This is a genomic window from Marinifilum sp. JC120 (genome assembly GCA_004923195.1).
In the GTDB taxonomy this organism is placed as follows: domain Bacteria; phylum Desulfobacterota; class Desulfovibrionia; order Desulfovibrionales; family Desulfovibrionaceae; genus Maridesulfovibrio.
The window spans coordinates 115,344-226,805 of sequence record RDSB01000006.1; the positions used below are offsets into that span (position 1 = coordinate 115,344).

General features: G+C 48.1%; 101 protein-coding genes and 2 tRNA genes (1 of these 103 cut by a window edge). 49 read left to right on the plus strand and 54 right to left on the minus strand.

What is annotated here, in order from left to right:
- Both D0S45_07930 and D0S45_07935 read left to right on the plus strand, forming a co-directional pair.
- A protein-coding gene (locus D0S45_07930) for a succinylglutamate desuccinylase (GenBank protein ID TIH17082.1) crosses the window boundary here: on the plus strand, positions 1-754 show its 3' portion. The gene continues 983 nt to the left of window position 1, outside the view; 754 of the gene's 1,737 nt are visible here — the last part of the coding sequence; its start codon lies off the left edge, out of view; its stop codon occupies positions 752-754.
- Positions 755-840: 86 nt separating this feature from the next.
- On the plus strand, positions 841-1,650 hold the full coding sequence (locus D0S45_07935) for a sugar phosphate isomerase/epimerase (protein TIH17083.1): 810 nt from the start codon (positions 841-843) through the stop codon (positions 1,648-1,650).
- A gap of 68 nt (positions 1,651-1,718) precedes the next feature.
- Here D0S45_07935 and D0S45_07940 read toward each other — a convergent pair whose 3' ends face one another.
- From D0S45_07940 to D0S45_07950, 3 genes are read right to left on the minus strand one after another with little or no spacing between them, the layout of a single operon-like run.
- Positions 1,719-3,056, minus strand: coding sequence for a TRAP transporter large permease subunit (locus D0S45_07940; GenBank protein ID TIH17084.1), 1,338 nt, complete (start codon positions 3,054-3,056; stop codon positions 1,719-1,721).
- A complete protein-coding gene (locus tag D0S45_07945) occupies positions 3,046-3,543 on the minus strand; it encodes a TRAP transporter small permease (protein TIH17085.1) in 498 nt (165 codons plus the stop codon). The genes D0S45_07940 and D0S45_07945 overlap by 11 nt, the downstream gene beginning before the upstream one ends.
- A 6-nt stretch (positions 3,544-3,549) precedes the next feature.
- The gene (locus tag D0S45_07950) at positions 3,550-4,524 is read right to left on the minus strand and encodes an ABC transporter substrate-binding protein (GenBank protein ID TIH17086.1); all 975 of its coding nucleotides are present in this window, start codon (positions 4,522-4,524) and stop codon (positions 3,550-3,552) included.
- 334 nt (positions 4,525-4,858) lie between these two features.
- Between D0S45_07950 and D0S45_07955 the strand changes: the two genes are divergently transcribed.
- Complete coding sequence (locus D0S45_07955; GenBank protein TIH17087.1) at positions 4,859-6,829, plus strand: hydantoinase/oxoprolinase family protein; 1,971 nt, start codon at positions 4,859-4,861, stop codon at positions 6,827-6,829.
- An 18-nt stretch (positions 6,830-6,847) separates the two neighbouring features.
- Entirely contained in the window at positions 6,848-8,410 is a 1,563-nt protein-coding gene (locus D0S45_07960) for a hydantoinase B/oxoprolinase family protein (protein TIH17088.1), read from the plus strand.
- 238 nt (positions 8,411-8,648) lie between these two features.
- Here the strand turns inward: D0S45_07960 and D0S45_07965 are convergent, their stop codons facing one another.
- The 3 genes from D0S45_07965 to D0S45_07975 are packed head-to-tail and all read right to left on the minus strand — an operon-like array spanning position 8,649 to position 10,260.
- Positions 8,649-9,203, minus strand: a complete 555-nt coding sequence (locus tag D0S45_07965; protein TIH17089.1) for an HDIG domain-containing protein — start codon at positions 9,201-9,203, stop codon at positions 8,649-8,651.
- 23 nt (positions 9,204-9,226) lie between these two features.
- On the minus strand, positions 9,227-9,550 hold the full coding sequence (locus D0S45_07970; GenBank protein ID TIH17090.1) for an AzlD domain-containing protein: 324 nt from the start codon (positions 9,548-9,550) through the stop codon (positions 9,227-9,229).
- The gene (locus D0S45_07975; GenBank protein TIH17091.1) at positions 9,550-10,260 is read right to left on the minus strand and encodes a branched-chain amino acid ABC transporter permease; all 711 of its coding nucleotides are present in this window, start codon (positions 10,258-10,260) and stop codon (positions 9,550-9,552) included. The genes D0S45_07970 and D0S45_07975 overlap by 1 nt, the downstream gene beginning before the upstream one ends.
- A gap of 135 nt (positions 10,261-10,395) precedes the next feature.
- Here D0S45_07975 and D0S45_07980 point away from each other — a divergent pair, with 135 nt between their 5' ends.
- Positions 10,396-11,826, plus strand: coding sequence for a PLP-dependent aminotransferase family protein (locus D0S45_07980; protein TIH17092.1), 1,431 nt, complete (start codon positions 10,396-10,398; stop codon positions 11,824-11,826).
- A gap of 89 nt (positions 11,827-11,915) precedes the next feature.
- Here the strand turns inward: D0S45_07980 and D0S45_07985 are convergent, their stop codons facing one another.
- Both D0S45_07985 and D0S45_07990 read right to left on the minus strand, forming a co-directional pair.
- The gene (locus D0S45_07985; GenBank protein TIH17093.1) at positions 11,916-12,116 is read right to left on the minus strand and encodes a hypothetical protein; all 201 of its coding nucleotides are present in this window, start codon (positions 12,114-12,116) and stop codon (positions 11,916-11,918) included.
- Positions 12,091-12,636, minus strand: a complete 546-nt coding sequence (locus D0S45_07990) for a hypothetical protein (protein TIH17094.1) — start codon at positions 12,634-12,636, stop codon at positions 12,091-12,093. Before D0S45_07990 ends, D0S45_07985 begins: the two co-directional genes overlap by 26 nt.
- A 132-nt stretch (positions 12,637-12,768) precedes the next feature.
- On the opposite strand from D0S45_07990, the gene D0S45_07995 reads away from it, so the two are divergent.
- The 3 genes from D0S45_07995 (at position 12,769) to D0S45_08005 (ending at position 16,132) form a co-directional block, all read left to right on the plus strand.
- Complete coding sequence (locus tag D0S45_07995; GenBank protein ID TIH17182.1) at positions 12,769-13,347, plus strand: hypothetical protein; 579 nt, start codon at positions 12,769-12,771, stop codon at positions 13,345-13,347.
- 28 nt (positions 13,348-13,375) lie between these two features.
- Positions 13,376-13,861, plus strand: coding sequence for a hypothetical protein (locus D0S45_08000; protein TIH17095.1), 486 nt, complete (start codon positions 13,376-13,378; stop codon positions 13,859-13,861).
- A 120-nt stretch (positions 13,862-13,981) separates the two neighbouring features.
- Positions 13,982-16,132: an RNA-binding transcriptional accessory protein gene (locus D0S45_08005; protein ID TIH17183.1), complete on the plus strand. Its 2,151-nt coding sequence runs from the start codon at positions 13,982-13,984 to the stop codon at positions 16,130-16,132.
- Between the two features lie 45 nt (positions 16,133-16,177).
- On the opposite strand, the gene D0S45_08010 is transcribed toward D0S45_08005, so the two are convergent.
- The 4 genes from D0S45_08010 to cbiQ all read right to left on the minus strand — a co-directional run bounded on the left by D0S45_08010 (position 16,178) and on the right by cbiQ (position 18,595).
- On the minus strand, positions 16,178-16,513 hold the full coding sequence (locus D0S45_08010) for a restriction endonuclease (protein TIH17096.1): 336 nt from the start codon (positions 16,511-16,513) through the stop codon (positions 16,178-16,180).
- A 187-nt stretch (positions 16,514-16,700) separates the two neighbouring features.
- Positions 16,701-17,099, minus strand: a complete 399-nt coding sequence (locus tag D0S45_08015) for a hypothetical protein (protein TIH17097.1) — start codon at positions 17,097-17,099, stop codon at positions 16,701-16,703.
- A 27-nt stretch (positions 17,100-17,126) separates the two neighbouring features.
- Complete coding sequence (locus D0S45_08020) at positions 17,127-17,825, minus strand: ABC transporter ATP-binding protein (GenBank protein ID TIH17098.1); 699 nt, start codon at positions 17,823-17,825, stop codon at positions 17,127-17,129.
- Positions 17,822-18,595, minus strand: coding sequence for a cobalt ECF transporter T component CbiQ (gene cbiQ, locus D0S45_08025; protein ID TIH17099.1), 774 nt, complete (start codon positions 18,593-18,595; stop codon positions 17,822-17,824). The genes D0S45_08020 and cbiQ overlap by 4 nt, the downstream gene beginning before the upstream one ends.
- A 139-nt stretch (positions 18,596-18,734) precedes the next feature.
- Here cbiQ and D0S45_08030 point away from each other — a divergent pair, with 139 nt between their 5' ends.
- Both D0S45_08030 and D0S45_08035 read left to right on the plus strand, forming a co-directional pair.
- Complete coding sequence (locus D0S45_08030) at positions 18,735-19,415, plus strand: methyltransferase domain-containing protein (GenBank protein TIH17100.1); 681 nt, start codon at positions 18,735-18,737, stop codon at positions 19,413-19,415.
- 77 nt (positions 19,416-19,492) lie between these two features.
- Complete coding sequence (locus D0S45_08035) at positions 19,493-20,017, plus strand: hypothetical protein (GenBank protein ID TIH17101.1); 525 nt, start codon at positions 19,493-19,495, stop codon at positions 20,015-20,017.
- Between the two features lie 48 nt (positions 20,018-20,065).
- Here D0S45_08035 and D0S45_08040 read toward each other — a convergent pair whose 3' ends face one another.
- The gene (locus D0S45_08040; protein TIH17102.1) at positions 20,066-20,842 is read right to left on the minus strand and encodes a dimethylargininase; all 777 of its coding nucleotides are present in this window, start codon (positions 20,840-20,842) and stop codon (positions 20,066-20,068) included.
- A 12-nt stretch (positions 20,843-20,854) separates the two neighbouring features.
- Entirely contained in the window at positions 20,855-21,313 is a 459-nt protein-coding gene (locus D0S45_08045; protein TIH17103.1) for a hypothetical protein, read from the minus strand.
- 199 nt (positions 21,314-21,512) lie between these two features.
- On the opposite strand from D0S45_08045, the gene D0S45_08050 reads away from it, so the two are divergent.
- From D0S45_08050 to D0S45_08070, 5 genes are all read left to right on the plus strand, one after another.
- A complete protein-coding gene (locus tag D0S45_08050; protein ID TIH17104.1) occupies positions 21,513-22,286 on the plus strand; it encodes a glycosyltransferase family 2 protein in 774 nt (257 codons plus the stop codon).
- A 2-nt stretch (positions 22,287-22,288) separates the two neighbouring features.
- Entirely contained in the window at positions 22,289-24,004 is a 1,716-nt protein-coding gene (locus tag D0S45_08055) for a tetratricopeptide repeat protein (GenBank protein TIH17105.1), read from the plus strand.
- Between the two features lie 128 nt (positions 24,005-24,132).
- Entirely contained in the window at positions 24,133-25,419 is a 1,287-nt protein-coding gene (locus tag D0S45_08060) for a DUF401 family protein (GenBank protein TIH17106.1), read from the plus strand.
- A gap of 51 nt (positions 25,420-25,470) precedes the next feature.
- Complete coding sequence (locus tag D0S45_08065) at positions 25,471-25,980, plus strand: peptidyl-prolyl cis-trans isomerase (protein TIH17107.1); 510 nt, start codon at positions 25,471-25,473, stop codon at positions 25,978-25,980.
- Between the two features lie 185 nt (positions 25,981-26,165).
- A complete protein-coding gene (locus D0S45_08070; protein TIH17108.1) occupies positions 26,166-27,272 on the plus strand; it encodes a response regulator in 1,107 nt (368 codons plus the stop codon).
- A gap of 11 nt (positions 27,273-27,283) precedes the next feature.
- On the opposite strand, the gene D0S45_08075 is transcribed toward D0S45_08070, so the two are convergent.
- Positions 27,284-27,985: a 4Fe-4S dicluster domain-containing protein gene (locus D0S45_08075; GenBank protein ID TIH17109.1), complete on the minus strand. Its 702-nt coding sequence runs from the start codon at positions 27,983-27,985 to the stop codon at positions 27,284-27,286.
- Positions 27,986-28,110: 125 nt separating this feature from the next.
- Here D0S45_08075 and D0S45_08080 point away from each other — a divergent pair, with 125 nt between their 5' ends.
- From D0S45_08080 to D0S45_08100, 5 genes are all read left to right on the plus strand, one after another.
- Positions 28,111-29,586 (plus strand): anti-sigma factor antagonist, encoded by a 1,476-nt coding sequence (locus D0S45_08080; GenBank protein ID TIH17110.1) that lies wholly within the window; start codon positions 28,111-28,113, stop codon positions 29,584-29,586.
- Between the two features lie 166 nt (positions 29,587-29,752).
- Positions 29,753-30,883: an ABC transporter substrate-binding protein gene (locus D0S45_08085; GenBank protein TIH17111.1), complete on the plus strand. Its 1,131-nt coding sequence runs from the start codon at positions 29,753-29,755 to the stop codon at positions 30,881-30,883.
- 35 nt (positions 30,884-30,918) lie between these two features.
- Entirely contained in the window at positions 30,919-32,424 is a 1,506-nt protein-coding gene (locus D0S45_08090) for a leucyl aminopeptidase (GenBank protein TIH17112.1), read from the plus strand.
- Between the two features lie 396 nt (positions 32,425-32,820).
- Positions 32,821-33,330, plus strand: coding sequence for a DUF2335 domain-containing protein (locus tag D0S45_08095; GenBank protein ID TIH17113.1), 510 nt, complete (start codon positions 32,821-32,823; stop codon positions 33,328-33,330).
- Positions 33,331-33,569: 239 nt separating this feature from the next.
- The gene (locus tag D0S45_08100) at positions 33,570-33,851 is read left to right on the plus strand and encodes a peptidylprolyl isomerase (protein TIH17114.1); all 282 of its coding nucleotides are present in this window, start codon (positions 33,570-33,572) and stop codon (positions 33,849-33,851) included.
- A gap of 126 nt (positions 33,852-33,977) precedes the next feature.
- Here D0S45_08100 and D0S45_08105 read toward each other — a convergent pair whose 3' ends face one another.
- Entirely contained in the window at positions 33,978-34,988 is a 1,011-nt protein-coding gene (locus D0S45_08105) for an asparaginase (GenBank protein TIH17115.1), read from the minus strand.
- 202 nt (positions 34,989-35,190) lie between these two features.
- Between D0S45_08105 and D0S45_08110 the strand changes: the two genes are divergently transcribed.
- A complete protein-coding gene (locus D0S45_08110) occupies positions 35,191-37,134 on the plus strand; it encodes a PAS domain S-box protein (protein ID TIH17116.1) in 1,944 nt (647 codons plus the stop codon).
- A gap of 112 nt (positions 37,135-37,246) precedes the next feature.
- Here D0S45_08110 and typA read toward each other — a convergent pair whose 3' ends face one another.
- Positions 37,247-39,094, minus strand: coding sequence for a translational GTPase TypA (typA, locus tag D0S45_08115; GenBank protein ID TIH17117.1), 1,848 nt, complete (start codon positions 39,092-39,094; stop codon positions 37,247-37,249).
- A 282-nt stretch (positions 39,095-39,376) separates the two neighbouring features.
- On the opposite strand from typA, the gene D0S45_08120 reads away from it, so the two are divergent.
- The 3 genes from D0S45_08120 to D0S45_08130 all read left to right on the plus strand — a co-directional run bounded on the left by D0S45_08120 (position 39,377) and on the right by D0S45_08130 (position 43,380).
- The gene (locus D0S45_08120) at positions 39,377-40,120 is read left to right on the plus strand and encodes an FAD-dependent thymidylate synthase (protein TIH17118.1); all 744 of its coding nucleotides are present in this window, start codon (positions 39,377-39,379) and stop codon (positions 40,118-40,120) included.
- A 979-nt stretch (positions 40,121-41,099) separates the two neighbouring features.
- The gene (gene dnaA, locus D0S45_08125) at positions 41,100-42,458 is read left to right on the plus strand and encodes a chromosomal replication initiator protein DnaA (protein TIH17119.1); all 1,359 of its coding nucleotides are present in this window, start codon (positions 41,100-41,102) and stop codon (positions 42,456-42,458) included.
- A 229-nt stretch (positions 42,459-42,687) separates the two neighbouring features.
- A complete protein-coding gene (locus tag D0S45_08130) occupies positions 42,688-43,380 on the plus strand; it encodes a hypothetical protein (GenBank protein ID TIH17120.1) in 693 nt (230 codons plus the stop codon).
- A gap of 142 nt (positions 43,381-43,522) precedes the next feature.
- On the opposite strand, the gene D0S45_08135 is transcribed toward D0S45_08130, so the two are convergent.
- The 3 genes from D0S45_08135 to D0S45_08145 all read right to left on the minus strand — a co-directional run bounded on the left by D0S45_08135 (position 43,523) and on the right by D0S45_08145 (position 47,536).
- On the minus strand, positions 43,523-44,713 hold the full coding sequence (locus D0S45_08135; protein ID TIH17121.1) for a phosphate starvation-inducible protein PhoH: 1,191 nt from the start codon (positions 44,711-44,713) through the stop codon (positions 43,523-43,525).
- 222 nt (positions 44,714-44,935) lie between these two features.
- Positions 44,936-45,523: a hypothetical protein gene (locus D0S45_08140; protein ID TIH17122.1), complete on the minus strand. Its 588-nt coding sequence runs from the start codon at positions 45,521-45,523 to the stop codon at positions 44,936-44,938.
- Between the two features lie 75 nt (positions 45,524-45,598).
- A complete protein-coding gene (locus D0S45_08145; GenBank protein TIH17123.1) occupies positions 45,599-47,536 on the minus strand; it encodes a hypothetical protein in 1,938 nt (645 codons plus the stop codon).
- Positions 47,537-47,643: 107 nt separating this feature from the next.
- Between D0S45_08145 and D0S45_08150 the strand changes: the two genes are divergently transcribed.
- A complete protein-coding gene (locus D0S45_08150; GenBank protein ID TIH17124.1) occupies positions 47,644-48,435 on the plus strand; it encodes a 4Fe-4S dicluster domain-containing protein in 792 nt (263 codons plus the stop codon).
- Between the two features lie 222 nt (positions 48,436-48,657).
- Positions 48,658-49,053, plus strand: a complete 396-nt coding sequence (locus D0S45_08155) for a DUF3574 domain-containing protein (GenBank protein TIH17125.1) — start codon at positions 48,658-48,660, stop codon at positions 49,051-49,053.
- A 91-nt stretch (positions 49,054-49,144) separates the two neighbouring features.
- Here D0S45_08155 and D0S45_08160 read toward each other — a convergent pair whose 3' ends face one another.
- The 19 genes from D0S45_08160 to D0S45_08250 all read right to left on the minus strand — a co-directional run bounded on the left by D0S45_08160 (position 49,145) and on the right by D0S45_08250 (position 69,326).
- Positions 49,145-50,170 (minus strand): ATP-binding cassette domain-containing protein, encoded by a 1,026-nt coding sequence (locus D0S45_08160; GenBank protein TIH17126.1) that lies wholly within the window; start codon positions 50,168-50,170, stop codon positions 49,145-49,147.
- Positions 50,171-50,182: 12 nt separating this feature from the next.
- A complete protein-coding gene (locus D0S45_08165) occupies positions 50,183-51,145 on the minus strand; it encodes an ABC transporter ATP-binding protein (protein TIH17127.1) in 963 nt (320 codons plus the stop codon).
- Entirely contained in the window at positions 51,142-52,080 is a 939-nt protein-coding gene (locus tag D0S45_08170; protein TIH17128.1) for an ABC transporter permease, read from the minus strand. The genes D0S45_08165 and D0S45_08170 overlap by 4 nt, the downstream gene beginning before the upstream one ends.
- Before the next feature lie 9 nt (positions 52,081-52,089).
- Positions 52,090-53,064, minus strand: coding sequence for an ABC transporter permease (locus D0S45_08175; GenBank protein TIH17129.1), 975 nt, complete (start codon positions 53,062-53,064; stop codon positions 52,090-52,092).
- Between the two features lie 71 nt (positions 53,065-53,135).
- Positions 53,136-54,707 carry an ABC transporter substrate-binding protein gene (locus D0S45_08180; GenBank protein TIH17130.1) on the minus strand — a complete coding sequence of 524 codons (1,572 nt, stop codon included), beginning with the start codon at positions 54,705-54,707 and terminating at the stop codon, positions 53,136-53,138.
- Positions 54,708-55,011: 304 nt separating this feature from the next.
- The gene (locus D0S45_08185; protein ID TIH17131.1) at positions 55,012-55,539 is read right to left on the minus strand and encodes a NadR-like protein; all 528 of its coding nucleotides are present in this window, start codon (positions 55,537-55,539) and stop codon (positions 55,012-55,014) included.
- The gene (locus D0S45_08190; GenBank protein TIH17132.1) at positions 55,524-56,147 is read right to left on the minus strand and encodes a nicotinamide riboside transporter PnuC; all 624 of its coding nucleotides are present in this window, start codon (positions 56,145-56,147) and stop codon (positions 55,524-55,526) included. Before D0S45_08190 ends, D0S45_08185 begins: the two co-directional genes overlap by 16 nt.
- A 198-nt stretch (positions 56,148-56,345) precedes the next feature.
- The gene (locus D0S45_08195) at positions 56,346-58,613 is read right to left on the minus strand and encodes a PAS domain S-box protein (GenBank protein TIH17133.1); all 2,268 of its coding nucleotides are present in this window, start codon (positions 58,611-58,613) and stop codon (positions 56,346-56,348) included.
- Positions 58,614-58,642: 29 nt separating this feature from the next.
- A complete protein-coding gene (locus D0S45_08200) occupies positions 58,643-59,074 on the minus strand; it encodes an RrF2 family transcriptional regulator (GenBank protein TIH17134.1) in 432 nt (143 codons plus the stop codon).
- Positions 59,075-59,175: 101 nt separating this feature from the next.
- A complete protein-coding gene (locus tag D0S45_08205; GenBank protein ID TIH17135.1) occupies positions 59,176-61,125 on the minus strand; it encodes a response regulator in 1,950 nt (649 codons plus the stop codon).
- 59 nt (positions 61,126-61,184) lie between these two features.
- The gene (locus tag D0S45_08210) at positions 61,185-61,556 is read right to left on the minus strand and encodes a response regulator (protein ID TIH17136.1); all 372 of its coding nucleotides are present in this window, start codon (positions 61,554-61,556) and stop codon (positions 61,185-61,187) included.
- Positions 61,557-61,695: 139 nt separating this feature from the next.
- Positions 61,696-62,049 carry a response regulator gene (locus D0S45_08215; GenBank protein ID TIH17137.1) on the minus strand — a complete coding sequence of 118 codons (354 nt, stop codon included), beginning with the start codon at positions 62,047-62,049 and terminating at the stop codon, positions 61,696-61,698.
- A gap of 100 nt (positions 62,050-62,149) precedes the next feature.
- Positions 62,150-63,043 carry a universal stress protein gene (locus D0S45_08220; protein ID TIH17138.1) on the minus strand — a complete coding sequence of 298 codons (894 nt, stop codon included), beginning with the start codon at positions 63,041-63,043 and terminating at the stop codon, positions 62,150-62,152.
- 57 nt (positions 63,044-63,100) lie between these two features.
- The gene (locus tag D0S45_08225; protein TIH17139.1) at positions 63,101-64,489 is read right to left on the minus strand and encodes a (Fe-S)-binding protein; all 1,389 of its coding nucleotides are present in this window, start codon (positions 64,487-64,489) and stop codon (positions 63,101-63,103) included.
- 32 nt (positions 64,490-64,521) lie between these two features.
- Positions 64,522-65,199, minus strand: coding sequence for a hypothetical protein (locus D0S45_08230; GenBank protein TIH17140.1), 678 nt, complete (start codon positions 65,197-65,199; stop codon positions 64,522-64,524).
- Positions 65,200-65,221: 22 nt separating this feature from the next.
- Positions 65,222-65,383 (minus strand): DNA-binding protein, encoded by a 162-nt coding sequence (locus D0S45_08235; GenBank protein ID TIH17141.1) that lies wholly within the window; start codon positions 65,381-65,383, stop codon positions 65,222-65,224.
- A 23-nt stretch (positions 65,384-65,406) separates the two neighbouring features.
- A complete protein-coding gene (locus D0S45_08240) occupies positions 65,407-66,579 on the minus strand; it encodes a Ni/Fe-hydrogenase cytochrome b subunit (protein TIH17142.1) in 1,173 nt (390 codons plus the stop codon).
- Positions 66,580-67,659: a 4Fe-4S dicluster domain-containing protein gene (locus D0S45_08245; protein ID TIH17143.1), complete on the minus strand. Its 1,080-nt coding sequence runs from the start codon at positions 67,657-67,659 to the stop codon at positions 66,580-66,582. It lies immediately after the preceding gene.
- Positions 67,660-67,688: 29 nt separating this feature from the next.
- Positions 67,689-69,326: a cytochrome c class III gene (locus D0S45_08250; GenBank protein TIH17144.1), complete on the minus strand. Its 1,638-nt coding sequence runs from the start codon at positions 69,324-69,326 to the stop codon at positions 67,689-67,691.
- Positions 69,327-69,941: 615 nt separating this feature from the next.
- On the opposite strand from D0S45_08250, the gene D0S45_08255 reads away from it, so the two are divergent.
- Positions 69,942-70,631: an aspartate/glutamate racemase family protein gene (locus tag D0S45_08255; GenBank protein TIH17145.1), complete on the plus strand. Its 690-nt coding sequence runs from the start codon at positions 69,942-69,944 to the stop codon at positions 70,629-70,631.
- A gap of 105 nt (positions 70,632-70,736) precedes the next feature.
- On the opposite strand, the gene D0S45_08260 is transcribed toward D0S45_08255, so the two are convergent.
- A complete protein-coding gene (locus D0S45_08260; protein TIH17146.1) occupies positions 70,737-71,351 on the minus strand; it encodes a LysE family translocator in 615 nt (204 codons plus the stop codon).
- A gap of 62 nt (positions 71,352-71,413) precedes the next feature.
- On the opposite strand from D0S45_08260, the gene D0S45_08265 reads away from it, so the two are divergent.
- Both D0S45_08265 and D0S45_08270 read left to right on the plus strand, forming a co-directional pair.
- Positions 71,414-72,652 (plus strand): MFS transporter, encoded by a 1,239-nt coding sequence (locus tag D0S45_08265; protein ID TIH17147.1) that lies wholly within the window; start codon positions 71,414-71,416, stop codon positions 72,650-72,652.
- 70 nt (positions 72,653-72,722) lie between these two features.
- Positions 72,723-73,169 carry a nucleoside deaminase gene (locus tag D0S45_08270; protein ID TIH17148.1) on the plus strand — a complete coding sequence of 149 codons (447 nt, stop codon included), beginning with the start codon at positions 72,723-72,725 and terminating at the stop codon, positions 73,167-73,169.
- A gap of 69 nt (positions 73,170-73,238) precedes the next feature.
- On the opposite strand, the gene D0S45_08275 is transcribed toward D0S45_08270, so the two are convergent.
- The 3 genes from D0S45_08275 to D0S45_08285 all read right to left on the minus strand — a co-directional run bounded on the left by D0S45_08275 (position 73,239) and on the right by D0S45_08285 (position 75,168).
- Positions 73,239-73,314: transfer RNA gene (locus D0S45_08275), tRNA-Thr, on the minus strand.
- A 161-nt stretch (positions 73,315-73,475) separates the two neighbouring features.
- Positions 73,476-73,552, minus strand: a tRNA-Pro gene (locus D0S45_08280).
- Between the two features lie 419 nt (positions 73,553-73,971).
- On the minus strand, positions 73,972-75,168 hold the full coding sequence (locus D0S45_08285; protein ID TIH17149.1) for a hypothetical protein: 1,197 nt from the start codon (positions 75,166-75,168) through the stop codon (positions 73,972-73,974).
- Positions 75,169-75,391: 223 nt separating this feature from the next.
- Between D0S45_08285 and D0S45_08290 the strand changes: the two genes are divergently transcribed.
- A complete protein-coding gene (locus tag D0S45_08290) occupies positions 75,392-76,003 on the plus strand; it encodes a hypothetical protein (protein ID TIH17150.1) in 612 nt (203 codons plus the stop codon).
- A 134-nt stretch (positions 76,004-76,137) separates the two neighbouring features.
- On the opposite strand, the gene D0S45_08295 is transcribed toward D0S45_08290, so the two are convergent.
- Positions 76,138-77,292, minus strand: a complete 1,155-nt coding sequence (locus D0S45_08295; GenBank protein TIH17151.1) for an iron-containing alcohol dehydrogenase — start codon at positions 77,290-77,292, stop codon at positions 76,138-76,140.
- A 189-nt stretch (positions 77,293-77,481) separates the two neighbouring features.
- On the opposite strand from D0S45_08295, the gene D0S45_08300 reads away from it, so the two are divergent.
- The 4 genes from D0S45_08300 (at position 77,482) to D0S45_08315 (ending at position 81,125) form a co-directional block, all read left to right on the plus strand.
- Complete coding sequence (locus tag D0S45_08300) at positions 77,482-78,738, plus strand: glycerophosphodiester phosphodiesterase (protein ID TIH17152.1); 1,257 nt, start codon at positions 77,482-77,484, stop codon at positions 78,736-78,738.
- Positions 78,739-78,924: 186 nt separating this feature from the next.
- The gene (locus D0S45_08305) at positions 78,925-79,479 is read left to right on the plus strand and encodes a hypothetical protein (GenBank protein TIH17153.1); all 555 of its coding nucleotides are present in this window, start codon (positions 78,925-78,927) and stop codon (positions 79,477-79,479) included.
- 210 nt (positions 79,480-79,689) lie between these two features.
- Positions 79,690-79,875: a hypothetical protein gene (locus tag D0S45_08310; protein TIH17154.1), complete on the plus strand. Its 186-nt coding sequence runs from the start codon at positions 79,690-79,692 to the stop codon at positions 79,873-79,875.
- A gap of 140 nt (positions 79,876-80,015) precedes the next feature.
- Positions 80,016-81,125 (plus strand): metal-dependent phosphohydrolase, encoded by a 1,110-nt coding sequence (locus D0S45_08315; protein TIH17155.1) that lies wholly within the window; start codon positions 80,016-80,018, stop codon positions 81,123-81,125.
- 88 nt (positions 81,126-81,213) lie between these two features.
- On the opposite strand, the gene D0S45_08320 is transcribed toward D0S45_08315, so the two are convergent.
- Positions 81,214-81,498: a TIGR03905 family TSCPD domain-containing protein gene (locus D0S45_08320; protein ID TIH17184.1), complete on the minus strand. Its 285-nt coding sequence runs from the start codon at positions 81,496-81,498 to the stop codon at positions 81,214-81,216.
- A gap of 268 nt (positions 81,499-81,766) precedes the next feature.
- On the opposite strand from D0S45_08320, the gene D0S45_08325 reads away from it, so the two are divergent.
- Positions 81,767-83,116: a radical SAM protein gene (locus D0S45_08325; GenBank protein TIH17156.1), complete on the plus strand. Its 1,350-nt coding sequence runs from the start codon at positions 81,767-81,769 to the stop codon at positions 83,114-83,116.
- 60 nt (positions 83,117-83,176) lie between these two features.
- Here the strand turns inward: D0S45_08325 and D0S45_08330 are convergent, their stop codons facing one another.
- Complete coding sequence (locus D0S45_08330) at positions 83,177-84,007, minus strand: DeoR family transcriptional regulator (GenBank protein TIH17157.1); 831 nt, start codon at positions 84,005-84,007, stop codon at positions 83,177-83,179.
- A 583-nt stretch (positions 84,008-84,590) separates the two neighbouring features.
- On the opposite strand from D0S45_08330, the gene D0S45_08335 reads away from it, so the two are divergent.
- The 3 genes from D0S45_08335 to glpK all read left to right on the plus strand — a co-directional run bounded on the left by D0S45_08335 (position 84,591) and on the right by glpK (position 89,086).
- Positions 84,591-86,153 (plus strand): glycerol-3-phosphate dehydrogenase/oxidase, encoded by a 1,563-nt coding sequence (locus D0S45_08335; protein ID TIH17158.1) that lies wholly within the window; start codon positions 84,591-84,593, stop codon positions 86,151-86,153.
- Positions 86,154-86,809: 656 nt separating this feature from the next.
- Positions 86,810-87,517, plus strand: coding sequence for an aquaporin family protein (locus D0S45_08340; GenBank protein TIH17159.1), 708 nt, complete (start codon positions 86,810-86,812; stop codon positions 87,515-87,517).
- Positions 87,518-87,598: 81 nt separating this feature from the next.
- Complete coding sequence (gene glpK, locus D0S45_08345) at positions 87,599-89,086, plus strand: glycerol kinase (GenBank protein TIH17160.1); 1,488 nt, start codon at positions 87,599-87,601, stop codon at positions 89,084-89,086.
- Between the two features lie 90 nt (positions 89,087-89,176).
- Here the strand turns inward: glpK and D0S45_08350 are convergent, their stop codons facing one another.
- Together D0S45_08350 and D0S45_08355 are read right to left on the minus strand one after the other, a co-directional pair.
- Positions 89,177-91,069, minus strand: a complete 1,893-nt coding sequence (locus tag D0S45_08350) for a DUF3365 domain-containing protein (protein ID TIH17161.1) — start codon at positions 91,067-91,069, stop codon at positions 89,177-89,179.
- A gap of 111 nt (positions 91,070-91,180) precedes the next feature.
- Complete coding sequence (locus tag D0S45_08355) at positions 91,181-92,851, minus strand: DUF389 domain-containing protein (protein ID TIH17162.1); 1,671 nt, start codon at positions 92,849-92,851, stop codon at positions 91,181-91,183.
- A gap of 136 nt (positions 92,852-92,987) precedes the next feature.
- Here D0S45_08355 and D0S45_08360 point away from each other — a divergent pair, with 136 nt between their 5' ends.
- From D0S45_08360 to D0S45_08370, 3 genes are all read left to right on the plus strand, one after another.
- On the plus strand, positions 92,988-93,842 hold the full coding sequence (locus D0S45_08360; protein ID TIH17163.1) for a hypothetical protein: 855 nt from the start codon (positions 92,988-92,990) through the stop codon (positions 93,840-93,842).
- 150 nt (positions 93,843-93,992) lie between these two features.
- Positions 93,993-95,141, plus strand: a complete 1,149-nt coding sequence (locus tag D0S45_08365; GenBank protein ID TIH17164.1) for an amino acid ABC transporter substrate-binding protein — start codon at positions 93,993-93,995, stop codon at positions 95,139-95,141.
- Complete coding sequence (locus D0S45_08370; GenBank protein TIH17165.1) at positions 95,138-97,324, plus strand: sensor histidine kinase; 2,187 nt, start codon at positions 95,138-95,140, stop codon at positions 97,322-97,324. Before D0S45_08365 ends, D0S45_08370 begins: the two co-directional genes overlap by 4 nt.
- A gap of 11 nt (positions 97,325-97,335) precedes the next feature.
- On the opposite strand, the gene D0S45_08375 is transcribed toward D0S45_08370, so the two are convergent.
- A complete protein-coding gene (locus tag D0S45_08375; protein ID TIH17166.1) occupies positions 97,336-99,576 on the minus strand; it encodes a PAS domain S-box protein in 2,241 nt (746 codons plus the stop codon).
- Between the two features lie 186 nt (positions 99,577-99,762).
- Here D0S45_08375 and D0S45_08380 point away from each other — a divergent pair, with 186 nt between their 5' ends.
- The 5 genes from D0S45_08380 to D0S45_08400 all read left to right on the plus strand — a co-directional run bounded on the left by D0S45_08380 (position 99,763) and on the right by D0S45_08400 (position 103,722).
- Positions 99,763-100,047, plus strand: coding sequence for a hypothetical protein (locus D0S45_08380; GenBank protein TIH17185.1), 285 nt, complete (start codon positions 99,763-99,765; stop codon positions 100,045-100,047).
- Between the two features lie 171 nt (positions 100,048-100,218).
- Positions 100,219-101,223 carry a BMP family ABC transporter substrate-binding protein gene (locus D0S45_08385; protein TIH17167.1) on the plus strand — a complete coding sequence of 335 codons (1,005 nt, stop codon included), beginning with the start codon at positions 100,219-100,221 and terminating at the stop codon, positions 101,221-101,223.
- Between the two features lie 13 nt (positions 101,224-101,236).
- The gene (locus D0S45_08390) at positions 101,237-102,433 is read left to right on the plus strand and encodes a sensor domain-containing diguanylate cyclase (protein ID TIH17168.1); all 1,197 of its coding nucleotides are present in this window, start codon (positions 101,237-101,239) and stop codon (positions 102,431-102,433) included.
- Between the two features lie 238 nt (positions 102,434-102,671).
- A complete protein-coding gene (locus D0S45_08395) occupies positions 102,672-103,154 on the plus strand; it encodes a MarR family transcriptional regulator (GenBank protein ID TIH17169.1) in 483 nt (160 codons plus the stop codon).
- A gap of 22 nt (positions 103,155-103,176) precedes the next feature.
- Positions 103,177-103,722 (plus strand): TIGR00730 family Rossman fold protein, encoded by a 546-nt coding sequence (locus tag D0S45_08400; GenBank protein TIH17170.1) that lies wholly within the window; start codon positions 103,177-103,179, stop codon positions 103,720-103,722.
- 112 nt (positions 103,723-103,834) lie between these two features.
- Here D0S45_08400 and D0S45_08405 read toward each other — a convergent pair whose 3' ends face one another.
- Positions 103,835-104,092: a hypothetical protein gene (locus D0S45_08405; GenBank protein ID TIH17171.1), complete on the minus strand. Its 258-nt coding sequence runs from the start codon at positions 104,090-104,092 to the stop codon at positions 103,835-103,837.
- Between the two features lie 154 nt (positions 104,093-104,246).
- On the opposite strand from D0S45_08405, the gene D0S45_08410 reads away from it, so the two are divergent.
- Together D0S45_08410 and D0S45_08415 are read left to right on the plus strand one after the other, a co-directional pair.
- Positions 104,247-104,588: a DsrE family protein gene (locus D0S45_08410; GenBank protein ID TIH17172.1), complete on the plus strand. Its 342-nt coding sequence runs from the start codon at positions 104,247-104,249 to the stop codon at positions 104,586-104,588.
- A gap of 197 nt (positions 104,589-104,785) precedes the next feature.
- Positions 104,786-105,898 (plus strand): pyridine nucleotide-disulfide oxidoreductase, encoded by a 1,113-nt coding sequence (locus D0S45_08415; protein ID TIH17173.1) that lies wholly within the window; start codon positions 104,786-104,788, stop codon positions 105,896-105,898.
- 69 nt (positions 105,899-105,967) lie between these two features.
- On the opposite strand, the gene D0S45_08420 is transcribed toward D0S45_08415, so the two are convergent.
- Positions 105,968-107,017, minus strand: coding sequence for a hypothetical protein (locus D0S45_08420; protein ID TIH17174.1), 1,050 nt, complete (start codon positions 107,015-107,017; stop codon positions 105,968-105,970).
- A gap of 330 nt (positions 107,018-107,347) precedes the next feature.
- Between D0S45_08420 and D0S45_08425 the strand changes: the two genes are divergently transcribed.
- The gene (locus tag D0S45_08425; GenBank protein ID TIH17175.1) at positions 107,348-109,036 is read left to right on the plus strand and encodes a potassium channel protein; all 1,689 of its coding nucleotides are present in this window, start codon (positions 107,348-107,350) and stop codon (positions 109,034-109,036) included.
- A 349-nt stretch (positions 109,037-109,385) separates the two neighbouring features.
- Here D0S45_08425 and D0S45_08430 read toward each other — a convergent pair whose 3' ends face one another.
- The 3 genes from D0S45_08430 to D0S45_08440 form a co-directional block, all read right to left on the minus strand.
- Positions 109,386-110,030 carry a hypothetical protein gene (locus tag D0S45_08430; protein TIH17176.1) on the minus strand — a complete coding sequence of 215 codons (645 nt, stop codon included), beginning with the start codon at positions 110,028-110,030 and terminating at the stop codon, positions 109,386-109,388.
- A complete protein-coding gene (locus D0S45_08435; protein TIH17177.1) occupies positions 110,027-110,755 on the minus strand; it encodes a hypothetical protein in 729 nt (242 codons plus the stop codon). Before D0S45_08435 ends, D0S45_08430 begins: the two co-directional genes overlap by 4 nt.
- A gap of 97 nt (positions 110,756-110,852) precedes the next feature.
- On the minus strand, positions 110,853-111,341 hold the full coding sequence (locus tag D0S45_08440) for a hypothetical protein (protein TIH17178.1): 489 nt from the start codon (positions 111,339-111,341) through the stop codon (positions 110,853-110,855).
- Between the last annotated feature and the right edge of the window lie 121 nt (positions 111,342-111,462).

Genomic DNA, 111,462 nt, shown 5'->3' on the forward strand with positions numbered 1-111,462 from the left:
TCTCAATCTGCTGACTGCTCCGCGTATGGCCTTGTCGCAATTTCCCGCTCTTGAAGTGCGTATTGACGGCAGCAGGCAGTCCAAATCCAGAGTGCGCTGGAAGGGCAGTAAGCCTGATCTGCCGGAAGTGAACGGACCGGTCTTTCTCTGTTGGTTGAATGGTCAGCCCCGTTTTATCAGTGCCGGGGCAACCTTACAGGCCGTAGAGGGAGATCAGATCATTCTGGAAGGAATTCTTGGCAGCAGCAAAGAAGAGATCCTTAATCTAAAGGGGTTCGTGGCCTCGGTAATGGTTAACAGCGGTCAGGATGTGGGGCATGAGATCATTGCCGATCCATCAAATTTTATGGAAAAGTACATGCTTGAAGGCCCGGACGGGATTTCACGTTACCGGGTTGTACGGGAAACTCCCGGCAAAAAACGTACAGAATTTTATCTGGCCATTGCTCCCCGTACAATTAAGGCTCTTGAATTGCAGGATGAGGATGGCAACCCAGACTTAGTGAACTGGACTAATGGAGAAAGCAGGCCGCTCAGACCTGACAGCTATGCATTGAAAGATGTCTGGAGTAACGGAGAACGTTGCAAAATTCAGCCTTTTGTTGATAATATTCCTATTTCGTGGGGCGAGACTTTTGATGTGCGGCCTGGCAAGGAAACGGTCTTGACCATGCGTCACACCACTACCTTTGTTCCGGTAGGACATATGATTTTTAAAGGAACGGATTATTTACAGACCCGGCTTGACCAGTAGTGTCGCGTACATCAAATTCATATTAAATATAGATTTATTTTGAGGTCGTCACACAAGGATGGTTCGGGCCGGAAGGGAGATGGAAAGTGAAGCCTGAATTTGAAACCTGCTACGTTAATCTTCCTCTGCGTTATATTTACAATTCTCCAGAGTATCTGGATTTCTTCATTGAAAATTCAATACAGCCTGAATTGGGGCTTGATTGTCTTGGTGATGAATGTTTGAGCATGGATTGGCTCATGGCCATCAGAGACCGTCTTGATGAGGCTGAGCTGGGCTGTACCGTGCATCTGCCGTTTCTGGATCTCAAACCATCCAGCCTGAATCCCGCAATCCGTAACGCATCCATAGATACTCTGCATACCGCCTTTGAATTGGCAAAAGTTTTCTCTCCGAAACGGATGGTCATGCATCCTTCTTTCACATCATGGCTGGAGCCGCCTCTTTTTGAGCGTGCTTACGTCAACTGCGTTGAAGGGATTCGCCGCTTGAGCAACTTATGGCCGGATCATCCCCCACTTTGTCTTGAGAACACTTATGAATTTACCCCGGAGCCTATTGTGCGCTTGGTCAAAGATCTCGGTCGGGAGAACATAGGTATTTGTTTTGATCTCGGGCACTGGCATTCTTTTTCCAAAGGCTACGAGCATGGAGATTTTGATCTCTGGTTTGATGCTTTTGCGCCGCATATCAAGCATCTTCATCTGCATGATAATCACGGTAGTAAGGACGAGCATCTTGCCCTCGGGCAGGGTAGCATGAATTGGGATTATATCGTTACCCGCACTGCTGAGCTTGATCCGATGCCTACGTTCACCCTTGAGCCGCATAATCGTGATGATTTTACCCTGACCTACGCTTATTTCAGGGAGCACGTAGCGGCTAGGTTGTTTTAATAAAAGTGAATTAAACACAAAAATCCCCGCAAAGTTAAACTTTGCGGGGATTTTTGTGTTTAATTATATTAACTTCCGATCATTTTTTCGGGCAGATAGAATACTATTTCCGGGAACATGGTTACCAGAATTACCATCAGAACCATAATTACGAAGAATGGGAAGGTCGCCTTGAGGATGTCCTTTACGTCGTCTCCGGTAATGTACTGGATGACGAAGATGGAGAATCCAACGGGCGGCGTTACCTGTGATAGCTCGACCATGAATACTACAAAGATACCGAACCAGAGCGGATCGAATCCGGCTGCGGTTACGATGGGTAGCACGATGGGCAGGGTCATTACTACGATGGAAATACCGTCGAGGATCATGCCCAGCATGACGTACATGATACCCAGAACAAAGATAAGCATGTACGGCGAAAGGTCCAAGGTAGCGATATATTTGCTGAGTGCAGTGGCAATGCCGAGGAAACCGACAACCTGTGAAAGGAAGGCCGCACCACAGATAATGAAGCAGATCATGCCGCTTGTTTTTACTGCCGAAAGCAGGGCTTCCTTGAAATTGGACAGGGTCAGGTTCTTGAACCAAACGGCGATGCCAAGTGCGCCGAGCACACCGATAACTGCCGCTTCAGTGGGAGTGGTCAATCCGGCGTAAATGCCGCCGAGTACCACGGTAATGAGCAGGAAGACCGGGAAAAGGTCTTTCAAGGATTCAATGCGCTGGGCAGTGGTGAATTCTTCCTTGTCCTGCGGAACCAGTGTCGGGTCCATCATGCAGCGTACAATGATGTATGCGGAATAGACGCCGGCGAGGGTCAGCCCTGGAATTACCCCGGCAATAAAGAGCTGTCCGATGGATGTGTCGGAGAGGATGCCGTAGATAATCATGATTAGGCTGGGCGGGATCAGGAAGCCCAGAGTGCCGGACCCGGCAAGGGAACCGATGGCAAGACTTTTGTGGTAGCCGCGTTCGGAAAGTTCATTGAAAGTGATCTTTCCCACGGTGGCGGTGGTTGCCGCACTGGAGCCGGACACCGCTGCAAAAAGGGAACAGGCCACTACATTGATATGGTAGAGGCGTCCCGGAATATTAGACAGCCACGGAACCAGTCCATTGAGTAAACGGGTGGAAATGGATGTGCGGTACAGGATTTCTCCCATGAGGATGAACAGCGGCAGAGCTGAAAGGGGCCATGAGTTCATGGTGTTCCACAGAGAGTTGGCCATGAGATCGCCGATTTTGTCCCATATGGAAATGGTCGGCGGCAGGTTCATCTTGCAGAAAAGCATGCCGCAAATGGCTGCTGCATAGAGGGAAAATCCGATCCAGAGACCGGAAAGCAGAAACAGGACCATGCCCCCTACAAGGACAACGGCCAGCATTAGGGGATCACTTATCATCTGTGGTTTCCTCCGAGGCTCTTCTGGCAATAAAGGCGATAATCTGGAGCAGAAGCAGAGCCAGACCTACGGGGATGGCCAGTTGTGGAATCCAGAGCGGTGTTTCCGCAATTGTGTCCGCAGTCATTTCAAGGTCCCATGTTTCGTAGACCATCTGCACGGTGAAATAGAGAGCGAATCCAGTAATTGCCGCACCGAGAAGTCCGGAAATGACGTCAGCGATGCGCTTGCCTTTTTTGGAAAAATGGGAGGTAAGCAGGTTGATTCTGATCAGCCCGTCCTCTTTCATAGTATAGGCCAGTCCGGTAAGGATCAGGAAAACAAGGGCATAGCCGCCGTATTCGCTGGAAACAAGGGTAGATGTATTCAGCACTGCACGCAGGATAATTTCAATGACCACAAGGCCAACAATGAAAAGCATCCCGGCTGCTGAAAGAAAGGCCCCTCCAATGGAGAGGCCTTCGATTAACCTGATAATTGCACGCATAGAATTCTACTTTTTGTAAGCTTTGATGGCTGATTTTAAGCCTTTTTTGGCACCTTTGAGGGTGTTATCAAGCATGAGTGTGGCCTCTTTCTGCAGCATGTCGCTGATTTCCTTGGAAGGTTCAGATATGACCATGCCCTTTTCAGCAATGATTTTGAGAGCTTCTTCATTGCTTTTTGCGAACTGTTCCCACTGGTAAGCTTCAATTTCAGCAGCGGCTTTGAGCATGGCTTCCTGCTGTTTGGGATTCAGGGCATCCCAGTAGTCCTTGTTGATGACCATCATGTTCAGCGGGAAAGCGTAGTTGATATTGTTAAAGTACTTGAGGTTTTCCCAGAATTTACCGTCTTTGCCGGATACAGCGGAGGTCAGGACGGAGTTTGCAAGTCCGGTCTGTAGTGCGGAATAGAGTTCTCCCCAGGGCAAGGACATGGGGCTGGCACCGGTGGCATGGAGCAATTCTGCGCCGTTTTTATCGTAGGTTCGGGTCTTAAGACCTTTGAAATCAGCAACGGTTTTAAGAGGCTTTCTGGTAAAAAGTCCGCTGGGAGGCCAAGGTGCGGCGTAGAGCATTTTCTGATTCCAGCGGCGGCAGGCTTTTTCATAGTAGGGTTTGGCTGCTGCGTAGAGTTTTTTTGCTTCAGCGTAGTCTTTAGCCAGCAGGGGCATGGAACTTAAGCCGAAAACCTGATCGGAACCGGAAACAACACCCATGAGTATGTCAGACATGGGCAGGGTGCCGTCTTTTACTGTTTTAAGCAGTTCAGGGCCTTTGAATCCGAGGCTTCCGCCGGGGTGGACTGTGATTTGTACTGAACCGGAGGTGTACTCAGCGACTTTGTCGGCAAAGAGCTTCGCGCCTTGTGAGTGGAAGTTGGTTGCACTGTAGATGGCATTACAGTCCATTTTGAGATCAGCTGCCTGTGCGGAAAAGGCCAAGGCCAGAACCATGAGCAGGGGAGTGATGATCCGTTTTAACATGAGTAACCTCCGTGTTGAGTTTTGCTGTTTTTGTTATTTGAGAAATACTTTTTTAGAATTTGTCCGTTATTTGTGTTTTAGTGTTTGTGAAAAATTAAAAAACTCGAAAAAATGAGAACAGTTTTTACGAGTATTTTGAAAATATATAATTCGTTTTCGTTTCGATTTGGATGAATTAAGAGTGTTTATACACACAATTTTACAAAAATAAAATCTTTTAATTGTGGACAAAATTGGGTAATGTTCGCTCGAATCGAACAATATACAGTAAATAAAATGACAAATCGCGGTTCTTGATAGAGCGGCTTAATAATGACCCAGTGGAGGATGTATAGTGCTGATAATTGGAGTAGATACCGGAGGAACATTTACAGATTTCATTTATAAGGATGGAGATAAATGGGGCGTACACAAGCGTCTTTCCACTCCTCATGATCCTTCCGAGGCCGTAATTAACGGCATTAAACACATTGCCGGGGACCGGGCCGTTCAGGTCGTTCATGGTTCCACTGTCGCTACAAACGCCATCCTTGAACGTAAAGGTGTGAAGACCGCCCTGATCACAAATGATGGTTTTGAGGACGTCATTCAGATCGGTCGTCAGAACCGTTCAGACCTCTATGATTTATCTTTTTGTAAAAAACCGCATATTGTTCCGCCGGAACTTCGCTTCGGAATTACCGGAAGAATTGATCACGAAGGGAATGAAATTGAACCGTTTTCTGAAGAAAAAGTGCAAAATATTTTGCAAAGAATTAAAGAATCCGGTGTCGAATCCGTCGCACTTTGTCTTCTTTTTTCGTATTTAAACCCCGAACATGAGAACAGAATGCGCGAACTTTTGGACGCTGTGGGTGTTCCAGTTTCTGTTTCCCATGAAATTCTGGCCGAATTCCGTGAGTTCGAACGTACTTCCACCACGGTTATCAACGCCTATGTTTCTCCAAAAATGACCAAGTACCTGACCAAGTTGCAGGAAACCCTTGGTGAAGATCCTTTGCGTATTATGCAGAGTAACGGCGGTTCCATCTCCGCAGAAACCGCTATGAATGAGTCTGTTCGGACCATCCTTTCCGGTCCTGCCGGGGGCGCGGTGGGTGCACATGCAATCGGCCAGATGGCTGGTTATGACCGTCTTATCACCTTTGATATGGGCGGAACTTCTTCTGATGTTGCATTAATTAATGAAGAGCTTCCTCTGACTTTGGAGTCCGCAATTGAGGATTACCCGGTCAAGGTGCCCATGCTCGATATCCATACTGTAGGCGCGGGCGGCGGCTCCATTGCCCGTCTGGATGCAGGTGGTTCACTGACCGTCGGTCCTGAAAGTGCGGGTGCTGATCCCGGTCCCATCTGTTACGGCAAGGGTTCCGAGATCACCGTAACTGACGCCAACCTCTACCTTGGCCGTCTTATTCCCGAACATTTTCTTGGCGGGGAAATGTCCCTTGAGACTGGAAAGTTGAACGAAGCCATGGAAGTTATGGCTGAAAAAGCGGGTCTTACCCCGGTGGAATTGGCCGAAGGTATCCTCGATATTGCCAACACCAACATGGAACGCGCCATCCGCGTGATCTCCGTAGAGCGTGGTTTTGACCCCCGTGAATTCACCATGTTTTCCTTCGGTGGTGCGGGCGGCATGCATTGCGCCTTCCTTGCCAAGCTGCTTTCCATCCCCAAGCTGTTCATCCCCAACAACCCCGGCATTCTTTCCGCCGTGGGCATGGTCATGGCGGATGTCATCAAGGATTATTCCCTGACCGTTATGCGCGACCAGCACAACACCAATGATGTGGATCTCGAAGAATTGTTCGCGCCTCTGGAAGCGCAGGGCCGTGCTGATTTGGGTGAAGAAGGTTTTGCTGCTGATGACATCATTGTCGAACGTTTTCTAGATATGCGTTATCAGGGCCAGTCCTTTGAAATTATTGTGCCTTTCAGCGGTGACTGGATTGAGGAATTCTCCCGTCTGCACAAGCAGAACTACGGCTACCGCAACGATGACAAGACTGTTGAGATCGTCAACATCCGTCTGCGTACAAAAGGTATGCCCACCAAGCCGGAATTCCCGGAAGCTGGCGCGCTGGTCTCTGAAATGGACCCCGAAGCATTGCTCGGCACCACCGAGACTGTTTTTGATTCCACAAAGATGGAAACCCGCATCCTTAACCGCAATAAGCTACGCCCCGGTAATAAGGTCGACGGTCCGGCTGTTATCATTGAATACAGCTCCACTCTGGTTATCCCGCCCTTTGCCAAGGGTGAGGTAGATCCTTACGGCAACCTTATTTTCGACATCGAGTAGTCAGGAGGTTTATATATAATGAATGTGAATCCGATCCTCCTTGAGGTTTTCAAGAACAGGTTTGCGGCTATTTCCGAGGAAATGGGTGTAACCCTGACCCGTACCGCTTTCTCTCCCAACATCAAGGAACGCCGCGATCTTTCTTGCGCAGTCTTTGATCATAAAGGCGACATGGTAGCGCAGGCCGCGCATATTCCGGTGCATCTCGGCTCCATGCCCCTTTCCGTGAAATCCGCCATTGAGAATAGCGATTTCAAAGAAGGCGACATGGTTATGCTCAATGATCCTTTCAAGGGCGGAACCCATCTGCCGGACATCACCCTAGTGGCTCCGGTTTTCTGTGACGGTTCCACTGAGCCTTCTTTTTACGTTGCCAACCGGGCCCATCATTCCGATGTGGGCGGCATGGCTTCCGGTTCCATGCCTCTTTCCACTTCTCTTTATCAGGAAGGGATTATCATTCCTCCGGTAAAGGTCGTTGAAAATGGTGAGATAGTTTCCGGTGTAATGACTTTGTTGCTCAACAACGTGCGTACCCCGGTGGAACGTGAGGGTGATTTTGCAGCCCAGATTATGGCTAACCTGACCGGAGTTACCCGTCTTAAGGAACTCATCGAGAAGTACGGTCTCGCGAAAGTTGATTTTTACGCAGCCAGTCTGAATGATTATGCTGAATCCATCACCCGCAACACCATCAAGTCCATCCCGGACGGAACCTACCAGTTCACCGATTACATGGATGGTGACGGTGTGGATTGCGAAAATGTACCCATCTCCGTGACCATGGAAGTAAAGGGCGACAGTGCCAAGCTCGATTTCACCGCGTCCGGTGATCAGGTTACCGGAAGTGTTAACGCGGTGCGTTCCATCACTCTTTCCGCAGTGCTTTATGTGTTCCGTTCCCTCATTGAGGGAGACGTGCCCACCAACGCTGGTATCTTGCGGCCCATCGAAGTCTTGACCCGCAAGGGTTCCATTCTTGATGCCAATTTCCCCGCAGCAGTTGCAGGTGGTAACGTGGAAACTTCGCAGCGCGTGGTGGACGTGGTGCTCGGTGCGCTTGCCGAAGCCATTCCGCAGCGTATCCCCGCAGCAAGTCAGGGAACCATGAACAACATGACCATCGGCGGCATGGATGAACGTACTGGCAAACCTTTTGCCTATTACGAAACTCTCGCCGGGGGCATGGGTGCTTCCGCCAGTTGTCGTGGTGAGCATGCCACCCATTCGCATATGACCAACACTCTGAACACACCCGTCGAAGCTCTTGAATACAGCTACCCCTTTCGGGTAAAGACTTACTGCATCCGCAAAAATACTGGCGGTGCAGGTAAGATTCCGGGCGGTGACGGTCTTGTGCGTGAAATCGAGCTGCTGTCTGGTTGCGAAATTACCGTGCTTTCCGAGCGGCGGGTCAATGCGCCTTATGGCTTACAGGGCGGAAGTCCCGGAACACCCGGTAAGAATATTCTGATCCGTGATGGTGAGGAAATTCAGAAGCCCGGTAAGTTTCATTCGCCGCTTAAGAAGGGCGATATTATCCGCATGGAAACACCCGGAGGCGGCGGCTGGGGTAAGTAATTTTGCCTTCGGCGACCCTGCCGGGGGCCTTAAACCCTTTTTGTAAAAAGGGTTTAAGAATCCCAAAAACTTTTAGTTTGGCTTCGCCGTTTAACGCGGAAGGCTTTCCCACCAAAACCTCAAAGCGGTCCGACACTTCTGGCAAGTGTCGGACCGCTTTTTTGGGTGATTGTTCCAGCAGGGAACAAACGTTTGGAGTTCAAACAATTTATAAATATGGTCTGCTTAGCACATTCGTTTAATCCAATCCTACTTCGGGTGCTACTTTGGTTATTGCTTCGATAGAAATAGCGAAAAAGTCGCCCAGTTCGAGACCTATCTTGTCACATTCTTTGATGATCTCGCGATCCACGCTGGCGGCGAATGCTTTGGCTTTCATTTTTTTCTTGAGACTTTTGGGCTTCATGCCGTTCATTCTTTCAGGGCGCATGAGCGCGTTGGCGTGAATGAGTCCGGTCACGGTCTCGCCGCACCGTAGCGCGAAATCAAAATCAGACTGCGGAGCGACTCCGGTCATGTCGCCGTTGTGGGCGCGGATAGCCTTGATTGCTTCCTCGGGCAGCTTGCCTTCGAGCATTTCTGCGGCAATCAGGCCGTGCTTTTCCGGGGTGTCGGCGGTCTCGCTGTAATCGAGGTCATGCAGCAGTCCGGTCATGGACCATAGTTCAACATCCTGTCCCAGTTTTTCAGCCAGTGCGCCGAGTACGGCTTCAGATTCGAGGGAATGCTGGATCAGGTTTTCTTCTTTTACATTTGTTTTGAGCAGTTCAAATGCTTCATCTCTTGAGATCATTTTGAAATCCTTTGTTGCTTAAATTACAAGAAATATCTGGCTGCTGCCACCAGTCCCATACCGACCGCCACAGTACCGAAGAAATTGCGGGTGAACATGGCTATCGCAAAGGTAGGCACTGCTACCCAGAAGTAAAGGTTGTTGAAGGTGAGATCTATTACACCTTCGGGCGCGAGCAGTGACGGAGCCAGCAGGGCGGAAAGCACCGCTGTGGGCACATAGGAAAGCCACTTGCCCACGATGGGCGGCAGGTCGCGGGAACTCAGGGCTATGGCCGGGAGCATGCGCGGGATGTATGTTACTGCCATCATGCCGAAGAGGGTGAAAAGTATTGTCTGCTGGTCCATTATTTATTCCCCCATTTTACTGCCGCGCCGAGAGTTGCGCCGATCAGGGTGGCGATGATTACATTCCACTGGCCTGCTCCGCCAAGGGCCAGTGCGGTTGATAACAGTCCGGTGATGAGTCCGACTATTACGTGGCTTTTATCTTTGATCTGGAAAATGAGCAGGGCGATAAACATGGCCGGGAGCGCGTAATCAAGGCCCATAGGCTTAACGTCATTGATGAGTGTGCTGGAGAATATGCCCAGTACGGTCCCGCCCACCCATGCTGCTTGAGCTATGGAGTTGATAAGAAAGGTCTCGCCTTTATGCATATCTCCTGAAGAAAATCTTGTAGAGTGTACAGCGAATGTTTCATCAGTGAGCTGGAATCCGAATAGTGCGATTTCAAGTTTCGACCATTTTTTAAGATACGGAGATAATGCTGCCGACATGAGCAGATGGCGCAGATTGACTATAAATGTAGTGATGATGATTGATACGGCGGAAGCGCCGCTGGCAAGTAACCCGACCGCTATGAACTGTGCTGATCCGGCAAAGACTAGCAGCGACATGAGTACTGTATTATCAATGGAAATTCCAGCCTTGCGCGCTAAAACGCCATAGGCAAATCCCACAGGCAAAAAACCAAGTACGATTGGTAAGGCCTGTTTGAAGGCTGACATCAGTATGCTGCTTTGTTTTATTTTTTGGGAATTCATGACCGATTCCACGGTTACCTCCGGCGTAATTAAAATTCAAGGAGAGATTTCTGATCTGCTTGCCAGTCTACATAAAATCTGACATCAGTACAGATACAGATTTATAGAAAATAGACCATAACAGTTTCGAGTAGCGAGGGAAAAACAATGAATCTGGACAGTTCAAATAATCAGTACAGATATAAAAAAGTAGAGCAGGAACTTTCAAAGCATATTGAAGCCGGCGATCTTGTGCCCGGTGATAAGCTGCCGTCCCTGCGCCAGATGAGCAAAACCCTCAAGGTCTCCATTTCCACTGTTTCCCATGCTTATGAAGAACTGGAAAAGCGTGGGCTGATCGAGTCCCGGCCTCGTTCAGGTTATTATGTGCGTAGCGAGTTTAGGACTATTCCCACCCCGGAAATCAAAACTACCCAGAAGCTGGAACCGCATACGGTTACCAAGAACAAGCTGATCCGCACAGCCCTTGAAACCGTGGGCAACAAGAACTTACTTCCTCTTGGCGTGGTTTGTCCCAGCGAAGATTTGCTGCCTACCCGTCAGCTTGCCAAGATCATGACTTCCGTTATCCGGGAAAATCCACTCGATACCGCTGGATATGAGATGATTCCCGGTAATCTTGACTTGCGTCGCCAGATTGCCTTTCGTTCTGTAGACTGCGGTTCCAATGTTACGGCCGATGAGTTGATCATTACCACCGGAGCTATGGAGGCCCTGTATATTTCCCTGCGCACCCTGACCCGGCCCGGTGATCTGGTGCTTATACAGTCTCCTTCCTATTACTGCTTCCTACAATTGGTTGAAAATCTCGGTTTGCGGGCCATTGAGATGCCGTCCTGCCCTAAGCAGGGCATTAACCCGGATCGGGTGGAGGACATCACCCGGACTTTTGACATCAAAGCTTGCATCTTTTCGCCTAATTTCAACAATCCTGATGGCGGTCTGACCTCTGATGCCCGCAAAAAGGAAATTGTAGAAATTCTTGCATCCCGTAAAATTCCGTTGGTGGAAGACGATGTCTACGGGGAAATTTATTTCGGTGATTCCCGGCCACGTACACTTAAATCCTATGACCGCGATGGCGGAGTGTTGCTTTGTTCATCTTTTTCCAAGACCATTGCGCCCGGTTACCGGGTGGGCTGGCTGGCTCCGGGCCGTTATCTGGAAAAGGCTCTTGAGATAAAAGCTACCACCAATGTTTCCTGTGTTGCCGCCACCCAGATGGCTATCGCCCGCTATCTGCGCGAAACCCTTTATGACCGTCATCTCAAGAAATTGCGCGCAGCCATGAAAGATCAGATGCAGAAGATGCGTACTGAGATCGGTTTATCTTTTCCTGAAGGGACAAAAGTTACCAATCCCAAAGGCGGGTCCGTGCTCTGGGTGGAGTTGCCCGAATCAAAAGACGGCGTGGAACTCTTTTTCAAGGCCCGCGAAGAAGGTATCGGCATTGTGCCCGGAACCGTCTTTTCGCCGCAGGATGTTTTTTCAAATTATATCCGTCTGTCCAGCGGGTCGCTCTGGAGTGACGAGATTCAAGCCGGGGTCCGCCGTTTAGGCGAACTTGCGGCTGAGTGATGGATGCCTTCGGCGGCCCTTCGGGGACCAAAGAAACTTTTTGTAAAAAGTTTCTCTGGACTCTTCAAAAACTTTTAATAGGGCTTCGCCTATAGCTTGAAAATTTGTAACAAGAAAATATTTAGCGGGCTTGTACGAAATTGCTTTTTTGCAGCATAATTTTTTAAACGAAACTGCGAAGCATACTGAAAAGTTTTGAGGGGATGGGGTCTGGGGAAGGGGAACTTTTTCAAAAGTTCCCCTTCCCCAGCCGCCGGAGGCTTCTTAAGCTTGCATAGCAGTCTCTTCAATCACCTGCTCCACCATATTGGCGGCGTCTTCGAATGATGCTTCGGGATCGGATTCTATGAGGGCTATCTGTAAATTTATTTCCCGTTGCAGGGTGATGTTTTCGGGATCGAAATATAGTTTCCAGACCGGGACGGCTTTCTTACCTGCTCCGGCACGGCAAAGCAGCAATCCGAGATAGAGGTAGGAGAAGTTGTCCTTGCCGAGGATACGAATAGCCCGTTCGAATTCAACTTTGGCCTGAACGTATTTTTCGTTCTTATACAAACAGTGCCCAAGCCTTTTGCGGGCATCGGCATTCTGCGGTTCAGTCTTGATGAATTCTTTGTACTTGGTTGCCGCTTCTTCAAAACGACTATTCTCATAAGCCACGTTGGCTTCTGCTAAAGTATCAAGGTTTACTTCTTTGGCCGCAATGGGCTTGGCCGCGCTCTGGATTTGCTCACGGTCTTCTTTTTTTCTGAATCCCCCGAAAAGGAATCCTCTTCTGGAAAGTTTCTGGGCCTTTTTTTTATCGGACATATTCTCCTCCGCATTGAAAAACTGCCGGAGTGTAACGGCAAACGGCTCGAACGCCAAGTTTAAACTATGTCTATGGACATATGGCTACTGTCGTTATAAAACAGAGTACCTGTAAAAATGTACGAGGTTATCATGAAAAGATTATTGCTTGTTTTGGTTCTTTGTCTTGCCTGCGCTTCTTGCGCCAAAGCTGATAATTATACCACTCCTTTTGAGACCGGGGGCAAGGTTTATAAGCTGGCACTGCTTCCTTGGCGGACAACCACCATGAATTTTGATTTCAAGTATCGCTGGCGCATGACCCAGTCCTTGCTTAATGCCTGCAAACAGGCGGGTGCGTTTGAGCTTGAATGGTCCAGCTATGCCGTCAATGGCGGCGATGTTACCATGCTTGAAAATATTAAGAAGGCCAGCCTGTGGGAACGCCGCAAGTACGGCAAATATTATCCAATTGTGCCGGAAGTACAGGCTGCTCTTTCCGGTGTGGATGCTGAGCTGGCCCTGCTTTATGATATTTCCGCAGATAATGCTCTTGGCGATCGTGATGCCATGAATGATTCACGGGCTGACTATGTCCGGCTGTTTCTCGTTGATGTGAAGACCGGAAAGGTCATAGTCGAGTTTGTGCGTACTGATTTCTTACGCAATGGGGCGGCTGTAGACATCAAACTGGTTACCTTGCGTGCGTTTAATAAATGGCTTACCCAGTAGGAAGCTTGATTTAAAAGGAGTTTTTCTAGTGATTAAAAGTTTTTTTCAAAGTTCCCTGATTGTATTCTGCCTTGCTCTTCTAACCGTTTCTTCCGCTTTTGCCGGGGAAATGAATATCAAAGGTTGGGAAAAGGGCGGTGAATATGATTCCCTTTACGATAACACCGACCGTGATGTGTTTAAGGGGACTCTCCTTAAAATTAAGGATATCGAACCCATGGACGGCATGACCGAAGGGATCGGCGTTCTCGTTAAAGATAAGGAAGATGGCGAGAAAGTGCTCGTGCATCTCGGTCCCAAAGATTTCGTTGAGCCGCGTATCAAAGATCTGCGTCCGGGTGTAAGGGTTAAGGTTTACGGCGTGCTGGTCGAGATTGATGGTGAGTACGAATACATGGCCGCCAAGCTCAAGGCCGGAGAAGAACGCAAGTACAAGTTTCGTCTGACAAAAGACGGCACTCCTTTTTGGTCCCTCTCTCCCGAAGAATTACAGAAAGAAGAATCAAGTAAGTAATATTTTTGTCTCCGACGGCTGGGGAAGGGAAAACTTTTGCAAAAGTTTTCCTTCCCCAGACCCCATCTCCTCAAAACTTTTTATTACGCTTCGCTTTTAGCGCATCAAAGTTCTTATCATATGAATTCAAAAAATATTTCTCGCATCTCGTCTGAACTGAGTATTCCATCTAAAAACGTAAAATCTGTTGTGGACCTTCTTGATGAGGGCGCGACTATTCCTTTTATTTCCCGTTACCGTAAAGAAGCTACCGGAAGTCTTGATGAGGTTGCGGTTGCTGCGGTCAGTGATCTTTTGGGAAAGCTGAAGGAGTTGGATAAACGGCGTGAAAGCGTACTTAAATCCATTGATGAGCAGGGCAAGCTGGACGATGGTCTGCGCAAGAAGATTGATGGTGCTGAGACCATGCGCCAGCTTGAGGATCTGTACCTGCCGTACAAGCAAAAACGTAAGACAAAGGGACAGGCTGCGATCCAGAAAGGGCTTGAGCCGCTGGCCTATAAACTTTTTGCTCAGAAATGTGATCCTGTTCAGGAAGCGCAGGGCTTTGTTTCTGCGGAAAAGGGCGTGGAATCGGTGGATGATGCTCTGGCCGGGGCGCGTGATATCATTGCTGAAAAGATCACTGAAAACACGGTTACCCGTGAGGCCGTGCGTTCTTTGTTTGAGCGTAAGGCTTTGATCGAATCAAAGCCCACCAAGGCTGCGCAGGCCGATGAGAATAAGGACAAGGCTTCAAAATTCCGGGATTGGTTTGATTGGCGCGAACCTGCCAAGCGGGCTGCGGGCCATCGAATTCTGGCCTTGTTTCGTGGTGAGCGGGATAAATTTTTAAAGGTATCCATCCGCCCGGAAGAAGATGATGCTTTGGATATTCTGCACCGTAAGCTGGTCCGCTCTAATTCTGCGGCTTCGAAGCAGGTGCAGCTGGCTGCAACCGACAGCTATAAACGGCTGCTTGCTCCGCAGATGGAGACCGAACTGCGCGGGGTGCTGCTGGAAAAGGCCGATACTGAAGCGATCAATATTTTTGCCGCTAATCTGCGTGAAATTCTGCTTGCTCCCCCCTTGGGTGGCAAGCGGGTGCTGGCCCTTGATCCGGGCTTTCGTACCGGGGCCAAGCTGGTTTGCCTTGATGCACAGGGAACCCTGCTGCATAACGATACCATTTACCCGGTTACTTCTGAGGGCAAGAAGAAAGAGGCTGTGCGCATAGTTAGCGGGCTGGTGGAGAAATATGACATCGAAGCCGTGGCTATCGGTAACGGAACAGCCGGACGCGAGACCGAGCAGTTTGTTAAAGAACTGGGCTTGGATAAATCCATTCAGGTGATTATGGTCAATGAATCCGGGGCTTCTGTCTATTCCGCTTCGGAAATAGCCCGTGAGGAATTTCCGGATTACGACATTACTGTGCGCGGGGCGGTTTCCATCGGGCGCAGACTTATGGACCCGCTTGCCGAGTTGGTCAAGATCGATCCTAAATCCATCGGTGTGGGTCAGTATCAGCATGATGTGGACCAAAAGGGCTTGGCTGAAAGCCTTGGCAGGGTGGTTGAATCCTGCGTTAACATGGTCGGTGTGGAATTGAACACTGCCAGCGCAAGGCTGCTGCAATCCGTTTCTGGTTTGGGGCCGGTTTTAGCTACAAATGTGATTAAATTTCGTGAGGAGAACGGTCCGTTCAATTCCCGCCGGGAATTGCTCAAGGTTCCCCGTCTTGGACCCAAGGCTTTTGAGCAATGCGCTGGTTTCCTGCGTATACGCGGGGCCAAGAATCCCTTGGACTGCACAGCTGTTCACCCGGAGCGCTACAAGGCCGTAGCCGGGATTGCCAAAGATCTCGGTGCAGACGTTGCCGAACTTATCAAGTCCGGCGAGTTGCGTGGTAAGGTCAATTTAGAAGATTATGTTTCTGATGATCTGGGTTTGCCTACTCTTGAAGATATCATGAAAGAGTTGGAAAAACCGGGCCGTGATCCGCGTAAGCAGTTCGAAGCTGTGCGTTTTGATGATTCCGTAAAGGAAGTTTCAGATCTGCGCGAAGGCATGATCCTTAACGGTATCGTGACCAACGTCACCGCCTTCGGGGCTTTTGTGGATATCGGGGTGCATCAGGACGGGCTGGCTCATATCAGCCGTCTTGCTGATGAATTTGTGCGCGATCCGGCAACGGTGGTTCATCCGGGGCAGGCCGTAAAGGTTAAGGTCTTGGAAGTTGATATTCAGCGCAAACGTATTTCGCTCAGCATGCGCCAGTCTGATATGTAAAAATAAACCGGGAGCCAGTTTAACTGACTCCCGGTTTTTTAGTTTTTAAAGACCCGGAAGGGTGAGATAGCTTTTTGCCTGCTGCCGTTTTCTACGTTTCTGCATGGTTTTGGGATGTACCCCGAAACGGAAACGACGGATGACACATTCTTTTTCTTTGCAATCGCGGATAGCCTGACGGTCGCCTACAGTACAGGCGAGACAGTGTCTGCGGATAGCCCGAATGCAGGTACGCTGGGATTCCTCGGTTTTGGGTTCACGCAATGCATAAAGAGAGCAGTCGCTGTCCTCACATTCCCTGACAAGCTGCGGGCTGCCGCCCATGCACCACAGGCAGTAGGCCCGTATGGACTGATGAGGATTTCTTTTCCGTTCGCTCAATTGGTTCTCCGTTTATCGCGGCAGAGATTTAATGAGGCAGAAAGCTGCCGTTGGCCGCGAAAGCTCATCTTTACGTAAATCGGGCGTAAAAATAAAGAGCGGATCGGCTTAGAGTGAAAAGTTTTTGTAAGCTCTTGAATAGATGAGTAAAAAAGGCGCATTCCCTTATGGGAGTGCGCCCTTGTTTCTATTTCGTGTCTTTCTTTTCAAAAGTAATGGTTAGCTCTCGTTTGCCCCAATCCTTGGCTGCTTTGGTGTCGAGGCCCATATAAATATCGATTTTGTCGGTCCAGCGCTTGTTCATCTTGTCCTTGACCACATATTCGCCGGAAAGCCCTTCGATTTTAACTTTGGTATTGTGGGTCAGTCCTTTTTGGATCAGATCCCGTGAGACCGCAATGGCTTTCATGCCCGGTTTGAGTTCATCTCCCCATGCGCCCAGAAAAGGGTGGGCTGAAGTTTGGGCAACGTGTGAGGTGTAGGCTGTGGCAGCCACTTTCATGGTTATTTTTTTATCTTCTCCGAAACAGCCGGAGATCAGAAAGAGGGCGGCAATAATCAGTATTAGATTTCTAAATTTTTTCATGGTGATTCCTTTTTTTTGTCCCTTTGGTTACAAAGCGCACTGCCCGTAGTCGTGGTTGTCTTTGAAATTTGAGGCTTCGCGTAGGATTTTTCCTTTGGTGCAGGAATATTCCACATCGGTGACTCTTACCAGAAAATCAAGGTCGTGGGAAACCACCAGCATGGCAATGTCCAGCGATCCCAGAATTTCGATCAGCCTTTCGCGCATGGTCGGATCAAGGTCGTTGGTGGGTTCGTCCAGCACCAGTGCCTGCGGTTCCATGGCTAGCACAGTGGCAAGGGAAACCAGTTTTTTTTCACCGCCGGAAAGACGATAGGAAACCCGGTCTTCGTATCCAGCTAACCCAAGCGTGCAGAGGGTGTACTTTGCAATCTTCTGAGCTTCTTCCGGGGTTTTCCCCAGATTGAGCGGCCCGAAGGCCACGTCTTCCAGTACGGTGGGGCAGAATAGCTGGTCATCTGCCTGTTGGAAAAGCAGCCCCACGCCCTTGCGCAATTCCCGAAAGTCTTGTTCGGATTTCATCTCCCGGTCCATATACCGGATTTGCCCGGATTGCGGTTTGAGCAAGCCCATGATGATGTGCAGCAGGGTGGTTTTGCCTGATCCATTGTGCCCGGTCAGGGAAATTTTTTGTCCCTTGTGCAGTTCGAAATCCACACTTTTGAGGACATCATTTCCGGGATAGGAAAAATTAATATCATGCAGGGAAAATATGGGTGAACTCACAGCAGAACCTCAATTTTATTAAACTCAAGAAAAATAAAAAGTGCGGCGCAGGCCAGAGTGGTGAGCAGCAGGGTCCAGTCTCTTTTGCCTGTGCGGTAGGTGGTCAGGGTGTGGAATGTTCCGGTGAACCCCCGACAGAGCATGGCCTGCCAGACCCGTTGTGCCCGGTCCAGACTGCGGACCAGCAGCATACCCATGAGCCATGCATAGGTGCGGTAGGTTTGCAGGTTTGTGCGGGGTGTAAATGCGCGCATGGTGGCGGCCCTGCGCATGCGGCTGTATTCCATGCTCATCACATGCACGTACCGCCAGCTGAAAAGCAGCAAACGGCAGAGTTTGTCCGGCAGCTTCAGGGACTGCATGCCCGCACCGAGGGTCTGCACCTGCATGGTGGAGATGAGTGCGGTCATGGCAAGGATTACCCCGTTTGATTTCAGGGTGATGATTGCGGTGTAGATGATCCCTCCCAGAGTGGCAGTAAAGGGACCGATGGTGGCTATAGGTTCTCCGGGGCGTGAAAAGGGCAGAAACACCCAAAGGAAAAGAATGAAGAAGTTTACGATGAGCAGTCGCTTGAGCAGAGTTTTAAATTCAAGTTTTGCAGCTAGGGCAAATAGAATTCCTGCAGTAAGGACGCTGGTTGCGGCAGCAAGGTTTGTAACCAGTGCCCCGGCAAGAGAAAAGATCAAAGCGCAGGCCAGCCTGAATCCGGGATTCATGGAATGAATGATAGAGTTGCCGTAGGCAAAAGGTTCCGTTAACTGCTGCAAAAGAGTCTCCTGATTTCGGCTTATTGAAGTAGCATGCATCCACAATCCGTGCAATCTGAAACAACTCTTGAGCTGAGGGCGTAATGGGGCTATATCCAATCGTATATTTTGAATATTAACACTACTCTGGAAGGTCCGCATGAGCAGAAACGCTGAATTGAAAAAGATTGTTGCAGAGGTTGGCGAAGACCTGATCTGGCGTCCGCTTTACGACTTTGAAAATAAGCCTCTTGCAGGTGGTGTCGGGCATGAGATCGACGGTATTGATCCTGAATTCAGGGAACTGGATTTTGCAGGTAAGAGTGTCTGCGATCTGGGCTGTAATATGGGCCATTTTTCTTTTTATGCCCGTGAGCGCGGGGCAAAGGAAGTGGTTGGTTATGATCTTGAATCCAAGGTTGTTGTCGGAGCCAGAAAACTTGCCGAGCTTTATTGCGTGGACAATGTGGATTTTTGTGTTTGTAATTTTGCTTATGACGAACCGGATCGTACCTTCAGCATGGGTATGCTTATCGATATTCTCGGGAAGATCAATATATCAAAAGGCCACATGGCTGCGATCCTTCAAGGGCTTGAAAAACGCAGTGAGTCTGAGATGCTACTCACTTTTCGGCCTGAATATTATGTCAGCAAACACCTTGGCATGACTTCGGATGAGTTTTTGAAAATGTATCCTCAGGCTAAAATTAAGGACGGCATATTCAGTTTATTGGATTTTGCGGTGGATATTTTTGCTGACAATTGGGAGATGGTTTATCTCTCCAAGTCTCTCCCAGATGATAAGCAGTACAAGAATACCGTATATTTTCAGCGCAAGTAATCTTGCCCCTTACGCTGAAGTGATTATTTTATCTTTCTGTTCGGATTTAGTTTTTTTTATAAATATAAAGGATTGAGATGGCGAAAGAAAATACTGAAATGATAGATGTCGAGTTTGTTGTTGAGGAAAAGGATAAGAGAAGTGTTTATGTGCCGGGCATGGCCAAGGATATGATTATCGGCGGTCGTGATTCCGGCAATGTTTTTATTTTTTGCCTAAATGATGAATTGCGTAAATCCATTGCTGCCAAGGTGGCTGAAAAGCTGGATCGTAAATTTGTAGTAGTCAGCCGCAGTGACGGTAATCCGGTGCTGGAGAAACTCGCAGGGGGAGATAATCAGGTTCTGAGTCTGCCGCGCGGGGCCGCCAAGTCCGAGAAGGTCCGCGAGATGCTTAAGAATAACGGCAAGGTCATCTTCATTATGTGTGATTTCATGACCCTGCTCAACGCATCCGACGGGTCTGAAGATGCCCGTGAACAAATTTCACTTATGCTCAACCGTTTTGAGCCAAGTTTCATGGAAGCTGCGCATCACATCGTGCGATCTGATCAGAGCGAAGAAGAGATGTTGCAGGATGTTTTAGATAAAATAGCTATTTAATCCAAATAAAAAGGGGTGGTGATCGAGATCACCACCCCTTTTTATTTGCTACCATCTTAAAGATAAACAAGTCAGGCCGCCGTCCATTTTGCGGAACTCTGACATATCGATGAAATCGGCTTTGAATCCGTTTTTGTCGAGCAGTTCGGCGGTCTTGGGAAATCCTTGCGGGGCGAGCAGCTTCTTACCTAAGTGAAGGCAGTTGGAGCAGTATTCTTCGCCTTGGGGAACGATGATCTTTTTGAATCCGGCGAATTCTTCGCGCTGGGCAAAACGCGCACTCATGATCAGGGTTTCCTCATCAAGGGCGGAAAGCTCTGTTTTGAGATGGGGCATGCCGTTATTAAAGGGCACAGGGACAGTTTTGTAGCCGAATTTAGCAGCAGCTTTAGCGAATTGCTCGCAGCCCTGCGCGTTGGTGCGGTTGTCGATGCCCACGTAAAAGGTCTTGCCCATGAGCAGCACATCTCCACCTTCCATGAGTCCACCATCCTGCATGCGGATGATTGTGTCAGTCTGGTCTGCTATGGCGGTTTCGATTTCATCCACTTCGCCGCGTCTCGACTCGGCTCCGGGGCAGGTCAGGAAAGCGGCGGTTTCGTTGCCGTGGGGGATCATGACCGCAGTGTCTTCCACAAATACGGAATCGGGATACTCTTCCACCGGGGGAAGAATCGTAACGTTGATCCCGGACTGTTTGAAATATTCAATGTAGCCCTTGTGCTGGGCAAGGGTCAGTTCCATGTCCGGGCAGCCGAGGCCTGCTTCGGTCAGTCCCTGTCCGAGATTTTTTGCCGGAGTCCTGACAATTGCTTTGCTGAACATTTTCAGCCTCCTTTACTGGATGGTCGCGTCTTTTTTCTTTTGTTCTTCGGCGATGATGGTCAGCTTGGAACGGATGTAGGCACTGGCGATGTTTCCGGCCTCGTCGTCCTGTTTGGGGGCAAAGGCGGCGATGTCATCAGCTACCTGTTTTTCCATGCGCTCAGATTCCATGAACATAATATAAACCAGCACCAGCGCAGAATCGTTTTCCGTTGTGCCGCTGCAAAGTTCCTCAATCTGATTGCGGGGAACTGTTTCTAGCAGACGTTCGACAAACATGTTGGCCCATTTGTCATAAAGATCGTTAATGGGCGGGATCATGGATTTAATGTTGCGCACCGCGCCTTCGTCAATGTTAGGCATGGTCAGGGCAATGAATTCACCAAGAGCATCTTGGCGAGCTTCTTCGTTGGCAGTGCACTTGTCCATGACTATCTTATAAATATATTTTTTGATTTCTGTTTCCTGCATCTATTTTCTCCCATACGGCAAAATTTCATTAAAAGCTGTTGGATGAATACAAGAAAGGAGCGACTCAGGCAACAGCACCAGTTTCCATAACTTGATTCGTCTCCGGCTTTGGTGCTAAGTCTTCACCGTATCTAGAAAATAAGCGTTTTTGCGGCGCATGAAAATATTTATAGCAGTTAATTTCAGGAGAGAACCACAGATGGTAAATGGTAAAAAAGTTGTAATGGTTATGCCTGCTTACAATGCGGCGTCCACTTTGAAGAAAACTTTGGATGAACTGCCTGCGGATGTCGTGGATGAAATTCTGCTAGTTGATGATTGCAGCCGCGATGATACTGTTTCACAGGCGGAAAAGCTGGGCATCAAGACCGTGGTTCATACCTGTAATACGGGGTATGGAGGAAACCAGAAAACTTGTTACCGCACTGCCCTTGAAATGGGAGCTGATGTGGTGGTCATGGTCCACCCGGATTACCAGTACACCCCGCTGATTATTTCAGCCATGGTTTCGCCCATTGCCTACGGGGTTTTTGATTGCATGCTCGGCTCAAGGATTCTGGGCACCGGAGCGCGTAAGGGCGGCATGCCCCTCTATAAATATATTTCTAACCGGGCTTTGACTTGGTTTCAGAACCTGCTGGTGGGCTACCATCTTTCCGAATACCACACCGGATACCGGGCTTTTTCCCGCGAATTGCTGGAAACACTTCCTCTTGAAAACAACAGCGATGATTTCATCTTTGATAACCAGATGCTCTGCCAGATCATTTATTCCGGCTACGATATCGGGGAAGTAACCTGCCCGACCCGCTATATGGATGACTCTTCATCCATCAGTTTTGCGCGTTCGGTAAAATATGGAATGGGCGTGTTGCGTTGCTCCTGCGAAACATTGGGACACAGGATGGGCTGGCTGAAAAGTGAATTTTTGAAAGACGTTCCTCAAAAAAGACAGACGGGACAGGCAGACTAATCATGGGTATTGCGAAGGCTGGAAATGAAATGAAGAAAGCGTTGATCGCAGCGGCAATTCTCTCCGCGCTGGTGCTCACTGTCTACGGGCAGTGTGGCGGTTTTGAACTGGTTACCTATGATGATACCAGCTACGTGACCAATAATCAGCGAGTCATGCAAGGAATCTCCGCCGAAAATGTCAGCTGGGCTTTCAGCACCTTTCAGCTTTCCAACTATCATCCGCTGACCGTGGTTTCGCATATGTTCGATACTTCCCTGTTCGGGGATTCGGACGGGGCGCGTCATCTGGTCAATGTCTTTTTCCACCTCTGCAATGTGCTGCTGCTTTTCTTTTTTCTGCTTAAGGCTACAAGAGGATTTGAAAAAGACGGATTGATTCCGTCATTCTTTGTGGCGGCCCTTTTTGCTGTGCATCCGGTGCATGTGGAATCTGTAGCATGGGTGGCAGAGAGGAAGGATGTACTTTCCACTTTTTTCTGGCTCAGTGCTATGCACAGCTGGCTGGGCTGGGCAAAAGACAGGAACATGGCATCCTACGGGCTTACTTTTTTCTTCACCGGACTGGGGATTCTGGCTAAACCCATGGTGGTTACTCTGCCTGCTGCACTGGTGCTGTTGGATATCTGGCCGCTCAACCGGGTTGATTTTTCCAAGAATCCCGTGGCGCAGCTTGCTAGGCTGGTTGCGGAGAAGCTTCCTTTGTTCGGGCTTTCCATACTTTCTTCCGTACTGACCGTAATGGCTCAGCAGGGTGGGGGCGCCGTGCAGAGTGTGGAATCTTTCCCCTTGAGCCTGCGTCTTTCCAACGCCCTTGTTTCGTATGTGTCCTACCTCGGAGAACTGGTTGCTCCGCTTAACCTTGCGGTCTTTTATCCTTATCCTCATGAGATTCCTGTCTGGAAGCCTGCACTGGCGGCTTTGTTTATTCTGGCCGTGTCTGGTGTGGCTGTGCGTTTTATCAAGAAATTTCCTCTCGGGGCAATGGGTTGGTTCTGGTACTTGGGAACGCTTGTTCCAGTGATTGGGCTGGTGCAGGTTGGCGATCAGTCCATGGCTGATCGTTATGCTTATATCCCTTTCATGGGGATTTATATGATCATAGCTTTTGGCGCGGCGCGGCTGGTTCGGGAAGGACGTGTGCCCGGAAAGCCGGCAGTTGCAATTGGTTCGGTTCTGGTGGCAGTGCTGCTGGCCGGGGCCTATACTCAGGCCGGACACTGGAAGGATAGCAAATCCCTGTATACCCGTGCGCTGGCAGTGACTGAGAATAACCACCATATGCATTACAACTACGGCAATCTTCTGGAGCGGGAGAAAAATTTCACTGAGGCGGCAAAACATTTCAAGGCTGCTTTTAAGGCCGACCCTTCCCATTACAAGGCTATGACTAGTTTTGCCTCAATCATGAGCCGCAAAGGTGATCCCTATACTGCACTGAATTTGTACCAGCGGGCCTTGCAGATCAATCCGAATTACGCCACAGCGCTCGGTAACAGGGGCATAGTCTACATGCAGCAGGGCAAGTTCGAAGCTGCACTGGCCGACCTGCGCAAAGCTCAGAAGTTTGAACCGCAGCAGCCCAATCATATGATCAATATGGGCCTTCTGTTCTACATGCGTGGTGATAACTCCTCGGCTAAAGAATGGCTGCGCAAGGCTTTGCAGATTGACCCGGACAATAAGATAGCCCGCAAGAATCTGGTTTTGATTCCCTGATTGAGTAATCAAGGTTTTTGACGTATCTCTTTTTAAGGGGGAATAATAGTATTCCTCCTGCGTGCTGTGCTGATGACTTTTCTTGTGCGTTGCGGGCCGTTAATCCTCTTTTGCGTATGGGGTGATGTATGGATTTCTTTCACAACCTCCTGCCTCTGTTCAAAATCATTTTTGTTTTTATCTGTATGCTGGCCGGGATCAGGCTAAGGCTCGGCGTCGGGCCTTCTATTCTGGCCGGGGGCGGGGTGCTGGCTCTGCTCACTTCCATGAAAATTGGGGAGGTGCTCACGGTCAGTGCTGAAGCTTTACGTGATGATAAAACAATTTTTCTGGCATTGATTGTGGCTCTTATCATGATGCTGTCCGGCCTGCTGGAGAAAACCGGGCAGGCGGGAAGGATAATGAATTCACTGACCGGGTACCTAAGAAGTCCTCGGTTACGTTTGGTCTTTTTTCCGGCACTTATCGGTCTGCTACCCATGCCCGGAGGGGCTATTTTCTCCGCGCCCATGATTCAGGAGGCAGCTAACGGTCTTGATGTTTCCGGGCGGGACAAGGTGGTCATCAATTATTGGTTCCGCCATGTTTGGGAGCTGGCATGGCCACTTTATCCGGGTATGATTCTCGCCGCCTCCCTGTGCGGGATGAGTATTTTTGAATATATCGGTTACACCTTTCCCGGTGCGTTTGCCTGCATCGGTCTGGGGTGTTTTTTTTATTTGCGTCCTTCAGTACTGCCTATGGAAAATAACGGTCATGCTGCGGATGTTTCCGGCAATGGGCGGGATTTTAAAAAAGTGCTCAAGGAAGGGCTGCCTCTCATTGTCGCCATTGGTGGGGCTTTTATTTTTGAAACACTGCTGAGCATGGTTTTTCCCGGAATCCCTTTTGAGATCGGGATAATTCTGGCTCTGCTGGCAGCTGTTTTCTGCTGCGTACTGGCTAACTCCGGTTCACTGGGGATTATACGGAGACTGCTCGTTGAGAAGCGGTTTTTGAACATGATCTTCATGATTGTCTGCGTTTTCGTGTTCAAGGATATTCTTGGAGCCTGCGGGGTTGTGGACGAACTGGCCCGCTTGGCCGGAGGGGAAGCCGCACTCATTGCCGCTGCGGTATTTGTTCCTTTTCTGGTCGGTTTTATTGCCGGGATTACACTTGCTTTTGTGGGCGCAGCCATGCCTTTGGTGGTTGGTTTGGTTCAGGCTGCCGGATTACAGGATCAGCTTCCGGCCTGGGCGGTGCTGTGCATGTTTTCCGGGTTTGCCGGGATTATGGCTTCTCCGCTGCATATCTGCTTCCTGCTGACCTGCGAATATTTTAAGGTGGACATGGTTGCTGCATGGAAAAAGGTTGTCATTCCCAGTTTGGTGCTTATGTTGCTCGGAGTGGCGTACTTTTTTGTTTTATTGTAGATCAAAAAATCCCCATAGCGGGTAATATAAAAAAACTTGGAGGAATTAAATATGTCCAATCCCATGGTACTGATGGAAACACCTGAAGGTGAAGTCCTCATTGAACTTTTCGAGAAAGAAGCCCCCAAAACCGTAGCAAACTTTTTGAGCTACGTAGATGACGGTTTTTATGAGGGAACTCTTTTTCACAGAGTTATCAATAATTTCATGATTCAGGGCGGTGGTTTTGACTTCTCCATGAATGAGAAAAAAAACAATGCACCTGTTGAGAACGAAGCTGACAACGGCCTCAAGAACGAACTCGGAACCCTTGCCATGGCCCGCACCATGGACCCCCATTCCGCAACTTCACAGTTCTTTATCAATGTGAAGGACAACGGTTTCCTCGACCATTCCGGCAAGAATCCCCAGGGCTGGGGCTACTGCGTATTCGGTAAGGTTGTCGATGGTATGGAAGCTGTTGAGAAAATCAAGAAAGTAAAGACCGGTTCCTACGGTCCTATGGATGATGTTCCGGTTGATCCCATCAGCATCATTTCCATGAAGCGTTTTGAAGATTAATTGATCAAAACGTATGTGAGCGTTAGTAAAACACCGAAAGGCATTTGCTTTTCGGTGTTTTTTTGTATTTTATTCATGTTATGATACTCTCGGAATAACAGTTTTAAATATATTGTTTTTTTGCTATGTCTGTATTCAAGTGGTGGGAATTGTAATTCCAGAGTAAAAATGATCAGGGGTAAGCATTGGATAATTCAGAATTAACCATCCTCGTTATTGATGATGAGGATTTTGTAAGGGAAACAATCAGCGACTATCTGAGCGACTCCGGCTTCAATATTATTGATGCCGGGGACGGTGAGGAAGGGCTTGAGGTGTTCAGGAAGGAAAAACCTGATGCTGTGCTGGTCGACTTGAATATGCCCAAGGTTGACGGTTTTGAGGTATTGGAAAATGTTTCCTCGGAAAGTCCTGATACGCCCATCATCGTTGTCTCCGGTGCCGGACTCATTCAGGATGCCATCAAGGCTGTTCGGCTGGGAGCATGGGATTTCGTTACCAAGCCTATTGTTGATCTGAATATTCTGGAGCATGCCCTTGGACAGGGGCTTGAACGAGCCTCCTTGATTAAGGAAAATCGCCGCTATAAAGAACATCTTGAAGTCGAAGTAGAGAAAAGGACTGAAGCCCTGCGCAACGAGATTAAGGTCCGGCGCGAGGCTCAGGACGCACTCATGGCTATTCAGGATGAGGTTATTGAAACCCAGAAAGAAGTTATCCTTACCCTTGGCGAAGTTGTGGAAACCCGCTCCAATGAGACCGCCAACCATGTACGCCGTGTTGCTGAACTTTCATACATTCTTGCCCGCCGTTACGGTTTGAGCAAGGAAGAGTCCGATCTGCTGCGCCTTGCCTCACCCATGCATGATGTGGGCAAGATCGGAATTCCCGATACCGTGCTCAACAAGCCCGGACGTTTGACTCCCGAAGAATTTGAACTGATCAAGACTCACACCACCATTGGACACGAAATTTTAAAGCATTCCGAACGCCCTATCATTAAAGCCGCAGCTATTGTGGCTTTTGAACACCATGAATGGTGGAACGGTGAAGGATACCCCCGCAAACTTTCCGGGGATAATATTCATATTTACGGGCGGATCACAGGTATTGTGGATGTTTTTGACGCTTTGGGCAGTGAGCGGGTTTACAAAAAGGCCTGGCCCATTGAGAAGATTCGGGATTATTTTGAAGAAGGTAAGGGTAAGCAGTTTGACCCGCACCTGACCGATCTGTTGTTTGATAATCTTGATGAGATTCTTGAACTGAGACGATCTTTCCCCGACGGTTAATCCTAGCGCAGTTATCCTTCCAGCAGTTTCTCCACCAGTAATGGCTCGGGGTGTTTTTTGTTGCGGGCAAGCCGCAGAGCATCTTTGCGGCATTTGTTGGTGCACACTCCGCAGCCCATGCACTTTTTGGGATCAATGCGCATGCGCTTGTCGCGCAGATTCATGGCCCCGAAGGGGCAGTATTCCATACACTGTCCGCAGCCTATGCATTTGTTCGGTGCCACCACGGCAATGTACCCGGAAGGGATCAGCATGGAACCTTTTCCAATTCCTGCTTCTATGGTTGCGCAGCATCCGGGGCAGCAGTTGCAAATGGCATAGAAGGGACCATATTTACTCTCCGCAAAGCAAACATAATGCACATGACCTTTGGCATTTTTTGTTTCTAGAATTCTTATTGCTTCTTCTTCGCTTATATATCTTGATTTTTCCGGATTATTTTTGACCGTATGGGACGCATGGGGTTCGCCTGCAAATATGCATACTTCCTTTACGGCTGAGGTGTTGTGCTTTGAAGCAGGACAGGGAGATTCAAAAAACGCAATAGGGCTTTTTCCGTGAGGGGACATAATTTCCAGCGCGGAGCTTTTGATCACAATTGCTTTGAGCAGTTTGATCGCTTCATTTGTGGGGATTAGCTTGCCGTTAAATTTTTTAGCAAAGCCGTCCTTGAAATTCAGGATTCGTTTCATGGTTCTCCTTCTTATAGACATAATTATCAGAGCCAGAAAAAATAGTACAGTTTTTCCAGAAGCAACTTCACAATCTACTATGCTTATGCCTATTCTTATTCTGGATGTGATAACATATTCCTGATGAAGTTGAACAGGAGTTGTGAATGGAAATTACAGTACAAAGACACGGGGATACAGTTGTTGTCGGCATGAACGGAAGAATAGACGCTTTCGGGGCCGGGGAACTGGATCGGACCCTTAAAAATATCCTTGCTGATGAGAATCTGGCCTGTGTGGCTTTTGACATGGCGGATGTGCGTTATCTGAGCAGTGCCGGAATTCGCTCCATTGTACGGACCATGAAGATCCTGCATCGCCGTAACGGCGCGCTGGCCTTGTGCGCGATCTGTTCCTACTGCCGCAATGTGCTTGATACCGCTGGAATGACCCGTTCTCTGAATATTTTCCCCTCCCGCAGCGAGGCCATGACTTTCTTGCAATCCGTGCAGTGGGAGCGGCAGGCCCTTGAGAATTGGGAAAGTTTGGAAACAGCTGATTCCCCTATCGGTAAATTCAGGTTCGTACCCGGCGAAAATTCCCCGGCAGACCTGAAGGTGATCGGTTCCGTTGCTGATATTTTTCATTCGCGGGTGGATGAGGCGCGCATATTTTCCCGCCATTTTTCCCAGACTGAATATTCCATCGGTGTGGGCGGACTTGGTGAGGTCCCGGACGATTATATGAAGGTGCTGGGGTCCATGATTACCATCGGCGGGACCATGGCCTGGCTGCCTACGGACGGGCATGATCTTGCTGATTTTCTTGTGCCCCGCAACGATACCGGATCGGTGATGATCCGCACCCCTTTCAATTTGACCCTCTCCGGTGGATTTAATGAATACATTATGTTTGAATCCACAGAAGAGGGCGGGACCACTCTGGACAGGCTCTATCGCGGACTTTTTTTGCTTTCCCGGCGCAGGCGCAGGGATTTCAAGGGCGTTCTCGGAGTAGCTGCATGGATGCAGACCAGTGAGCTTATGGCCGGTACCATGATGCGTTCTCCGGTGCGTGAATTCGCTCCTGAAAACAAGAAGGCCATCACTGATCCGGCCAACAGTGACGAGTGGTTTAAGCGGGATGTGCTGCCGCGTCACCGGGATGTTACCTGCCTGACTTGCGGGGTGGGAGTGGATCTTTCCTGTGACCTCTCCGTTTATGATCAGTCCGGGCTTTATACCGCCTTTTATATTGATCCGGCCACTGCCGGGGATCGCGGCCATATTCTCAACAATCATGCCGCTGTCTTTGAACAAGTCCATATGCCTGAAAAAATGGTCTGCCTTGATAAAATGGTCCGCGATGTTTCTGCTAAAGCCGAGTTCAAGGATATGCGTAAACTGCGCGATAACAGCCGCGTGACCCGTGCTTTTCTGGGAGTGAGCTATATTCGCAAGCTGGCCCGTGACAATGCCGGATGGCAGGGCACTGCTGAGGTCCCGGTCAGCCGGACCATTGCGGAGAAACGTTATCGGGAGGAAGCTGAATTTCCCCTTGTTCCGCAAAAGCGTGAGGCTGAACTTAACAAATTTCAGCGATTCCTCGAGGCCCAGCAGGACAAGCTGGGCGGAAAAGATTGATGATAAAGCACTGTCTGCGGTTCTGCGCTTGCGGTGTGCTGCGAAATGGCTTGCTATTAAATAAGGTCGATCTTTGTGAAGATTCCAGTTGCTTGTGCCTTCCGGTTACGGGTAGATAATAAAAAAGATCAAATGTTCATATTATGATGAATTTCAAGGAGGATATATGTGGTTTCGTTTGATAAGCAGCCTGCTTGCAGTGCTTATTTTGTCCGTGCCGGTTTTTGCCGGGGAGAAAGCGATCAAGATCGGGGTGCTTTATAATCTCACCGGAGGAATGGCTGCCATTGACCGACCCGGACTGCGTGGCATGGAGCTGGCCAAGGATATCATCAATTCCGGCGGTGGAATTATGGGCCGTAAGTTAAACCTCGTGGTTTCCGACTGCCGTTCCGATCTCGATTCTGCGGCAATGGCTTCCGAAGCTCTTGCCGAGCAGGATGATATGGTGGCTGTCATCGGGCTGAACGATACCGATTATGTCATGGCTTCGGCCCCGGCCATCACCGCAAAGGGTACTATCTTTATTACTGCCGGGGCGACCATGCAGAATCTGCCCTACATGTACGGAAAGAATTTTTTTATGACCGCCTTCGGGGACAACATGCAGGCTCGCGCTGTAGCCAAGTTCGCCAAACGCAGGCTGGAAACCTCCCGTTGCTTTGTGGGGACCGATATTTCCAATGAATTTACCAAGACTCTTTCCAAGTATTTCAAGCGTCGTTACCGCAAGTATGGCGGAACTGTTGTGGATGAGATCTGGTACAGTTCCGGTGATGGCAAATATCCTCTACCCAAGGGTGATGATAATAGCCCGGACCTGATTTTTATGTCCTCTATTCCGCCGGATGCGGCCAACTATGTTGCCGCGGCCCGTAAGGCTGGATTTAATCAGCCCATTGTTTCCGGTGACGGATTTGATACTCCGGGGCTGCGTGATATCCCTGCGGAATTTGCCCATGACATCTATTTCGCCACCCATGTGGCCCTTGATAATCCGGACCCAATGGTTCAGGAATTTGTGGATAGTTATGAGCGTATGTTCGGGGTCCGTCCGGAATCCGGTTTTGCCGCCCTCGGCTATGATACGGTCATGCTGCTGGCTCAGGCCATTGAAAAGGCCGGGATAGTTAAATCCGAAGCCGTGCGCGAAGCTCTTTCCAAGACTTCCGGTTTCAAGGGAGTTACCGGGGAATTCTACTATCCTGAAGGGATAAGGGTTCCCATGAAAAGCGTGGATATCGTGAAATACCAGAACGGTACATTTTCCTTTGTGGAGCAAATTTCCCCTAATTAACGCTGCTTTTTCAGGGCAGCAATATGGAGCAGTTTATGGAATTCAGTATTATTACCGAACCGGCGTCCGCTTGGTCTGCGGATGCGGTCATCTTTTTTGCTTTCAAAGATTCTGATGAATATCTTCCCGGCTTTTCTTCATGGATGGCTTCAGATGCCGACTGGGTTGCCGGATCTCCCGCCTTGGGTGATTTTTCCGGGGAACTGGGCAGTTCCGCAGTTATCTACGGCTCCGGCTCATCCGTACAGCGGGTGTTGCTGGTGGGTCTGGGTGAGGAAGAAGAATTCGGAGTGGAAAAATTTCTGCAAGCAGTCAGTTCTGCTTTCCAGAAATGCCGGGAACTGAAATTTCGTACCGTGGGTGCCCCGCTTCCCGCATTTGAAGGGATAGTACTTGAAGACAAGCTTGAACATTTTATGGTTGCCGCCATAGAGGGACTTTATTCCTTTGATGAATTCAAGAGTAAAAAGGATGATAAAAAGGATCTGCCGGAAACAGTGCGTTTTCTGACTGAAGAAGAGCCCCCGGCCCATCTAGCTGAAATGCTCGCTAAAGGACAGGCCGTGGGACAGGGTGTGGGGTATGCCCGTGATCTGGTCAACCTGCCGCCTAACATTGCTACTCCGGTCTACCTCGCTGATGAAGCAAAAAAAATGGCCAAGGAATACGGTTTCAAGTTCAAGGTCATGAAACGTAAGGAAATCATCGACAAGGGTATGGGTGCCTATGCTTCCGTGTTCAAAGGTTCCAGCGACGAGCCTCGGATGATTACCCTTGAGTATTGCCCCAAGGACCGGGAAGGACAGAAGCCGCTGGTGCTGGTAGGTAAGGGTGTGACTTTTGATACCGGAGGAATATCCCTCAAGCCCACCGGATTCATCGAAGATATGAAGTGCGACATGGCCGGGGCTGCGGCTATACTCGGTTTTTTCAGGGCCATCGGAGAAATTAAGCCGGACCTGCCTATTGTGGGACTTCTGCCCTGTGCTGACAATATGCCTGATGCTTCCGCGACCCGTCCGGGAGAAGTTGTAACTTCATTTTCCGGCAAGACCATTGAAATTTTGAATACCGATGCTGAAGGGCGGCTGTTGCTCTGCGATGCATTGGCTTATTCCGCGCAGTTTGAACCTGCGGCAATCATCGACCTCGCCACCCTGACCGGGGGCTGCATTGTGGCCTTCGGCTGGAATGTGGCTGCGGTAATGGACAATTCCCCCATGATGCAGGAGTTGGTCCTTGAGTCAGGTAAGCGGGTAGGGGAACGGTTCTGGCCTATGCCGCTCTGGGATATTTATAAAGAGGAACTTAAGAGTGAAGTGGCCGATCTCAAGAATGTCGGTTCCCGCGAGGGCATGACCATCCATGCCGGAATGTTCCTTAAGGAGTTCGTACCGGAAGACACCCCGTGGGCGCATCTGGATATTGCCGGTCCGGCTTGGCGCAAGAAAAAGTCTCCTGCGGGATCAGCCGGGGGAACCGGATTCGGTGTACGCACGCTGGTTGAGCTTGCGGAGCGGATTGATCTGGAAGATATGTAGGATTATGTTCTCAGCAACATCATTTGACTGGTATTCAATATGCCGGGAGTTCAATACTTTCCGTAGTTGTATGTAATTTAAATCAGTTATGACTGTTTAGGCTTTTTTAAAACTTGCTCTTTTTGCAGAAGTCCTTACCATGTAGACAGGTAAGGGCGTAATCAATATAAGCAATTGTCTTTTAAAAAGGTGCTCAAGTGTCACGTTTATTAACATCTTTTTGGTCCGGAGCTGGACGTGTTTTGGATCTTTACGGGATTAATACCCATATTGATTATATGCGTATTCGTTCTAAGAGAGACAAGCGTTCAGATGATCAAAAGCTTGCTGGTGACATGGAAAAGGTTGCTGGCGATCTACATGCTGTTTTAAACCGTTCCGATTCAGGAAATTCAAATGCCAGAGTCAGATAAAGATAGATCTGATCAGAGCGAAAGTGCTCCTGAAAAGATTTATGTGTCTCCTGAAGTAGAGCCGGAAGTAAAAGAATCAAAGCAAAAAAATGTTTTGGTTTCTCAGCAATATTGTGGGCCTCTTCCTCCACCGCAAATGCTCAAGGATTATGAACAGGTTGTTCCCGGACTAGCTGAATCATTGACTCAGAGTTTTATTAAAGAAGGCGATCATCGTCGGGAGCTTGAGCGGAAAGCCCATGAACTTGACGAGCTTTATGTTCGTGCTTCCATCAAAGATAGTTCTCGTGGTTCTTTTCTTGGATTTATCCTTTGTGCCATGGCTATTGCCGGAGGTGTTTACGCCGCGGTGAGCGGAGCACAGGTTGCAGGAAGTATTATTGGTTTTTCAGGGATGGCAGGACTTGTGGTCGCGTTTAAGAGTGGGATTAAAGTTGCACAGAGTTCTTCTGTAGAGCGGAATGAAATAGGCTCTGATCAATCTGAAGAATAGTTTTTATCTTTTTTAAGTAATCAAGGCCCTTAGAAATACTTTTCTGGGGGCTTTTCTTGGGTAAAATATATTCCCAGTTTTTTGAATTAGGGAGGTATTTTCCTAATTATGGTGCAGTATTTCACCTTGCAGTCCACGCGTATCCATGCAAGCTTCACTTTTTTGCGATGACAAAATCGCAACGGCAAGATCACGTGGTTTATTAAAATTCAAATATTCAAGCTTATAGGAGCACGCACATGGCAAAAGCATCTGCCCGCCATCTTTTGGTTAGTGATGAACAAACCTGTCTGGACCTGAAAAAACAAATTCAAGACGGCGCAGATTTTGGTGAACTGGCAAAAAAACACTCTAGCTGCCCTTCTGGACAGCGCGGCGGAGATCTAGGTGAGTTCCGCCCCGGCCAGATGGTCCCGGAATTTGACACCGTTGTCTTCAATGAAGCAGTTGGTGAAGTTCATGGCCCGGTAAAAACACAGTTCGGTTACCACCTGCTGGAAATCACAAGCCGCGAAGACTAAACAACTATTCACCGTTGTAACTTTAAAGCCCCGACTTAGTGGTATGCCCCCCATTGGGGGGACAAGGTAAGATAGCCCGTTTAGGCTAACGAACCTTCCACCTGATGGGGCTTTTTCTTTTTTGGGTTACACACTTTCCTCAGCAAAAATCTCTTCGATCCGCTCACACGGACATCCCGACCCGAGCAGTAGTTGCAGGAGCAGGGTTGCTTTGAGAGCGGAGAGTCCTCCTGCGATGATTGCTCCTTTCTGCTTTAGGTCTGCGGCTCCTCCGGGATAGGCGTAGATGGGCCAGACTCCTCCTTCTACGCAACGGGTGCAGAGTACTACCGGGATTCCGGCAGCTATGCATTTTTCTACTCCGGGGACTGCTCCGGGAGGGACGTTCCCCGCTCCGAAACCTTCGAGCACAATTCCTTTTGCCCCGCTTTCTATGAGATTTTCCAGAATAGTTGAGTCCATGCCCGGATGGCAGCCCACCAGATGGACCTTGTCAGCCATCGCGTTAACCGGGAAATCCAGCCTTGGTCTGCGTCCTGGTTTAGCTCTAGTCAGGATTACTGATTCTCCGGCGATAAAGCCGATTCTCCCGGTATTTTGCCCGATAAAGGGGTCCACATTCAGGGAGCTGGATTTGATGGCATTCTTGGCGGCGAAAAGTTTGTCAGCCATCTGGATGATGACATCGGTGCCTTCCGGTGGGGGCAGCAGGCAGGTGCGCACTGCGTCTACTAGATTGCGTATGCCGTCGTAACCGGATTCATTGAAATAGCGCATGGCCCCGGTAAGGATGACTGGCTTTGGTGAACGCACGGTCAAGTCCAGCACGTAGGCTGTTTCAGCCATGAGGTCGGTGCCGTGTAGGATGACCGCGCCCAGAACCTGCTCTTCGCTAAGGAAGGCTTCAACATCATGGGCCAGTTTGAGCATTCTATCCGGGCACATGTGCGGGCTGGGAATATCTGACCAGAGTATGGGACGGATTTTGATATCATGCCCGTCCGGGGTGACCTCGTTAAGCAGCTTGGTGAAATTGTCGTCCGGGACAACACCTCCGGCATCGGGCTTTTCGCTCATGCCGATGGTGCCCCCAGTGAAAATGAGGACGACCTCGCCTGAAATATTATTTGAACCCATCTTGCTCTCCGTAAAAATATCGTCTTGAAAAATCTGGTATCTCATGAAGCTTTGAATAGCAATAAATCCGGGTAACGGTGCAACAACAGGATTAATAAAAATTGCATGTTATTATGAACCGGGTGTGGTATGGTAAAACCATGTTTGTGGATTTATTGCTTTGGAGGGTACTTCAAGCGTGGTGGTTTTAGAAGGATATATCATGCCGGGTATCGAGTTTTTGGCTCAGGATTATCCTGGGGTAGTGGTCGGCCTTGATGAGAATAAGCGTATCGTATTCATTGGCGGTAAAGAAGCGGCGGTTGTCTCCGGGCAGCTGACGGCTGGGGAATATCTTGACTCTTCCGCTTCTGTTCCTTTGATGAAGTATCTTGGCAGGTTTGCCGATATGGTTGTGGCGGATGATCCTGAGCTGGTTGGAAGTTTTGAGTCTATTACTGACGCTGGCGTGATTCTATGGAAGGGTCTTTTTCATGATGATTCCGGCAATATTGTTCTCAAAGGACATGTGCATGCTAGCCGCAATGATTTTGATGATTCCGCAGTCGCGGAAACGCAGGGAAAGGATAAAATACTGGCAACCCTTTTAAGCAATCTTCCGGGAATGGCTTATCGCTGTCAAAATGATGTTGACTGGACTATGGATTTTGTCAGCGAAGGCTGCTTTGAGCTGACTGGATATCAGCCGGATTCCTTGGTGGCTAATCGTGATATTTCTTATTCTGATCTTATTCTCCCCCAATATCAGGCTCATGTCTGGGAATGCGTACAAGAAGCTGTTCAGGACCGGGAGCCTTTTGAAATGATCTATAAGATCAGGACTTCTTCCGGTGAGGAAAAATGGGTTTGGGAAAAGGGCGTAGACTCTGGGGGCGAAGGAGGTGGAGTGGTTCTTGAAGGTTTTATCACCGATGTTACCCCACTTATGCTGGCCGAGCAGGCCCTGCACCAGAGTGAAGAGCGTTACAGGCTTATGGCTGAGAAGACCGGACAGATGGTATATGACCTGAATATTGAAACAGGGGAAATCGTCTGGTCGGGAGCGGTTGTAGAAATAACCGGGGTTGAGGAACATGAGTTTCAGTCCGTGAATCTTGAGGGATGGAAAGATAAAATCCATCCTGATGACCGCAGGGCGGTCCTTGAGGAGCTTGAAAAGTGCATTGATGAAGGGCAGCCCTTTGTCTCTGTGTACAGGTTCAGGCGTAAGAACGGTAGTTATCTTTATGTTGAGGATGAAGGCAGTTTCTTGATGAATACGCGTGGAACTCCAGTGCGTATGGTTGGAGTGTTGCGTGATTACTCCCACAAGATGAAAGTTCAGGAACTGATGATCCAGACTGAGAAAATGACAACTGTAGCCAGTCTTTCCGCAGGTATGGCCCATGAGATTAACAACCCTCTGGGTATAGTGACCCAATCGGCTCAAAATATTGAACGCAGGTTGTCTCTGGACCTGCCCGGCAATATTGAAGTAGCGGATAAGATTGGGATTTCTTTGGAATTGATTCGTAAATATCTTGAGGAACGTAAAATTCTGACCATGGTGGAGGAGATCAAGGAAGCCGGAACCCGGGCGGCCAAGGTCATTGTGAATATGCTTAATTTTAGCCGTAAGTCAGGGGATAAAAAGGACTTTTGTTCTATTGACGATATTGTTGAGCGGGCTATGGAAACAGTTGATGCGGAACTATGCACAGAAGAAGGGTGTGATTTTCGCAAGATAAATTTTGTGAAGGATTTTCAGGCGGGATTGCCACATGTGCTTTGCTACTCAAGAGAATTGGAGCAGGTGCTACTCAATCTTATGCGTAATTCCGCACAATCTCTGATTGATGGCGGATGTTCGGAAGACAGTCCCCGCATAGCGATCAGAGCATATTGCAATAATGCCTATCTGACTATCGAAGTTGAGGATAATGGCCCAGGCATGGACAGATTCACCCGTAAGAAGGCTTTTGAACCTTTTTTCAGCACCCGAGCAGAAGGGGGCAGCGGGCTGGGGTTGTCGATGGCTTATTTTGTTATTACCCGTAATCATGGCGGAACCATCAGAATTGATTCCGAACCGGACAAAGGCACCAAATTTACCATCCAGCTGCCTCGGGGTTCGGTTTCGGATATATTTTCTCAGGGACTTGTTTAGCAGGCCGGGAAAGGGAAAGATGACGCCAAAGGGAAGTTTGGCAGAAAAGGGAAAGCCGGGGTAATCTTTAAAAAGATTACCCCGGCTTTAATTTTTAATATGGTAATTCAGCTTACTTCTGGCCTTTGGCTTTGAGCTGCTTACCGCGGGACATATGGCGTTTGGAGGCGGACAGTTCCACCTTACGCAGACGGATTGATTCGGGAGTAACCTCAATCAGCTCATCATCCCTGATGAAGTGCATTGCACGTTCAAGAGTCATGGGACGGATGGGGGTCAGAATTACAGCCTCATCCTTACCGGAAGCACGCATGTTACTGAGCTTTTTCTCTTTGGAAGGGTTAATGTTGATGTCATTATCCCTGTTGTGCTCACCTACAATCATACCTTCGTAGATAGGATCGCCGGGTTCGATAAAAAGTTCGCCGCGCGGTTCAAGGTTGAAGATGGCGTAAGCTACGCCCTTACCTGCGCGGTCAGCAACGAGAGAACCGGTGTAGCGGGAGGGGAAGTCCCCACGGTAAGGTTCGTAACCCGCGAAAAGGGAGTTCATGATTCCGGTACCCTTGGTATCGGTCAGGAATTCATCGCGGTAACCGATGAGCGCGCGTGAAGGTGCGGAAAATTCCATGCGTACACGGCCTTTTCCGTTATTGACCAAGTTGGTCATTTTACCCTTACGGGTGGAAAGTTTTTCAGTGACTACGCCGAGGAAAGCTTCTTCACAATCAATGAAGACCTGTTCCATAGGCTCAAGTTTCTGTCCGCCTTCTTTCTTAAAGATAACTTCAGGACGGCCTACAGAAAGTTCGAATCCTTCGCGGCGCATGGTTTCAATAAGGATAGCAAGCTGGAATTCGCCACGTCCCTTGACGATGAAGCTGTCCTTTTCTTCACTTTCCTCAATTTTTACAGCGACGTTAAGAAGGGTTTCCTTGTGCAGTCTTTCGCGGATTCTGGAAGACTGGACCAGTTTACCTTCAAGGCCTGCCATGGGTGAGGTATTGATGGTGAAGCGCATGGAAACAGTTGGTTCATCAACTGTGATGCGGGGCAGGGCTTTCGGTGCTTCCTTAGTGCAGATGGTGTCGCCGATGGTGATTTCTTCGATGCCGGAAACAACAACAATGTCACCGGGGTTGGCGATATCGGTTTCTACAAAGGTAAGTCCGTCATAGGTCTGAATCTTGGTAAGACGCAGGGATACGTTCTCACCTTGCTCATTAATGCAGGTCAGGGGTTCGTTCTGCTTGGCACTGCCGTGGATGACTTTACCGATAGCCAGACGTCCGAGGTAGTCGGAGTAGCCGAGATCGGAAACCAGCATCTGGAAGGGCTCTGTCTCATTATAAGAAGGACCGGGAACCTGATCAACGACCATATCCATAAGCGGGTGCAGGTTTTCGCCTTTTTCTTCAAGGGTTTCCTGAGCAATACCGTCACGGCCGATAGCGTAGAGCAGGGGAAATTCGAGCTGTTCTTCATTGGCATCAAGGTCGATGAAGAGGTCGTATACTTCGTCAAGTACTTCGTCCGGACGGGCATCCGCACGGTCGATTTTGTTGACTACAACGATAATTTTGAGGCCGGCTTCAAGGGCTTTCTTGAGTACGAAGCGGGTCTGGGGCAGAGGACCTTCAGATGCGTCGACCAACAGGATGGCACCGTCAGCCATGGACAGGGAACGTTCAACTTCGCCACCGAAGTCGGCGTGACCGGGGGTATCAATGATGTTGATCTTGATGCCTTTCCAGTCAACGGCGCAGTTTTTGGCAGCAATGGTGATGCCGCGTTCACGCTCAAGGTCCATGCTGTCCATGAGGCGGTCATCAACTTCCTGACCTTCACGGAACAGCCCGCTCTGTTTAAACATACCGTCAACCAAAGTGGTTTTACCATGGTCAACGTGTGCTATGATAGCTATATTTCTAATTTTTTCGTTTTGGATAAGATTAGTCACGGATTCCTCCGGCGCCGGAGATTTGCCAAAAAAAAATCCCCTGCATGGGGGATGCAGTGCTCAAACGGGGGCAAAATTCTCAGCGGCTGGTTAAAGTAGGGATAAGGAGACGTTAGTTAGGGTATATTAGAGCGGCTGGCAAGAGAAAAAATGGGCTTTCATGTAACATTTTGAAGATTTTTTTGTTTTGCAGCAGGGCTTGTTTTTCAACTGCGGTCCCTGTATCAGTTGCAGCCCGATATGAATTACTTTATGTAGTGTGCATAAATTGAAGGAGCGCATATGCCTGAGAAAGATTTACGAGTGGAACTGTTGTCCATGACTCCCAACGGATTGGAGCTGCTTTATGCCGCATTCCGTCAGTGTTACCATGCCGGATTTGTGGCTGATATGTGGCCCCGGCTTTTGAATGGTGAAGTTGAAAAGGAAAAGCAGGCGGAATTTGTTTCCAAGATTCTTGAGTCCGGCCATGACAGTCCCATTGAGCACGTAAGCTTTACTTTTGCCGTGGAAGGGATTTCCCGGGCCTGTTCCCATCAGATAGTGCGTCATCGTATTGCTTCATATTCCCAGCAGAGTCAGCGTTACGTTGCTGAAAATGACATGGACTACATCATTCCCCCCGCAATTGCCAAGATTCCCGAAGCACGGGAGCGTTTTGAGAAATTTATGGATGAAGTGGGCAGTGCTTATAAAGATCTACGCGAAATACTGGTCGAGGCCGGACGCGAAGCCAAAGCTAACGAGGATGCCCGTTTTGTACTGCCGCAGGCTGCGGAAACCAAGATTGTTATAACTATGAATTGCCGTTCCCTCATGCACTTCTTTAATCTGCGCTGCTGTCAGCGTGCTCAGTGGGAAGTCCGTAAGATGGCCGATAAGATGCTTAATATCTGTAAGGAAGAGTTTCCGGCAATTTTTCGCCATGGCGGAGCTAGCTGTGAGCAACTGGGGTACTGTCCTGAAGCAGACAGGTTCGCCTGTGGTCGATATCCGACCTTGAAGCAGCTCACTAAAAGTGAGTGAGTCACTACATTATATAATATATCCACGTAGAGCCCTTGTTTAGAGTGTTTTTCTAAATTTAGATTCAGCAGTTTTTGCTTTAAGCCCGTCCATAATTTGGGGACGGGCTTTTTTTTATTCTGAATTCGTCTGAAATCGGGTGAAATTGGCTAAAACCGGGATAAATGCGCAAAAATCAGACGTAAACAGTGTCAGGGGGCTTTTTGAGGAGGGGCGGTAGATTTTTAGGTGCTGAAAATAAGCAATTAGTGAGCAACTGCTGATTCGGCTGAAAGTTCTTTTTTTCACGACATGCATAAGTTTGTCCGTGTATATGCTTATATTCCCAGTAACTTTATTGCGGCAGGAGGGCTAGGTCTTTTGGGTTTGATTGTTTGATCAATCATTGAACTTTTTCCGGTTCTCCTGTCAGTAACTGCTGGAGATGGAAATCCTTTATTCATGGGGGTTGAGTGGTGTCAAGTTATAAAAAAATGTGTTATTTTGGGGTGTTGGTTGTTGTTCTAAAGTTGAGTGCTCCTGAACCCTTTAGTTTACAGGGTTTAGCGGTAGGTAGTATCGGTGATGATATTTATAAACACTTGATGTTTTTTTTGTTATTTTTGGGAAATTTATTAAAATTAGATGTTTACGTTCTTTTTGTTGTTCAAAGTTTAAAAAGTTCATATTTAAAATAATGAGTAAGAAGAAATGCAACAATGAGGGAAAAGAGGAAATTGTACAGAATATGGAGTTTTTTTTGATTTTTGCTGTGGAAAAAGTTTTCCACAGCTGTGGAAAAAGATATTGATAACAGTGGTCATGCTTGTAATTACGGCCTTTAACGAGTTTTTTGTCCATTTTACATAATTGCTTGTCTTAGAGGAAAAAGCTTTAAAAACAATAGCTTAAGTTGTAGATAACAATCCAGCGGTCATTGGAGGTGTACAGCTTTATCAAGAGTTGATGGCAACACTCTCTTTGGCTTAGTTAACCCAACATGATGAGAGACAGCTGGAATAAAATTCTAAAATTTCTTGAGAAGGGACTGAACCCCGGTCTGTACAAAGTATGGATCAAGCCCTTGAAAGCCGAGGTCAGCAGCAATACAATTAAATTGTATGCTCCTAATGACTTTGTGGCAGCCTGGGTAAGGGACCGTCTCATGGACAACATCAAAGAAGCTGGCGAGCAGGTTCTCGGCACCAGCCCCAAGGTGGAGATTGGGGTTAGGAAGTCCGTAGAGAAGCCCGCGGTCAAGGCTAAACCAAGACCTGCGGCAGTTCGTCCGGTACAGACAAGCATGGGACTTCCCATGATGTCTTCCGCGGTGGTTAATACTCGTTTTCCCCGTTGGCGTTTTTCTTTTGACGATTTCATAATCGGTGAGTCCAACAGACTTGCCTGCGCCGCGTCCAGAAGTCTCTGTGATAACTCCCTGCCCGGAGATCAACTCTTCATGAGTTCTGCTCCCGGTCTAGGAAAGACTCATCTGCTGCATTCAATAGGTCAAAACCTTTGTGCTTCCAGCAATAAGAAGCACATTTCTATTGCCTGTCTTACAGCGGAAGAGTTTGCAAACAGAATGGTTCTGGCTCTTAAAGCCGGTGAAATTTCCCGTTTCAAATCCGAATTCAGGGACAATGTGGATTGCCTGCTTCTGGAAGATATTCATTTCTTTCAGGGTAAGCAAAAGATGCAGGACGAGATTCTGGAAACCCTGAAGAGCCTGCAATTGCGTGGTTCCAAAGTGGTTATGACCAGTTCCTTCCTGCCCCGCGAACTGGAGAAGGTCGATCAGCAGTTGGTTTCCCGTTTTAGTTCGGGACTGCTGGCACTTATTTCCACTCCTGATTTCGAGACCAGAAAGAGAATAGTTGAAAGCAAGGCCACACGACTTGGAACCCAGGTTCCGAATTCAATTTCTGAACTCTTGGCGGACCGTATTACCACAGATGTAAGACAGCTTGAAAGCTGCTTGCAGAACCTAGTGCTCAAGGCAAGACTGCTCAACCGTGATGTTTCGCAGGAACTGGCCTGGCAGGTATTGGAAAATTATTCCATTGCCAAGGCCGCGCCCAGCTATGATTCCATTGTGGATCATATCTGCCGTTCCTACGAACTTTCACCTGAACAGTTGCGCTCTAAAAGCCGTAAACGCCAGATTGTACTGGCCAGAAACACCGCTTTCTTCCTCGCCCGCAAACATACCGAACTTTCCCTCAAGGATATCGGGACCAGACTGGGCCGCAGACATTCTACCGTAATCAAAGGTATCACTAATATAGAACGTGAAATTTCCCTGCAAACTCCTCTTGGAAGGCAGTTGCAGGATACAATGGACCGTCTGACTCCTTAGTCAGACAGCCTATTAAGAACCATTTGCGCATCTGATATTTTCTAGGCCGTCTGCCAAGTTAACTGGTAGATATTTTCTTTTGTGTAGGATGGTTAGCGTTTTTAAATTTCCGAAAAAGAGTGACAGCATAAAGCTGTTTGCTCTTTTTCGGGTTTGAGGATATTCCTTGCAACCGGTTCGTAGATGTCTTTGGACGGCCTTTTGGGGGCCTTAATTGCAGAGGTAGGAAATGAATTCCAATGTATGGAGCTCCATAAAGAAGAAGCTTCTTGTGCGCATCAACCCTGTGTTGGTCAGGGTTTGGGTCGAGCCGTTGTCTGCACGCTATGAAGATGGCGTGGTTCAACTGATCGCTCCTAACGAGTTCGTAATGAAATGGGTGCAGGAGCATCTTCTTGATCGTATTCAGGATGCAGCACAGGAAGTGCTTGAGACCAAGGTCGGGGTAACCATTGATTTGGAAAGCGGTAGGGCGGAGAGTTCTCGGGAGTTCATTTCCGATGTGACTGCCTATTATGCCGCTGAGGACATTCTGAGCAGCATCAACAGGCTGACCGGAATTGTACGCAGTGTAAAGCCGGTGGATTTCAGTGAAACTGATCTCGAAGCCGAAGCCGCTGAGGTTACTCAGGAGTTGGAAGTACAGACATTTGATTCCATTCTTGATGCTGTGCTGGAAGCTTTTGCGGTTTCCTTCCGTGAATTGATGCAGCAGGAAAACGAACATGCTGTATTGGCTCGTCGGGCTCTTTATTACCTCTGCTTCCGCTATGGCATTCCTGCCGAGGAAGTGGCTTTGAACATGGACTGCACGGTTTCCGAAGTTCGTGAGGGCGCAAAGGTGCTCGAAGGCGAAATTTCCGATGCAATTGATAATGGCGAAGACCTCGACGAACTCCTCCTGAGGATCTTCCAGAAATAACAAATTTTTTTTATAAGTGAATAATCAAAACGGCAGCCCGCGAGGACTGCCGTTTTTTTATGCAAAGCTTATTAAAAGGTTTTGGGATTCTTAAACCCTTTTGCAAAAGGGTTTGAGGCTTCCGGCAGGGCCGCCGGAGGCATCACAATCCTGTTTTCAATACAATATCAGTAATGGGACCGCGCGAGCGTTCGCCTTTGAGGACCATGTGCGCGTATTCTTTGTTGTTGCGCAGTTTTTTGACCACCCAGTTCAGACCGTTGTTGCTTTCGTTGAGATAAGGGTTGTCCACCTGTCGGGTATCACCAAGGCAGATGCATTTTACCCCTTCGCCCATGCGGGTAAGCAGCGAACGAACCTCGGAACGGGACATGTTCTGCATTTCATCAATGATGACCACGCAGTTCTCAAGGTTCATACCCCTAATATAGGCAATGGGCAGGATTTCGAATTTCTTCTGATTGAAGCGGAATTTGTCGGAATCCGTATCCATGAAAATGCGGTTGGCCGGACGCTGTTCATGTAGCTTCACGGTCAGATCGCGCACGTAACGTACATACGGCAGCATCTTTTCTTCCACTGTTCCGGGCAGGAAGCCCATCTTGGCCCCGATTTCCCAGATGGGTTTGACCAGATAGACCTTATCAAAGGGATTATCCTTCTTTTCCAGCGCAAGATAAAGGGCGGAAGCCAGAGCCAGAAAGGTTTTCCCGTACCCGGCTTCGGACTGGACTGAGACAAGGTTGATTTCGTTGTTAAGCATCAATTCAAGGGCGAGGTTCTGGTAGATATTGCGAGGCTTCACGCCCCAGACTTCGTGGGTGTAGGAAATGGTCTTGTTTTCCTTGTTGCCGTAAAAGACCGGATTGCCATTTTCCCAGCGGAAACTATTCACGTAGGGAGTTTGCCCTTCATCCACAAATCCGGTGTACATCTGGGAATCAGATCGGAACGGATCAGAATCTTTGTATTCTTCGCAAGTTAAATTGTAGATTCCCGCTTTGATTTGCAGGATTCGGTCATTGGTGACCAGTATAGGGGATTCGATGGCGGCGTTAAGGGTTTCTTTGAGGATGCGGTCATCCGGGGTTAGATCACCAAGGTTTTCCGCAAACTCAGGGGAGAGAATGCTGATTTTGTCATCCCCGAGGATTGTACGTACAGCCTGAGAGACAATATGTCCGATGCGCGGGTCCCGCTTGAGTTTGTCCAGTTCGGTAATGACAGTGTAGGGAAGGTGGACTTTGTTTTCCTCTCCGTTACGAAGGGCAGTGATACATTTGGGATTTTCAATGAGTACGTTGGTGTCCAAAACGAAGTTCTTCTGTCCCATAAATCCTCCTCTTTTCCGGTTGTCCAAAAGAGAAAAGGCGACCCGCAAAAGGACGCCTAGGCTATGAAAATAGATTCGTGATGTTCTGGTGTATGCAGGGCTGCCCTGTGTGATTTTTTCTCATGATTTCAACGTACAACATCATGAGGTGTTTGGGGAAGCTAAATCTGTTCCGTTTGAGTTAAGGTTTTGTGACAGTACTATTGGCAGTGTGGATTTATTCTAGACTTGTTTGGATTTATCTCCGCCGATGATCATGCTGAATTCTTCGTTATTCATGCCGTTGAACAGATGTCCGTATTTGGCCACAGCTTCGTAGGGATTCTTTTCGTATGCTTTGGCAAATTCGAGATATTCTTCCGCGGCTTCGACAAGACTGTTCAGTCCGCTGATCCCACGAAAATCGTTGGCAAGGTCCGGGTTGTCCTGAAACAGCTGTTCAATTTTTTCTTTTTGCGGATGGTCGCCTTGTACTCGTACATTTCCCGAACTGTCAGTAGTCAGTTCCACCGGGGGATCTGTGCTGATGTCGTTTTCCAGAAATAGAATGTCTACTTTGTCCTGAAATTTTTTGGTGCTTGTTTCAAGACCTGTTTTAAGATCATCAAGTGATATGGATTTACCCGGAGTGTAAGGTATATTTAGGTCTGAGAAAAAACTGTCGATTGAAGCAAGCTGTTTGGCGGAATCGGATATTGTGACTTTATCCCCTGATATGCGTTCCTGCTGGGTTACTTGTTCTTTGGCGCGAGACTGCTGTGTTTCAGTGACAGACTGAGTCCCATATGCGGATTGCACTGAATTGATCATGATCGGCTCCATGGATTTTGTGGGAAAGTTTTTCCTGAGCCGAATTTATGCAGTAATTATGCCTGAAATAACAAATCAGAACCTGATTACCTGCACGATACTTTGAGAAGCCACTTCCCCACAGTCTGCGGGAAGAATGATTATGCCGTTGCTTATACTCATAACCTTGCGTGGTGAAAGGGATTTTGAGAGCAACGGGTCGGCGAAAATTTTTCCATTATCTTCGTAAATGCGGCAGGGGCGTAGTTTTTCCCGGTCTCGCCCGCCTTTCAATGTTTCGGTAAGAATTGCCGGGCTGGTGGCGGAAGTAACCGCTCTGGCCTGCAACATATTGATGACCGGATTGATGATGGTATGAAAGGCAAGATTCACGGCATTGGGCGGTCCGGGCAGTCCGATGACAATGGAATTGCCCAGTCTGCATGCAAAGACAGATTTTGCCGGATGCATGGACAGTCCTTTGAAAATCGGCTTTCCCCCGGTCTGCTGGATGGAATTGAATACAAAATCGCGGTTGCCGGGACCTGTGCCCCCGGTAGTGACGATGAGGCCGCAGTCACTGTTGGCCTGCACTGTTTCGGAAATGGCTTCCGGTGAATTGGCGCATGGTGCAATGCGGATATCGCGTACTCCGTAGCGGCTGCACAGTGATTTCATAAGAATAAGGTTGTCGGCCGGGATTAAGCCGCACTCAGTTTCTTCAGCCGGGTCGCAGAGTTCATTGCCCACGGCCAGCACAGCCACTTTCGGTAGCGGGTAGATTGAGACGGAGCGGATACCGGCATAAGCCAGCAGAGCTGCTTCACAGGGCGAAATAACAGTGCCTGAACTTACGATGGTCTCGCCTTTTAGAATATCTGATCCTGTCCGGCGGATGAAATTTCCCTCGCGGACCGGGGAGCTGATGCTGATGGAACATTCATCTACCTGAACGTCTTCAAAGGGGATAACCGCGTCCGTGCCTTCAGGGATAATACCCCCAGTGAGCACGCGCACAGCCTGTCCAGAGCTGTTCTCTTCCGGTACTGGACAGGAAGGGCGTACTTCCCCGGAAAAATGCATCATAACCGGATTCTCAGGGCAGGCAGTATTTGTTCCGGCACTGGGCAGGGCAAATCCGTCCATGGCCGAGCGGTCGTGTTCGGGTAGGGAGATACCTGATTCAATGGTCTGAGCTGCCACCAGTCCGGAGCAGTCCGTTACCGGGACAGATTTGCTTTTCGGCAGAGTAACGGTTTTGCGGATGAGTTTCAGGGCCGCGCTGCGCGGGATGGATTGCGGAAAATTGTCCTGCTCGTTGTCCTGTGTGTTTTCAGGCTCATTCAGGTCTTTACATATTCTGCTGAGTTCATCGGGCGTATTAATATTGATGAAAGTTGTCAGGCCCTGATCCTTTTTCGCCAGCAAGTCCGTATCCACGGTTTTCACTTTTACCTGCGGAAAAAAGCGGATGATCTGAAAGATGTTCTTTTTCAGGTTTTGTTCGATAAAAGGCAGGCAGCGTTTGGAATAAACAGCGCAGAGCGGTTCGTAGAATCCGTCCGGGTGGATGGGAATGACCACATCGTCTTCCGGTTCAACCCGGCTGGTCAGTTCTGTGATCAGTTCCCGGTTCAGGAACGGGGAATCGCAGGCGGTGATGAACACGTGATCGGTCTGCGCATGAAAGAGGGCGGAGTGGATTCCGGTCAAAGAACTGCGTGATTCAAAAAGGTCGCCCACCAGCCGCACATCAAGGTCCGGGTGGTTTTCCGGGCTGCGGGTGATGACAAATGTTTCCGCAAAAAGTCCTTTAATGGAGCGGATAATCCTGCTGACCAGTTTTTCGCCGGAAATTTCAAGGCATGATTTGTCTTTTCTGCCCATGCGGCGGCCTTCGCCACCTGCCAGGATGGCTGCACTGATGTTCGATTTGTCCTTCTTTCCGCTCATGGCTTTTATATCGCACAAAAGGTCCTTCAGTTCCATAACCTTTTTATTATGCTGAAAAAAGCTTGATGGAGTGATGCGCACAATATCAAAACTATTTACAACATCCCCCTTGCCCTTGTACTTAAGCGGTCAGAAAGTAAAGTCACTTGGCGGATGTCTTCACTTAAGTAATCTGAAATGGAGTTTTTATGTCCTGTAAGAAATTAAAGATGATTTGTTTTTCCCCCACCCGGACCACCCGCCGTATTCTGGATGCCATTGTCGAAGGCGTTGGAGCAGAGCAGGCGGAAGTGATTGATATGACCCGCACCGCCAATGTGCCTGAGTCTTGCGACTGTGCTGATGATGATCTGGTGATAATCGGCGGTCCGGTCTACAGCGGACGCATTCCGCATACTGCCGTGGAACGTTTCAGCGCGCTGAAGTCCTGTGGTACTCCTGCGGTTCCCGTAGTTGTTTACGGTAACCGCGCTTACGAAGATGCACTCATCGAGCTTAGTGATATTGCCACTGAGGCTGGATTCAAGACCGTTGCAGGTGCTGCTTTCATCGGCGAACATTCTTTTTCCACCGAGAAGACCCCCATTGCGGTCAGCCGTCCTGATGAAGATGATTTGAGCAAGGCCCGCGAGTTTGGTAAGTTTCTTGCCGCTAAACTTGCTGACGGTATTCTTGCTGATGTAAGTGTAGAAGTGCCCGGTGATCGTCCTTACAAAGATCGTTCGCCCAAGGCTTCCGCTTCGCCCATTTCCAATGATGACTGCCAGCTTTGCGGAGCCTGTGAAAGGGTTTGTCCCACAGCGGCGATTTCCGTTGGTTCTTTAGTTGAAACCGACCCGGACAAGTGTATTTTCTGCTGTGCTTGCGTTAAGGTCTGTGCCGTAGAGGCGCGCAAGATGGAAATTCCCAAGATCCTGGAAGTCTCGCAGTGGTTGGCTGATAATTTCAGCGTTCGTCGTGAGCCTGAGATTTTTGTGTAGTTGATGCTATTTAGGCCTCCGGCGGTCCTGCGGAGCTTTGTTTTGATGCGCTATCGCGTTTTGGGATTGAATTAATTTCGCCTCCGGCGGCCAGAGAACCCTTTGAAAAGGGTTCTCTGGACTCTCCTAAACTTTTTAATAAGGCTTCGCCGCTTGTATGTATTATTTTGTTATTCAAGCAGAGATGTGAAGTATTGTCGTAGAATTGGAGGAGTGATTTCTATGCGTAATTCAGTGCGAATTTTGGCTGTTGTGGTCCTGTTGTTGGCTTTCGGCTTGTCCGGCTGTGCAACAGGTAAATGGAATCGCTATGAGCTTTATATGGGCCAGACCTATCAAGATGGCAAAAAGCAGGTAAGTACCGAGCAGTTCCAGACCTTCTTGAGCAAGCAGGTTACTCCCAAGTTCAGCGACGGCTACACCATCTACGATGCCCAAGGCTTCTGGGGCGGCAAGCGCGGCTTCACCTATTCCGAAAGAAGCAAAGTGCTCATGGTCGTCTCCCCGGATAAAGATGCCGAGTTGCGCGTGGATGAGATCGCCAAAGCCTACAAAGATGAGTTCAATCAGGAATCAGTGCTGAAGATAATTAGCCCGGTTGAGGTTGGGTTTAATTAATGTTTTTGGTTTTGTTGATATAAATAAAAAGACCTCCCCCGGTGCTGTGCGCCGGGGGAGGTCTTTCATTTCATATCTATCAAATCAATCCCTACAAACTAATCCACTCATCTTTCTTATCTGCCAGATGGCAGCAGGTGCGGTGGTTTTCGCCGATTTCCTTATCCTGCGGGGCCTTTTCACGACATATATCCATGGCGTGGGCGCAGCGGGGGTGGAAGTGGCAGCCTTTGGGCGGATCGAGGGGAGAGGGGATTTCGCCTTTGAGCGGGGCAAATTCCACGTCCCTTTTTTCCAGTCTGGGGACCTCGTTCAGCAGGGCCTGTGTGTAGGGGTGGAACGGTTTGCTGAAAAGCTGTTCCACTGTTCCGACTTCAACTACCCGGCCAAGGTACATAACCGCGATACGGTCTGAGATGTGTTCGACAACGCCTAAGTCATGGCTGATGAACAAACAGGTCAGGTTCAGTTCTTTGCGCAGCTTCATGAACAGGTTCAGAATCTGGGCCTGAATGGATACATCCAATGCGGCTACGGATTCATCACAGATCAGACATTCCGGCTGCATAGCCATAGCTCTTGCAATCCCGATTCTCTGACGCTGACCGCCGGAGAACTGATGCGGATAACGGTCCTTGTAGCTGGGGTCCAGTCCGCAGCGGAGCATTACATCGGCAAGGTATTGATCGAATCCGGCCTTGTCGGTCAGTCCGTGGTATAGCGGTGCTTCGCCGATGATCTGCTTGACCCGTTTACGCGGGTTCAGCGAGGCAAAGGGGTCTTGAAAGATCATCTGCACGTTGCGTGCATAGGACATGTGTTCTTTGGAACTCATTTCCTTGACGTTCTGACCCTTGTAGAAAATATCTCCGCCGGACTGGTTCAGGATTTCGCAGAGCATGCGGCCCAGTGTGGATTTACCGCAACCGGATTCACCCACCAATCCCAGTACTTCGCCGGGCATGATGTCGAGGTTGACGCCGTCCACTGCCTGAACACGTTCTTCGCGTATTTTTGAACCCAGCTTCTGGGCAATTTTTCCCGCGAAGTCGAGTTTCTTTACGAAGACCCGGCTCAGGTCTCTACAGCTCAAAAATGATGTATTTTTATCTGACATATATTTGATCCTCTACAAAGGATGATGGCAGCGTACTACGCGTCCGTTTTCCAGCTCGGTCCGCTCCGGGGCGACCATGCACTGATCGTCAGCGTAGGGGCAGCGCATCCTGAAGGAACAACCTTCGGGGATGTTGACCAGCGACGGGGTCATGCCCGGAATCTGGAACAGCGGCTCACCGCGCTTGTTGCGGCTGGGTACTGATCCGATCAAGCCGTGGGTGTACGGATGCATGGGATGATCGAGAATTTCTTCGACATTGCCCTGCTCAATGACCCGCCCGGCGTACATTACCGCAACCTTGTGGGCCAGACCTGCAACTACGGTGAGATCGTGGGTGATCCAGATCAGGGCCATTCCGGTCTTGCGGCAGAGGGCCTGCATTTCGGAAAGGATCTGGCTCTGAATAGTTACGTCCAGCGCGGTGGTCGGTTCGTCGGCAATAATCAGGTCCGGCTTGTTGATCAGTCCGATGGCAATGGCAACGCGCTGACGCATACCGCCGGAAAACTGGTGCGGGTAAGCCTTGATGCGTTCCTCGGGAGAGGGAATACCGACCATGGCAAGGGCCTCGATGGAGCGGCGCAGAGCCTCAGCCTTGGATACTTTTTCATGGGCGGTGATGGCTTCCATCATCTGGGTATCAATGCGCAGGACCGGGTTAAGGGTCATCATAGGGTCCTGAAAGATCATGGAGACCTTTGCGCCCCTGAACTTACGCCATTCCTCTTCGGACTGGCCGATGATTTCCTGCCCCTTGTATTTGATGGAACCACCGGCAATTTCACCCGGAGGGTCCACAAGGCCCATGATTGAGAAACCTGTTACGGATTTACCGGAACCGGATTCGCCCACAATACCGACAATTTCGCCTTTGCCAATATCCAGACTGATGTCATCAACGGCCTTGGCGATTCCGGCACGGGTGTAAAAGTAGGTCTTAAGATTTTGTATGCTGAGAATGCTTTCACTCATTTTTTCAACCTCGGGTTCAGAACGTCACGCAACCTGTCACCCACAAGGTTGATGGATACGATGAGAACGAGCAGGGCCACGCCGGGATAGAAGCTGATCCAGTAGTAACCGGATTGCAGGTACTTAAAGCCGTTGGCAATGAGCAGCCCCAGTGAGGGCTGGGTAATGGGCATACCCAGTCCGAGGAAAGAAAGGGTCGCCTCAAGAGCGATGGCCCCGGCTACTTTAACGGTGGAAATAACGATCAGCTCCGGCGTACAGTTGGGCAGCACGTGTCCGAACATGATTCTGTTCTGGGGCAGGGCGAGGCATTTTGCCGCTTCTACGTATTCCTTCCTGCGTTCCACCAGCACGTTACTGCGGATGGCGCGGGCATAGTAGGCCCATTGCACAATGACCAGTGAGAGGATGATCTTATCAACCCCTTTTCCTAGTATCGCCAGTAGTATTAGGGCTACTAGGATGGCCGGAAAACTCAGCTGTAAATCCACTACTCGCATGATGAACGAGTCCGTGCGTCCGCCGACAAATGAGGCCCAGAGACCGATGACGGAACCGATGACCAATGCGATGACGGTACTTACCACACCCACACCGAGACTGATGCGCAGACCGTAAAGGATGGCACTGAGCATATCGCGTCCCTGACTGTCTGTACCCAGCCAGTAGGTGATGGATTCGTCCATGGATTTCTCGCCGGGTTCCAGCTTGGAGTCCATGATGTCGATGGTCATCAGATCGTACGGATTCTGCGGTGAGATGTACGGGGAAGCCAGAGCCACGATGATCATAATGCTGAAAATTATCAGCCCGATAGTCGCGGTCTTGCTTTCAAAATATTCTTTCAGCGATTGCAGGAGCAGGGATTCGTCTTTTTCCGGGATGTTCTCGGCTGCGGACATTTCCGGCTGCTGCGTTTGTTGTGTATCTGCCATAAAGCTCTCCTAGTTCTGGTCGCCCAAGCGAACGCGGGGGTCCAGTATGGAGTAGATGATATCAACGATGAGGTTGATGATGATAAACATGGTCACGGTAATGAGCAGGTAAGCCACGATAACCGGACGGTCGAGAACTCCTATGGAGTCGATAACCAGCTTACCCATGCCGGGCCATGAGAAAATAGTCTCGGTAACAACCGCGAAAGCGATCAGTCCGCCGAATTCCATACCCAGAACAGTAATAACCGGGATCATGATATTCTTCATGACGTGCAACCCGATGATACGGGTATTGGTCAGTCCCTTGGCGCGGGCGAATTTAACGTAATCCATCTGGATGTTTTCCTGCACCCCGGCCCGGCTGAGTCTGATAGCCAGCGAGGTCTTGAACAGGGCGAGGTTCATGGCCGGGAGAATGAGATGGCGTATTCCGTCCCATGAAAGGAAACTTACCGGAACGCCTAGCAGTTCCACCGTTTCTCCACGTCCTCCCGAGGGCAGCCAGCCCAGATAAACCGAGAATATAATGATGAACATCAGCCCGACCCAGAATGTTGGTAGACTGAAGCCCAGTATGGAGAAACGCATGATACTTCGCCCGAGCAGGGTGTCGGATTTTATCCCGGCTATCATTCCTAGAGGAATTCCGAAAAATACAGCCATGAGCATGGCGGTTACGGCCAGTTCCATGGTTGCGGGCATGCGCTGCATGATCAGCTTGAGCGCAGGTTCGTTGTATACAAAGGAATTACCCAGATCACCCTGCACTGCGTCTTTAAGAAAGCGCATGTATTGTTCGGGCAGGGGCTTGTCCAGGCCGAGTTCCTTGATGGCGCGGTCCCTTTCCGCCGGGGTGGCGTCGGGAGCGATGAGGATATCCACCGGGTTCCCGATACAGAAAACACCGCCGAAAACCAGTACGGACATGACCAGCAGTACGACGATGGATTGTGAAATTCTTCTTATCAAAAATGCGAGCATAAATTTTGCTCCAGTTGAAAAAGGGGCGTACAAAGTACGCCCCTTTTGATTAATCTAATTGTGTGAGCGTCTTATTTAGTGACTTTGATTTCTCTGGGCAGAGTGTAACCGTCAGTACGGCCGTTGTACGCAAGACCCTTTTTGGAACCCCATACGTTCACCTGATAGTGAATGGGGATGATGCCGAGATCGCCGATACCCATTTCAGTGGCCTTGATGATCAACTCGTTGTGCTTTGCAGGATCAACGGTGACCAGAGCCTCTTCAAGGGTAGCGTCAAGATCGGGGTTGGAGTAGCGACCACGGTTGGAAGAACCGAAGCCCTTTTCTTTATCATAGGTGTGCAGCAGTGCGCCGATGCAGTTGGACTGTTCACCGGTGTCAGTTGCCCAGCCTACGAGCATGAAGCTGAACTCAAGTTTGGAAGCGCGGCCGAAGTATACACTCTTAGGCATGGTGTTAACTTCAGTCTTGATGCCGATCTTGGTCAGCATCTGGGCGATGGCCTGAGCGATGTCAGCATCGTTTACGTAACGGTCGTTGGGACCGTGGATGACCAGCTTGAAACCTTCGGGGTATCCGGCATCTGCGAGCAGAGCCTTTGCGCCCTTGATGTCATATGCCTCAGGCTTGAGGCGTTTGCTGGTACCTTCGTATCCATCGGGAACCATCTGGCTTGCGGGTACTGCAAGGCCGTCCATGATGCGACCGGCGATGGCGCGGCGGTTGATAGCCTTGGAGATGGCTTTACGTACGCGGAAGTCTTTCAGGGGGTTCTTGATCTTTTCACCGTTGTTACCGGAAACCGTTGGTGAATCATCACGGGCGGTATCAAGGTGCAGGTAGATCAGACGGGTGGAGGGAGATTCGGAAAGGGTCAGCTTTTTATTTTCAGCCAGACCGTCAACATCTGCCGGGGGCACGAAGTTGATCATGTCCACGTCGCCGGATTTGAGTGCAGCAACACGGGTACCGTCGTTGGTGATGGGGCGGACAACGATTTCTTCCCAAGGCATTTTTTCGCCCCAGTAGTTGTCGTTGCGCTTGTAGGTGATTTTGTCACCGCGGTCCCACTTGACGAGCATGTAGGGGCCGGTACCGATGCAGGCTTTGCCGGAGTTGAAATCTTCAGTTGCGGCACCTTCTGCGTTCTTCTTGGAGATGATGGGGAAAGCCGCCATCTGACGGGGAAGAAGCGGAGCAGGTGCTTCAGTGGTGAAACGGATGGTTGTGGGGTCAACAATGTCGATCTTCTGGATGTTGGAAACAAATCCAGTGAAAGAAGAAGGACTGTTGGGTACATTGGGGATGCGTTCAATGGTGAATTTTACGTCTTCAGCGGTGAACGGGGAACCATCGTGAAATTTTACGCCTTCACGGAGTTTGAATTCCCATACTTTGTCGGAAACAGGATTCCAGGAAAGAGCCAGACCGGGCTGGAGTTTCTGTCTGTTGTCCTGACGAACCAGCTTGTCAAAAACATACAGGGACTGCATGTTGTTGGCTGATACGTTATGGAAATGAGGGTCGAGAGAGGTGGGTTCACCTTTCAGGCCGAGGGTCAGTTTTTCTGCATGGGCCATGGTTGCTCCGAAGGCAAAGCAAGCCATAACAGCAAGAACAATCAATAGTTTTTGGCGCATTCAATACTCCTTTTTTCTCATTCTTATAAGTCCTGATCTACCTTACATAAATATCGTCTAAGATCAAGGTTTTGGTCATTGCAGAATTAATGAATGCGTAAATATGAGTGCTTGAAATTGGTGGTTTTGCTATGTGGCGGGATAAGTTTTGATCATTCAATCAATGTTGGGGGTTTTGTTTAGCATAATAAGGTTGTTGTGATTGTTTCAGATGTTGAATGTTTGTTTCTTTGAAATTCTCTTCTCAATTGATAGATGCAGTCAATGCTACCAAATTAGTTACTGTAGAGTATGCGAAACAACTTTATTTTGCTGATGCAGCAAGGGCATCATCAATCAGCCGTATTGATGCTGCTGTTCTTTGGGGCAGCGATCCGTTTATTATGTGATAGGGAATGTTGCGGTAATTCAGTTCTTTTATGAATAGGCTCTGCATGTATTCGCGTTGTTCGGGCATATCCCGTTGGCCGTCTGCCTGCCATTTGATATCAATGTCGCAAAGCAGGTAGAGGCTCGGTCCAAGAACTTTAAGCTTATCATCTAGCCATCCGGGGCATTGGCCAAAGTAATGCTTGGCATAGACAATGGATGAAATGATGTCCGTATCGCAGATTATTGGATTGTAACCTTTGGCCGCAGCCTCGGCTTCAAACCGCAATTGTCCACGGGCAATGGGGATCACATCGTCCACGGTCAGCTGACCGTTTTTCATTTCAAAATATTCGCGCAGGTATTCGGGCACGAATTCAACTTTGTAATGTTCGGCCAGTTTGGCGGCGAGGGAGCTTTTCCCGGTGCATTCAGAACCGCTGAGTACTACACGGAGAAACATTCACGCTCCCGGTCAGCGCGATAGGATCTCAGCCAGCTGATGAATCCGAGCACAGCCATGGCGGTGTAAACACCCATAAGTCCGCTGTATCCGACCCAGCCCTTGGCGTAATAAATTCCAATATACATGACATCGGCAGTAATCCAGAGCAGCCAGTTTTCCATGTACTTTTTGGCCAGCAGATACTGGGCGATAAGGGAGATTACCGTGGTCAGAGCGTCCCACCACGGAAAGGAAGCCTCAAGGTAATTTTCCATGAGGTAACCGGTGGGGACAAAGGCGATCAGACCGATGGCTCCCAGACGCAAGGCCAGTTTACGGTCAACTCGCTGGACTTTGAGCGGGGTACTGTCTTTGCCTCCGCGCAGCCATTGATACCAGCCGTAAAAGCCGAGCACGACATAGACGAATTGCAGGAAAGCGTCAGAATAGAGTTTGCCCTGAAAAACAATAACCATCCAAATAGCTACACTGATAATACCGAAGGGCCAGCAGAGTGGATTCTGACGTACACTTAAAAGTATGTAGATAAGCCCGGTAGCGATTGAAAGCTGTTCGCCGAGGCTCATGGCGGTGATGAAATTGATGATGAAGTTTATGAGTTCCATAGTGAAGCCTATTAAAAGTTTTAGGAGAGTCCAGAGAACCCTTTTTCAAAAGGGTTCTTACCTATAGCCGTTAGGCGAGAGTTTTTTGCTCGAGTCTTACGGATATAGAGAGCAGTGCTGGCCCCCCGTAGGGTCGCCGGAGGCTAAATGCTTTTTATCCAAAAGCGCGTAGCGCAACAAAATTATTTCCGAAGCTCATCAACTTTCCAAATCTCCGCGTGGGAAAGTTATGGTGAAACAGGCACCGAGGTCCTGCTTGGTAGATGCGCTGATGGTGCCGTTGTAGTCCTTGATTATACCATAAGATATTGAAAGGCCAAGTCCTGTTCCTTTACCCACATCCTTGGTGGTGAAGAAAGGCTCAAAAAGGCGGGCCTGAATGGGATCGGGTATGCCCGGTCCGGTATCGCAAATTTCAACGCTGATATGCTCATCAGTGAAATGAGTGGAAATGTAGATCTTCTTGTTGTCAGCAAGGGGCACGGCATCCTTCCAGCGTTCCTCAATGGCATCACGGGCGTTGATGAGCAGGTTGATAACTACCTGTTCAAGACGGTTGGAGTCAGCCATGATTATCGGAAGGTGGCTGTTCAGGTTCCATTCCACATGGATGTTGCGCAGGGTCAGCTGCCTGCTGAAGAAATCAAAGCCGCGGCGCAGAACGTCGTTCATTTGTACAGGCATGGTCTTCATGTCTGATTTCCGGCCGAACTCGCGCATGTGTTCAATTATCTTGCTGGCCCGGTTTACGTGGGTGTCTACGCCTTCAGCCATTTCACGCAGGATTTTGGGATCAATCTGCTGGTCCCGTGAAACCTTTCGCATGAGCAGGTTGCTGATGGTTTTGAGGATGGCAAGGGGCTGGTTCAGCTCGTGGGCTACACCGGAGGCCATTTCACCTAGTGTACTCATCTTGCTGGCCTGAATCAGCTGCTGTTCAGCTTCAAGCTTCTGGGTAACATCACTGCAAGTGACGATCAGGGTCCGGTTGCCGTCAAATTCAGCCGGGGAAATCCTGAGCAGAGCGTAAATAGTATTGCCGGATTTGGTCAGTTGGGAGCAAGGACCGATTTCCTGCTTGGTTTTAAGCAGGTGGTCGTAGTCGCTGTGTTCCTCATCACGAAATAGGCGCAGAAATGAACTACCCTGAATCATCGCGCGGGAATATCCGTAGATTTCCTCCACTGGATCATTGCAGTTGAGGATGGTGAGGTCATCGGCACTGAGCACGAATACCGCTTCCGGAATAGAATCGAAAATGGCGTGGTAGCGCTGTTCAGAAGCGGCAAGGCTTTCCTCAAGTTCTTTACGCCGGGTAATGTCGAGCATCATTTCCATGGCAGCTACAATCTTACCTTCCCGGTCCTTGATGGGAGAAGTGTAGACTATCCAGTGGATGGGGTGGCCGTCCTTGGAAAGACCTGATTCCTCACTCATGTGCGGGGTAAGGTCGAAAAAAGTCCTTTCTACCGGGCATTCTTCGCACTTGCTGTCCCGGTCCTTGTTGATCTGGTAACACTGCCTGCCGCGCGGCTTGCCGAAATGTTTTTCATAAGCCTTGTTGTGGCGGATGACTTTGAAATTAAGATCCACCACGCTTACGAGACAGGGGACGTTGTCGAAAAGGTCTCGATATTCTTCTTTCTGTTCCAGCAGGGCGCGGTGTTTTTCCTGCACTTGCCTGCCCATCATATTAAATGCATCAGCGAGAGTCCCGATTTCATCGGTCTGGGCGAGTTGGATTTCTATAAAATCTTGTGCCGAACCAAGCTCTCGTGTGGCTTTGATCAGCTTCCTGATTGGTTTGAATATGAAATTGTAAGCAAAAACAAACAAAGCCCCGAAGGTGGCGATAAAGACCACCATGGCGATACTGAAGTTGGCTTTTTCAAAGGTAGCCAGCATGGAATTTTTCTTTTCCGTGGAGATTTCAAGGTCCAGCAGGCCGAGCACCTTTTCGTCAACAGCATGAACGTGGCAGGGTCCGGGGGCGCATCCTTTTGAGTTGGGGATAGGAGTCATGATGCCCATGAACTCTTTGCCGTTAACGGTTTTCAGCCGGGTGCGCTGCTTAAGGCTCATGGTGGCCGGGGGATTGTCGTGTTGATGGCAGTTCCAGCAGGGAGGGCTTTTGATATCTATCAGGTTGTTGATTTCATCGGGATCGTTGGAATAGATGATTATGCCTTTCTTGTTGATGACCCGGATGGATTTGATTTCCCCCTGCTTGCTGATGTTGTTGATGTCGTTCTGGATGAACTCTTTGGAATCGAGCATCATGGCGTGATGCAGGCTCAGCAGTACCGTGTCGGAAAGCATGGCAATGTCGGACTGGATGTTTCCGGTGACATTCTTTTTAAAGAAAACCACGTTGAAGCTTGTCCAGAGGATCACACTTAAAAGCAGGGTGATTCCTCCGGAAAGGATCATTTTCATGATCAGGGTGTGGCGATATTTATTGAACACTCAACATCCTGCCGTGTTGTGATTTTCAGCTATTCCGGCCTGTCCATGGGGCATAGGCGGGCATCTTTGATCAGGTCGGCCAGAGTGTATGAATCGAGCATTTTGTACATGGCCTGATTAGCATCATCCCAGATCGAGCGGCGCAGACAGACCGCAGCACGCGGGCATGTGGTTACATCGCCTTCACAGTCGAGAATTTTGTCTTCGCCTTCTAGGGTTTCGGTCAGTTTGCCCAGAGAAATCTCTTCGGGAGTCATGGTCAGCACATTGCCGCCATTTGGTCCACGTTTTCCTTTGATGTATCCGGCTTCTTTGAGTATTTTGAGTATTTTTTCCAGGTATTTTAGCGAGATGTCTTCCCTGCGGGCAGAGTCTTTACTAGGGACCGGGCCGTGTTCGGAATGCATGGCAATGTCGAGCAACAGGCGTGCTCCGTATCTTGAACGGGTGGTAAGTTTCATAAATTTTAATCGTATTTAGTTAAAATTATTAGAATATTCTATAGATTATTCCGCTCTTATAACAGGATGCAGACAAGATTGAAAGTCGCGCTATTGTGTGGCTATGCGCAGGGACAGGCCGGAGGCTGTTTTCTGAACTCGGCTTTGCGTGGTAGCTGGATGGTGAAAGTTGTGCCTTGTCTCGGTTCGGATTCAACTGTGATGCTGCCGCCGTGCTGCTCTATGGTCTGGTTGGAAATAAAGAGGCCGATTCCTGTTCCCCGTTTTCCTTTGGAAGAGAAAAAGAGGGTAAATATTTTTTCTTTTGTCTCCCGGTCCATTCCGGTGCCGTTGTCACTGATGGTCAGTTCTATTTTATCACCGAGGTCGCGCCCGGTGATGCTGATAAGATAGTCTTTGCCCGGAAGTTTAGGTTCGCAGGCATCCACTCCGTTTTCAAGAAAATTGACTATGGCGGCGGACATGGAGCTGGGATCAATATCGATTTCGCCCATTTCTTCAGGAATATCGATTTCATACTTCACATCAGCAGCGACAGCTTTGGGTACGATAAGTGCGGCTGTGTCCTGTAAAAAATGTCCAGCTGATACTGATTCCAATTCAATTTCACGGGATTTGGCGTAGTAAAGGATGTCCAGCACCATCTTTTTGACCCGGCCCACAACATTTTTTAGTACTGCCGCAGCCTCGGTTACCCGTTCCTGATCATTCTTGCGTAGCCCGGATTCAAGACGGTAGATACCACCGTCAAGGGCGGTGAGCATTCCCTTTACACCGTGAGACATGGAGCCGAGCATGAAACCGAGCGAGGTCAGGTGATCCTGTAAGCGGCGGATCTCTGTAATATCGGTGGACATTTCCATAACCTGTTTGATCTCACCATAGGCATTGCGGATGGGGGCAGACCAGACCAGCATGTTTTTCTGTTCACCATTTCTGGTGGTGACCACAGTTTCGGTCTGGTGGGTTTTCCCGTCTGTAAAGGTGCGCTGTACCGGACACTGGTCACAGGGTTGATCGCGGTGTTTGTATGAAGAATAGCAGGTGGCACCTAAAGGTTCGGCAAAATCTTCCTTGAAGCGGCGGTTGACCTCGGCAATGGTGTAGTCCGGGTTCTGTACGGAAATATAACAGGGAGCTTCATCAAAGAGGCGTTGAAATTTGTACTGGGTTTCGAGCAGTTCATCGTTGAGGCGTTTGAGCTCGGTCATGTCCACGGAAATATCCAGCACCAGCTCAATGTCGCCATCTTTGTTGGGAATGGGGGCGGTATAAACCGTGACCGGAATTTCCTCACCTTTTTTCCCGATGAATGTTTCCTTGCTGCGCTGACCCTTTCCTGTCTTGAAAGTAAGCTGAACCGGGCAGGCGTTGCCTGCGGATTCCCGGTCAGAGTAAATATCGAAGCTGTTCATGCCGACCACATCGCCGAGCCGGTCTTTAAGCAGTTCGTTAGCAGCGACAATTTCCAGATAGCGGTTGTGGATGGAAACAAGGCAGGGCAGTTCGTTGAAAAGTCCGCTTCCGGTCTCAACTTCATGGGCTGCGCTGGAAAGGGCTTCGCTCAATCCTTCTACAACCTGACATGCGGCATTCTGGCGTTCAAGCGCGATGATTCGCTGGGTCTTCTCTTCCACCAGGCGTTCAAGGTTTTCAGTGTACTCGCGTACCTGATCCTTGAGCTGAATTTTTTCCATGACCCTGCTCAGGGAAATTTCAAGCACTTCATCGTCAATGGGTTTGGTGATGAAGTCGGCGGCATCAGATTTGAGGGATTCAATGGCAAGGTCAAGGTCACCGTGTCCGGTGAGCATGATTACTTCAATGTGCGGATAGTCGGATTTTACGGCTTTGAGCAGTTCTATGCCGTCCATGCGCGGCATTTTGATATCAGTGAGGATAACTGCCGGAGCAGTTTTTTCGATAAGCTTTAAAGCAGCCTCACCGTTTTCAGCGGTTTCCACTTCATAGCCCAGATCCATGAGGGTTAGTCCCAGAAAACGGCGTATGCCTTCCTCATCATCAACCAGCAGCAACTTATTCTTACTCATCGCACACCTCAAGAAAGCGCAAGGCCGCTCTGACCGGAGCAGAGTCATATTGCGGAGACTTAGTCGTCCTCGTCTGTTTCACCAAGTGCTTTACGCACAATTTCAATGACTTCGGTAGGGTCAAAAGGCTTTTTGATCGTGGCGACCGCACGCTTGATAGCCATATGAATACCGGGAAGTCCACTAATGACAATTACCGGAATTTCGGAAAATTGTTCTTCCAGTGTCAGCCTGCGGTAGAATCTCGGTCCCCATTCATTGGGCATTTCCAGATCAAGCGTGATCAGGTCAGGGTTCTCAGCTATCGCAACATCGTAGGCTGAAAGTCCGTCTGAAGCGCGGCAGGTAAGGTATCCGTGATCCTCGAATACGTTTACGAGGTAGTCCACAATGTACGGGTCATCATCCACTACCATTATTTTTTTGGGCATGCTTGTCACCTTTGTAGCTATTTTAGGGAGTTATGAAGTTCCCATGGAGAAAAGCCTACACCGTACTTCCGCACTCTTTCAAGCTAAAAAATCGGCCGGCCAGCGATTCCCCGCTGACCGGCCCTGATATGGATTCCCTTTAGCCGATTGTGTCTTTCACAATCCTGATCAGCTCTTCGGCATCGAAGGGCTTGGTCAATGTGGCTATTGCCTTGGGAATTGCGTACTTGTTAGCCTGAAGGCCGCTGATAACGATTACCGGAGTTCTCTTAAGCTCTTCGCTCTGAGAAAGCTTGCGGTAAAATCTTGGCCCCCACTCGCCCGGCATTTCAAGATCAAGGGTGATCAGATCAGGCTTCTCGTTTTCTGCAACTTCCATTGCAACGGCTCCATCTTCAGCCATAACGGTTTCATAGCCGTTGTCGCTGAAAAGATCGCCCAAATATGAACGGATATCCTGATCATCATCTATGATTAAAATCTTCTTGGACATAATAACTCCTCCTGTTGAATCTTTCCCCTTCGTTATCCCGGCAGCCTGAAGGTATCCGGCTGCCGGGAATACCGATAATTCGATTCAGTTATACTTACGTCTAAACTTTATCGGGCTTGCTGACGCTGACCACCGGGCAGTTTGCCCTTAAGATGACCTGTTCGACAGTTGAGCCGATGCGTGCTCTTTCCGGATCAAGTTCGTTGGTGTGATGAGCGAGGCAGACAAGGTCTACGCTCTTTTCACGGGCGAGCTTGACGATTTCGACGTAGGGAGTTCCTTCCCATACTTCGATATCATAGTTCTTGAAATCGCCCATGAGCGGGACATAGGTTTCTCTGATCCGCTTGCGGGCAATGATCAGATTTTCCTCGATTTCATTCTGGTCCAGAACCTTGCCGCTGATATCCAGGGCATGGAAGATAGTCAGATCGCAGTCGAGTTCGCGGGCTGTGGACAGAGCGAATTTGAACGCGCTCTCAGCCTGCTTGGAGAAGTCGGTACCAAAAAGGATGTTGGAGAACCCGCCCCAGTAGGAAGCGGATTCACGGTGTACTGAAAGGACCGGACAGCGGGCGGCTTTGGCCACCTTTTGCAGGGTACTTCCGGGGTAGCCCTTATGGAAGGAAGCGTTTTCGCCGGAGCTTGCAGCCATGACGACGAGATCGCTGTCCGCCTTGCGGGCTTCGCGAAGGATTTCGCGCGCGGGTACACCGGTTGTCAGTACGATTTTTGCGTTGTCAGCTCCTTCGAACTGTTTGGCAAAGGTGGTCTTGAGTTCTTCTTCGACCCAGGCGAGGTATTCTTCATCAACCTCAACCTCTTCACCGGTACGCACGTCGTTGACAACGTGGGAGAATGCCTTGGTAGGCACTCCCACAACATGGAAGATGGTTACTTCGGAACCGTAACGTTTCGCCATGTCGAAAGCTACGCGGGCGGCACCGAAACTCGCGGGGGAGCCGGTGGTCGCCAAAAGGATTTTCTTAAACATGTGACACCTCGTTCGTTGCGGACAATATCAGATCACCTGTCAAGGAGACGGGTGTTACTACCATTCGACACGCATGCCTTCAGGAATATCGAGCATACCGATAATCAGAGGCTTGAGGAAAGACCAGCGGATGCCGATTTCATATTCCTCTTCAAGGTCACGGATGGCGTCCCAGCAGTTATGGCAGGGCGCGATGACCAGTTTACAACCGGTATCGAGGATCTGGTCCATCTTCTTGCGCAGGGCCACGTTACGCTGCTCACGGTACATGCCGATTCCGTTGAATCCGCCACCACCGCCGCAGCAGTAGTTGTGTTCCTTGTTGGGTGCCATTTCAACGAAGTAGCCCGGCTCAACAATATAGCTGATGATTTCGCGGGTTACGTCTTTGAGACCCTGGTTACGCACGTAGTTGCAAGAATCCTGAAGAGTTACAGGCTCTTTGATGCGTTTTGCGGGATCGATTTTGAGCTTGCCTTCGCGCAGTGCTTCAGCCAGCCATTCCACGTAGTGAATGTAAGGCTTGGGCGGCAGACCGTCTTCACGTCCGGCCCAGTAAGGGCCTTCGATGACGGTGGCGCGGTGGGCGTGACCACACTCGGTTCCGGTTACCCGGGCCGGGTTGAGGCGCTCAATGGCGTCGTATACGTGATTTACATTGTCCTTGCAGCATTCCCAGTCACCGGCGAACATGGACAGGGAGGTCTGTTCCCAGCCTTCGGAAGGCACGGTCCAGTTTGTTCCTGCCACATGAAAGAGCACCGCTGCTTCAGCGAGATCTTCCGGGTAGTGTTTGGGTTCACGGGCGTTGCAAGTGTACATGATTTCGGCGTCCTGCTTGTCAACCGGGATGGTCAGACCGGGCCATTCTTCCTCGGTCTCTTCGGCCATCCATTCACATGTTTCAACCCAGTCCTCGGTGGTTACGTCCATCTGAGCGCGGTATACGCGGTGCATGCCGGAACCGATCTTCAGCTCCCAAGGAACAAAGCCCTGAGAGTAAAGGAGTCCGCGCAAGTAGGAGAACATTACACCCATGTCGATGCCGTGCGGGCAGTACATGCCGCAGCGGTTACAGCAGGTGCACTGGGACCAAGCGACTTTCATGCAATGACGCATGAACTCGTTGTCCACATTCCCTTTTTTCTTGACGATATGTCCGAGGGTGGACTGGATTTTATATGAAGGAACCTGCTCGGGCACACAGTCGTTAACCTGATAGAGGAAACAACTGTCTGCACACATGCCGCAGTGGGCACAGATTTCGAGCCAGGTTTTGAGTCTGGCCTTCATGGTTTTCTGGATGGTGGCCCACAAAGCATTGGTGTCCACATCCAGCTCTAGCATTTCAGCGTAATATTTCTTGCCGCTCTTATCTGAGAGAGTCAGCTTAAGCTGCTCATCAGTTACGATCGGCTTTCTGTTACAAAGTTCACCTTGAGGCATTTTCTTTCTCCTGTTGGCTGTGTTGTTTCCTGTTACCAGGAGAAGGTGGAGCCTTTCAGGCCGCCGCGTTTGATGCCGTAATCCATTCCGAGCTGAGCACGGGAACAGAAGAAGAGCACGCAGTGGCTGAGTTTGGTGAAAGGCAGGCACAGCAACCAGATTTCTCCAGTTATGATGTGGGCCAGCAGCCAGAACTGGTAGTCACCCATCTGGTAACGGGCGATGAGGCCGGTTACAAAGGGAGCTACGGTGATCACCAGCAGCAGATAGTCATATGCTGTGGTGAGGATTCTTACTTCCGGGAGTGCAATGCGGCGCAGGATGATTGCAACACAGGCCACGATTACAGTCCATGAGAGCAGATCCGCGAAGAACGCGGGCATCTGCGGCAGGCTGAATCCCAGATTTTCCTGCAACATAATGTTGTGTGCTGCAAGGAAGATGGGGGTTGCCAGCAGTCCGATGTGGAATGCAAAGAATATAAAGGTATAGCCGGGCTTTTTTCTCCATGCGCGTGCGCCCACGGGGTTGAGCCAGCTGATTATTGAATTGAATGCACCTTTAAGTCCGTAGGACAGATGGGCTTTATATGCCACGCGGTCGAGCTGTTGGCTCAGGCCCTTGAAGTAGAGCACTACGCGTACCAGCAGGCCGCCGAAGCTGATTGCAAAAACCAGCCAGAGCAAAGGCCCGGTCAGAAGTTCGTACATTTTGTTTCTCCTCGTCTAGCGCTTAATGGTGGTCGCCGTAGTTCTTTTTGTTTTCATCACGGTAGGCTTTTCCACCCATGAGGAACTGCCAGAACAGGGTCACTCCAACCAGTGCTCCACCCATCAAGAGGTACATGATACCTTTGGTGAATGTGTAATATTCCTGAAGGTTATGTGCTTCCATTTTACTATCTCCTTAAGGCGATCCTAGTGATCGCCCTTGTAGTCGGGATGCTCGAAGAAGATGGGCATCCGGGTGGTGATGAAACGGAAAATCACAACGCCGAGGGTGACGATGAATACGGAGATTCCGATTTCCATCATGCTGGGGAAGTACCTTTCAGATGAGGGCAGGTGGTAGTTGAATGCCACCATGGAAACGTTGAACCTGTTGAAGACAATACCGAGCACAGTAATGATCGATGCTTTCTTGATCAGGCTGAGGTTTCTGTCACGAACACCCACACCATAGAGGAAGCAGGGCAGGGCAACAAAGCCGAGCATCTCGGTCAGGAACAGCAGGCCGTAACCTGATACCAGGTAGTGCCAGTTGTTGTCATAAGCCACGCCCATCATTTTGATGAAGAAGTAGCCGAAGAGGACCAGAGCTGCTGCCTTACCGAATCCGAAGACCACGCCGTCGTGATGCTTGAGGTATTCTTCGTCCATCATACGGTGCAGCTTCTTGTGGGACATGGAGCCCTCGAAGATGACCATGGACATACCTGCTGCAATACTTGAAACAAAGAAGTAGAGCGGCATGTAAGTTGAATACCAGAGCGGATGCAGCTTGGACGGGGCGATGGTGTACAGCGCGCCGAGAGAGGACTGGTGCAAAGTGGAGAGCACTACGCCGAAGATAGTCAGCACGAGGGTCAGTTTAACGACCACTTTGCGGATTTTCTTCCAGCCCAGCCATTCGAACATGGCCGGAGTGAACTCAACGAAGAGCACAGTCAGGTAGAGCATAACGCACAGACCAACTTCGAAGAGCAGGGAGGTTGTTCCCTGAGAAACGAAGATGGGGTAAGGCAGTCTCCACGGACGTCCGAGGTCGTACTGCAATGCAAATACAACCAGAGCGTAGCCGAGGAAGGCTGTCAGGATTGCCGGACGTACAGCGGAATGAAAGCGCTTGAGTCCGAAGATATAGCAGGCTGCGGAAGTTGTGTATCCGCCTGCTGCAAGAGCAACACCGCAGAGCAGATCGAATCCGATCCAGAGTCCCCACGGGTTGTTGTCATCAAGGTTAGTCACGGGACCGATCCCCTGTGTGAATCTGAGTACGGTGAGTACCAGACCTACGAGGAGGATGGCGCCTGCCACCAGATTGAAGGTATTGAAGGCCGATTTAGGGCCGTTGTTCGCGGGAGTGGACATTTATGATTCCTCCTTCTCGCTGTTTTCAGCCTCGCCTGATTCAGCCGATTCTTCCGGCTCTACGGGCTTCAGGGCATCTTCCACGGCTTTCTTGACCTCAACTTCGATCTGGCGCTTGTTGGCAACATCTGCCTTTTCAAGAGCTTCGGAGAGGGTCTTTTCTGCTTCTGAGCTTGCCTTGGCAATTGCACTTTCAACAGCTTCTTTGCGTTCTTCATCCGCAACTTTGCTGTTGCGTTTGGTTACCGCGTAAATGCCGCCGAGGAGTACAGGCCAGAGACCTGCAACCATGGGAACAGCTGCCAGTGCGCCGGCAGTGAGTTCAGGTGCGGACTTCGTGCCGAGGTCTTCACGCATGCCGATTTTATTGAAGGGCACGCCGGAGATGTACAACCAGCTGGTTCCGCCCATTTCGTCTTCACCGTAAAGGTGGTCAACGTAACGGTCGGGATTGCGGCGGATGCGCTCGCGGGCGATTTTGATCAACTCATCCCTTGTGCCGAAGATGAGTGCTTCTTTGGGGCACTCGGCAACACAGCCGGGGAGCTGGCCCTTGGCCTGACGGGGGGCGCACATGTCGCACTTCATAACCCGCGGGGTCAGGGGTTCATCATATTCGTAAGTCGGAATTTCAAAGGGGCAGGCTACCATGCAGTAGCGGCAACCCACACAGACCGACTCATCATAAACAACTGCGCCGTTGGGCAGTTTATTGAATGCTTTTACGAAGCATGCGGACGCACAGGCCGGCTCAAGACAGTGGTTGCACTGGGACTTGCGGAATACGGGATGTTCCGGAGTTCCGTATTTGTTGACCACGGTGTGTGTCTTGGCATCAGTTCTGCGTTTTGTGTCCAGCACTGCGAGGTCATCAAAGCTCTTCTCAGGTTTGGGAAGTTTGTTGACCTTGTTGCAGGCTGCTTCACATTTGCGGCAGCCGATGCAGCGGGTAGCGTCAAAGAGTACACCCTTACTTCCGGGATAACCTTTGAACTCCTTGCCTGCGGCCTCAGCTCCTGCGGGGAGGGATGCTCCCACGCAGGTTGCGCCCAGCATTCCGAGGAATGTTCTGCGTAACATTTATCTGTTCTCCTTCAGGCTATCCGTTACTATTTCTTCGCGTGACATGCGGTGCAGTCAGTGGAAGCAGGCTTCTTGATGTTCATAGCGTCATGACAGGTCATGCACTGAACGTGGTAAGCAGCCTTGAGGGCCGGACGTCCGTCCTGAACTTTACCGCCGTGACAGCTGGCGCAGCTCGGAGGAGTCGCGCTTGCAGGGCTGTTATGGTGGCAGCTTCCGCACACGGTAAGGGGTGTGCTGTGGAAAGCGTTAGCCATGGCATCGCCTTTCATACCGTCAACCATGCTCATGATGATCTTGCGGTGGGGCAACTTGCTGGCTTTGTATTCATTTTCAAGGACGTTGATGGTCACGAATTCGGGAATGTCTTTTTCTGCAACCAGAGCAGGAGACTCGGGACGCTTCAGAATCAGCGAAGAAGCAATGGCAGCCTTGGCGGAGGTTTCCATTTTGACAGGATCGCTGGAGGTGGAAGCCGGTCCGTTATGGCAGACCGCGCAGGTCTCTTTGGACTGGATTACATTCTTAGGCATCAGTTCGTGACAGCCTGCACATTTAGGATCTTTCTGCTTTACAGCATGACAGCCCACACAGGATCTGGTGCTGTCTGCTTTATGCATAGCCTTGTCGAGAGTAACAAAACCGCCGTCTTCGGAACCGCGAACAGTATGGCAGGAGGAGCAAGACTTGTTCATGGTTTCATGGTGGCAGGAGCTGCAAGATTCAGTGTAACCTTCGTGGGACTTGTGGTTGAAAGCTACGGCAGCCATGGTTGCTTTTACAGCAACGTTATCCTGCACCGGGGCGGTGAGCAGTACAGCGTCGGGTTGACTTCTGGGGAGGCGGGGCAGTTTTCCGCCCATTTTTTTCAAAACCGCAGAGTCGTCAGCCTTGATTTTAGCAGCCTGCTGTTCGCCGTGACAACCGGCACAGTCGATAGGACCGGTTTTTTCAGCTTTTGCAGTCTTCATTTCAAGGTGACAGCTCACACACTGGCCGTGATACGCTTCAGTGGTGGCCAGTTTTACCGAGCCAGTAGGCTTGGCAGTGTGACAGACACTACAGTTTTCTTCCTGTCCCTTCACGTACTCAAGCTTCTTGTCGAGATTGTTGTATACGTGGTGACAGCTTCCACAGTTGGTGTCCTGACCATCATCCTTGGCGATGAGCTTGGAATCCCAGTGGCGGTAGTGGAGAATGTTCTCCATACCTGCGGGAGCACGCTCAGCTTTGAATTCAGGGTCAGCAACGTGACAGCTGCGGCATTCACCAACTTGAGGTCCGGTTTTCTTACCGGCCTTGGCGTCGGCAGCATGACAGCTGATACAACCGTTGTGGTAAATTTCTTTGAGCTGCTTAGGAGTGCCGTTTTCAAGTCTTTTGAACTTGTAAGATACGGTTCCTTCGTTTGTTTGGTGGCAGGCAGTACAGTCTTTGCCCTGCTCTGCCGCTGCCTTGGTGTGTGTATCATGGAGAAACACAACAGCAGGCAGTTCCAGTTCTTCCTGAGCGGCAATAGTGTCGATCATAATAAGATCAGGACGCTTGTTGCCGTTTTCCTGCGGGGTTCCGACCATGCTCAACGCTTCCATATGGAAGCCGAGCACCCCAGCCAGGACGATCAGGATACCGGACAATCGCAATAGTTTCTTTCCGTTTGCCATTTTATGGATCCCCTCTCAATGCAATTGGTCATGAAGCCTCATACTCCAGACCTTTGTTGCTCCGGTCGGTTTTTGTCGTTATTCCCGGCTGTTACTTCCCCCATGGAAAGCCGTCTAATGGAAATACGTTTCGGACCGTTCCGGTGCGCCTCATTCCCCATCAACTGGGTTGGTATTAATACCTCCCAAGTCGATAGGTTTTTATACCTGCTCGATAGGTATGTTATTAATCAAGGGTACGTCAAGAGGTGTTTTGTAAAAAGTGTGGTTAAAAATACGGGTCTTTTTCATAGTGTTTTAGTCTAGATTTTCTCTTGCTCTAGGGTAATTCTCGGGCTGGCTAATGGTCTGAAATTAAAGTTTTAAATGGTTGAGACGTGTTTTCTTAATTTTTGTGATTCAATAAATGCTTATGTGGATATTATTTCTGATAGTGCATATTGGATTTTGGAGTATACTAAGAAGATTATTGTAATTTCAGCAAAGGCTTAAATGCTTGTACCCAGCTGTTTTTAAACTGTGCTGGTTTTCTGTTTTGAATGTGTAGGTTTTGCGGTACAGATTATCGTGGTAGAGCTTTGTTCAGTATCATAATTTTTTAAGAGAGGTGTTCAAATGAAGACTCTGGGAATTCTCGGTGGTATGAGCTGGGAATCAACAATTTCATATTACAAACTGCTTAATGAAGGCGTACGCGATAAAATGGGCGGTCTGCATTCCTGCCGAATGGTCATGCACAGCGTTGACTTTGCGCCTTTTGCTGAGCAGATGGGGAAAAATGACTGGGACAGTATTACCGCCGGATTAATCAAAGGAGCGAAAAGCGTTGAGGCCGGGGGAGCCGAAGCTTTGATCATCGCTACCAACACCATGCACAAAGCTGCGGATGATGTTCAGGCGGCTGTAGATATCCCTTTATTGCACATGGCTGACGCAATTGCAGCCGGTGCGGAAAAGGCAAGGGCTTCCAAGCTCGGTTTGCTGGGCACAGCTTTTACTATGGAGCAGGATTTTTTGTCCCGTCCGCTTAAGGAAAAATATGGGCTGGATGTAATTGTTCCGAATTGTGACGGGCGGTCCATGGTTCATCGCACTATTTTTGATGAACTTTGCTGTGGGAAACTTATCGATAAGACTCGCGCTGGATATATTGAAATAATAGAAGAAATGGCAGCGCAGGGAGCCGAAGCAATTGTGCTGGGCTGCACTGAGATCGGGCTATTGGTTAAGCCGGAGGATGTCTCTGTTCCGTTAATTGATACGGTAGAGGCGCATGTGGAATTGGCTTTGGAGTATATTTTGTAACGCTCTAACTCGCGAAGCGGCGAAGCCTTGATAAAAGTTTTTGGGAGAGTCCAGAGAACCTTTTTTTCAAAAAAGGTTCTTTGGTCCCCGAAGGGCTGCCGGAGGCTACTCACTCGCCACCGCAATTCCGGACCCGATCAAAACCGACCCGGCACAGCGGTTGGCGATTTTCCAGATTTTCGGGCTGCGGATGGCGGTCCTGCTGCGGTCTCCCAGCCATGCGTAACCCAGCAATACTGCCAGCACTGTGGGGATGATGGAGCTGACTACGATGAGCACATCCGTTGAAGTCAGGGTCTGCAAGTCCATGAACCCGGGCAGGAACCCGCAGTAAAAGGCGATAACTTTAGGATTGCCCAGTGATATGCACAGCCCGGCTAGAAATGTTTTTCCCATTCCTTTTTCTGAGGGCAGAGCCGCATTTTCTGCAAGAGGCGGCGGGGCCAGCCAGCATTTTATACCTAGATAGATAAGATAGGCCGCTCCGGCCCATTTCAGGAAAACAAATCCCGCTCCTAGCTTCTGGGCCGCGAACCCCATTCCGAAAATGACCATGATCAGGTAGGTGAAATCCCCCATGACGACACCTACACAATACAGGGCCGTGGATTTGAATCCGCGTGCAACAGATTGGGCGATGATGGACATGACTCCCGGTCCGGGGATCAACGCAAAAATTAAAACAGCAAGTATAAGTGCAATTGTGGATGTGACGGTCATTGTTGTTACTCCATTATTCGATTCTTTGATTACTCCGCATAGTTTGCAGGGTCCAGTAAATTATGCGTTGGCAGTACGGGTATAGTTGTCTATCAATAGGTATTCAAAACCATTACCCGGAAGAATGCATGGCCCAAAAACAGTCCCTTCCCCTTATTGAATTCATTACTCTCTGCTGTGTCGTTTTCATGGCTGTCTGCAATATTTCCGTTTATTATAGTTTGAATGTTTATCTTCAGGGTCTTGGGTTTACAAAGAGCCTTTCCGGTCTGTTGATCAGTGTCTATTCTTTGTCCGGGATGTTTATGTATGCCGCAGTCAGTAATCGCATAACAGTAGTCAACGCATATAAGTTCATGTTTGTGGGGATGCTGCTGGTTTCTGTCAGCGGGTGCGGATATCTGTATATTCACGAATTCTTGCCGCTCCTGCTTCTGCGTATCGGACAGGGGGTGGGGATTTTTATGGTTCTTGCCCCGTGTGTGACCATTCTTGTGTCCATGGTCAGTTCAGATAATGTCGGTTCTGCGTTTAGTCTTTATTCCACGGCTCTGTTGCTGCCTTATGCGGTCATGCCTCACGTTTCAGAACAGCTAGGTCCTTTGGTGGACGGTCCGGCATGGATTTATGCCGCAACTGCCGGGCTTATTCCCATAGCCTTTCTGCTGACCTTGTTTCTCCGGTATCGCACTTCCAGAATGGAAAAGCATGGGCAGGAAAAGGGAGAACCTCTCTCGGTCCGTGAATCCTACGCCAATCTTTTGCGTTTGAAGATTCTTTCCGTGCTGGCGGTCAATGGCGTCTATTTTATGATTTTTACCGGATTGTTTTTTTTGTTTCAGGATTTTGCCCATTCACGGGGAGTTGTCCGGGCCGGGTATTTCTTTTCTTTGCAGATGGGAGTGATGATCGCCATCCGGTTGTTTGGCGGAGCGGTTTTTGATCGCTTTTCCAAGCGCGGGCTGATTGTGACTGCATTCATGCTTACAGCTTTGGGGTTTGCGTTGCTTAGCTATTTGCATGATGAAAGCATGCTTTTGCCCATCGCGGTAGTTTTTGGGGTAGGTATGGGCTTAAGTGCTCCGGCTTTAAATTCACTTATGTTCGTGGTCAGCGAGCCTCGTTTCCGTAGCTTTAATGTTAATATGATGATGTTCACCGTGCACATGGGGGCATTTTTAGGTCCATTCATTGGCGGAATTGCAGTTGATTCAATTGGTTACAGCGGATTTTTGTGGATTGCAGCTTCTTGCACATTGGGCACGGCAGTAGTCTTTATGCTACTGGGGCGAGTGAAATGATTTAGCACTGGCTGAAATCTGAAAAGATAGATACTTTGAAAGATAATAGGAAGTTAAGCAGGAGGAATATATGTCGGATTTGGATATGAAATTTATGGAAGAAGCGTACAAGCTGGCAAAGAAAAGTTTTGATGAGGGCGGCTTGCCCATCGGCTCGGTATTGGTTCGTGATGGTGAGATCATCGGAAGCGGACATAACCAGCGGGTGCAGAAAGGCGACCCTATTGCCCATGGCGAGATGGATTGCATCCGCAATGCCGGACGGCAGAAAACTTACAAAGATACTACTATTTATACCACTTTATCCCCATGTATGATGTGCTCAGGGACCATTGTGCAGTTCGGAATTTCTCGTGTGGTTATCGGGGAGAACAGAAATTTTGGCGGCAATGAGGAGTTTCTTAAGTCCAGAGGGGTGCAGGTGGATATTCTGGATCATCCCAAGTGCATAGACCTTATGGAAAGGCTGAAAACTGAAAAGCCCGCACTCTGGGCGGAGGATATCGGGGAAGAATAGGTTTGAAACAGAGCGCTAGAAACGCAAAAAGCCCTGCTTTATTTCTAAAGCAGGGCTTTTTAAATGCTGTGGAGCTCCCAAGCAGATTTGAACTGCTGACCTCGTCCTTACCAAGGACGCGCTCTACCACCTGAGCCATGGGAGCACCTTTATATGGTGGCTTTCTTTGGCGATAATGCCTTAATGGCACGCTCAACTGCTATTGCAGGAGCTTCGTCGAAAGCCTTAGAGAACCAATTTGGAAAGATCGTAGTGTCAAAAGAAGGGGTCGTAGTTATCTACGACCCCGGGGGTATCTTTTTGACGTGGTCGGGATGAGAGGATTTGAACCTCCGACCCCTTGAACCCCATTCAAGTGCGCTCCCAGGCTGCGCTACATCCCGACGTCACGAAGAGAGGTTCTATGGAAATGTGACGGACAAGTCAACACCTTTTTGTGGAAAAAAAGGAAAAAATAAAATTATTAAAAATATCAATAGCTAAAACAGTTGCGAAACCCCGACCCGGATATTCCATGATTCCTTGGAGAAGGCCCAGTCCATGCGTCCGAACGTTGCTGTCATGAATAAAAAAACGGAGGAGCGCAAACTCCGCCGGTTCTTGTTTATGCTGTAGGTCCCTGCGGTGGAAGAGACTTTCCGCATTGACTGCATTTTATGGTCTTATCCTTATCTTTGAGACGGATGATGTTTACTTTTCCGCATTGCGAGCATTTCCGCTTTCGGTTTAAGGCTGCCAGAAGGCTTGAGTATATACCCCACATGTTGGTCCTGCATTGTTGCCGCTTAAAGGGTGTATCTGACTAATGCCACTCGCACCTCCAGCCCGCGTAGCCTCCCTCAGAGAAAAGGCGGATTTTATATATACCGGGGCTGACAGTAATATGCTCGGACATGCCTACAACTCTTTCTTCCATTACTTGTCCGTCTTTGGTCAAGATTTTTACACGATAACGTTGCTGTCCTTTTTTGTATGGATCAGTAAAACGCAGGGTTGTGCCGGAAACTGTGCTCAGTTCCCATTCTCCATGGTGGTCCGAAGTTCCGGCCTTAAGGCTACCGTGGGCCAATCTCCAGTCGGCGGCCATGTTTCCCCTGACCTTTTTGGCGTAATTCATTTTCGGCCTTGGTTGCTGGGGCGTTTCTACTTGTTGTGCCGGGGAAGATGGCGGTTGTGATGGTCCGGAAATTTTGGTTCCCCAGACCCGGTTACCTATCTGATTTTGGCCGTCGACCCTGCTGCCGTCAGCGGATATGGTCAGGTTGTCTACCCATTTGCCGTTACTCCATATGATTTTGACCTTACCCCGTGCAGGATCAATGCACTGCCAGCTGTTACCGTTACCGGGCATGCGCCCATCGGCGTAAAATTCAGCCTGCGAACCGGTAAACCATTTCCATTTGCCAACCAGCTTTTCACATATATTGCCGGACCCGCCATAGGGTGATCCGCCTGATGCTCCGTAAGTAGTGCTACTCCCTGCTGTGGGAGGCGGGGAGAAACGCAAACTGTTGATGCTCTGGCGGACAAGATTCTGGTACTGGGATGCAAAGGATTCGGCAAAGACCCCGATAGCCACTATGGCCCCGCCGTTGGCGTAGGTGAAAATGGCGTAGGCATGCAGTCTATTGCCGTTGTAGTAGGAGCTGTACTCTCTGAAAATTGCCGGATGGTTGTCCTGCATTATATTACGGCTGGCGATTCTGTTTTGGAAATATGCGCCGCCCCGCTGAAGTATTCCCCGTTCCATGCCGTCGGCAATGGCTTGCAGGCCGGGATTGTTGCCCGCTGCTGCGTAAACTTCAACAAAAGCGTTACGGTCCGGTGAGATGACTTGTTTCTTCAGATCCTCGGATAGCCCTTGAGTGTTGTGGGTCCAGCCGGTGGGTGTCTGTATCCAGAAATCGTAATCATCGTAAGCCGCACCGGGCTGGGCATTGCAAAGTAAAAGAACCATTGCCAGCAGAACCAAAGAAACGGAGTGTTTGAGGATATGCATATCTTGCCCCCGGCTGAAAATTGGATTTAAGACCTAGGCAGATCATAACATATGGGCGGGTGTTTTTGGAATTTTATATGTTGGTGGAGTGAAAGGTTCAGGAGGAGACTCTTTGCGAAATAAAAAAATATATAAGGTTAATATTCCTTAATATGATCCGGTCCCGTTGTTGCTGCCTCTCCGGTTAGACAAAGAAACAGGCAAAGATTGCCTCTTTCGAAAAATGATAAGGAGGGCAACAATGAGTATTTCCGGTGTAGGCGATTCGTCGGTCAGCGGCTTATTTTCAAGTCAACTGAATCCGATGAAGCGACCAGATGATTCTGAGTCTTCAGAGGATTTTGTAAGTTCTATTCTTGATGGTCAGGATAGTGATGCTGGAAAACTCAGCTCGTCTGAAGCTGGTTTTCTGGAAGATCTTTTTAGTGAAATCGATACAGACGGTGATGGAAGCCTATCTGAAGAGGAGATGGTCGCCGATCTGGAAAGTCGGCAGCAGATGAAAGCTGCCATGGGCAATATGTCTGTCGCCATGGGCGGCGGCGATGCGGTTTCCGGCAGCGGTTCTTCGGATAGCTCTTCCAGTGAAGAGGCAGAGGAGGAATACGATGAATATGATTACAATCAGGATGGCGTGGTAACTTTGGATGAGTTGCAGCAGGCTTTTGCCAGCGGAGACACTTCCCTTGAAGACATCGTCGGTCGCCGGGGTGATATTAATCAGCAGCAACCCAGTGAAGAAGGCCAGTCCGTTATGCAACGCATGGCTACGAGGGCCTATCAGGATCAATCTGTAAATACTTCCGCAAGCAACCTGCTTGGCTCCAGCGTATAAGTAAGCATCGTGATTCAGGCTGTGAACGGATTCACGGTCCGGCGTATTAATTTAAAGTAGGGAAATATGTCGTGAACATGGATGTAGAAAAAGGCTCTTCTTTTACTTAGATGAGCCTTTTTTCCTTTAAATGGTTACAGAGCCAAGCTTAAAATTTCCAGTAATTCTGCTTCAGTCAGTTCAATGGGATTACCTTTCATGCTGCTGGCCCGTGCTGCTTTGGCTGCAAGGGATTTGAAATCTTTTTCCTGTACTCCGATTTCCCCCAGTCCGGGGATATTCATCTGGATGCAAATATTTTTGACCCACTCGATACCATCGGCAGCAAGAGCGGAGTTGTTTCCGGTCAGGATCTGCGCTGTTTCATCATAAGCAGCAAGGGCCAAGCTTTGTGGATCGCGTTCCTTAAGGGCGCGGATATTAATTTCCATTACATAAGGCAGCAGAGCAGCGCAGACCGCTCCATGCGGGGCCTTGAATTCTCCTCCCAGCGGGGCGGCGAAACCGTGCACGGCTCCGAGCTTGGCGTTGGCAAGGGTGATGCCGGAAAAGAGGCTGGCCAGTGCCATGCCAGTGCGGGCTTCAACGTCCTGACCGTTCTTGTAGGCTTTTAGCAGGCTTGTTGCCCCGTGTTTTAATCCTTCACGGCAGAGCGCGTTAGTCATGGGTGAGGCGAACCTTGAAACGAATGATTCCATGAGTTGGGTCAGGGCGTCCAACCCGGTGGCAGCAGTGACTGCCGGAGGAGTGGACAGGGTCAGCAGCGGGTCAACCACGGCAATGTCCGGGATCATGTCCGCTGAGCGCAGGCTGACTTTGACCTTATGCTTAGCGCAGAGCAGTACCGCATTGGTGGTCACTTCCGAACCTGTTCCCGATGTGGTCGGGGCGGCGATGAGCGGCAATGGCTTTTTGGTTAGATCCATTCCCTTACCGACCACTTCCAGATAATCAAGCACATCCCTTTTATTAGGGATGAGTGCGGCAATGGCTTTGCCTGCGTCGAGAACACTTCCGCCACCCATGGCAACGACTACGTCGCAGTTTTTGGCGCGGGCTTCGGCGGCATGAGCACCGATCAGCTCCGTATCTGGTTCCCCGGAAATGGAAACAGTGTGCAGGTCTAAGCCTTTCTTCTGCAATCCATCAATAAGCCATTGAACCCGTTGCGGGGATTTCCCGGTCACAAGGCAGACTTTGTTTCCCATGGAAGATGCCTGCTCAGGAATGGAGCGGGCGGTTTCCAGACCGAAGACGATTTTGGGTGCGGTGGAAAATTGAAAATTCATAACTCACAGTACCATCACTCCGGCTGGGCAGCAATTTGTTTTCGTTAATGAAAAATATTGAAATGAGATTATAACGATGTTAACCGAGTTGTAACATCCGCGAATTCGATTTGTTTTGTTGGGTGCGTATGCTTTCAGATTGAGGATAACTTTGTTGTAGTAATATGAAGAAACATTCAGGAGTGAACAATGGATTTTCGTAAACTTGCTAATTATGTGCTCATGGTCGGTATGGCCGGACTTATGCTTGTGGGGTCCGGGTGCGCAGCCAAGAACAGCGGCATTCAGGTCGGTCCCCGTCCGTACTATCTTGTAAATGATTTGGACGAGGGTAAGCTGAAGACTGAGCTGAAAAAGAATCAGGATGCACCTCTTCAGCGCACAGACTTCTCTATCGGACATCGCGGGGCCTGCATGCAGTTTCCCGAACACACCAAAGAGTCATATGAAGCTGCGGCCCGCATGGGTGCGGGCATCTGTGAGTGTGATGTTACTTTTACCAAGGACCGGGAGCTGGTTTGTCGCCATTCCCAGTGTGATCTCGCCACCACCACAAATATTTTGCTTATCCCTGAGCTAGCCGCCAAGTGCACCCAGCCTTTCCTGCCTGCTGAGTACGATGAGGATGGAAAGATGATCAAGCCTGCTTCTGCCGAGTGTTGCACCAGCGATATCACCCTTGCTGAATTTAAGCAGTTAAAGGGCAAGATGGATGCGTCCAATCCTAAGGCCAGAACTGTTGCAGAATTTCTTGATGGAACTCCCGATTGGAGAACCGACCGTTACACCGGAACCGGAACTCTTATGACCCACGCGGAAAGCATTGAACTGTTCAAGAAACTGGGTATGAAAATGACTCCCGAATTGAAAAGCCCCAGTGTATCCATGCCGTTTCAGGGTGATTACACTCAGCAGCAGTATGCGCAGCAGATGATTGATGAATACAAGGCTGCCGGAGTTGATCCTAAAAATGTTTTTGCCCAGTCCTTCAATCTTGACGATGTAAAATACTGGCTCAAGAATGATCCCGCTTTCGGTAAGCAGGCTGTTTTTCTTGATGACCGCTATGACGACAAGACTTTTGATTACCAGAATCCTGAAACATGGTCTCCTTCCATGGAAGAGTTGGTTGCAGACGGTGTGACTATTATCGCTCCTCCGCTGTGGATGCTGGTTACTGTTGAGAATGGAAAGATGGTTCCTTCCGTCTATGCCAAGAAGGCCAAGGAAGCAGGTCTCGAAATTATAGCATGGTCCCTCGAGCGTTCCGGTCTACTTAAGAACGGCGGTGGTTGGTATTATCAGTCTGTCAAAGACATCATCACCAAAGATGCTGATACCATGGTTCTGCTCAACGTACTTGCTGAAGATGTTGGCGTAATCGGCGTTTTTTCCGACTGGCCCGGTACTGTGACCTACTTTGCGAACAAGAAAGATCTGAAGTAATTATGATGGTCTTCGCGATTTTTAATAGGACGTCCTTTGGGGCGTCCTTTTTTGATATTCATCCAAAATACTGATTGCAGGGCAAGCTGGTTCGGGTATTTATTAATCAGAACATGATTACGGGAGAATGCCATGCAGCCTATTAAAGTTACCATATTTTCTGATTATATCTGACCCTATTGTTACATCGGCAAAGGTCTTGTCGAAGAGTTGCAGAAGGAATTCGCCATTGAAGATGAATGGCTGCCTTATGAAATTCATTCAGATACCCCGGCAGAGGGCGTGCGTCTGGATGAATATTTCCCGGGCATGAAGCCGGAATTGTTTTTTGAAGAAATTAACGAGCGCGGCAAGCGTTATGGGCTTTTTTTCGGCCCGCAGCAGATTATGAGTAACTCCCGGTTTTCACTTATGGGCGGGGAATTTGCCAAGGAACACGGTTGCTATCACCAGTACCATGAAGCTGTGTTCAGGGCATTTTTCACCGATTGTAAAAATATCGGGGAGATGGAGGTGCTGCTGGCTGCGGCTCGCGAATGCCGTCTTGATGAGCAGGCTTTCAAGGGAGCATTGGAGCAGGGAGTTTATCTGGATAAATTAAAAGAAGGCACTCAAATGGCCCGTGATAACGGGGTTACCGCCGCTCCTACTTTTATGATTGAGGGGCATGGCAATGTTACCGGAGCCGCCTCTATTGATAGTTTTCGGGAAATTTTTGCCAAGCTGCGGGATACTCAGTAACAGAAAATTTTTAATTCACGATGAATTCACACCCGCCAAGGCAAGGTTCGTTCCGAAAGGGGCGGACCTTTTCTTTGGATTATTCATTAATGTTAAGAATGTAAATTTGTAGAGTTTAATTTTTACTTTTCGCAAGCTGAGCTTAATTGAATAGAAGTTCTACCCGTTCTAAAGTGAAAGCTAGTTTGTAGTTCAGTCTTGGAGTTAAATATGTTTCTTAAAACTTTTCTTGCATTTTTTGCTGTGTCCTGTCTGGTCGGACTTTTGTTTCTTAATACCGGATGTTCCGCAATTGCTTATTCTGATTTTGAGCCCGAAAATCCTTACGGAGATTTGCCCAAGTCTTCCATTCCCGAAGTTGTGGGCTTTGCTGCGTTTTTCAGCGATCATTCCTAGTGTCGGCTTTTTGCTGTGCCTGGTCCTGACACAAGGTTGTAATCCAAACGGGGTCTTGTCGTAATTCTTTTGCCAAAAATATCGCGCATATATTCCATGTCCGAAGGGAGGACAAACTACGTATATTAAGGAGTTGTACTATGGAAAGACGCGAATTTTTGAGGATGGGGCTTGTTGCCGGGGCCGCAGTGGCCGCTTCCGCAATACCTGTTATGGCTGAGGCTGCCTACACAGAATTTACAATTAAAGATTGCATGAAATTCACTCCACAGCAGATGGCTGAAAATTCCGGTGCGGTCATGGAGTCATGGAAATACATTCAGGTTCAGGCTGCAAGCATTAAGAATCCCAAGCTGCGCAGAGCAGTGCAGGACATCATTGCAAACCCTGCGCCCAAGCTCATGAGTGCTGTTTCCGGTCGTAAGAAAGAAGTTTACAAAGAACTTGAAAAGAACGGCTGGCTCAAGGGTGTTTCCTATGAAGCTTTTCTACCTGAAAACGGTTCTTCCAAAAAAGCCAATCAGCCTTTCTATACCGCCCCCGGCAGTGGATACACCAGTCATCATAGCTATCCCGGCGGCCTCGCCACTCATACTGCCCTGAACGTTGAAATGTCCCTGGCTCTTTACGAGAACTATGACAAAATTTACGGTTTCAATCTTGACCGCGATGTAATTGTTGCTGCCCAGATTTTGCACGACCTGCATAAGCCTTGGGTTTTCCAGTGGAAGAAAGACGGCTCCAGCCGCAATGAAAACAAACTTGCCGGAACAGGCGAGCACCACGTTCTGGGTGTTGCAGAATCCATAGTGCGCGGACTTCCTGCTGAAGTCTGTGTTGCTCAGGCCTGCGCTCACAATCACCCCGGTTTTTCCAAGGAAGAAGAAGGCCCGGTCCGCTGGCTCAAGGCTGCTGCCATCATTGCTGATGTTAATCCGGTCAAATATGGATTACTTGCTGCTGACGGCAAAACTCTTCCGCTTCAGCGCAGTATGGAAGCTTTCGTTACTCACCTCGGCGACCACGACTGGGTGCTGACTGTACCCGCCGCTAAATGGCTTATCCCGGCCATGGAAGAAATCGCTATGCAGGATTACGGTATGGGCAAGGCTGATCTCAAGTCCGCAAAATTTTATGCTTTCAGAAACAATGTATTCAGTCAGGCTACGATTATGACTCTGTATCACCTGATGCAGAAGGATGGTAAGGAAGCTCTGCGCAAGCAGGTTCATGCTATCGTTAAGGCTTAGCTTCTACTGATATAAGCACCAAATAAAAATGGGGGTTGCCGATAATTCAATCGGCAACCCCCATTTTCGTGAGCTATGAAAGATCAGTTTAGCTTTCCATGTACTCGTGCAGGGCTTTGCAGAGTTGGTCTGCACAGGAAGTGGTTTTTTTACCGCAGGTGATACCTTCGAGGGTCTCGATGATCTTGGGAAGTTCCATTCCTTCTATAAGGGCGGAGATGGCTTTGAGGTTGCCGTCGCAGCCGCCAGTGAAGTTTACAAAGGTCAGCTTGTCGCTTTCCACTTTAAAGCGGATCAGTTTAGCACAGACGCCTTTGGGGGTGAAAACATGGGTGTCCGCAGGTGCCTCAACTCCGCCGAGGGGAGAGAGCATGGTCGGTTGAAGTGAGATGTTTTCCATTTCGTCCTCTGTATTTGATTAAAGTCATATCCGCTGCGGGATGCTGCGGGTAATAGTAGATTGATTGTGCTGAGAGTTTTTCATCATGAAAATGCAGGTAAGGTCAAGGGTGTTTTGGAGCACTCTGCCGGGTTGTATTTTGACTTTCGGGACTTATTATGAAATTTCATTACTTTGCTGTTTGGCAAAAAGAGAAAATTAATATTGCTCTTAAGCGGATGGATAGAGAAGGAAGGTTTAGATGTTGAAAACAGCGGCCAAAAGTCACGCACAAAATTTTCCTAAAGCTTTTCAGGAGTATCCCTTAAGGCTTCAGGTGGAAGTGACCACAAGATGCAATATGAGTTGCTCCATGTGTGTAAAATACGCTCCCGAGAGTGATATTCATGAAGGTGACTTAAGTCTGGAAGATTTCAAGCGCCTCGGTCCGGCTCTCGGGCATTGTGAGAAGCTTGTTCTGAACGGGATCGGCGAACCGCTGCTGCATCCTGATCTGGCGGCAATGGCCTCCTTTGCCCGCAAGCGTATGCCGGAGCACGGTTCCATCGGCTTTCAGACCAACGGTTTGCTTTTTACAGAGCAGCGGGCGCGGGAGCTTGTTCAGGCCGGGGTGGATACATTCTGCATCTCTGTGGATTCGCTCGATTCTTCGGAGGTTAAAGGGGAGTTGCACGGGCAGTCCAGCACTGACAGGCTGGCCCGCACGTTTTCACTTTTGAAGGAGTCCGGTCGGGAAAGCGGAAAAAATGTCAGGCTGGGCGCGGAATTTGTGCTCATGGCCGATACATATAAGCAATTGCCTGAAGTCATCCGTTGGGCAGCCGGGCAGGGGGCGGAGTTCATACTTTGTTCCCATGTGCTGGCCTATCACGAATCCATGCAGGATCAATCATTGTTCAATCCCAACAGTTCTGCGGCTGTTGAGCTGTTTGAAAAATGGAAGAACATAGCCCGCGAAAGAGGGTATGACCTGCAACAATATTTCAGTTTCGTCTGGAATCCGGGCCGGAGCATGAAACGAGAGAAGTTGTTTGATCTTATCCGTGAAATGCGCGCCGATGCTGAGCAGCGTAATGTGTGGATAAACCTGCGCAGCCTTGCGGATTGGGACCGGAAAAGCCAGACTGATGAATATCGGCAGTTGCAGGAAATCTATGCCCGATCCAAAGAACTGGCTGCTGAGCTTGGAGTTGAATTACGCTTACCACCGCTTATGGCTGAAAATGAACTGCGCTGTTCATTTATGGAAGACGGAGCTGCGTTTATTACTTCAAAAGGAGAGATATCTCCCTGCCAGTTTCTCTGGCACAGCTGTACCTGTTATCTGGATGGTAGCGAAAAACTGCTCCGTCAGAAGAAATTTGGAAATATTGCTGAGGCTGGTCTGGGTGAAATCTGGAAGGGTGCAGCCTATACAGGATTTCGTGCTGAAGTGCTGGAATACGAATACCCTTACTGCTCCAACTGCCCCATGGTTCCCTGTGATGATATTATCGGGCGGGACAATGAGTTTGAGCTTGATTGTTTGGGTGTGGAAGTTCCTTGCGGACATTGCCCGTGGGCTATGGGCGGCTTGCAATGCCTGATGTGATCATTACTTTGAAAATGAACATTTAAATGAAAATGGCGGCCCGAATGAGCCGCCATTTTTTTATTCTTCGTCTTCTTCGGAATCTCTTTCAGTTACGAATAGATCCACTTCCTTGCTTTTCATCAGGTCACAGAAGACCTGCGGCGGGCGTTTGTCGGTGAATATCGCATCGATTTCACCGAGGTCGGCAATGCGGACCATTGCGTTGCGGTTGAATTTGGTGTGGTCGGTAACCAGAAAAATGTTGCGGGCATTGTTGATTATCTCACGGGCCACGCGCACTTCATGGTAATCATAGTCGAGCAGGGTGCCGTCTTCATCAATACCGGAAACACCGATAATGCCGTAATCCACTTTGAACTGCTTGATAAATTCAACAGTGGCTTCTCCGGTGATTCCCTTATCGCGCTGACGGACCATACCCCCGGCTACGATAACTTCGCAGTCGTTGTTGCTCATGGTCAGGGCAACATTAAGGTTGTTGGTGATAACCCGCAAGGACTTGTGGCTGGAAAGTGCTTTGGCCACTTCCTCGGTAGTAGTCCCAATATTTATAAACATGGAAGCATGTTCGGGAATGTGCTTGGCGACCATTTCTGCAATTAGTCTTTTTTCCTGATGCAGAATGTTTCTACGCGCACTATAATCAACATTTTCAACACTGGAAGCTCTGCCGGCACCACCATGAAAGCGTTGCAGCAGGTTGTTTTTACAGAGTTTGTTGATATCTCTTCTTATGGTCTGGGGTGTTACTTCAAAATGTTGTGCAAGAGACTCGATAGGAGTGAAGCCTCTTTCATTTACAATATTAAAGATTTCCCGCTGTCTTTTAGATAATGACTCGAGGTTCAGTTTCATGCCTTTCTGTCTTCGTTTTTGCCTTTCAGTCAAAATTATTGCTCCTTCCTTTCGCCACCGAACAATTTTGTCTATATAATGAGAGGCTTCGGTATTTATGGTTGTTTTTCTACACAAAGGTATTCATTTCATGTAAAATGAAAATTGATTGCTAATCTGCTTTTCTTAGCAGCACTCTCGCCCACAAGCAAGGTAAACAACTTCCATTTAGATGTAATGAAACCGAAAGGGTGATCATTTTGATCATTTTAAATGAATAAGATGATTAAACCATATAATTATAAAGGTTTTGGTTTCATAAGTTCCCTTGAATGTGTGGTTTATTTGATTCACTGGCCGAAAATGTATTTTTAGGCGTAAGGTCTGGGTTTTATTTTCTTTTTATATAAAAGTCTTGTAAAATGAAAATAAATTCTTGTCATATTGTTTTCAATATGTCACATTTTGTTCAAAAGCGAAACGAAAGAGGTGGTTTGGAAATTTTGAGCGTTTCGTTTTGAAATATGACGCGTGGGAGGAACCCGGTCTCCCGGAAGGCTTTTCCTGGTTTTTGGGTTCATATGTTCATTACAATTTTTATCCGGCGTTTCCGGTCGGTTTATAGAGTGGGTGTTGCATGAAACGTTCAGATTATATCCAGCAGATGGAAGACGACTCAAAGGTCTGGGACTTCATTATTATAGGTGGTGGTGCTACCGGACTTGGTTCCGGCCTTGATGCTGCTGCTCGTGGTTATTCCGTTCTTCTCCTTGAACAGGGTGACTTTGCTGAGGCAACCTCCAGCCGTAGTACCAAGATGGTTCACGGTGGTGTAAGGTATCTTGCTCAGGGTAATATTTCTCTGGTTATGGAAGCTCTGTACGAGCGTGGAATTCTCAAGCAGAACGCTCCGCACATGTGCTACAACCAGAAGTTCATCGTTCCTGATTACAAGTGGTGGGGGCTTCCTTACTACGGTATCGGTCTGAAATGCTACGATCTGCTGGCCAGAAAATATAGCTTCGGTCCTTCTCAGATCTACTCCAAGGGATCTGTTATGAAGGAAGTTCCCGGTGTGCTTGCCAAGAAGCTCAAGGGCGGAGTGACCTATCACGATGGTCAGTTCGACGATGCTCGTCTGGCTTTGACTCTTGCCCGCACAATGGCTGACATGGGCGGCTCTCCCATGAACCATACCAAGGTTACCGGACTTGTTAAGAATCCTACCGGCTATGTCTGCGGTGTGAAAGCTGAAGATAAGCTTTCCGGTAAGACTTATGAACTGAAAGCCAAGGCTGTTATCAATGCCACCGGTATTTTCACCGATGACATCATGAACATGGATAACGGCGAACATAAGAACCTCATCGCTCCCAGTCAGGGAATCCACATTGTTATTGACCGTGAATTCCTTGGTGGCGACACCGGCATTATGGTTCCCAAAACTGATGACGGCCGCGTAATTTTCTTCGTGCCCTGGCACGGCAAGGTTGTTGTCGGTACTACTGACACCGCCCTTGATTCTGTAAGCATGGAGCCTAAGCCTCTTGAAGAAGAGATCAACTTTCTCGTTGAGCACTCCGCAAGATTTCTTGCCAAGCCGCCGACCCGTGCTGATGTGCGCAGTGTGTTCACCGGTATCCGTCCGCTGATCGCAGCTGATGATTCCGATTCCACTTCCGCACTTTCAAGGGATCACTATCTGACCGTGTCACCCAATAAGCTGCTGACCATTGCCGGTGGTAAATGGACTACCTACAGGCATATGGCTGAAGACTGCATTGATAACGCAATCCAGATGGGCGGCCTCCCTTTCCGCCCCTGCGTAACCAAGAACGTCAAGCTGCATGGCTACACTGAAGAGTTCGACCACAATGACCACATGCATGTTTACGGTAGCGAAGCCGCTGAGATCAAAGCTCTGGCTGAAGAGTTCCCCGAACTCGACACCCGCATGCACGAGAGACTGCCTTACTCCTGGCTCGAAGTAGTCTGGGCTGCACGCAATGAATGGGCACAGACTGTTGGTGATGCTCTTTCCCGCAGAACCAGAGCGCTCATTATTGACGCTAAGGCTGCTAATGAAGTTGCACCTAAGGCTGCTGAAATTATGGCTAAAGTGCTTGGTAAAGACGAAGCTTGGGTTAAGGAGCAGACTGAACAGTTCCGTGAACTGGCTAAGAACTACATTGTAGACTAACATATTATATAGCGATTTTCCGGACCGGGTGTTGATGTACCCCTACTGCATCAATACCCCTCTGGACTATTGTGTGATCATATTTCGCACTGTTTTCAGTGCACCATATTCTCCAAAGAATGATGGGGGGCTTCCCTACCTCCATCACCACTTCCCTTTGCCGTCGGTCGCCTGGACCGACGGCTTCTTTTTTTTCAATTGATGTAAAAAAATAGTGTCTCCGTGTTGGAAATTGAGTATATTCGATTTCAATTTCATTACACAGATGTTCACTTAGTATGCATGAGCGCCCATGTGAGGCTTTCTGTGTTTACCGGAAGGTACCATTTTCGTTTCAGGTAAATTGGGTGTAAATGTTGCTGTATGTCACAAAAGCCACGCTGCATGCGGGTAGGGAGGAATTAGAAGAATAAAAAAGTTTTAGAAATGGATGTTGCAACTGTTTAATATCAAACTATTTTTACTAAACCGAAAGCTTAAAGTGAAAACTTCTTTTCGATTTTGAACATTATGGGGTTGATTTTTTGTTTGTTACAAAATACTGTCTACCCATAGGAAATGGAAAAGCGTGAGATTCATTCGAGCGCGAGGTGGTATTCGTTTCCGAAAAGAAACGAATTTTGTTTTTAACTGCTTTAAGAGATGTGGGAGTGATTATGAGTCCTTTCTTAGGCGAAGTAATTGGTACAATGATTCTTACCCTTTTCGGTTGCGGCGTAGTTGCCAACGTCCTTCTTGAAAAATCCAAAGGTCAGAACGGTGGTTGGATTGTCATCACTATGGGTTGGGGTTTTGCAGTAACATTTGCAATCTACGTAGCCGGTAAATACTCCGGTGCACACATCAACCCTGCTGTTACCATCGGTCTTGCTGCCGGCGGTTATTTTTCCTGGGGTCTGGTTCCCCTTTACATTGCCGGCCAGATGCTCGGCGCATTCATAGGTGCAGTAATTTGCTTTCTTACCTACAAATGCCACTGGGAACCCACTGCGGATGCTGGCCTGAAACTGGCTGTATTCTCCACTGGTCCCGCTATTCGCTGCACTGGCGAAAACTTCCTCTGCGAATTTATCGGTACCTTCTTTCTGGTATTCATCATCCTCGGAATCGGTGCCAACGAATTCACTCAGGGTCTTAACCCCCTGATCGTAGGTTTCTTTATCATGGCTATCGGCCTCTCTCTTGGTGGCCCTACCGGCTACGCTATCAACCCTGCTCGTGACCTCGGTCCCCGTATTGCTCACGCCATCCTGCCCATTCCGGGTAAAGGCGACAGCGACTGGGGATACTCCTGGATTCCTGTTGTAGCACCTATTTGCGGTGGTGTTGCAGGCGCTCTGGCTTACAAAGCTCTCATCGGCTAAGTATCACGATTGATAGAAATTAAATGATAATACGGGGTGAAGGTTTGCTTCGCCCCTAATTACCAAAAGAGGAAATTTAGAATGGAAAAGAAATACGTACTTTCAATTGACCAGGGAACCACTAGCTCTCGCGCTATCATTTTCAACAAAGGTGGCGAGATTGTTAAGGTAACCCAGAAAGAATTTACCCAGATTTTTCCTAATCCGGGTTGGGTTGAGCACGATGCTATGGAAATCTGGTCTTCTGTCCAGTCCGTAGTTGCTGAAGCCCTTTCCGACGTTTCCGCAGCAGAAATCGCAGCAATCGGTATCACCAACCAGCGTGAAACCACAGTTGTCTGGGACAAAAACACCGGCAAGCCCGTATACAACGCAATCGTATGGCAGTCCCGCCAGACCATGGATATTTGTAACGAACTCAAAGGCAAAGGCCTTGACCCTATGGTTCGTGAAAAAACCGGTCTGCTCATTGACGCATACTTCTCCGGCACCAAAGTTAAATGGATTCTCGACAACGTTGAAGGTGCCCGTGAAAAAGCTGAAGCTGGCGATCTCCTTTTCGGTACCATTGACACATGGTTGGTATGGAAGCTCACCGGCGGAGCAGTTCACGTAACTGACTACACCAACGCTTCCCGTACTCTCATGTACAACATCCACGAGCTCAAGTGGGACGAAGAAATCCTCGAAGCACTCACTGTTCCCGCTTCCATGCTTCCCGAAGTTAAGCCTTCTTCCGAAGTATACGGCAACACCCACAAAGATAAGTTCCAGGGCCTTGAAATCCCCATCTCCGGTATGGCCGGTGACCAGCAGGCAGCACTGTTCGGTCAGGCTTGCTTTGAAGAAGGTATGGCTAAGAACACCTACGGTACCGGTTGCTTCATGCTCATGAATACCGGTGAAAAAGCGGTTCCTTCCAAGAACGGCCTGCTGACCACCATCGCATGGGGTGTTGACGGTAAAGTTGAATACGCTCTTGAAGGTTCTATCTTTGTTGCAGGTTCCGCTGTTCAGTGGCTGCGCGACGGTATGAGAATGTTCCGTGACGCTAAAGAATCCGAACTCTACGCAACTCGCGTACAGAGTTCTGAAGGCGTTTACATGGTTCCCGCATTCGTAGGTCTCGGTGCTCCTTACTGGAACTCCGACGTTCGCGGCGCAGTATTCGGTCTGACTCGCGGTACCACTAAAGAACATTTTGTTCGTGCTACCCTTGAGTCTCTCTGCTACCAGACCAAAGACGTTCTCTCCGCTATGGAAGCTGACTCCGGTATCGAGCTGGCTAGACTCCGTGTTGACGGCGGCGCAGTAGCTAACGACCTGCTGCTCCAGATCCAGTCCGACTTCCTCGGTGTTCCTGTTGAGCGTCCCATGTGCATTGAAACCACCGCTCTTGGCGCAGCATACCTCGCCGGTCTGGCAGTTGGTTTCTGGACAGACAAGAACGACATCAAAAAGAACTTCGGCGTTGACCGTGAGTTCGATCCTAAAATGGAAGAAGCAGAATCTGCAAAGCTGTACGAAGGCTGGCAGAAAGCTGTTGAAGCTACCATGGTTTTCAAATAGTAGAACATACGCAGCTTAACCGCTGTATCTCACTGTATATAAGAAAGGCCCCGTTCGCGGGGCCTTTCTGCTTTTTGGCGTTGTGTCTGATTATGTGAGTGGAAGCTTAATGGTGAACTGGGTCCATTGATTTACAGCGGAATCAACTTCTAAGCTTCCGTGGTGCTGATCGTTAATAATGAAATATGACACGGAAAGACCTAGTCCGGTGCCTTGCCCCACCGCTTTTGTGGTGTAGAATGGATCGAATATCCTGCTCTTGGGTTCAATGGAAATTCCGGGGCCGTTATCTTTTATTTCAACGATTGCCATGTTGTTTTCCATGCGAATACGACAGATGAAACTTGGGCTCTCTTGTCCATATTCTTTTTCGGTCATTGCTTCAGCACCGTTTTTAAGCAGGTTCAGGAAAACCTGTTGGATTTCTGTTCCAGCGCAATATACAGGCGGAACGTCACTGTCATATTGGCGGATAATTTCTATTTTCCTGAAATCATATTGTTTCTTCAGGTTATAGTCATTGGCTGCCAGTTCAATTGTTTTATCTAGAAGCTCAGGAAGATGATGGTGTCTACAATCACTATCGCTTTTACGGCTGAAATTAAGCATGTTGGAAACAATCTTTGCAGCGCGTTTCCCCGAGTCCATAATGCCGTCAACCATTTTGGGAATCTGCCGTTTTTCAAGATATTGATGCAGTTTTTCCAGCGAGATGCCACATTCCGCGGCAACGGATTTATTTTTTTCCATATCGCTTAAAAGTCGCTTCTGCATGTTCTGGGCATGTCCGAGAATCCCTGCCAGAGGATTGTTAATCTCATGAGCCATGCCTGCAGCAAGCCCTCCCACAGACATCATTTTTTCTGACTGAATCATCATTTGCTCAAGATAGATTCGTTCCGTCACATCATCGATGCGGATAACCGCGCCTTGCACGCCATTGGCGATCAGCGGGTAAATGGTGATGTCGTCGTAGCGGGTTATGCCGCCATTTATTCTGGTCTGCATGGAGTCCGTTGCGATGGCCCTTTTCTTCATGGCCGCAAGAATATTGTCCAGTTCATCCTGCATTTTAGGTAACGCTTCAGCCAGCGGGAGGCCTATAGCCTCATGGGAGCTGAGGCTGCTCAATTTCTCTGCTTCCATGTTCCAGTGGGTGACATTACCGTCCGGGTCAACTCCTACAAGTACCGACGGCATTGAGTTGATGATATTTGCCAGATAGTTTTTGGTTTTACCCAGTTCCTCTTCGGCATGACTGCGGGCCTGTTCATATCGGCCGAGTATGAAGAAACCTCCGGCAATGAATACGATTCCTGCAATCCATATGGTCAGAAATGAGAAATTTGTTTCAATAATGAATGCATTCAGAGTTTGCTGATAGCCTTGCATGGGCACAATTACACTGACTCCGCCTCTGATATCACCTTCTTTGTATCCTTGCAGGGCATGGCATTTGAGGCAGGCTTTTTCTGCGATCAACGGGCGCATGAAGTGAAGCACCGGCTTTCCATTATCCGTTGCGAGAGCGTGGAAATCCTTGGGATTGTTTTTGAATGATTTCAAAATTTTTCTTTCCCAGTCAAAAGGAATGTTGTCTGGGCGGATGGGATTCAGGCTGGTGATGTGTCCTTGAAGTCCTGCTTCATTGTTCATCATACCGTAGACCATGCGCATCATGTAAGCCGGATTTATCATGGTCATTTTCTTGCCTTCAACGGTGGTCAGGTCTCGTTTAGGCACATCAAGGTATTTATTGGGTGGAATTCTGGAAGATATTTCTGCGTATAGCCCCCCCAGACCGGCAACCCAGCGACGGTAGGTCAGATCTTTCTCAAAGGCCACCTCTGCCTCTTTCAAGGCTGAATTGTAAATATTGTCTTTCTGAGCCTGAACCATTCTGTGGTGAAAGAAATATATGGACATGGTCCAGATCACAGCCAGAAGCAGGCCGAAAAGAAGTAGTTTATGGTAGTATTTCAAATGTACATCCTGCCGCTACATGTTTTTATACTTCTGGCCTATCATAGCAAATAGAGGAAAAGGCATCCAGAGTGATTTAAATCTGAAGCAAAGGAATGGTCCTCATCTTTGCTATTTCATTTCAAGCCGCTTTATCTGGTGGGTGGTATTGAAGAATTCCAGAGGTTTGATGCCGTCTCCTTCAATAATACCTTCTGTTTTCGAGTACACGTAAAGTTTGACCGAAGCTGAAAACTTAGCGGCAAGTTTCTTTTCGATTTTTTTTATCTCTTTACTTTGAACCAGCCTTGCCCCGGTCACGTCTGCCATGATTTTCCAGCCGTTCTTCATCTCCTGAGCTTCTACATGTATGGGGAAAATATTTCTGATTTCATTTATGAGTTTTGCTGTTTCCTGCTCAATCTTTTTGGCCTGCGGGGATTCTTTTCCTGAGTAATGGACCCCGAAAAGATTCCTGCCGTTGCGAGTTATGTCGTAGCTTTTATAGTAGCGGATGATCAGGGACAGATCTTTGGCCCCGGTGTTCTTGCGAAGCATGCTTTCCAGCTTCTCAACTGATTCCGGCATGGGCCGTTCGGGACCACTGATCTCTATGATCAGGCCCGGACCACTTTTTAGTTTAGTGTAGTTAATCCCCGAGAGGGTGTACCATGGATATTCAGACATCACACTTCGGAGTAGAAGTTCCGCCTGTTCCATGATTAATGCGCTTTTCTTTAACTTGATATGTTGTTTTTTTGCATGTGCGTTGAGTAGGTCCGTTGTTGATTGCGGGGATGACGAAATGCTTTGGGTGATACTGGTACGGACGATTATTTTCACTGGCTTGTGCAGAGTTATTGCCGCACTCTTTTCCATTTTTTTTATGGCTTCTGCCTTAAGTGAAAACGGTCCCTTAAGGGTAACGAAACCGTTAACCGTACCTTCATGGATTTCGTGGGTGATTTTTCCAATGGTGGTGTTGGGAATGGAGGTGATGGCCTGAGTTGCCACAGTGCGCAGGCTATTATTTATTTGGCGTGAAAGGGCGACTTCAACTAGGGATTTGGTCAATAGGCCAGCAACAATTATCAGTCCAATGGTGCTTATGGAAAAATGCTTTATTAACCGTGGCAAAGGTTCATCTTCTGAATGGGGGATAAACCCGGTAATGATGAATAGAGCACTGGCAACCGAAAGAATGACCAAAAAGTTGGCAAAGAAGAGTAAAAAAGCTCCCCAGCCGTCGGAGTATTGTTGCAGGGCGATACATAATCCGCTGGCACAAAGCGGAGGTACAAGGGCTGTGGCAATGGCGATTCCGGGCATGACCGGACTGACCCGTTCATCAATGAGGGCGACTGTTCCGGCTATCCCGGCAAAGGCTGCAACGCCTAGATCCAGCAGATTGGGCTTGGTGCGGGAAATAATTTCATGGGTCAGTTCAAAGAAAATGGGAAGGCTGCCGATCAGCATTCCTCCCAGTATTCCGATTAAAATTCCGGCAGTGACTGAGAATACGGAATCGCGGATGAGGTCCACTTCTCCTCGCACCAGTCCAAGGGAAAGTCCGAAAATAGGGGTCATCAACGGTGAAACCAGCATGGCCCCGATAACCACAGCCGGGCTGTCCGCAGTCAGGCCGATGGAGGCGATAAAAACAGCCACGCCCATGAGCAGGTAATACATTCCGCGAGGGACTGAATTGCGGGTAATTTCCGTGATTAAAAATTCACGGCGAACATCGCTGACAAATAACAACGGTGTTTTCACTTTGTTTTTCCGGTTGAATATCAGTCCCATGCTCCCTCCGGTTGTCCCTTTTGAATAATAGATATAATAGGAAAATACGACTAAGATGAAGATGGGTCAACCGGGTTTTAAATTTATTGCTATATGAAAGTTGATGCTATTCAGTTGTAAAATAGTGGAGGATGATATGCGTTTTCGTTTGTTTTTCTTTAAGTTTGCGGTTTTTAGCCTGTTGCTGGCTGGTGTTGCGCAGGCTTCAAATCATGATGAAATATACATGAAAGCTGTGAATGATGCCCGGATAGTGGAGCATGGGGAGATCTCACGTAAGTTGTTGGGGATTTCTTCCCCGCAGGAAAAGAACTCTCCGCAAGTTTTATTGTGGAAGATCATTTCCGGGGAGCAGCATGTGCTGGTCTGCACCTGGGCAGGTAAATATTTACAAGGCAAGGGGTGGCAGGCTGGCAGAGAATATTCGTTGGCGAAAACGGATAACTTGTGGGTTACGGCAATACCGGAGTTAAAAGATTTCTTTTTGCAGCGCGGATTCTGGCCGCCAAATCATGACAAGCTGGTCTTGCGCATTAAACAATTATTGGGCCTTCCGGTAAGTGACCGGATGACTGTGTTGGTTGAGTTCTGGGTTAAACCGTCTGACATTTTCCGCCCTTGCCCGGATTCAGATCCCTCTGATCACGAAGCACAATTGGTCTACCCCTGGAAGAGGAGTCCTTTCCAGAGTTTTGACTCGAGCATGAAAATTCATAGTTATGTGGACGATGTGAACCCGGATGTTGTTTACAACTACAAGCAATGGTATGAAAATCTCAACGCGACCATCTATTCTGGCGACACTCCATATCCGTGGACCCAGCTTGGCTACACTTATGACTGGGCTGACGACAAATATAATAACAACCATGTGGGACTTTCTGAGTTCATAGTACTTGGCGGATCAAAAATTGTGATTGAGAAGATTGTTAATACTGAAAATTTGGCCGACTATTTTGTGAAACCTCTTTCTGTTGAGAGCATTAGATAGTTCATTGTGCTGTCGCATACTGAACAGGTCCCAACAAAGCCTGTCCCTGCTTTTCTGGGGCAGGCTTTTTTATGAATCATTCTTGGCGTTCATTGATTTTTCGGGTTATATTGTAGTTAAGGTTTTACGGCTGTAATGCGGGAGGAGTGAATGTCGGTAATTTGTTTTCAGTCTTGGAAAAAGGCCGTTTTGTCATTGTTGCTGTTGTTTATTTGCCTGCCTCTGAGTGCATGTTCAGATGACCCTATCCGCTTGGGATTTTCCGGGACCCTTAAAGGGAAGTATTCCGATCTCGGAGTGCAGGGCCGTAACGGGGCTTTATTGGCTGTTGAGGAGATTAATGCGGCTGATGGCATTGATGGTCGTAAAATTGAATTTTTGGTGCGTGACGACCATAACACCCCGGAAGGAGCTGTTGAGGCTGATAAGGAACTTGTTGCCGAAGGTGTTCCTGTCATTATCGGTCATATGACCAGCTCGCAATCCATGGTCGCAGTCCGGGAGATGAAGGATAGCGGGGTTATATATATTTCTCCCACTACTTCGACGCCTTGGTTGCAGGGGATAAAAGATTGTTTTTTCCGGGTGATCCCGACTCTTACTGATTTGTCAAAAGGACTTGCAGAATATTCCGTGGATAAGCTCGGCACGAAAAGACTGGCCGTAGTTTGGGACACTTCCAATAAAGCTTTTGCTGATTCTTATAAAAATATTTTTGTTGAAACATTTGTGCAAAAGGGCGGAGAGCTTGTCGGTGAGGCTAGTGTCGGGATGCAGAAAGGTCCCGTGGACTGGCAGACTATTGTCGATGAATTGAAGAAAATGAAACCCGACACCGTGGTCATGGTCACATCTGCCCGAGATCTAGCCGCTTTTTCCCAGTTCTGTACTTTGAACAAAACGGACTGGACAATAATGAGCAGTATGTGGGGATATACAAAGGAACTGATCCAGACAGGCGGCAAAAGTGTGGAAGGGATACTTTTTGTGGTCCACTTTGCCGAGGATGATCCAGAAGAAGGGTATGTTGATTTTAAGCAAAGGTTTATTAAACGTTTCGGCTGGCCGCCCAATTTTGCAGCAGCCTTTGGTTATCAGGCTGTGCTGGTTTTTGAAGAAGCGGTGAAAAGGAATGGAGGGAGCACAAAAGGATTGGCGGAGGTCATTCCCGGAATTGCCTTTGAAGAAGGGTTGATCGGACCTTTTGAAATTGATGAGTTCGGGGATGTAGTCCGTACCGGTCATATTGTAACAGTCAAAGATGGACAATTTGTTACTGTTTCAAAGAGAAAGAGATGAGTAGAGCTTCCGTTGTTGAGATATTTCAGGGCAAGTTGGTCCAATGGATCCTTGTGCCGGGGTTGATCATGACCGTTGCACTGGGTTCTATTCTGGGCTTGAGCCAGATCCATACAATGGAACGAGAGCTAGTGCAGCTTTCAAGGTCCCTGTCTCGTAATGTTGAGTTTTACATTGACGGTGCGGAGGATGTCTTGCGTTCTGTGGCCATAATGAGTGGAGACGGAAATGTTGAGAGTTTTCGTGCTTATTTTGAAGGTCTTCATGATCGTTTCGCTCAGTTTGAACGTCTTCTGCTTCTGGATAAAAATGAAAATATTATAGCTGTGGCTCCTTATGGAATTAAAGGGGTTGATTTTCCCATTCGATTTAGCAGCGTAGATAGCTCAAGGCGGGTGTTGACTTCCCCAATTATTTCTCCTCATTCAGGAAAACTGGTCGTTTATATAAGTATTCCGGTTCAAGGTGGGGGGAAGCTTGTTGCAGAACTCAGTCTCAATCGTTTGCAGAAGTTCCTCTACGGATTTCTTTCTTCAAACAGGTTCATAATTCTGACAGATCCTTATGGTAATTTGATTGTTCATCCTGATCGGGAACTGGTAAATATACAGGCGAACGTAGGTTCTCTGGGGATTTTTAAAACGAATCTAGAATCTGGGGAAGGTGAATTTTATCGGGCTGAAGGCAGGCTCTGCTTTGGCCGGGTAGTGAATATCTCTGGAACCGGCTGGAAACTTCTGGTCGGGTGTTCAGCTTATTACCTTTTTCAACCCGCCATGGCTCTCGGGCTGTTGGTAGGTTCGCTGGTTGTGCTTTTTTTCTTGATTTTACTGTTTGCCTTGAAGAAAGGATTTCGGGAAGGGGTAGTTACTCCTCTGGTTGGTTATGTCAGGAAATTATCTGCTGTGGCTGAGGGCAAGTATCCCACTTCAGCTTCTCAAGAAAGCGGGTTTGCGGAACTGGACGAATTGGGTAGGGTTTTTGATTCCATGGCCGAGCAGGTTCGTGAGCGAGAACACGATCTCAGGGTTTCAAAAAGATATTTTCAGAGTGTTATTGATTCCATGCCTTCCGCCCTTGTCTGGGTTAACGAGGATATGGATGTCTGCCAGTGCAACAACCGGGCTTTGGAGTTGTTCAATCTGGACTCAACAGAAATAGAACCGGAAAATGTAGAAGTCTTTTTTGCCGGGCGTAAAGATATCGTGAATGTAATTGTTGAAGCGGGGGAGTTTAATTCTCCGAAAGTTCTTGAGCGGACCAGTGTCAGCGATGTTTCTACTGAGATATTTGATGTTACGGCTTTTCCTTTGCGTGGCTTTGAGGTTAAGGGCGTTGTGGTCAGGATTGACGATGTTACCTCCCGGGTGCGCATGGAAGAGATTATGGTCGAGACCGAGAAGATGATGTCTGTGGGTGGTCTTGCAGCAGGAATGGCTCATGAAATTAATAATCCCCTTGGGGGGATTATGCAGGGTGTTCAGAACCTTGAGCGTAAGTTTTCTCCAGAAATAGAAGCCAATATTTCTGCCGCTGATGAGATAGGGTGTTCGCTTGAAGCCATGCAGAAGTATATTGAATTCCGGAAGGTCGGAGCAATCATCGAGGGCATTAGGGATTCTGGAATGCGTGCAGCGAGAATAGTTTCCAATATGCTGGAATTCAGTAAGCCTGGAAAGGATGTGGCGACTACTGTTAATATTCACGATTTGATTGAAGATTCACTTGAATTGTCAGCTAAGGATTACGATCTGAAACGGAAATATGATTTTATGCACATCAATATTGTGCGCGAATTTTCAGCAGACGTGCCACGAATAATATGTTCGCCCACGGAGATTGAGCAGGTTTTTTTTAATCTTTTTAAGAATGCGGCACAGGCTATGAGTGAACACGGTGTTTCCGGCGGAACACCGCATATTTATATCCGCACACGTAATCGGCGAGACACAGTTGTTATCGAAATTGAGGATAACGGTCCCGGCATGAGCACTGAGGTGCGTAAAAGAATTTTTGAGCCGTTTTTTACCACCAAGGCGGGGGGAGTGGGGACTGGGCTGGGACTTTCTGTCTCATATTTTATAGTTACCCAGAACCACGGAGGGACCTTTTCCGTAAGTTCTGTTCCGGGCCGCGGGGCGCGGTTCACCATTGCCCTGCCTGTGCAAAAGAATAAACTGTGATTGCTTATAGGTTAGCTTTTTTGGTTGAAGGGAATTCTAATAGTAAAACGGGTCCATTGACCAGGGGAGGAATCTACTCTCATGCTTCCGTGATGGTGGCCTGTTATGATGTAGTATGAAACAGAAAGTCCTAGCCCGGTTCCTTTGCCCACTTCTTTAGTTGTGTAAAAGGGTTCGAAAATTCTGGAGCGTATTTCATGGGGGATACCGGGGCCGTTATCCTCTATTTCAATGATGACGGCCTGTGAATCTTTTTTTATCCGGCAGATGAAGTGCGGTGAATCCTGCTGATAGTCCTTCTCCAGCATTGCTTCTGCCCCGTTTTTTATAAGATTCATGAAGACCTGTTGGATTTCGGTACTTTCACAGTAAACCGGGGCGATCGATTGATCATATTCGCGAATTATTTCGATTTGTCTAAAGTCGTAAAGTTTCTCAAGGTTATAGTCGCTAGTCGACAGTTCAATAGCTTTGTCCAAAATAGTAGTAATGTCATGGTAGGCGTATTCATTTTTGCTTTGTCGGCTGAAAGATAGCATATTGGAAACTATTTTAGCTGCCCGGTTGCCCGCTTCTTGAATTCTTTGTATCATTCGCGGGAGACCTCGTTCATCCATATATTTTTGGACTTGCTCCAACGTAATACCGCATTTTTCCGCAGTCTTGGCGTTCATTTTCAAATTGGCATAGAGACGGTTGTGTAAATTCTGGGTGTTTCCAAGGATTCCAGCAAGCGGGTTGTTTATCTCGTGGGCCATACCAGCGGCGAGGCCGCCGATGGACATCATTTTTTCTGTCTGGATCATCAGTTGCTCGGTTTTCTTTCGCTCAGTGATGTCCATATGAGTGCCGATCAATCTTAGCGGTGCTCCATTTTTGTCAACTTCAGGTACCCGCCCACGGGAAAAAATCCATTTCCAGTCCCCGTCTTTAGTTTGCATTCTGAATTCAAGGGAAAAAAGGGAGTCCAGCCCATTCTCGGGGAATTTCTCCAAATAAGTGGTTACGATTTCAGAGGCCCGGTCCCTGTCGTCAGGATGTATTAGTTGAAGCCATGTTTCGTATTTATGTGGGAACTCGTCTGAATCATAGCCCAGCATTTCAAAATAGCGCGGACTGAAGTAAACTGCATTGGTCTTCAAATTCCAGTCCCACAGTCCGTCTCTCACAGCCCGTAAGGCCATATCGAAGCGTTCTTCGCTGACTTTCAAACTTTTCTGGATGCGTTCGCGTTCATCCAATTCTTTTCTTAGAGCTTTAGTTCGTTGGGCAATTTTCTTTTTAAGTGCATGGTTTATAGTGACAAACAAACCAATTGTGACAAGCAATGCCATTAAGCCGAAAAATGCATATTGCTTTGCCTCTGCGGTGCTGATCCCCGGTTCATAATTAACCGATAACCATGAGTTGTTAATTGCAGCCACATCCTTTTGGGACATGGCCTGAATTGTTTTGGAAACGATTGAAGCCAGTTCTGGCCAATCCTTGCGGATTCCCATAGATAGCTTGAGGTCATTAAATTTGGCCGGGGCGGCGACCTTTAGGTTTGACAGCCCGTAGTGACGGATAAAATAGACCACCACAGGGAGGGCGTTGATGGTGGCGTAAGCCTCTTTTGTTGCCACATCTTTGAGTGAGTCCAGCGTTGGGGTTCTTGATTTTATTACTTTAAGTTTAAGCCCGGGGTATTGTTGTTTAATCTGTCTTTGAAGGATGAATCGATCTTGAACAGAAATAGTCTTTGTTTTCAAGTCACTAAGCCCGCCTACAAACTCAGCGTCATTACGGGTGACAATAACCCACGGCAATGTCTGATAAGGGACGCTGAAAGTCATGTCCTGCTTACGTTTTTCCGTTAATTGGATAGCCGGAACCATGTCTATTCCACTATGTTCACGTATGGATTTCAATGCATCAGGCCAGGATACATCATTTTGAGTTACGTATTGGAATTTTATACCGTGAACTGATGATAGTATGTTCAAATAATCAATGGATATCCCTGAAATCCCATTTTCAGTCATCATGAACGGGGGCCAATCCCCGATTCTGACAGTGACTTTTCTGTCCTGTTTGAGCCATGCTTGTTCAGCATCGGACAGATTTATTCTATCTTGGAGGGATTTAATGCTGATTCCGTCTACGCGGTTTGAAGCATTTTTTGACGCACAGGAGTTGTTTACCCTGTTGAACAGGAACAATGCACAGAAGATAATGATTAGAATGTATTTTATATCAGACTGGCGAGTCATAATTTGACAGCTCTTTTGTATAGTTGTCTTTTCTGGGTATAGTCTATGTGTTGTGGAACTATAGTTTTTCTGTGTAATTATTTACGATATTACCATAGGCGATGTTTAAAAGGAACTATATGAGTGTCGATTTTTTTGGCAAGCATCTCGTTGACACGGGTTTGCATGCTTGCCTATCATAATGCAATGATCGATAAAGCCTCCGCCATAGAAACCATCATGCGCAAGCTTAAGAAAATCCCTATCGGGCAGGGGCTGGACTTACGCACCTATAAGAGGGACCGATCCCTGATGATTATGCGTACGGGTAAGGATTCGTTTACCGTAATCGAGGATGGGTTCAGCAAGGAGCAGTTCGAGGAAGATTTTAAGGGGTTGAAAAAGTTGTTCAAAAAGTTGTTGAAACGAGAGTTTCCGCGCAGCAACAAGATTCGTGTTTACGATATTGATGAAAACAGCTTAAGTAGATGATCATTACAGGTCGGTCCTTTTTGTATTAAGGACACACAACGTTTTCTGGATTGTTATTTTAAGTAGGTTATATTTTTTTTACTATAAGTATATCGTTTACAGTTCTCTTAGAGTTATGCTTTTTAAGATAAGATTTGTGTTGTTATACTTTTAAAGGCTTGAAGGTTCTAAATGTCATATATTCGGATTTTGATCATTACGTTAGTTTTTGTTTTAGGTATGGCTGCACTGGCGTTTGGAGCAGATGAATTCAGGCCGGTAGTAATCTATCAAGGCGAAATTAATAAAAACGACTATAATCTTAATATTCATGAGGGTGTTGAAGAATTTTCAAAGGCAACTGGACTCGCTGTTAAGGAAATAGTGGTCGGCTTGCAGATGAAGGATTATCTGGATGCGTTGGAGGAAGTCTGTGCAAAAGGTTATTCTCCTGTAGTTCTTATCTATGCTGATCACCTGAAAGATTTAAATTTATACGTAAGGGAGTATTCCTCTATCCGTTTTCTGGCATTGGGGAAGCTAATTGATGAACCGAACCTCTTTTCTTTTGATTTTGCAGAGCATGAAGGTTCTTTTCTGGCGGGGGCTCTTGCGGCAATGAATTCAAAGTCTAAAATTGTAGGGTTTGTTTCAATTTCAGATATGCCTTTAATGCGGCGTTTCGCATGCGGCTATGAACAGGGAGCTAAGTATATAGATCCGGATATCAATGTTTTAACGGGTTTTGTGGGAAGATATCCCGGGGTCTGGTTTGATGGACCGGCTGCAGCTAAGGTTGCCGATAAGTTGATGAATCAGGGGGCAGACGTTGTTTTTCAGGCTGCCGGAGGGGCTGGCCCAGCTGTTCTTGAGGTCGTGGCAAAACGCGGAAAACTAGGTATAGGCGTGGATCGTAACCAAAACGGTCTTTATCCGGGTCATGTTCTTTCCTCGATGTTTAAAAGGATGGATCGGGTCATTTATGCCGCATTGGTTCATTCAAGGCGGGGTATCTGGCGTGACAATGTTAAGTCTTTCGGTGTTGCGCAGAATGCAGTTGGGTTGTCTTTTGATGAGAACAATGCTCCGCTGATAACAGATGAAATGCGAAAAAAAATTGAAGAACTAAAAAACAAAATTGCAATTGGTAAAATACAAGTGCACGATTTCGTTTTAGATAATAAATGTTCGTGGTAGAAAGGTCTCTGTCATGAAAACATATATAGAAAGCATTGCTACTGTTTTTATTCTTGCGATATTTTTCAGTTTTTTGGTTCCCTTGACCATTGGTGTTACATATTCGCTACATGAAGAAAAAAAACGTATTGAAACTGAGTTTAATGAATTTCAAAACAGACTTTTTGGTTCACTTGAGCGTGAATTGATTGAAGCTGTTATGAATCTTGAGCCGGTTCAGCTTGAAAATATACTGCGACTGGTTGTTCAAGATCCTCGCATCGTCAGGGTTAAGGTGGTTTCGTTCATTTATAATATGACTTTGGCAGATTTGAATAAAGGCCCAGAAGAAGAGAAATCGCGTTTTCTTGTTAAAGAAAAGGATTTTGTAAAGGGAGGTGAGACTGTAGGGCGTTTAATAGTCTATTTCGATAAAGATTATAGTGAAAGCGAAATTTCTGAAGGTCGTAGAAGTATAATTATGCTGTTTGCGGGGATGTTTATCTGCGGCATGTCGCTCATTATTCCTATAATTTATTTTAAACTGATAAAGCCGACAGCTAGACTTATGGTTCAGACGGAAAGCATCTCCTCCGGCAATATGGATTCTTGTTTTGAGTGGGAGGGAGGCGATGAACTTTCTCGGCTGGGCTATACGCTTGATGATATGCGACAGGAGCTTAAGTCCAGTTTTAATCGTATTCAGGAGCTTGCTGTTACAGATGAGTTAACAGGAATGCCTAACCGCAGGGCTTTTTATGCTGATGCTGAAAAGATGGTAGCCTTGGGCGAGAGATACGATTGGCCTGTAACAATTGCCCTTATGGACATTGATTATTTTAAGGTAATTAATGATGAATTTGGGCATGCTGTAGGGGATCAGGTTCTTCAGATTATTGCGCAGTTGATTATGATTTTGACTAGGAAAACTGATATCTGTGCACGTTATGGAGGCGAAGAATTTGTCATCTGTTTGCCCGAAACTAATATTTCAGATGCGCGGATAGTAGTAGAAAAGATTCGTGCTGAAGTGCAGAAACATGTTTATTCCCATGGCCAGCAGGTAACGATGAGTATCGGGTTGGCAGAGAATCTATCTCAGCAGGGGCTCGAAAAGACTATTCTACAAGCTGATCAGGCTATGTATAAAGCTAAGAATAGTGGGCGAAATCGTGTGATTGACTATTCTGAGATTGAGGCAGGCGCTGATTCTGCTGAAAAAATTTTATAAATTATCGCTATGTATTAGTCGTCGTGGGTGTAAAAAATACCTTTGTTTTTTATATGCCAGCTTGTGTGCAGTAAAGAATTAGAACCGATCTCGAAAGAGGTCGGTTTTTTTATGTTGATTTTGAGGTACTGGGGTTTGGTTTTCAGGGGGTTAAATTTCTTGCATCAAAAAATATCTTGATATAAAGAATCTTCATATAAAGATAAATTGAGGGCTTGTGAAGCAGGTGAGCATAGAAATGGATAAAATTGATTTAATGACTGAGCAGTGGGCAAAAGAGCGGCCTGAGTTGAAGGCTGAATCCATGGAGATATATGGCAGGCTGATGATGGTTAACAAGCTTGCCGAGAAAGCAATGGCAGGTTTTTTAAAATCGCATGGATTAACAAACCCTGAGTTTGATGTTTTGGCTGTGCTTCGGCGTGCCGGGGAGCCATATAAATTATCAGTGGGGGAATTGTGTGAAGCTGCATTGCTGACAAGTGGTGCTATGACCAACCGCATTGATAAACTGGTGAAGAAGAAACTGGTTGAACGGGAAGCTAATATGGATGACCGGCGAGGGGTTCATGTTGTTTTAACTGCGGCTGGTTTTGAATTAATTGATTCAATAATTCATGAGCGCTTTGCTGTCGCAGACAGGTTTATGGGGAATCTATCGGCTGACGACCGTAAATCTTTGAATAAAACTTTGAAAACATTTTTAATAAGCTACGAATAGTAGAGCGTAATTGAGGTTTGTTATGAATTCGATTTGTATTTTTTTAGGATCAAATGCCGGGAATGATCCTTTGTATATGCAGGCAGCACGGGAGACAGGGCTTGAACTTGCCAAACGCAATCTTACATGCGTTTACGGCGGGTCCTGCACCGGAATGATGAATGAACTTGCTGATTCTGTTCTGGGTGCCGGGGGCGAAGTTATAGGGGTAACTGTTCAGGCTTTGAAGGATAAGGAGCAGTTTCATAAAAATTTAACTAAGCTTCATGTCACGCCGACAATGCATGAAAGAAAAAAAATGATGGTTGAGCTGGCTGATGGATTCATAGCTCTTCCGGGCGGGATAGGGACTTATGAGGAATTTTTTGAAGTTTATACTCTGAAACAGTTAGGTTTTCATTCCAAGCCATGCGGTTTATTGAACGTGAATAATTTTTATCATCCCCTTGAGCTTATGATGAGTACGGCAGAAGGGGAGGGCTTTTTGAAAACGCCTTACGCTGAGTCAGTGTCAGTTTCCGCAAGTGTTCCTGAATTATTTGATCTGTTGCTGAGCAGTTCTGACTAGTCCGCTTAGGGGGCCTGTAGTCCAGAAATAAACCATGGGTAATACTTTTGCTGCTTGATTTGCAGTATCCAAAGCATCCAAAATTTAGGGCCGGTCTCGCAAGAGGTCGGCCTTATTCCTTTATATATCCAACGAAATTAGCATTACTTTTCCAATCGATGATAACATCTTTCTTTGAAACTCCGTTCTTAAATGAGACGCCAAAGCAGGTTCGGTAGCCTTTGGGAGCTCCAAGTTCATACATCGAGAAGTATTGATTGGAAACTAAGCCTCCAGCTTTACTTTCATTGCCGGAGTCGAACACTGTCCCTGCCATGAATCCACAAAAGAATAGCAGGCAGGCAAATAGCAATGAGCTTAATTTTTTCATTTTAATTTCTCCTTGCCCCTTACTAACAAATCAGTCCTAATAAAGGAAATGTATTTAATGCTGCGTCCTGCATTAATTTGCGCGAGCCATAGTTATTGTTGAGGCGGGTCTGTATGTTTAGGGGTAGGCTGTCTTTAAATATTTAGGAGATAATATGAATGACAATAAATTAAATCTTTTGTGGACCAATGCCGACCCGGTGACCTCTGAACTGATGGTGATGATGTATGCGTATAACGCAATCAAAAAGGGCTGGTGGGAAGATGTGCGGGTAATTATCTGGGGTGCAACAGCAAAGCTGGTCGCAGAAGATGTGCATATCCAGAACCTGATCGCTGAGGCCAGAGAAGTCGGAGTAGAATTCAGTGCCTGTGAAGCCTGCGCCAATCAGCTGGGGGTAAAGTCGCAGCTTGTAAAATTAGGTGTTGAGCTCAAATTCTGGGGTGCGCCTTTGACCGAGATCATCAAGGGTGGGGAGCATTTGATTACTGTTTAAGATCTTGATGTGTTTGGAATATTGGGTCGGTATCGTAAGAGGTCGGCCCTTTTCTTTTGTCCTGTGGTGGGCGGTGGCGTCCCTCTTACTGTATATAATCCTGCCAAACTCATGGACACCTTGCATCCGCATGTTTTACATGTAGAGAACGGAATCCCCTATCATTGTAGCCAATATTCTTTCTGTCAGGAGTTACTATGGGCGAACTTGTCCTTGCCGGCGCCGGGCACGCGCACATGCTGCTTATGGAAGCCATCCCGGACATCATTGCGGACGAACATCACGTCACGGTTATCGGCCCTAATGATCGTCACTATTATTCGGGGATGGGGCCAGGTATGCTTGGAGGTTCTTACTGCCCCGATGAAATAAGTTTTCCCGTGAAGTCCATGGTGGAAAGTCGAGGTGGAACTTTCGTACTCGGCAAGGTTGTACGCATAGATCCGCACAAGCGTCTGGTCATTCTTGAAGAGGGGCAAGAAGTTTCTTACGACGTGCTTTCCTGCAATCTTGGCAGTTTCGTACCCGGAGGTATTGCGGATGAGGACTGCACCGATGTCTATACCGTAAAACCCATACAAAACCTTATGCAGGCCCGCACTAGGATTCAGGAAATCGCTTCCGAGCGCCCGGTGCGCATCGGTATATGCGGGGGCGGTCCTGCCGCGCTTGAAATGGCCGGAAATGCTTTGGCGGCGGCTAAGGAACTGGGCCGCTTCGGTGCTAAAGTCCAGATTTTCACAGGTAGCGCATTTCTGCGCAACCTGCCGGACAGGGTGCGTAGCCTTGCGTTCAAAAAATTGAGTAAACTTGGAATTGACATTGTTCAGGGTCGTTACGTGGAGCGTGTGGCAACCGGCGGGGTCATATTGCAAAACGGACAACACTATGAACAAGACATTATTTTTCTGGCTTTGGGTGTGAAGCCTTCTAAAATTTTTGCTGCCTCGGACATGCCTACAGGGAAGGATGGCGGGCTTATGGTCAACCGCTACCTGCAAAGTGTTTCCCATCCGGAAATTTTCGGTGGAGGCGATTGTATCTGGTTCGAACCGAACCCTCTGGATAAAGTGGGTGTTTATGCCGTACGCCAGAACCCCGTACTCGTCCACAATGTGCGGGCGCAGCTCGAAGGCCGCAGTCTGACCGCATTTGAACCGGGCGGTTCCTATCTTCTCATATTTAATATCGGGGGAGGGAAAGGCATATTGCACAAGAACGGATTAAGCTTCGGCGGGCCTCTCGCTTTCATGATCAAGGACTATATCGACAGGAAATTCATTAAGCGATTTAAGATGGCTGGGAATTGAACGGGAGCGCTCTTGCGTCATTAACGTAAGGCCTCCCTAATTATAGGTGATCGGAGCAGGCTAATTAACTCAAACAGCTAGCTCTCGCTGATTGCTGGGACATGTCAGATGATGCTGAAACTTTACGTGATGTTTCTGAGCATTTGTGTCCTGCGTTTTGGGGAAGTTGTACAACCTGTTCAGAAAAGGGCTTTTGTAACATGGATCGGAAAGGCTTTTATCTAATTCTGACTGAATCATAGCATAACCATCTAGCGTGAAATGGCACAAAGTGTGATTGATCTCAGCCCACCCTGCTATGGGTACCTCTTCATCATATGGAAAATTAACAAAATTTTTCCTTCCCATGTGTATATAGTCTAGAGAATTATGTGCCTTTTCAAATTTTTTATTAATTGATTTCAGGTAATCCTCTGACATTACTTCACGTAACACATTCATAAGATCGGTTTTTAAGGTGCCTTTAACTATATTCAACACTGTGCTGCTGGCAAGCCAGGATGCAACATCGAGATTTTCGACCCTTCTGCCTCCGCAGCCAAGCGCTTTTACTGAGTTGTGTGCGATGGGTTTAACATCTTCTGCATATTTTGAAAAAGCTAGCTGAGCATCACTTGGGATGCAGCCCCGGAACTGATCGCTCAATCTCTTATGCCTTTCTTTTTTGACTATTCTGAGCAGCAGACCTGTTTTAACAAAATGAGATAGCAAAGATGGGTCAACAACCATTCTTCCCAAATCTTCAGAGTATTGGCTACCAATACACTCATGTACTTGTTTTTTGAACCAAAGCGGAATGCTGTCAGTAATTCCATAATCTTCTTTTATTAATTTAGCATTTAAGATGCAAACGTCTATGTGCCTGGGGTTTACCACAAGATTCCCAAAATCCACGACTTTGTAATTGTCAGCATACGTTCCAGCCAATAAAACGGTCAATTCCATTAATTTCGCATAGCTTAAGGCAATAAAAGGAAAATGTTTAACATCGGAATTCTTTGATATGCCTTCTAGCTCGACTTGTCTTAAAGTAATAAATTCCTCATCTAAATTTTTTGGATCTATTGTTGAATCTAGGAACTCATTAAATCTTATTAAATCACTAATTGTCATATCCATCTGTCACTCCGTATGCCAAGTGAGAAAAATCTGCCTTGCTCTGTTTCCACCAGTTAATCGCTATCGTTAATGGTAAGTAGAAGAACGATTCTAAGTATAGTTAGTGTGATATATGTCTAAGTTGACACAATGCTCATCACAAAAAAATCAACGGAATAAATGAGATCAATCGGATAACTGGGTGCTGGTTGCACTCCCTTTTGCCCTATATTCCTTGCTTGCGCATAATCACATGTTGTAATATTCCAAGCATTAGGCCAAATGTGTGTCTATCTCTGTATACCACTTCATCCGTTCGGTTCACGGGCATAAAAATCACGAGTGAGAGCAATGAAATTCATTCCTGCGCAGTTGCTGTACTTCTTTCAGGACCGTCGCGCACAACGCAACCTACACTCCCTTATAAGGTTCATCCTGTTTCTGAGTTTCTTTATTGTTGTCTACAGTGTTTTATTCCACGTACTTATGGAAATGGAAGGGCAGCATTTTTCATGGATTACAGGCTTCTATTGGACCTTGACGGTCATGTCCACGCTTGGTTTCGGCGACATCACCTTTACGTCGGATCTCGGAAAGCTGTTCTCTCTGTGCGTCCTCATGTCGGGCATCGTTTTTCTGCTGGTCATGTTGCCCTTCACGTTCATTCAGTTCTTTTACGCACCGTTTCTTGAAGCGCAGACCAAGTCGAGGGCAGCCCGGGAATTGCCTGAGGATACATCCGACCACCTGATCATCATCGGTTCCGACCAGATCGCCCTGAGTCTGGCTTCGCGCGTGAGGCAATTCAACTACATGTATTGCATTCTGGTCAACGAGGTGAATCACGCCCTGGATCTGGTGGATCAGGGGTACAATGCCGTGGTGGGTGAGTCCGACGATCCGCATACTTTCGAGCTTTTGCGGACCGATAAGGCGGCCATGGTGGTGCTGCTGAGCGATGACATGAAGAACACCAATGCAGCCTTTACCATTCGTGAGGTTGCACCGGACGTGCCGGTGGTGGCCAACGCCGACTCCGCAGAGTCGGTGGATATTTTAGAGCTGGCAGGCTCAAGCCATGTTTTCCAGTTCATGGACATGCTCGGGGAAAAGCTCGCACGGCGCACCCTTGGAACCGGTGCTCGAAGCAACATTATCGGCAACATCAACACGCTCAATCTCGCCGAGGCCCCTGTCGCGGACACACTGCTTGTGGGGCGAACCGTTAAAGATAGCGGGGTGCGCGATGCCACCGGCATGAACATAGTTGGCCTCTGGGAGCAGGGGCGGTTGGTCTCTGCCCGTCCGGATACTGTGATCACTTCAAAAATGGCCATGATTCTTGCCGGTTCCGAGGAGCAGTTGAAGGCCTTTGACGATTTTGTCGGCGAAGTACCTCCCATGGAGGCACCAGTGCTTATCCTCGGCGGTGGGCGAGTGGGGCAGTCTGCCGCAAAGTTACTCAGACAACGAGGCATCGACTATAAGATCGTGGAAAAGAATCCCAAGCTCATCTGTGACGATGGGCACTACATTTACGGCAGTGCTTCGGACATCGATGTGCTGAAGGCAGCAGGCATCGACAGCGCACCCTCGGTGTTCGTTACCACGCATACCGATGACCTGAACATCTACCTGACGATTTATTGCAGACGGCTCAGGCCGGACATTCAGATAATTAGCCGGGCAACATTCGACAGGAACATCACGGTCCTGCACAAGGCCGGCGCCGATCTGGTCATGTCCTACGCTTCTATGACGGCCAATACGATCATCAACCTGTTGAGCCCGGGCAAGGTGATGACCCTGACCGAAGGCCTGAACATCTTCCGGGTTGAGGTTGGTCGTTCGCTTGCTGGCAAAACGCTCATGAAGAGCAACATTCGGGACGAAACCGGATGCAGCATCATAGCGGTATCTCGTGGTGATGAAATGGAAATCAACCCTGATCCGATGCTTCCGCTGGACAAGGGAGCATCGTTGCTTGTCATAGGTGTGGCCGATGACGAATGCCGCTTTTTGGATAAGTTTCAGGCTTGATGGAGTCGTTTAGGTTCTCCATAAAAAAAGGACTTACATTAACATAATGTAAGTCCTTGGGTTTACTGGTCGGGTCAGGATGAATTCATTTGCCGCGTCTTGTGGCTTACCCTATCTCCAAAGAAGTATTGGATAACGTAGTGAAAGACGCGCTGTCTGCTCTGTAATATACTAGAACTTCGAAAACATTGGGTCGGTCTCGTAAGAGGTCGGCCCTTTCTTTTGGTCTGCTGAGTATCAGTGTCGGCGTTGGAAATGCCTTTCATTACTCTGATTTCCATTCTGTAAGATTTGGGGGATAGAGTCTTGAAGGTACAATTGATTTTGAAAGTAATTGTTTGTTTTATTTCTATTTTTCTTGGAATCGAGAGGACAAAGTTGCCTGATTGTGGCTGGCAAAGTCATCAATGAGTTTTTTAGCGTCTCGCAATGCCCAAACTTTGTTTAAAGGTAAGATGAAGGCTATTGCGAAGGATGTAGCCGATATTGTAAAGTATTTTATAAACTCTGATATTGAAGAAGAATAAAAATTCATTTTCACAAATGAGATGATCATTAACAAACATAGCAATGCATATAGTAAGGTGTAAAATCTAATTTGCCATTTGTAATTCCATAGTGTGCTGTTTTTGTTATTGAATGACAGTCTTATGTAGTCATTGCTAATAATTTCTTCTTTTGTATATGAATGTCCTTTTGCATAGTTTTTCAAAGTCATCAATGGATTATTAAAGTTAAGCATATATCTAATCGTTCGCGCATCAATAAGTTTTTTTGTGAAAGCCCTATACCATAGTTGAAGTTCTAGATCATTTGCTTCTTTCCATCTGTTTTCTTTTAATAACTCTTTAGATATAAAGTAGTCGTCTTTATACTTACTTTTTCTTCCAAATTTATTTTTGTACGTGAATAAAGAAATGAAGATTCCTAAGACCATGGCAATGTAACCAGCATACTGGAAAATGATAGGTGTTGCTTCTAATATTGAATTCATATCCGTTCTTGCTCGTTGTGGCTGATGATGGTTTTCATGATTTTTAGTTCTTTAGACTCAGCAAATTTGCGAGAAGATATAAATAGCGGACGATTAGGTGAGATTTGAACATAGTCGATTGGTGTTGGCGTTCGGCGTTTATCAACTTTAATTTCCATGCAATATGAGTTGAAATAGAATCGATAGAAGTTCACTCCCATATGTCGGGTCTGGTATGGGTCCATTATGACAGTGCTAAGCTCTGTAGTGTCAAATTTGGCTAAAATAATGGAGTATTCCTGCTCGCTGCCGGGGTCACCTTGTTCAATCATTTCTTTCACTCGTTTTTCATGAACACCAATGGAGACTCTTTTGAAAAGAGGTTGAGTCGATACGGAAGCTCGCCATAATAGGCTTAGTCCAAAGAGTTTCAACAAGCCATAATTAAAGTTATCAATTTGAAGAGCTTGTAGTCCTGTCACGTTGGAAAATTCTTTTTTTTCGTACTTTTCTTCTAAGAAAAAACTTGAAGCGTAATTGTCGTACTTATCGAATTTTCTTTCACACTCAGAGCAAACGATAGTCTTGTCATAAACTCCTTTAGGTGATCTTCGTTTATGTTCATCTCTTTTATTCGTAATAATCTCTGGAACTTCTCCCCCAGAAAACAAAGGTTTATAAAGTGATTTAGGGATAATATGAGATTTCACTAGTTTACGATCATTTTGACAGAATTTACAAATCATTCATTAGGCCGTCGTTTGTTTATCGAAGTTAAAGTCTATGCTGAAATGTTTGACCGACCTCAGAATGTTTTCTGAAGTCGGCCTTTATGGTTCAGTATTAAGCGAAGATGGTCCGCAAAGAACTAAGCTGTGAATTCCCCAGCATGAAGAATGATTTCAACTTCTTTTTTGTTAGATTTAATGCTGACTTATGAACCTTGTTAAGACTTTTTATGAAGTTTTTTATAGCTTTGATTTGATGGATGAGAATTCCTTCTAACATCTCAGTTAATTGATTTCTAAATGCGTAGTAAAGTCTTCCGAACCTTGTCGCTTTATCATCATGTATATAGTCACCAGATACAAACCCATTTGTTTTTAACCATTTGGTTGCTTGTTTTGATGGAGCAATTTTACTTAATATTTGTTCCCACATGGTGCGCATTGAAATAAATGTATGGCGAGTCCGGTCTGGATTATTTCCCGATGCTGCTCGTGCTGCACCGATGTATTGCTGAATAAGTGTGGGATCAATCTTTTTAAGAATCTTTACACAGTTATCGTCGATCAATTCTTGCTTTGCGCTTTCCCCCGAAATTAGGACCACGAGTTAAGGTGGAGTCTGCGTCCTAAAAACGATAAGGAAGGACGTATGAGCAAAACAGGAAAAAGACGGAAGCATTCGGACAAATTCAAGGCCAAGATAGCTCTGGAAGCAATCCGGGGAG

Excerpts from the sequence above, each read along its gene's own strand:
- D0S45_08140 (TIH17122.1), bottom strand. The coding sequence starts at position 45,523 with ATGATCAATTCAGTGCAATCCGCATATGGGACTCAGTCTGTCACTGAA.
- D0S45_08135 (TIH17121.1), bottom strand. The coding sequence starts at position 44,713 with ATGGGACAGAAGAACTTCGTTTTGGACACCAACGTACTCATTGAAAAT.
- D0S45_07995 (TIH17182.1), top strand. The coding sequence starts at position 12,769 with ATGAAAAGATTATTGCTTGTTTTGGTTCTTTGTCTTGCCTGCGCTTCT.
- D0S45_08185 (TIH17131.1), bottom strand. The coding sequence starts at position 55,539 with ATGTTTCTCCGTGTAGTACTCAGCGGTTCTGAATGCACCGGGAAAAGC.
- D0S45_08065 (TIH17107.1), top strand. The coding sequence starts at position 25,471 with ATGTCCAATCCCATGGTACTGATGGAAACACCTGAAGGTGAAGTCCTC.
- D0S45_08095 (TIH17113.1), top strand. The coding sequence starts at position 32,821 with ATGCCAGAGTCAGATAAAGATAGATCTGATCAGAGCGAAAGTGCTCCT.
- D0S45_08430 (TIH17176.1), bottom strand. The coding sequence starts at position 110,030 with ATGAATTCAATATTAGAAGCAACACCTATCATTTTCCAGTATGCTGGT.
- D0S45_08355 (TIH17162.1), bottom strand. The coding sequence starts at position 92,851 with ATGGGACTGATATTCAACCGGAAAAACAAAGTGAAAACACCGTTGTTA.
- D0S45_08405 (TIH17171.1), bottom strand. The coding sequence starts at position 104,092 with ATGAAAAAATTAAGCTCATTGCTATTTGCCTGCCTGCTATTCTTTTGT.
- D0S45_08255 (TIH17145.1), top strand. The coding sequence starts at position 69,942 with ATGAAGACTCTGGGAATTCTCGGTGGTATGAGCTGGGAATCAACAATT.
- D0S45_08290 (TIH17150.1), top strand. The coding sequence starts at position 75,392 with ATGATAAGGAGGGCAACAATGAGTATTTCCGGTGTAGGCGATTCGTCG.
- D0S45_07950 (TIH17086.1), bottom strand. The coding sequence starts at position 4,524 with ATGTTAAAACGGATCATCACTCCCCTGCTCATGGTTCTGGCCTTGGCC.
- D0S45_08410 (TIH17172.1), top strand. The coding sequence starts at position 104,247 with ATGAATGACAATAAATTAAATCTTTTGTGGACCAATGCCGACCCGGTG.
- D0S45_08265 (TIH17147.1), top strand. The coding sequence starts at position 71,414 with ATGCGTTGGCAGTACGGGTATAGTTGTCTATCAATAGGTATTCAAAAC.
- D0S45_08080 (TIH17110.1), top strand. The coding sequence starts at position 28,111 with ATGGAAATTACAGTACAAAGACACGGGGATACAGTTGTTGTCGGCATG.
- D0S45_08240 (TIH17142.1), bottom strand. The coding sequence starts at position 66,579 with ATGTCCACTCCCGCGAACAACGGCCCTAAATCGGCCTTCAATACCTTC.
- D0S45_08225 (TIH17139.1), bottom strand. The coding sequence starts at position 64,489 with ATGCCTCAAGGTGAACTTTGTAACAGAAAGCCGATCGTAACTGATGAG.
- D0S45_08055 (TIH17105.1), top strand. The coding sequence starts at position 22,289 with ATGGGTATTGCGAAGGCTGGAAATGAAATGAAGAAAGCGTTGATCGCA.
- D0S45_08090 (TIH17112.1), top strand. The coding sequence starts at position 30,919 with ATGGAATTCAGTATTATTACCGAACCGGCGTCCGCTTGGTCTGCGGAT.
- D0S45_08400 (TIH17170.1), top strand. The coding sequence starts at position 103,177 with ATGAATTCGATTTGTATTTTTTTAGGATCAAATGCCGGGAATGATCCT.
- D0S45_08215 (TIH17137.1), bottom strand. The coding sequence starts at position 62,049 with ATGTCCAAGAAGATTTTAATCATAGATGATGATCAGGATATCCGTTCA.
- D0S45_07990 (TIH17094.1), bottom strand. The coding sequence starts at position 12,636 with ATGTCCGATAAAAAAAAGGCCCAGAAACTTTCCAGAAGAGGATTCCTT.
- dnaA (TIH17119.1), top strand. The coding sequence starts at position 41,100 with ATGATGAGAGACAGCTGGAATAAAATTCTAAAATTTCTTGAGAAGGGA.
- D0S45_08075 (TIH17109.1), bottom strand. The coding sequence starts at position 27,985 with ATGTCTATAAGAAGGAGAACCATGAAACGAATCCTGAATTTCAAGGAC.
- D0S45_08170 (TIH17128.1), bottom strand. The coding sequence starts at position 52,080 with ATGGCAGATACACAACAAACGCAGCAGCCGGAAATGTCCGCAGCCGAG.
- D0S45_07960 (TIH17088.1), top strand. The coding sequence starts at position 6,848 with ATGAATGTGAATCCGATCCTCCTTGAGGTTTTCAAGAACAGGTTTGCG.
- D0S45_08335 (TIH17158.1), top strand. The coding sequence starts at position 84,591 with ATGAAACGTTCAGATTATATCCAGCAGATGGAAGACGACTCAAAGGTC.
- D0S45_08415 (TIH17173.1), top strand. The coding sequence starts at position 104,786 with ATGGGCGAACTTGTCCTTGCCGGCGCCGGGCACGCGCACATGCTGCTT.
- D0S45_08120 (TIH17118.1), top strand. The coding sequence starts at position 39,377 with ATGCCTGAGAAAGATTTACGAGTGGAACTGTTGTCCATGACTCCCAAC.
- D0S45_08110 (TIH17116.1), top strand. The coding sequence starts at position 35,191 with ATGCCGGGTATCGAGTTTTTGGCTCAGGATTATCCTGGGGTAGTGGTC.
- D0S45_08180 (TIH17130.1), bottom strand. The coding sequence starts at position 54,707 with ATGCGCCAAAAACTATTGATTGTTCTTGCTGTTATGGCTTGCTTTGCC.
- D0S45_08155 (TIH17125.1), top strand. The coding sequence starts at position 48,658 with ATGCGTAATTCAGTGCGAATTTTGGCTGTTGTGGTCCTGTTGTTGGCT.
- D0S45_08175 (TIH17129.1), bottom strand. The coding sequence starts at position 53,064 with ATGCTCGCATTTTTGATAAGAAGAATTTCACAATCCATCGTCGTACTG.
- D0S45_08150 (TIH17124.1), top strand. The coding sequence starts at position 47,644 with ATGTCCTGTAAGAAATTAAAGATGATTTGTTTTTCCCCCACCCGGACC.
- D0S45_08005 (TIH17183.1), top strand. The coding sequence starts at position 13,982 with ATGAATTCAAAAAATATTTCTCGCATCTCGTCTGAACTGAGTATTCCA.
- D0S45_08385 (TIH17167.1), top strand. The coding sequence starts at position 100,219 with ATGTCATATATTCGGATTTTGATCATTACGTTAGTTTTTGTTTTAGGT.
- D0S45_08300 (TIH17152.1), top strand. The coding sequence starts at position 77,482 with ATGGATTTTCGTAAACTTGCTAATTATGTGCTCATGGTCGGTATGGCC.
- D0S45_07965 (TIH17089.1), bottom strand. The coding sequence starts at position 9,203 with ATGATCTCAAGAGATGAAGCATTTGAACTGCTCAAAACAAATGTAAAA.
- D0S45_08160 (TIH17126.1), bottom strand. The coding sequence starts at position 50,170 with ATGTCAGATAAAAATACATCATTTTTGAGCTGTAGAGACCTGAGCCGG.
- D0S45_08130 (TIH17120.1), top strand. The coding sequence starts at position 42,688 with ATGAATTCCAATGTATGGAGCTCCATAAAGAAGAAGCTTCTTGTGCGC.
- D0S45_08200 (TIH17134.1), bottom strand. The coding sequence starts at position 59,074 with ATGAAACTTACCACCCGTTCAAGATACGGAGCACGCCTGTTGCTCGAC.
- D0S45_08235 (TIH17141.1), bottom strand. The coding sequence starts at position 65,383 with ATGGAAGCACATAACCTTCAGGAATATTACACATTCACCAAAGGTATC.
- D0S45_08340 (TIH17159.1), top strand. The coding sequence starts at position 86,810 with ATGAGTCCTTTCTTAGGCGAAGTAATTGGTACAATGATTCTTACCCTT.
- D0S45_08230 (TIH17140.1), bottom strand. The coding sequence starts at position 65,199 with ATGTACGAACTTCTGACCGGGCCTTTGCTCTGGCTGGTTTTTGCAATC.
- D0S45_08015 (TIH17097.1), bottom strand. The coding sequence starts at position 17,099 with ATGAAAAAATTTAGAAATCTAATACTGATTATTGCCGCCCTCTTTCTG.
- D0S45_07980 (TIH17092.1), top strand. The coding sequence starts at position 10,396 with ATGAATCTGGACAGTTCAAATAATCAGTACAGATATAAAAAAGTAGAG.
- D0S45_07970 (TIH17090.1), bottom strand. The coding sequence starts at position 9,550 with ATGGACCAGCAGACAATACTTTTCACCCTCTTCGGCATGATGGCAGTA.
- D0S45_08270 (TIH17148.1), top strand. The coding sequence starts at position 72,723 with ATGTCGGATTTGGATATGAAATTTATGGAAGAAGCGTACAAGCTGGCA.
- D0S45_08295 (TIH17151.1), bottom strand. The coding sequence starts at position 77,292 with ATGAATTTTCAATTTTCCACCGCACCCAAAATCGTCTTCGGTCTGGAA.
- D0S45_08100 (TIH17114.1), top strand. The coding sequence starts at position 33,570 with ATGGCAAAAGCATCTGCCCGCCATCTTTTGGTTAGTGATGAACAAACC.
- D0S45_08190 (TIH17132.1), bottom strand. The coding sequence starts at position 56,147 with ATGGAACTCATAAACTTCATCATCAATTTCATCACCGCCATGAGCCTC.
- D0S45_08040 (TIH17102.1), bottom strand. The coding sequence starts at position 20,842 with ATGTTCAGCAAAGCAATTGTCAGGACTCCGGCAAAAAATCTCGGACAG.
- D0S45_08260 (TIH17146.1), bottom strand. The coding sequence starts at position 71,351 with ATGACCGTCACATCCACAATTGCACTTATACTTGCTGTTTTAATTTTT.
- D0S45_08060 (TIH17106.1), top strand. The coding sequence starts at position 24,133 with ATGGATTTCTTTCACAACCTCCTGCCTCTGTTCAAAATCATTTTTGTT.
- D0S45_08030 (TIH17100.1), top strand. The coding sequence starts at position 18,735 with ATGAGCAGAAACGCTGAATTGAAAAAGATTGTTGCAGAGGTTGGCGAA.
- D0S45_08310 (TIH17154.1), top strand. The coding sequence starts at position 79,690 with ATGTTTCTTAAAACTTTTCTTGCATTTTTTGCTGTGTCCTGTCTGGTC.
- D0S45_08205 (TIH17135.1), bottom strand. The coding sequence starts at position 61,125 with ATGAGTAAGAATAAGTTGCTGCTGGTTGATGATGAGGAAGGCATACGC.
- D0S45_08425 (TIH17175.1), top strand. The coding sequence starts at position 107,348 with ATGAAATTCATTCCTGCGCAGTTGCTGTACTTCTTTCAGGACCGTCGC.
- D0S45_08245 (TIH17143.1), bottom strand. The coding sequence starts at position 67,659 with ATGTTACGCAGAACATTCCTCGGAATGCTGGGCGCAACCTGCGTGGGA.
- D0S45_08365 (TIH17164.1), top strand. The coding sequence starts at position 93,993 with ATGTCGGTAATTTGTTTTCAGTCTTGGAAAAAGGCCGTTTTGTCATTG.
- D0S45_08390 (TIH17168.1), top strand. The coding sequence starts at position 101,237 with ATGAAAACATATATAGAAAGCATTGCTACTGTTTTTATTCTTGCGATA.
- D0S45_08035 (TIH17101.1), top strand. The coding sequence starts at position 19,493 with ATGGCGAAAGAAAATACTGAAATGATAGATGTCGAGTTTGTTGTTGAG.
- D0S45_08315 (TIH17155.1), top strand. The coding sequence starts at position 80,016 with ATGGAAAGACGCGAATTTTTGAGGATGGGGCTTGTTGCCGGGGCCGCA.
- glpK (TIH17160.1), top strand. The coding sequence starts at position 87,599 with ATGGAAAAGAAATACGTACTTTCAATTGACCAGGGAACCACTAGCTCT.
- D0S45_08165 (TIH17127.1), bottom strand. The coding sequence starts at position 51,145 with ATGAGTGAAAGCATTCTCAGCATACAAAATCTTAAGACCTACTTTTAC.
- D0S45_08250 (TIH17144.1), bottom strand. The coding sequence starts at position 69,326 with ATGGCAAACGGAAAGAAACTATTGCGATTGTCCGGTATCCTGATCGTC.
- D0S45_08105 (TIH17115.1), bottom strand. The coding sequence starts at position 34,988 with ATGGGTTCAAATAATATTTCAGGCGAGGTCGTCCTCATTTTCACTGGG.
- D0S45_08085 (TIH17111.1), top strand. The coding sequence starts at position 29,753 with ATGTGGTTTCGTTTGATAAGCAGCCTGCTTGCAGTGCTTATTTTGTCC.
- D0S45_08220 (TIH17138.1), bottom strand. The coding sequence starts at position 63,043 with ATGTTTAAGAAAATCCTTTTGGCGACCACCGGCTCCCCCGCGAGTTTC.
- D0S45_08325 (TIH17156.1), top strand. The coding sequence starts at position 81,767 with ATGTTGAAAACAGCGGCCAAAAGTCACGCACAAAATTTTCCTAAAGCT.
- D0S45_08360 (TIH17163.1), top strand. The coding sequence starts at position 92,988 with ATGCGTTTTCGTTTGTTTTTCTTTAAGTTTGCGGTTTTTAGCCTGTTG.
- D0S45_08045 (TIH17103.1), bottom strand. The coding sequence starts at position 21,313 with ATGCAGGAAACAGAAATCAAAAAATATATTTATAAGATAGTCATGGAC.
- D0S45_07940 (TIH17084.1), bottom strand. The coding sequence starts at position 3,056 with ATGATAAGTGATCCCCTAATGCTGGCCGTTGTCCTTGTAGGGGGCATG.
- D0S45_08435 (TIH17177.1), bottom strand. The coding sequence starts at position 110,755 with ATGATTTGTAAATTCTGTCAAAATGATCGTAAACTAGTGAAATCTCAT.
- D0S45_08395 (TIH17169.1), top strand. The coding sequence starts at position 102,672 with ATGGATAAAATTGATTTAATGACTGAGCAGTGGGCAAAAGAGCGGCCT.
- D0S45_08050 (TIH17104.1), top strand. The coding sequence starts at position 21,513 with ATGGTAAATGGTAAAAAAGTTGTAATGGTTATGCCTGCTTACAATGCG.
- D0S45_08380 (TIH17185.1), top strand. The coding sequence starts at position 99,763 with ATGATCGATAAAGCCTCCGCCATAGAAACCATCATGCGCAAGCTTAAG.
- D0S45_08375 (TIH17166.1), bottom strand. The coding sequence starts at position 99,576 with ATGACTCGCCAGTCTGATATAAAATACATTCTAATCATTATCTTCTGT.
- D0S45_07945 (TIH17085.1), bottom strand. The coding sequence starts at position 3,543 with ATGCGTGCAATTATCAGGTTAATCGAAGGCCTCTCCATTGGAGGGGCC.
- D0S45_08420 (TIH17174.1), bottom strand. The coding sequence starts at position 107,017 with ATGGATATGACAATTAGTGATTTAATAAGATTTAATGAGTTCCTAGAT.
- D0S45_08370 (TIH17165.1), top strand. The coding sequence starts at position 95,138 with ATGAGTAGAGCTTCCGTTGTTGAGATATTTCAGGGCAAGTTGGTCCAA.
- D0S45_08320 (TIH17184.1), bottom strand. The coding sequence starts at position 81,498 with ATGCTCTCTCCCCTCGGCGGAGTTGAGGCACCTGCGGACACCCATGTT.
- D0S45_08210 (TIH17136.1), bottom strand. The coding sequence starts at position 61,556 with ATGCCCAAAAAAATAATGGTAGTGGATGATGACCCGTACATTGTGGAC.
- D0S45_08285 (TIH17149.1), bottom strand. The coding sequence starts at position 75,168 with ATGCATATCCTCAAACACTCCGTTTCTTTGGTTCTGCTGGCAATGGTT.